The 111,410-nt window shown below is 62.5% G+C and carries 109 protein-coding genes and 3 tRNA genes (2 of these 112 only partly in view); 47 read left to right on the top strand and 65 right to left on the bottom strand.

Annotation, left to right across the window (positions count from 1 at the left end):
• The 20 genes from nuoL to HU752_RS22785 form a co-directional block, all read right to left on the bottom strand.
• Positions 1-10 carry the beginning of an NADH-quinone oxidoreductase subunit L gene (gene nuoL, locus HU752_RS22880; RefSeq protein WP_186684571.1) on the bottom strand. The gene continues 1,844 nt to the left of window position 1, outside the view, so 10 of the gene's 1,854 nt are visible here — the first part of the coding sequence; the start codon lies at positions 8-10; the stop codon falls past the left edge of the window.
• Positions 7-315, bottom strand: a complete 309-nt coding sequence (gene nuoK / locus HU752_RS22875) for an NADH-quinone oxidoreductase subunit NuoK (protein WP_017131317.1) — start codon at positions 313-315, stop codon at positions 7-9. The genes nuoL and nuoK overlap by 4 nt, the downstream gene beginning before the upstream one ends.
• A 4-nt stretch (positions 316-319) precedes the next feature.
• Complete coding sequence (gene nuoJ / locus HU752_RS22870; protein WP_186684573.1) at positions 320-820, bottom strand: NADH-quinone oxidoreductase subunit J; 501 nt, start codon at positions 818-820, stop codon at positions 320-322.
• Between the two features lie 9 nt (positions 821-829).
• Complete coding sequence (gene nuoI / locus HU752_RS22865; RefSeq protein WP_017903633.1) at positions 830-1,378, bottom strand: NADH-quinone oxidoreductase subunit NuoI; 549 nt, start codon at positions 1,376-1,378, stop codon at positions 830-832.
• A gap of 11 nt (positions 1,379-1,389) precedes the next feature.
• The gene (gene nuoH, locus HU752_RS22860) at positions 1,390-2,397 is read right to left on the bottom strand and encodes an NADH-quinone oxidoreductase subunit NuoH (protein ID WP_017903634.1); all 1,008 of its coding nucleotides are present in this window, start codon (positions 2,395-2,397) and stop codon (positions 1,390-1,392) included.
• Complete coding sequence (gene nuoG / locus HU752_RS22855) at positions 2,394-5,108, bottom strand: NADH-quinone oxidoreductase subunit NuoG (protein ID WP_186684575.1); 2,715 nt, start codon at positions 5,106-5,108, stop codon at positions 2,394-2,396. Before nuoG ends, nuoH begins: the two co-directional genes overlap by 4 nt.
• Positions 5,109-5,235: 127 nt before the next feature.
• Positions 5,236-6,591 (bottom strand): NADH-quinone oxidoreductase subunit NuoF, encoded by a 1,356-nt coding sequence (gene nuoF / locus HU752_RS22850; protein WP_186684577.1) that lies wholly within the window; start codon positions 6,589-6,591, stop codon positions 5,236-5,238.
• A complete protein-coding gene (nuoE, locus tag HU752_RS22845) occupies positions 6,588-7,085 on the bottom strand; it encodes an NADH-quinone oxidoreductase subunit NuoE (RefSeq protein ID WP_186684579.1) in 498 nt (165 codons plus the stop codon). Before nuoE ends, nuoF begins: the two co-directional genes overlap by 4 nt.
• A gap of 2 nt (positions 7,086-7,087) precedes the next feature.
• On the bottom strand, positions 7,088-8,869 hold the full coding sequence (nuoC, locus tag HU752_RS22840) for an NADH-quinone oxidoreductase subunit C/D (protein ID WP_186684581.1): 1,782 nt from the start codon (positions 8,867-8,869) through the stop codon (positions 7,088-7,090).
• A 73-nt stretch (positions 8,870-8,942) separates the two neighbouring features.
• A complete protein-coding gene (locus HU752_RS22835; RefSeq protein WP_010444608.1) occupies positions 8,943-9,617 on the bottom strand; it encodes a NuoB/complex I 20 kDa subunit family protein in 675 nt (224 codons plus the stop codon).
• Between the two features lie 10 nt (positions 9,618-9,627).
• On the bottom strand, positions 9,628-10,041 hold the full coding sequence (locus HU752_RS22830; RefSeq protein ID WP_017903639.1) for an NADH-quinone oxidoreductase subunit A: 414 nt from the start codon (positions 10,039-10,041) through the stop codon (positions 9,628-9,630).
• 850 nt (positions 10,042-10,891) lie between these two features.
• A complete protein-coding gene (gene aceA / locus HU752_RS22825) occupies positions 10,892-12,217 on the bottom strand; it encodes an isocitrate lyase (protein WP_186684583.1) in 1,326 nt (441 codons plus the stop codon).
• Positions 12,218-12,744: 527 nt separating this feature from the next.
• Complete coding sequence (locus HU752_RS22820) at positions 12,745-13,506, bottom strand: secretin N-terminal domain-containing protein (protein ID WP_186684585.1); 762 nt, start codon at positions 13,504-13,506, stop codon at positions 12,745-12,747.
• A gap of 367 nt (positions 13,507-13,873) precedes the next feature.
• Complete coding sequence (locus HU752_RS22815; RefSeq protein ID WP_017903642.1) at positions 13,874-14,299, bottom strand: GNAT family N-acetyltransferase; 426 nt, start codon at positions 14,297-14,299, stop codon at positions 13,874-13,876.
• Positions 14,292-15,458 (bottom strand): ribosomal protein uL16 3-hydroxylase, encoded by a 1,167-nt coding sequence (locus tag HU752_RS22810; RefSeq protein ID WP_186684587.1) that lies wholly within the window; start codon positions 15,456-15,458, stop codon positions 14,292-14,294. The genes HU752_RS22815 and HU752_RS22810 overlap by 8 nt, the downstream gene beginning before the upstream one ends.
• A gap of 84 nt (positions 15,459-15,542) precedes the next feature.
• On the bottom strand, positions 15,543-16,913 hold the full coding sequence (gene purB, locus HU752_RS22805; protein ID WP_186684589.1) for an adenylosuccinate lyase: 1,371 nt from the start codon (positions 16,911-16,913) through the stop codon (positions 15,543-15,545).
• Between the two features lie 115 nt (positions 16,914-17,028).
• Positions 17,029-17,652 carry a high frequency lysogenization protein HflD gene (gene hflD, locus HU752_RS22800; protein WP_017903645.1) on the bottom strand — a complete coding sequence of 208 codons (624 nt, stop codon included), beginning with the start codon at positions 17,650-17,652 and terminating at the stop codon, positions 17,029-17,031.
• Positions 17,649-18,779 carry a tRNA 2-thiouridine(34) synthase MnmA gene (gene mnmA / locus HU752_RS22795; protein WP_186684590.1) on the bottom strand — a complete coding sequence of 377 codons (1,131 nt, stop codon included), beginning with the start codon at positions 18,777-18,779 and terminating at the stop codon, positions 17,649-17,651. The genes hflD and mnmA overlap by 4 nt, the downstream gene beginning before the upstream one ends.
• A gap of 60 nt (positions 18,780-18,839) precedes the next feature.
• Positions 18,840-19,286 (bottom strand): NUDIX hydrolase, encoded by a 447-nt coding sequence (locus tag HU752_RS22790; RefSeq protein WP_017903647.1) that lies wholly within the window; start codon positions 19,284-19,286, stop codon positions 18,840-18,842.
• Positions 19,287-19,477: 191 nt separating this feature from the next.
• Positions 19,478-21,703: an NADP-dependent isocitrate dehydrogenase gene (locus tag HU752_RS22785; RefSeq protein WP_186684592.1), complete on the bottom strand. Its 2,226-nt coding sequence runs from the start codon at positions 21,701-21,703 to the stop codon at positions 19,478-19,480.
• A gap of 504 nt (positions 21,704-22,207) precedes the next feature.
• Here HU752_RS22785 and icd point away from each other — a divergent pair.
• Complete coding sequence (icd, locus tag HU752_RS22780) at positions 22,208-23,464, top strand: NADP-dependent isocitrate dehydrogenase (protein ID WP_054062806.1); 1,257 nt, start codon at positions 22,208-22,210, stop codon at positions 23,462-23,464.
• 78 nt (positions 23,465-23,542) lie between these two features.
• Here the strand turns inward: icd and cspD are convergent, their stop codons facing one another.
• On the bottom strand, positions 23,543-23,812 hold the full coding sequence (gene cspD, locus HU752_RS22775) for a cold shock domain-containing protein CspD (protein ID WP_186684594.1): 270 nt from the start codon (positions 23,810-23,812) through the stop codon (positions 23,543-23,545).
• A gap of 226 nt (positions 23,813-24,038) precedes the next feature.
• On the opposite strand from cspD, the gene clpS reads away from it, so the two are divergent.
• Together clpS and clpA are read left to right on the top strand one after the other, a co-directional pair.
• A complete protein-coding gene (clpS, locus tag HU752_RS22770; RefSeq protein ID WP_017903651.1) occupies positions 24,039-24,398 on the top strand; it encodes an ATP-dependent Clp protease adapter ClpS in 360 nt (119 codons plus the stop codon).
• A 28-nt stretch (positions 24,399-24,426) separates the two neighbouring features.
• Positions 24,427-26,697 carry an ATP-dependent Clp protease ATP-binding subunit ClpA gene (gene clpA / locus HU752_RS22765; RefSeq protein ID WP_186684596.1) on the top strand — a complete coding sequence of 757 codons (2,271 nt, stop codon included), beginning with the start codon at positions 24,427-24,429 and terminating at the stop codon, positions 26,695-26,697.
• 263 nt (positions 26,698-26,960) lie between these two features.
• Here the strand turns inward: clpA and infA are convergent, their stop codons facing one another.
• The 4 genes from infA to trxB form a co-directional block, all read right to left on the bottom strand.
• Entirely contained in the window at positions 26,961-27,179 is a 219-nt protein-coding gene (gene infA, locus HU752_RS22760; protein ID WP_002553999.1) for a translation initiation factor IF-1, read from the bottom strand.
• Between the two features lie 180 nt (positions 27,180-27,359).
• Complete coding sequence (locus HU752_RS22755) at positions 27,360-28,067, bottom strand: arginyltransferase (protein WP_186684597.1); 708 nt, start codon at positions 28,065-28,067, stop codon at positions 27,360-27,362.
• 121 nt (positions 28,068-28,188) lie between these two features.
• Positions 28,189-28,875: a leucyl/phenylalanyl-tRNA--protein transferase gene (aat, locus tag HU752_RS22750; RefSeq protein WP_186684599.1), complete on the bottom strand. Its 687-nt coding sequence runs from the start codon at positions 28,873-28,875 to the stop codon at positions 28,189-28,191.
• 158 nt (positions 28,876-29,033) lie between these two features.
• Positions 29,034-29,984, bottom strand: a complete 951-nt coding sequence (gene trxB / locus HU752_RS22745) for a thioredoxin-disulfide reductase (RefSeq protein ID WP_186684601.1) — start codon at positions 29,982-29,984, stop codon at positions 29,034-29,036.
• A gap of 38 nt (positions 29,985-30,022) precedes the next feature.
• Between trxB and HU752_RS22740 the strand changes: the two genes are divergently transcribed.
• Genes HU752_RS22740 through cysG form a run of 7 tightly spaced genes read left to right on the top strand, consistent with a single transcriptional unit; the run spans position 30,023 to position 37,783 of the window.
• A complete protein-coding gene (locus HU752_RS22740; protein WP_186684603.1) occupies positions 30,023-30,310 on the top strand; it encodes a hypothetical protein in 288 nt (95 codons plus the stop codon).
• Positions 30,219-32,693, top strand: coding sequence for a DNA translocase FtsK (locus tag HU752_RS22735; protein ID WP_437182275.1), 2,475 nt, complete (start codon positions 30,219-30,221; stop codon positions 32,691-32,693). The genes HU752_RS22740 and HU752_RS22735 overlap by 92 nt, the downstream gene beginning before the upstream one ends.
• A gap of 58 nt (positions 32,694-32,751) precedes the next feature.
• Complete coding sequence (lolA, locus tag HU752_RS22730; protein ID WP_186684613.1) at positions 32,752-33,375, top strand: outer membrane lipoprotein periplasmic chaperone LolA; 624 nt, start codon at positions 32,752-32,754, stop codon at positions 33,373-33,375.
• Positions 33,376-33,394: 19 nt separating this feature from the next.
• Positions 33,395-34,720 carry a replication-associated recombination protein A gene (locus HU752_RS22725; protein WP_186684615.1) on the top strand — a complete coding sequence of 442 codons (1,326 nt, stop codon included), beginning with the start codon at positions 33,395-33,397 and terminating at the stop codon, positions 34,718-34,720.
• Complete coding sequence (gene crcB, locus HU752_RS22720) at positions 34,717-35,091, top strand: fluoride efflux transporter CrcB (RefSeq protein WP_186684617.1); 375 nt, start codon at positions 34,717-34,719, stop codon at positions 35,089-35,091. Before HU752_RS22725 ends, crcB begins: the two co-directional genes overlap by 4 nt.
• Before the next feature lie 16 nt (positions 35,092-35,107).
• Positions 35,108-36,388 carry a serine--tRNA ligase gene (gene serS, locus HU752_RS22715; protein WP_186684619.1) on the top strand — a complete coding sequence of 427 codons (1,281 nt, stop codon included), beginning with the start codon at positions 35,108-35,110 and terminating at the stop codon, positions 36,386-36,388.
• Positions 36,389-37,783 (top strand): siroheme synthase CysG, encoded by a 1,395-nt coding sequence (gene cysG, locus HU752_RS22710; RefSeq protein ID WP_186684621.1) that lies wholly within the window; start codon positions 36,389-36,391, stop codon positions 37,781-37,783.
• Between the two features lie 141 nt (positions 37,784-37,924).
• Here cysG and HU752_RS22705 read toward each other — a convergent pair whose 3' ends face one another.
• The 7 genes from HU752_RS22705 to HU752_RS22675 form a co-directional block, all read right to left on the bottom strand.
• Positions 37,925-38,923, bottom strand: coding sequence for a glutathione S-transferase family protein (locus HU752_RS22705; protein WP_186684623.1), 999 nt, complete (start codon positions 38,921-38,923; stop codon positions 37,925-37,927).
• A 91-nt stretch (positions 38,924-39,014) separates the two neighbouring features.
• Positions 39,015-40,016: a glycosyl transferase family protein gene (locus tag HU752_RS22700; protein WP_437182274.1), complete on the bottom strand. Its 1,002-nt coding sequence runs from the start codon at positions 40,014-40,016 to the stop codon at positions 39,015-39,017.
• Positions 40,013-40,348: a TusE/DsrC/DsvC family sulfur relay protein gene (locus HU752_RS22695; protein ID WP_186684625.1), complete on the bottom strand. Its 336-nt coding sequence runs from the start codon at positions 40,346-40,348 to the stop codon at positions 40,013-40,015. Before HU752_RS22695 ends, HU752_RS22700 begins: the two co-directional genes overlap by 4 nt.
• Positions 40,345-40,644 (bottom strand): sulfurtransferase complex subunit TusB, encoded by a 300-nt coding sequence (gene tusB / locus HU752_RS22690; RefSeq protein ID WP_186684627.1) that lies wholly within the window; start codon positions 40,642-40,644, stop codon positions 40,345-40,347. Before tusB ends, HU752_RS22695 begins: the two co-directional genes overlap by 4 nt.
• Positions 40,644-41,006, bottom strand: coding sequence for a sulfurtransferase complex subunit TusC (gene tusC, locus HU752_RS22685; RefSeq protein WP_186684629.1), 363 nt, complete (start codon positions 41,004-41,006; stop codon positions 40,644-40,646). The genes tusB and tusC overlap by 1 nt, the downstream gene beginning before the upstream one ends.
• A 1-nt stretch (position 41,007) precedes the next feature.
• Positions 41,008-41,400 (bottom strand): sulfurtransferase complex subunit TusD, encoded by a 393-nt coding sequence (gene tusD / locus HU752_RS22680; protein WP_186684631.1) that lies wholly within the window; start codon positions 41,398-41,400, stop codon positions 41,008-41,010.
• A 110-nt stretch (positions 41,401-41,510) separates the two neighbouring features.
• Positions 41,511-42,182 carry a Bax inhibitor-1/YccA family protein gene (locus HU752_RS22675; RefSeq protein WP_186684633.1) on the bottom strand — a complete coding sequence of 224 codons (672 nt, stop codon included), beginning with the start codon at positions 42,180-42,182 and terminating at the stop codon, positions 41,511-41,513.
• A gap of 124 nt (positions 42,183-42,306) precedes the next feature.
• On the opposite strand from HU752_RS22675, the gene HU752_RS22670 reads away from it, so the two are divergent.
• A tRNA-Ser gene (locus tag HU752_RS22670) sits at positions 42,307-42,394 on the top strand.
• 447 nt (positions 42,395-42,841) lie between these two features.
• Here the strand turns inward: HU752_RS22670 and HU752_RS22665 are convergent.
• Both HU752_RS22665 and HU752_RS22660 read right to left on the bottom strand, forming a co-directional pair.
• Complete coding sequence (locus HU752_RS22665; RefSeq protein WP_186684635.1) at positions 42,842-43,351, bottom strand: ProQ/FinO family protein; 510 nt, start codon at positions 43,349-43,351, stop codon at positions 42,842-42,844.
• Positions 43,352-43,471: 120 nt separating this feature from the next.
• Entirely contained in the window at positions 43,472-44,371 is a 900-nt protein-coding gene (locus tag HU752_RS22660; RefSeq protein ID WP_186684637.1) for a LysR family transcriptional regulator, read from the bottom strand.
• Positions 44,372-44,463: 92 nt separating this feature from the next.
• Between HU752_RS22660 and HU752_RS22655 the strand changes: the two genes are divergently transcribed.
• The 7 genes from HU752_RS22655 (at position 44,464) to aepX (ending at position 52,319) form a co-directional block, all read left to right on the top strand.
• On the top strand, positions 44,464-45,636 hold the full coding sequence (locus HU752_RS22655) for an MFS transporter (protein WP_186684639.1): 1,173 nt from the start codon (positions 44,464-44,466) through the stop codon (positions 45,634-45,636).
• A gap of 43 nt (positions 45,637-45,679) precedes the next feature.
• On the top strand, positions 45,680-46,516 hold the full coding sequence (locus tag HU752_RS22650; protein ID WP_225920196.1) for a hypothetical protein: 837 nt from the start codon (positions 45,680-45,682) through the stop codon (positions 46,514-46,516).
• Entirely contained in the window at positions 46,509-47,729 is a 1,221-nt protein-coding gene (locus HU752_RS22645; RefSeq protein WP_186684643.1) for an MFS transporter, read from the top strand. The genes HU752_RS22650 and HU752_RS22645 overlap by 8 nt, the downstream gene beginning before the upstream one ends.
• A 104-nt stretch (positions 47,730-47,833) precedes the next feature.
• Positions 47,834-49,072, top strand: a complete 1,239-nt coding sequence (locus tag HU752_RS22640; RefSeq protein WP_186684645.1) for a pyridoxal phosphate-dependent aminotransferase — start codon at positions 47,834-47,836, stop codon at positions 49,070-49,072.
• A gap of 28 nt (positions 49,073-49,100) precedes the next feature.
• Positions 49,101-49,931: a hypothetical protein gene (locus tag HU752_RS22635; RefSeq protein ID WP_186684647.1), complete on the top strand. Its 831-nt coding sequence runs from the start codon at positions 49,101-49,103 to the stop codon at positions 49,929-49,931.
• 61 nt (positions 49,932-49,992) lie between these two features.
• A complete protein-coding gene (fumC, locus tag HU752_RS22630; RefSeq protein ID WP_264084006.1) occupies positions 49,993-51,381 on the top strand; it encodes a class II fumarate hydratase in 1,389 nt (462 codons plus the stop codon).
• 47 nt (positions 51,382-51,428) lie between these two features.
• The gene (gene aepX, locus HU752_RS22625; protein WP_186684657.1) at positions 51,429-52,319 is read left to right on the top strand and encodes a phosphoenolpyruvate mutase; all 891 of its coding nucleotides are present in this window, start codon (positions 51,429-51,431) and stop codon (positions 52,317-52,319) included.
• Positions 52,320-52,438: 119 nt separating this feature from the next.
• Here the strand turns inward: aepX and HU752_RS22620 are convergent, their stop codons facing one another.
• Positions 52,439-53,308, bottom strand: a complete 870-nt coding sequence (locus HU752_RS22620; RefSeq protein WP_186684659.1) for an isocitrate lyase/PEP mutase family protein — start codon at positions 53,306-53,308, stop codon at positions 52,439-52,441.
• Positions 53,309-53,465: 157 nt separating this feature from the next.
• Here HU752_RS22620 and HU752_RS22615 point away from each other — a divergent pair, with 157 nt between their 5' ends.
• The gene (locus tag HU752_RS22615; protein ID WP_186684661.1) at positions 53,466-53,810 is read left to right on the top strand and encodes an immunity protein Imm33 domain-containing protein; all 345 of its coding nucleotides are present in this window, start codon (positions 53,466-53,468) and stop codon (positions 53,808-53,810) included.
• Positions 53,811-53,884: 74 nt separating this feature from the next.
• On the opposite strand, the gene HU752_RS22610 is transcribed toward HU752_RS22615, so the two are convergent.
• Positions 53,885-54,487 carry a hypothetical protein gene (locus HU752_RS22610; protein ID WP_186684663.1) on the bottom strand — a complete coding sequence of 201 codons (603 nt, stop codon included), beginning with the start codon at positions 54,485-54,487 and terminating at the stop codon, positions 53,885-53,887.
• Position 54,488: 1 nt separating this feature from the next.
• The gene (locus tag HU752_RS22605; protein WP_186684665.1) at positions 54,489-55,532 is read right to left on the bottom strand and encodes an N-acetylmuramidase family protein; all 1,044 of its coding nucleotides are present in this window, start codon (positions 55,530-55,532) and stop codon (positions 54,489-54,491) included.
• 378 nt (positions 55,533-55,910) lie between these two features.
• Between HU752_RS22605 and HU752_RS22600 the strand changes: the two genes are divergently transcribed.
• Complete coding sequence (locus HU752_RS22600; protein WP_186684667.1) at positions 55,911-56,729, top strand: alpha/beta fold hydrolase; 819 nt, start codon at positions 55,911-55,913, stop codon at positions 56,727-56,729.
• A 283-nt stretch (positions 56,730-57,012) separates the two neighbouring features.
• Entirely contained in the window at positions 57,013-58,881 is a 1,869-nt protein-coding gene (locus tag HU752_RS22595) for an ATP-binding protein (RefSeq protein WP_186684669.1), read from the top strand.
• Between the two features lie 17 nt (positions 58,882-58,898).
• On the opposite strand, the gene HU752_RS22590 is transcribed toward HU752_RS22595, so the two are convergent.
• A complete protein-coding gene (locus tag HU752_RS22590; RefSeq protein ID WP_186684671.1) occupies positions 58,899-59,810 on the bottom strand; it encodes an AraC family transcriptional regulator in 912 nt (303 codons plus the stop codon).
• 105 nt (positions 59,811-59,915) lie between these two features.
• On the opposite strand from HU752_RS22590, the gene HU752_RS22585 reads away from it, so the two are divergent.
• From HU752_RS22585 to HU752_RS22550, 8 genes are all read left to right on the top strand, one after another.
• Positions 59,916-60,473 carry a carboxymuconolactone decarboxylase family protein gene (locus HU752_RS22585; protein ID WP_186684673.1) on the top strand — a complete coding sequence of 186 codons (558 nt, stop codon included), beginning with the start codon at positions 59,916-59,918 and terminating at the stop codon, positions 60,471-60,473.
• A 49-nt stretch (positions 60,474-60,522) separates the two neighbouring features.
• Complete coding sequence (locus HU752_RS22580; protein WP_186684674.1) at positions 60,523-61,593, top strand: acyl-CoA dehydrogenase family protein; 1,071 nt, start codon at positions 60,523-60,525, stop codon at positions 61,591-61,593.
• A complete protein-coding gene (locus HU752_RS22575) occupies positions 61,590-62,432 on the top strand; it encodes an ABC transporter ATP-binding protein (RefSeq protein ID WP_186684676.1) in 843 nt (280 codons plus the stop codon). The genes HU752_RS22580 and HU752_RS22575 overlap by 4 nt, the downstream gene beginning before the upstream one ends.
• The gene (locus HU752_RS22570) at positions 62,398-63,597 is read left to right on the top strand and encodes an ABC transporter substrate-binding protein (RefSeq protein ID WP_186684678.1); all 1,200 of its coding nucleotides are present in this window, start codon (positions 62,398-62,400) and stop codon (positions 63,595-63,597) included. The genes HU752_RS22575 and HU752_RS22570 overlap by 35 nt, the downstream gene beginning before the upstream one ends.
• Positions 63,597-64,352, top strand: coding sequence for an ABC transporter permease (locus tag HU752_RS22565; protein ID WP_186684680.1), 756 nt, complete (start codon positions 63,597-63,599; stop codon positions 64,350-64,352). Before HU752_RS22570 ends, HU752_RS22565 begins: the two co-directional genes overlap by 1 nt.
• Before the next feature lie 80 nt (positions 64,353-64,432).
• Positions 64,433-65,260: a class I SAM-dependent methyltransferase gene (locus HU752_RS22560; protein ID WP_186684682.1), complete on the top strand. Its 828-nt coding sequence runs from the start codon at positions 64,433-64,435 to the stop codon at positions 65,258-65,260.
• A gap of 293 nt (positions 65,261-65,553) precedes the next feature.
• Positions 65,554-67,302: an ABC transporter permease gene (locus tag HU752_RS22555; protein ID WP_186684684.1), complete on the top strand. Its 1,749-nt coding sequence runs from the start codon at positions 65,554-65,556 to the stop codon at positions 67,300-67,302.
• A gap of 14 nt (positions 67,303-67,316) precedes the next feature.
• On the top strand, positions 67,317-68,639 hold the full coding sequence (locus HU752_RS22550) for an ABC transporter ATP-binding protein (RefSeq protein ID WP_186684686.1): 1,323 nt from the start codon (positions 67,317-67,319) through the stop codon (positions 68,637-68,639).
• 684 nt (positions 68,640-69,323) lie between these two features.
• Here HU752_RS22550 and HU752_RS22545 read toward each other — a convergent pair.
• The gene (locus HU752_RS22545) at positions 69,324-69,902 is read right to left on the bottom strand and encodes a DUF4337 domain-containing protein (protein WP_186684688.1); all 579 of its coding nucleotides are present in this window, start codon (positions 69,900-69,902) and stop codon (positions 69,324-69,326) included.
• A 211-nt stretch (positions 69,903-70,113) separates the two neighbouring features.
• Here HU752_RS22545 and HU752_RS22540 point away from each other — a divergent pair, with 211 nt between their 5' ends.
• A complete protein-coding gene (locus HU752_RS22540; protein WP_186684690.1) occupies positions 70,114-70,395 on the top strand; it encodes a hypothetical protein in 282 nt (93 codons plus the stop codon).
• An 18-nt stretch (positions 70,396-70,413) separates the two neighbouring features.
• On the opposite strand, the gene HU752_RS22535 is transcribed toward HU752_RS22540, so the two are convergent.
• From HU752_RS22535 to HU752_RS22520, 4 genes are all read right to left on the bottom strand, one after another.
• On the bottom strand, positions 70,414-70,632 hold the full coding sequence (locus tag HU752_RS22535; protein ID WP_186684691.1) for a hypothetical protein: 219 nt from the start codon (positions 70,630-70,632) through the stop codon (positions 70,414-70,416).
• Between the two features lie 69 nt (positions 70,633-70,701).
• Positions 70,702-71,262, bottom strand: coding sequence for a GNAT family N-acetyltransferase (locus HU752_RS22530; RefSeq protein ID WP_186684693.1), 561 nt, complete (start codon positions 71,260-71,262; stop codon positions 70,702-70,704).
• A 1-nt stretch (position 71,263) separates the two neighbouring features.
• Complete coding sequence (locus HU752_RS22525) at positions 71,264-71,884, bottom strand: LysE family translocator (protein WP_186684695.1); 621 nt, start codon at positions 71,882-71,884, stop codon at positions 71,264-71,266.
• A gap of 137 nt (positions 71,885-72,021) precedes the next feature.
• The gene (locus HU752_RS22520) at positions 72,022-72,969 is read right to left on the bottom strand and encodes an AraC family transcriptional regulator (protein WP_186684697.1); all 948 of its coding nucleotides are present in this window, start codon (positions 72,967-72,969) and stop codon (positions 72,022-72,024) included.
• 170 nt (positions 72,970-73,139) lie between these two features.
• Here HU752_RS22520 and HU752_RS22515 point away from each other — a divergent pair, with 170 nt between their 5' ends.
• On the top strand, positions 73,140-73,727 hold the full coding sequence (locus HU752_RS22515) for a LysE family translocator (RefSeq protein ID WP_186684698.1): 588 nt from the start codon (positions 73,140-73,142) through the stop codon (positions 73,725-73,727).
• Positions 73,728-73,733: 6 nt separating this feature from the next.
• Here HU752_RS22515 and HU752_RS22510 read toward each other — a convergent pair whose 3' ends face one another.
• Complete coding sequence (locus tag HU752_RS22510) at positions 73,734-74,570, bottom strand: helix-turn-helix transcriptional regulator (RefSeq protein ID WP_186684700.1); 837 nt, start codon at positions 74,568-74,570, stop codon at positions 73,734-73,736.
• Between the two features lie 38 nt (positions 74,571-74,608).
• A complete protein-coding gene (locus HU752_RS22505; protein WP_186684702.1) occupies positions 74,609-77,050 on the bottom strand; it encodes a hypothetical protein in 2,442 nt (813 codons plus the stop codon).
• A 233-nt stretch (positions 77,051-77,283) separates the two neighbouring features.
• Between HU752_RS22505 and HU752_RS22500 the strand changes: the two genes are divergently transcribed.
• On the top strand, positions 77,284-78,255 hold the full coding sequence (locus HU752_RS22500; RefSeq protein WP_186684704.1) for a sensor domain-containing diguanylate cyclase: 972 nt from the start codon (positions 77,284-77,286) through the stop codon (positions 78,253-78,255).
• Between the two features lie 35 nt (positions 78,256-78,290).
• Here the strand turns inward: HU752_RS22500 and pbpG are convergent, their stop codons facing one another.
• Positions 78,291-79,226 (bottom strand): D-alanyl-D-alanine endopeptidase, encoded by a 936-nt coding sequence (pbpG, locus tag HU752_RS22495; RefSeq protein ID WP_186684706.1) that lies wholly within the window; start codon positions 79,224-79,226, stop codon positions 78,291-78,293.
• 575 nt (positions 79,227-79,801) lie between these two features.
• Here pbpG and HU752_RS22490 point away from each other — a divergent pair.
• The gene (locus tag HU752_RS22490; protein WP_186684707.1) at positions 79,802-80,362 is read left to right on the top strand and encodes a hypothetical protein; all 561 of its coding nucleotides are present in this window, start codon (positions 79,802-79,804) and stop codon (positions 80,360-80,362) included.
• An 83-nt stretch (positions 80,363-80,445) separates the two neighbouring features.
• On the opposite strand, the gene HU752_RS22485 is transcribed toward HU752_RS22490, so the two are convergent.
• The 3 genes from HU752_RS22485 to HU752_RS22475 all read right to left on the bottom strand — a co-directional run bounded on the left by HU752_RS22485 (position 80,446) and on the right by HU752_RS22475 (position 81,642).
• Positions 80,446-80,628 carry a hypothetical protein gene (locus HU752_RS22485; protein WP_186684709.1) on the bottom strand — a complete coding sequence of 61 codons (183 nt, stop codon included), beginning with the start codon at positions 80,626-80,628 and terminating at the stop codon, positions 80,446-80,448.
• Between the two features lie 201 nt (positions 80,629-80,829).
• On the bottom strand, positions 80,830-81,024 hold the full coding sequence (locus HU752_RS22480) for a hypothetical protein (RefSeq protein WP_186684711.1): 195 nt from the start codon (positions 81,022-81,024) through the stop codon (positions 80,830-80,832).
• A 267-nt stretch (positions 81,025-81,291) separates the two neighbouring features.
• Complete coding sequence (locus HU752_RS22475) at positions 81,292-81,642, bottom strand: hypothetical protein (RefSeq protein ID WP_186684713.1); 351 nt, start codon at positions 81,640-81,642, stop codon at positions 81,292-81,294.
• Between the two features lie 268 nt (positions 81,643-81,910).
• Between HU752_RS22475 and HU752_RS22470 the strand changes: the two genes are divergently transcribed.
• Positions 81,911-82,729 carry a shikimate 5-dehydrogenase gene (locus HU752_RS22470; RefSeq protein ID WP_186684727.1) on the top strand — a complete coding sequence of 273 codons (819 nt, stop codon included), beginning with the start codon at positions 81,911-81,913 and terminating at the stop codon, positions 82,727-82,729.
• A gap of 146 nt (positions 82,730-82,875) precedes the next feature.
• On the opposite strand, the gene HU752_RS22465 is transcribed toward HU752_RS22470, so the two are convergent.
• Positions 82,876-83,526 carry a YceH family protein gene (locus tag HU752_RS22465; protein ID WP_186684729.1) on the bottom strand — a complete coding sequence of 217 codons (651 nt, stop codon included), beginning with the start codon at positions 83,524-83,526 and terminating at the stop codon, positions 82,876-82,878.
• A 129-nt stretch (positions 83,527-83,655) separates the two neighbouring features.
• On the opposite strand from HU752_RS22465, the gene HU752_RS22460 reads away from it, so the two are divergent.
• Together HU752_RS22460 and HU752_RS22455 are read left to right on the top strand one after the other, a co-directional pair.
• A complete protein-coding gene (locus tag HU752_RS22460; RefSeq protein WP_186684731.1) occupies positions 83,656-84,165 on the top strand; it encodes a DUF1993 domain-containing protein in 510 nt (169 codons plus the stop codon).
• Positions 84,166-84,360: 195 nt separating this feature from the next.
• Complete coding sequence (locus tag HU752_RS22455; protein WP_186684733.1) at positions 84,361-85,515, top strand: MFS transporter; 1,155 nt, start codon at positions 84,361-84,363, stop codon at positions 85,513-85,515.
• Here HU752_RS22455 and nhaR read toward each other — a convergent pair.
• Complete coding sequence (nhaR, locus tag HU752_RS22450; protein ID WP_186684735.1) at positions 85,512-86,417, bottom strand: transcriptional activator NhaR; 906 nt, start codon at positions 86,415-86,417, stop codon at positions 85,512-85,514. The two genes, HU752_RS22455 and nhaR, sit on opposite strands and share 4 nt — an antisense overlap.
• A 138-nt stretch (positions 86,418-86,555) precedes the next feature.
• Between nhaR and HU752_RS22445 the strand changes: the two genes are divergently transcribed.
• Complete coding sequence (locus HU752_RS22445) at positions 86,556-87,305, top strand: TerC family protein (RefSeq protein ID WP_186684737.1); 750 nt, start codon at positions 86,556-86,558, stop codon at positions 87,303-87,305.
• 64 nt (positions 87,306-87,369) lie between these two features.
• Here the strand turns inward: HU752_RS22445 and HU752_RS22440 are convergent, their stop codons facing one another.
• Entirely contained in the window at positions 87,370-87,540 is a 171-nt protein-coding gene (locus HU752_RS22440) for a hypothetical protein (protein WP_186684739.1), read from the bottom strand.
• Positions 87,541-87,768: 228 nt separating this feature from the next.
• Here HU752_RS22440 and HU752_RS22435 point away from each other — a divergent pair, with 228 nt between their 5' ends.
• Positions 87,769-88,461, top strand: coding sequence for a PA2778 family cysteine peptidase (locus HU752_RS22435; protein ID WP_186684740.1), 693 nt, complete (start codon positions 87,769-87,771; stop codon positions 88,459-88,461).
• Between the two features lie 136 nt (positions 88,462-88,597).
• Here HU752_RS22435 and HU752_RS22430 read toward each other — a convergent pair whose 3' ends face one another.
• Positions 88,598-89,881, bottom strand: coding sequence for an NAD(P)/FAD-dependent oxidoreductase (locus HU752_RS22430; RefSeq protein WP_186684742.1), 1,284 nt, complete (start codon positions 89,879-89,881; stop codon positions 88,598-88,600).
• 184 nt (positions 89,882-90,065) lie between these two features.
• On the opposite strand from HU752_RS22430, the gene HU752_RS22425 reads away from it, so the two are divergent.
• The 4 genes from HU752_RS22425 to HU752_RS22410 all read left to right on the top strand — a co-directional run bounded on the left by HU752_RS22425 (position 90,066) and on the right by HU752_RS22410 (position 91,076).
• Positions 90,066-90,142, top strand: a tRNA-Val gene (locus HU752_RS22425).
• A gap of 208 nt (positions 90,143-90,350) precedes the next feature.
• A tRNA-Val gene (locus HU752_RS22420) sits at positions 90,351-90,427 on the top strand.
• A gap of 239 nt (positions 90,428-90,666) precedes the next feature.
• Entirely contained in the window at positions 90,667-90,870 is a 204-nt protein-coding gene (locus HU752_RS22415; protein WP_186675230.1) for a hypothetical protein, read from the top strand.
• Complete coding sequence (locus HU752_RS22410; protein WP_186675231.1) at positions 90,867-91,076, top strand: hypothetical protein; 210 nt, start codon at positions 90,867-90,869, stop codon at positions 91,074-91,076. Before HU752_RS22415 ends, HU752_RS22410 begins: the two co-directional genes overlap by 4 nt.
• Before the next feature lie 100 nt (positions 91,077-91,176).
• On the opposite strand, the gene HU752_RS22405 is transcribed toward HU752_RS22410, so the two are convergent.
• Positions 91,177-92,049 carry an SPFH domain-containing protein gene (locus HU752_RS22405; protein WP_186675232.1) on the bottom strand — a complete coding sequence of 291 codons (873 nt, stop codon included), beginning with the start codon at positions 92,047-92,049 and terminating at the stop codon, positions 91,177-91,179.
• A 249-nt stretch (positions 92,050-92,298) separates the two neighbouring features.
• On the opposite strand from HU752_RS22405, the gene HU752_RS22400 reads away from it, so the two are divergent.
• Positions 92,299-92,847 carry a hypothetical protein gene (locus tag HU752_RS22400; protein ID WP_186675233.1) on the top strand — a complete coding sequence of 183 codons (549 nt, stop codon included), beginning with the start codon at positions 92,299-92,301 and terminating at the stop codon, positions 92,845-92,847.
• Positions 92,848-92,862: 15 nt separating this feature from the next.
• Here HU752_RS22400 and HU752_RS22395 read toward each other — a convergent pair whose 3' ends face one another.
• Positions 92,863-94,812 (bottom strand): DNA topoisomerase III, encoded by a 1,950-nt coding sequence (locus HU752_RS22395; RefSeq protein WP_186675234.1) that lies wholly within the window; start codon positions 94,810-94,812, stop codon positions 92,863-92,865.
• Between the two features lie 100 nt (positions 94,813-94,912).
• Positions 94,913-95,809, bottom strand: a complete 897-nt coding sequence (locus tag HU752_RS22390) for a LysR family transcriptional regulator (RefSeq protein WP_186675236.1) — start codon at positions 95,807-95,809, stop codon at positions 94,913-94,915.
• 186 nt (positions 95,810-95,995) lie between these two features.
• Between HU752_RS22390 and HU752_RS22385 the strand changes: the two genes are divergently transcribed.
• On the top strand, positions 95,996-96,607 hold the full coding sequence (locus HU752_RS22385; RefSeq protein WP_186675238.1) for an antibiotic biosynthesis monooxygenase: 612 nt from the start codon (positions 95,996-95,998) through the stop codon (positions 96,605-96,607).
• A 56-nt stretch (positions 96,608-96,663) separates the two neighbouring features.
• On the opposite strand, the gene HU752_RS22380 is transcribed toward HU752_RS22385, so the two are convergent.
• Positions 96,664-97,014 (bottom strand): bacteriocin, encoded by a 351-nt coding sequence (locus HU752_RS22380; RefSeq protein WP_186675240.1) that lies wholly within the window; start codon positions 97,012-97,014, stop codon positions 96,664-96,666.
• Positions 97,015-97,659: 645 nt separating this feature from the next.
• Complete coding sequence (locus HU752_RS22375; protein WP_186675242.1) at positions 97,660-99,636, bottom strand: hybrid sensor histidine kinase/response regulator; 1,977 nt, start codon at positions 99,634-99,636, stop codon at positions 97,660-97,662.
• Between the two features lie 323 nt (positions 99,637-99,959).
• Here HU752_RS22375 and HU752_RS22370 point away from each other — a divergent pair, with 323 nt between their 5' ends.
• The 3 genes from HU752_RS22370 (at position 99,960) to HU752_RS22360 (ending at position 102,650) form a co-directional block, all read left to right on the top strand.
• Positions 99,960-100,616 (top strand): hypothetical protein, encoded by a 657-nt coding sequence (locus HU752_RS22370; RefSeq protein ID WP_225920057.1) that lies wholly within the window; start codon positions 99,960-99,962, stop codon positions 100,614-100,616.
• A 104-nt stretch (positions 100,617-100,720) separates the two neighbouring features.
• Positions 100,721-101,200, top strand: a complete 480-nt coding sequence (locus tag HU752_RS22365; RefSeq protein ID WP_186675245.1) for an Lrp/AsnC family transcriptional regulator — start codon at positions 100,721-100,723, stop codon at positions 101,198-101,200.
• Between the two features lie 166 nt (positions 101,201-101,366).
• Entirely contained in the window at positions 101,367-102,650 is a 1,284-nt protein-coding gene (locus HU752_RS22360; RefSeq protein ID WP_186675246.1) for a hypothetical protein, read from the top strand.
• 21 nt (positions 102,651-102,671) lie between these two features.
• On the opposite strand, the gene HU752_RS22355 is transcribed toward HU752_RS22360, so the two are convergent.
• From HU752_RS22355 to HU752_RS22325, 7 genes are all read right to left on the bottom strand, one after another.
• Complete coding sequence (locus tag HU752_RS22355) at positions 102,672-104,627, bottom strand: acetoacetate--CoA ligase (RefSeq protein WP_186675248.1); 1,956 nt, start codon at positions 104,625-104,627, stop codon at positions 102,672-102,674.
• Positions 104,628-104,790: 163 nt separating this feature from the next.
• On the bottom strand, positions 104,791-105,561 hold the full coding sequence (gene hbdH / locus HU752_RS22350) for a 3-hydroxybutyrate dehydrogenase (protein WP_186675250.1): 771 nt from the start codon (positions 105,559-105,561) through the stop codon (positions 104,791-104,793).
• A gap of 10 nt (positions 105,562-105,571) precedes the next feature.
• Entirely contained in the window at positions 105,572-106,963 is a 1,392-nt protein-coding gene (locus HU752_RS22345) for a GntP family permease (protein WP_186675252.1), read from the bottom strand.
• A gap of 372 nt (positions 106,964-107,335) precedes the next feature.
• On the bottom strand, positions 107,336-108,751 hold the full coding sequence (locus tag HU752_RS22340; protein WP_186675254.1) for a sigma-54 interaction domain-containing protein: 1,416 nt from the start codon (positions 108,749-108,751) through the stop codon (positions 107,336-107,338).
• 11 nt (positions 108,752-108,762) lie between these two features.
• On the bottom strand, positions 108,763-110,358 hold the full coding sequence (locus tag HU752_RS22335) for an ABC transporter ATP-binding protein (RefSeq protein WP_186675256.1): 1,596 nt from the start codon (positions 110,356-110,358) through the stop codon (positions 108,763-108,765).
• 14 nt (positions 110,359-110,372) lie between these two features.
• Entirely contained in the window at positions 110,373-111,395 is a 1,023-nt protein-coding gene (locus tag HU752_RS22330) for an ABC transporter permease (protein ID WP_186675258.1), read from the bottom strand.
• Positions 111,395-111,410, bottom strand: partial view of a microcin C ABC transporter permease YejB gene (locus HU752_RS22325; protein WP_186675260.1) — the 3' end only. 1,049 nt of this gene lie beyond the right edge of the window; the window shows 16 of its 1,065 coding nt (coding positions 1,050-1,065); the start codon falls outside the window, past its right edge; its stop codon occupies positions 111,395-111,397. The genes HU752_RS22330 and HU752_RS22325 overlap by 1 nt, the downstream gene beginning before the upstream one ends.

Genomic DNA, 111,410 nt, shown 5'->3' with positions numbered 1-111,410 from the left:
TCATGTTCATCCGCGCATCTCACTGGCAGCGTCGATATCGAGCGTGTGGAAGCGGCGATACAGTTGCAGCAGGATCGCCAGGCCGATACTGGCCTCGGCGGCTGCCAGGCTGATCACCAGGATGAACATGATCTGTCCATCCGGCTGCGCCCAGCGTGCGCCCGCGACGATGAACGCCAGGGCAGCGGCGTTCATCATGACTTCCAGGCTCATCAGCACGAAGAGAATGTTGCGGCGGACCATCAGGCCGACCAGGCCGAGGCAGAACAGGATGCCGGCGACGGCCAGTCCATGTTCCAGAGGGATAGCAGGCATCGTATTACTCCTTCGCCTCGTTGCGGCCCAGGTGGAAAGCCGTGATGGCTGCGGCGAGCAGCAGCATCGAGGCCAGTTCGACGACCAGCAGGTACGGACCGAACAGGCTGATGCCCACGGTCTTGGCGCCTACGGTGGTTTGGCCGATGCCGACACCGCTGCTGTGGCTGAACAGTACGTACAGCAGTTCGGCCAGCAGCAGGGCGGCGAGAATCACCGGCCCGATCCAGATCCCGGGCTTGAGCCAGGTGCGTTCCTGCTGCACCGAGGCGGGCCCGAGGTTGAGCATCATCACCACGAAGACGAACAGCACCATGATGGCGCCGGCGTAGGCGATCACTTCCAGGGCACCGGCGAACGGTGCGCCGAGGCTGAAGAAAGTCATCGCCACGGCGATCAGCGAAATGATCAGGTAGAGCAGGGCGTGCACGGGGTTGGTGTTGGTGATCACGCGAAGCGTGGACACAACCGCGATACCCGATGCGAAATAGAAAGCGAATTCCATCGTTCTTCCTTAAGGCAGCAAGCTCTTCACGTTGATCGGCTCGGCTTCGTTCTGGGCGGCGCCTTTCGGCTTCCCGGCAACGGCCATACCTGCAACACGATAGAAGTTGTAGTCAGGGTTCTTGCCGGGGCCGGAGATCAGCAGATCTTCTTTCTCGTAGACCAGGTCCTGACGTTTGAACTCGGCCATTTCGAAATCCGGTGTCAGCTGGATCGCGGTGGTCGGGCAGGCTTCCTCGCAGAGACCACAGAAAATGCAGCGCGAGAAGTTGATGCGGAAGAACTCCGGGTACCAGCGACCGTCGTCGGTCTCGGCCTTCTGCAGCGAGATGCAACCGACCGGGCAGGCCACTGCACACAGGTTGCACGCCACGCAGCGCTCTTCGCCATCGGGATCGCGGGTCAGCACGATACGGCCACGGTAGCGCGGCGGCAGGTAGACCGGCTCTTCCGGATATTGCAGGGTGTCGCGCTTGCGGAAGCCGTGGCCGAAAATCATCACCAGGCTTCGCAGCTGGGTACCCGTACCCTTAACGATGTCACCAATATATTTGAACATGGGTCAAATCCTCACTGAACCGCGCCGGCAGGCGTGTTCAACAACACGACCGCAGCGGTCACCAGCATATTGATCAGGGTCAGTGGCAGGCAGAATTTCCAGCTGAAGTCCATCACCTGGTCATACCGTGGGCGCGGGATCGAGGCGCGCAGCAGGATGAACATCATGATGAAGAACGCGGTCTTCAGGGCGAACCAGACGAACGACAGTTGCGGCAGGATGCCGAACGGACCGTGCCAGCCACCGAAGAACAGGGTGACCAGCAGCGCCGAGATCAGGATGATGCCGATGTACTCGCCAACGAAGAACATGCCCCATTTCATGCCGGCGTATTCGATGTGGTAGCCGTCGGCCAGTTCCTGTTCCGCTTCCGGCTGGTCGAACGGGTGACGGTGAGTCACGGCCACGCCAGCGATGAAGAAGGTCAGGAAACCGAAGATCTGCGGGATGATGAACCACAGGTGCTGGGCCTGGTATTCAACGATGTCGCGCATGTTGAACGAACCGACCTGGACCACGATGCCCATCAGCGACAGGCCCATGAACACTTCGTACGACACGGTCTGGGCCGAGGCCCGCAGGCTGCCGAGCAGGGCGTACTTGTTGCTGCTCGACCAGCCGGCGAACAGGACCGCGTACACCGACAGGCCGGCCATGGCGAAGAAGAACAGCAGGCCGATGTTCAGGTCCGCCACACCCCAGGTCGGGGTGATCGGGATGATCGCGAAGGCGATCAGCAGGGCGCTCATGGCCACGACCGGTGCCAGGGTGAAGATCACCTTGTCGGCGAACGGTGGCGTCCAGTCTTCCTTGAAGAACATCTTCAGCATGTCGGCAGCGATCTGGAACATGCCGAACGGGCCGACGCGGTTGGGACCATAGCGGTCCTGCCACCAGCCCAGCAGGCGACGTTCGACGAAGCTCAGCAGTGCGCCGCAGACCACTACGGCCAGCAGGACCACGATGGCCTTGATGACCGTGAGGATCACGTCAATCACTTCAGGTGTGAACCAGGTCATTGAGCCGCCTCCTGCAGACCGTCAACGGATTTGCCGAAAACCGCCGGCGGGATACCGGCCAGGCCGGCTGGCAGGGCTACCAGGCCAGCGCCCAGCTCTTCATTGATACGCAGCGGCAGACGCAGGGTCGTGCCGGCCACGTTGAGGCTCAGCAGCGCACCGTCGTTGACGCCCAGGCGGTCCGCCTCGGACTTGGCCAGTGCGACGTAGGCGGCCGGGATACGTTCCTGTACCGGTGCGGCCTTCGAGGAGTTTTCCTCGCTGCCGAACAGATGATAGAACGGTACCGCCTGCCAGGTGCCGCGCGATGGCGAGAAGGCGCCCGGTACGCTGGCGAACCAGCCCAGGTGGTCGCCACGGCTTTCGATCAGGCGGATGCCCGGGTCACCGGCACGGATGTGTCCACCGACTTCGTCCTGGAACTTGTTCCAGGCCTGTGGCGAGTTCCAGCCCGGCGACCAGGCGAACGGGACCTGTTGGCGCGGTTCGGCGGAGCCCGAGTAACCTTCCATGGAGAAGGCGAACGCGGTGTCCTGGTCCTGTGGGGTACGTGGCTCGTGCACGCTGATGTTGGCGCGCATGGCGGTACGACCGGAGTAGCGCAGCGGTTCGCGCGCCAGTTTCATGCCCTTGATGCGGAACGCGGCCGATGGCGCGGCGTCGACGATGCCGGCCAGTTGAGGTGCGGCGGCAGCGCAGGCGGCAGTGACGTGGTCCAGCTGGGTCCAGTCCACCGGCTTGTTCAGCAGGGTTGCACGCAGGGCATGCAGCCAGCGCCAGCCTTCGTGAACCAGGATGCTGGCGTCCATGTATTGCGGGTCGAAGACCTGGAAGAAACGCTGGGCGCGACCTTCCTGGCTGACCAGGGTACCGTCGCCTTCGGCGAAGCTCGCCGCTGGCAGCACCAGGTGGGCGCGGTCGGTGGTGGCGGTCTTCTGGTGGTCGGCAACGATCACCACCTTGGCGGCCTTGAGGGCGGCGTCGACCTTGGCGGCATCGGTCCGGGTGAACAGGTCGTTTTCCAGCACGACGATGGCGTCGGCACGGCCGGCGATCACTGCGTCCAGGGCGGCGTCGACGGACTCGCCGCCGAACATGGCCAGGCCGAGGCTGTTGGCCTCCGGTACGACCAGGCTGATGGAGCCTTCCTTCTCGCGCAGCTTCAGGGCCTTGGCGATGTTCGCCGCGGCTTCGATCAGCGCCTTGGAACCCAGGGAGGTACCGGCAATGACCAGTGGGCGCTTGGCCGCGAGCAGGGCGTCGGCGATACGCTGGGCCAGTTCGCGGGCTTCGCTGTCCAGGCCTTCGACCGCTGGCGCGCTGGCGTCCAGGGCGTGGGCCACGGCGAAACCGATGCGGGCCAGGTCGTCCGGCGCCGCATGCACGCATTCTTCGGCGACGTCGTCGAGCTTGGTTTCAGCCAGGCTGGCGATGAACAGCGGATTCAGCGCGTTCTGGCCGATGTTCTTCACTGCGGCGTTGAGCCATGGCTGCACGCGCATCGCGTCGGCCATGTCCTCGGCCTTGCCCTTGACCGACTGGCGCAGGGCCAGGGCCAGGCGGGCGGCGGTCTGGGTCAGGTCTTCACCGAGGACGAACACGGCGTCGTGGTCTTCGATGTCGCGCAGGTTCGGCACCGGCAGCGGGCTGTCCTTGAGGACCTGCAGCACCAGGCGGATACGCTCCAGCTCGGATGCTTCGATACCCGAGTAGAAGTGCTCGGCACCGACCAGTTCCTGCAGGGCGTAGTTGCTTTCCAGGCTGGCGCGGGGCGAACCGATACCGACGATGTTGCGACCGCGCAGCAGGTCGGCGGCCTTGTCCAGGGCGTTGTCCAGGCTCAGCTTGGTGCCGTCGGCCAGCAGTGGCTGGCGTGGACGGTCGGCGCGGTTGACGTAGCCATAACCGAAACGGCCACGGTCGCACAGGAAGTACTGGTTCACCGAACCGTTGAAGCGGTTCTCGATGCGACGCAGTTCGCCGTAGCGCTCGCCGGGGCTGATGTTGCAGCCGCTGGAGCAGCCATGGCAGATGCTCGGGGCGAACTGCATGTCCCACTTGCGGTTGTAGCGCTCGGAGTGGGTCTTGTCGGTGAACACACCGGTCGGGCAGACCTCGGTGAGGTTACCGGAGAATTCGCTTTCCAGGGTGCCGTCCTCGACGCGACCGAAGTACACGTTGTCGTGGGCACCGAATACGCCCAGGTCGGTACCGCCGGCGTAGTCCTTGTAGAAGCGCACGCAGCGGTAGCAGGCGATGCAGCGGTTCATCTCATGGGCGATGAACGGGCCGAGCTCCTGGTTCTGGTGGGTACGCTTGGTGAAGCGATAACGGCGCTCGTTGTGGCCGGTCATCACGGTCATGTCTTGCAGGTGGCAGTGACCGCCTTCCTCGCAGACCGGGCAGTCGTGCGGGTGGTTGGTCATCAGCCATTCGACGACGCTGGCGCGGAACGCCTTGGATTCTTCGTCGTCGATGGAAATCCAGGTGTTGTCGGTGGCAGGCGTCATGCAGGACATGACGATACGACCACGGGTGTCGTTCTCGTCGTTGTACTGCTTGACCGCGCACTGGCGACAGGCACCGACGCTACCAAGAGCGGGGTGCCAGCAGAAATAAGGAATGTCGAGGCCCAGCGACAGACATGCCTGTAACAGGTTGTCTGCCCCGTTGACTTCGAGTGCCTTGCCGTCTACGTGGATAGTGGCCATGGTTCAAAGTTCTTCGTTGGCCCGCGTCTGCGGGCGTGGCTAATGGAATCCTGTACTCGCCTGGCGCGTCAAAATGCGGCTTCAGACGAGGAAGAGGGCGGCACGGACCGCCCCCCTTCGATACGTGTTATGCGCCGACGACGATCGGCCGTGCCAAAGGCGGGACGGCAGCACCTGCGGGGGCGATGCCGGCCTCGAACTCCGGACGGAAATATTTGATTGCGCTGCCCAATGGCTCCACGGCGCCCGGTGCGTGGGCACAGAAGGTCTTGCCCGGGCCGAGGAAGCCGACCAGACCCAGCAGGGTCTCGATGTCGCCGGCCTGGCCCTGGCCTTTCTCCAGGGCGCGCAGCAGCTTGACGCTCCACGGCAGGCCATCGCGGCAAGGGGTGCAGAAACCGCACGACTCACGGGCGAAGAACTCTTCCATGTTGCGCAGTAGCGAAACCATGTTGATGCTGTCGTCGACCGCCATGGCCAGGCCGGTACCCATCCGGGTGCCGACCTTGGCGATACCGCCGGCGTACATCTGGGCATCCAGGTGCTCGGGCAGCAGGAAGCCGGTACCGGCGCCGCCAGGCTGCCAGCACTTGAGCTTGAAGCCGTCGCGCATGCCACCGGCGTAGTCTTCGAACAGCTCGCGGGCGGTGACACCGAATGGCAGTTCCCACAGGCCCGGGTTCTTCACCTTGCCGGAGAAGCCCATCAGCTTGGTGCCATGGTCTTCGCTGCCTTCGCGGGCGAGGGACTTGTACCAGTCGACGCCGTTGCCGATGATCGCCGGCACGTTGCACAGGGTTTCGACGTTGTTCACGCAGGTCGGCTTGCCCCAGACGCCCACGGCGGCAGGGAAGGGCGGCTTGGAGCGCGGGTTGGCGCGGCGGCCTTCGAGGGAGTTGATCAGTGCGGTTTCTTCACCGCAGATGTAGCGCCCGGCACCGGTGTGGACGAACAGCTCGAAGTCGAAGCCGCTGCCGAGGATGTTCTTGCCCAGCAGGCCCGCGGCCTTGGCTTCTTCCACGGCACGGTTGAGGTGCTTGGCGGCGGTGACGTACTCGCCACGCAGGAAGATGTAGCCACGGTAGGTCTTCAGCGCACGGGCGCTGATCAGCATGCCTTCGATCAGTTGATGGGGCAGTTGCTCCATCAGCATGCGGTCCTTCCAGGTGTTGGGTTCCATTTCGTCCGCGTTGCACAGCAGGTAGCGGATGTTCATGGATTCGTCTTTGGGCATCAGGCCCCACTTGACCCCGGTGGGGAAGCCCGCACCGCCGCGACCCTTGAGGCCGGAGTCCTTCACGGTCTGGACGATGTCGTCGGCCGCCATGTCGGCAAAGGCCTTGCGCGCGGCGGCGTAGCCGTTCTTGGCCTGGTATTCGTCGAGCCAGACGGGCTCGGCGTCGTCACGCAGGCGCCAGGTCAGCGGGTGGGTTTCTGCCGTGCGCGCGATGCGGTTGGCAGGGCCGAAGGAAGTCAGAGTCATACGTAGCCCTCCAGCAGTTTGTCGACACCGGCGGCGGTCACATCGCCGAAGGTGTCGTCATCGATCATCAGGGCCGGGGCCTTGTCGCAGTTGCCCAGGCAGCACACCGGCAGCAGGGTGAAGCGGCCGTCGGCGGTGGTCTGGCCGAGGCCGATGCCCAGCTTGTTCTGGATTTCGCTGACGACCGACTCGTGGCCGCCGATGTAGCAGACCATGCTGTCGCAGACGCGAATGATGTGGCGACCGACCGGCTGGCGGAAGATCTGGCTGTAGAAGGTGGCCACGCCTTCGACGTCGCTGGCCGGGATGCCGAGGATCTCGCCGATGGCGTAGAGCGCGCCGTCAGGCACCCAGCCACGTTCCTTCTGGACGATCTTCAGGGCTTCGATGGACGCCGCGCGCGGGTCCTCGTAGTGGTGCAACTCGTGCTCGATGGCCGAGCGCTCGGTTTCGCTGAGGACGAAACGGTCTGTCTGGATGAGCGTGCTGTTCATGCTTAGCGGTCCACGTCGGCCATAACGAAGTCGATACTACCCAGGTACGCGATCAGGTCCGCGACCATGCTGCCGCGGATCACCGAAGGGATCTGCTGCAGGTGCGGGTAGCTCGGCGTACGAATCCGGGTGCGGTAGCTCATGGTGCCGCCATCGCTCGTCAGGTAATAACTGTTGATGCCCTTGGTCGCCTCGATCATCTGGAAGGATTCGTTGGCCGGCATGACCGGGCCCCACGAAACCTGCAGGAAGTGCGTGATCAGGGTTTCGATGTGCTGCAGGGTGCGCTCTTTCGGCGGCGGCGTGGTCAGCGGGTGATCCGCCTTGTACGGGCCTTCCGGCATGTTGCGCAGGCACTGGTCGATGATCCGCACGCTCTGGCGCATCTCTTCGACGCGGACCATGCAGCGGTCGTAGGCATCACCGTTGGCCGCCAGCGGGACTTCGAAGTCGAAGTTCTGGTAGCCGGAGTACGGACGGGCCTTGCGCAGGTCGAAATCGCAGCCGGTGGAACGCAGGCCGGCACCGGTGACGCCCCATTCCAGGGCTTCCTTGGTGTTGTAGGCGGCGACGCCGATGGTACGACCCTTGAGGATACTGTTCTGCAGGGCGGCCTTGGTGTACTCGTCCAGGCGCTTGGGCAGCCACTCGACGAATTCCTTGACCAGCTTGTCCCAGCCGCGCGGCAGGTCGTGGGCGACGCCACCGATACGGTACCAGGCCGGGTGCAGGCGGAAACCGGTGATGGCTTCGATCACCTTGTAGGCGCGCTGGCGGTCGGTGAAGGTGAAGAACACCGGAGTCATCGCCCCGACGTCCTGGATGTAGGTACCCAGGAACAGCAGGTGGCTGGTGATCCGGAAGAACTCGGCCATCATGATGCGGATGGTGTCGACCCGGTCCGGTACCTTGATGCCGGCCAGTTTTTCCACCGAAAGCACGTACGGCAGGTTGTTCATGACCCCGCCGAGGTAGTCGATACGGTCGGTGTAGGGGATGAAGCTGTGCCAGGACTGGCGCTCGGCCATCTTCTCGGCGCCACGGTGGTGGTAGCCGATGTCCGGTACGCAGTCGACGATCTCTTCACCGTCCAGCTGCAGGACGATACGGAAGGCGCCGTGGGCCGAAGGGTGGTTCGGGCCGAGGTTGAGGAACATGTAGTCCTCGTTGGCGCCGGAACGCTTCATGCCCCAGTCTTCCGGATTGAAGCGCGCGGCTTCCTCTTCCAGTTGCTGCTTGGCCAGGGTCAGGCTGTAGGGATCGAACTCGGTGGCGCGGGCAGGGTAGTCCTTGCGCAGCGGGTGGCCTTCCCAGGTCGGCGGCATCATGATGCGCGACAGGTGCGGGTGGCCTTTGAAGTCGATGCCGAACATGTCCCAGACTTCGCGTTCGTTCCAGTTGGCGTTCGGCCAGATGCTGGTGACGCTTGGCAGGCTGAGGTCGCTTTCGGACAAGGCGACCTTGATCATTACGTCACTATTACGCTCGATCGAGAGCAGGTGATAGAAGACGCTGAAGTCGGCCGCCGGCAAGCCCTGGCGCTTGGTGCGCAGACGCTCGTCCACGCCGTGCAGGTCATAGAGCATGACGTACGGCTTGGGCAGGTTGCGCAGGAAGGTCAGGACTTCGACGAGTTGGGCGCGGCTGACCCACAGTACCGGCATGCCGGTACGGGTAGCCTGGGCGGTGAAGGCCTCGGCACCAAAACGGTTGTTCAGTTCGACGACCACATCCTGGTCGTCAGCCTTGTAAGGCGGGATGTACAGAGCACTGCCTGTAGTCATGGTTTTTTATCGCTTTCGGTCAACGTAAAGAATGAAGCCAGGTACACGTTTCTTTAGAAGAAGCAGAACTGGATCAGACTTCGTCGGGGCTGCGCAGGTTGGTCACCTGGATACGCTGTTCGCGGCGCTGTTCCTTTTGCGACGGCATCTCGGCACGGTAAATGCCTTGATCACCGACGACCCAGGAAAGTGGGCGACGCTCCTGGCCAATCGACTCTTGCAAGAGCATCAAGCCTTGCAGGAAAGCCTCGGGGCGGGGCGGGCAGCCTGGCACGTAGACGTCCACGGGCAGGAACTTGTCCACCCCCTGAACGACGGAGTAGATGTCGTACATGCCACCGGAGTTGGCACACGAACCCATGGAAATCACCCACTTCGGCTCGAGCATCTGTTCGTACAGGCGCTGGATGATCGGCGCCATCTTGACGAAGCAGGTACCGGCAATAACCATGAAGTCGGCCTGGCGTGGTGATGCCCGGATAACTTCGGCGCCGAAGCGTGCGATGTCGTGTGGTGCCGTGAAGGCGGTGGTCATTTCCACGTAGCAGCAGGACAGACCGAAGTTGTACGGCCACAGGGAGTTCTTGCGCCCCCAGTTGACCGCGCCACTCAGCACGTCTTCCAGCTTGCCCATGAAAATGTTCTTGTGGACTTGGTCCTCTAACGGATCGGCAACGGTTTCCCGTTGGCCAATCGGATACTGCTCGTTAGGAGCGTCCGGGTCGATTCTGGTGAGATTGTATTGCATTGCCAAAGCCTCATTGTTTCAGCTTCGCTTGCCTCTTATGACGAGCTTGTGGAGCCCAATCCAGCGCCCCCACTCGGTAAAGGTAAACAAGACCTGCCAACAGAATTGCTATGAAAACGAGAGCTTCGACGAATCCGGTCCAGCCGCTTTCGCGGACGGACACAGACCATGCAAAGAGAAAGAGGGCTTCGATATCGAAGATCACGAACAGCATCGCGACCAGATAGAATTTGGCGGAGAGCCGCAGGCGGGCGCTACCGGTAGGCAGCATGCCGGATTCGAACGGTTCGTTCTTGCTGCGTCCCCAGGCTTTTGACCCGAGGAGGCTGGAAAGACCGAGCATGAAGGCACAGAGGCCGACGACGCCGAGCAGGAAAATGGCAAAGCCCCAGTTGTGGGCCATGAGTCCGGTCGCTTCGGTCATGCGGGTAATCCTTAACAGAGAGCAAGGTTCTCTGAGCTTGAAAAAAGTAACGAGGCAGTGACGAAATGTCGCAGAGCCATCAATCCAGGTGATTTTATGGGTAAACACCAGGCAAGTAAATTTTCTATAGCGAAATTATTTAATGGAATAAGGACATAAGGACCTCTGGAGGGCCTGCAGCGCCTGTACTGCGGGCATTAGCCGGGTTTTTGTTAATTATGTTTTATCCAGGCTGTAACGAATAAATCTATTTCTAAATGATAATCAATATTATTTGTCTTGGGCTGTAACAGCCTGCTTGTACGCGGCTGTTTCTAGTTGCTGTATGGAGACTAGTAGAAAGTTGCGGGAAGGGGGCACGTTTTAATCGATTTGTCGTGCCTGAAGGCTGCGCCAGGTCAATGTTTGGACGTTGCGGCGGTCATTCCGGCTCTTCCGCAGGCTGGTTTTGGGTATCGCCGCCGTTGAGCGGGTTGTGAGGTGGCCTTGTGGCGAGCGGGCTTGCCCGCGCTGGAGCGCAAAGCGCTCCCAGGCCTGGTCGCTGCGGTGTGCCTGGTGCAGCGGGTTGTCAGGTTTTACGGCTGCTGCGCAGCCGAGCGCAGGCAAGCCTGCTCGCCACAAGAGGGGCTGTGCTCTTGCCATGGCCCATTCGTGTCGCGCGCAGGTCCCGCCGGCGCCCCCACCCTGTAGGAGGCGGCGGTGCGGCGATCCGACTTGCCCGCGAAAAGGGCTCGTCAGCACTACGCGGTCATGACAGGCAAAAAAATGCCCCGAACCAGTCGGGGCATCAGTCTGTCAGGCATTCCAGTTAGGTCTTACACGGTCTGGAATGGCCGCTTGCTCGGGTGACTCAGTGGAACTGCTCTTCTTCGGTCGAGCCGGTCAGTGCGGTCACCGAGGAGGTGCCGCCCTGGATCACGGTGGTCATGTCGTCGAAGTAGCCGGTGCCCACTTCCTGCTGGTGTGCCACGAAGGTGTAGCCCTTGGCGGCGTCGGCGAACTCCTGCTCCTGCAGCTTGACGTAGGCGGTCATGTCGTTGCGGGCGTAGTCGTGCGCCAGGTTGAACATGCCGTGCCACATGTTGTGGATGCCGGCCAGGGTGATGAACTGGTGCTTGTAGCCCATCGCCGACAGCTCGCGCTGGAACTTGGCGATGGTCGCGTCGTCCAGGTTCTTCTTCCAGTTGAAGGAAGGCGAGCAGTTGTAGGACAGCAGTTGGTCCGGGTATTCCTTCTTGATCGCTTCGGCGAAGCGACGTGCTTCGTCCAGGTCCGGCTTGGCGGTTTCACACCAGATCAGGTCGGCATATGGTGCGTAGGCCAGGCCACGGGCGATGGCCTGGTCGAGGCCGGCGCGGACCTTGTAGAAACCTTCCGGTGTACGGGTGCCGGTAACGAACGGCTGGTCGTACGGGTCGCAGTCGGAGGTCAGCAGGTCGGCGGCGTTGGCGTCGGTACGGGCCAGGATGATGGTCGGTACGCCGGCGACGTCGGCTGCCAGGCGGGCAGCGATCAGCTTCTGGACGGCTTCCTGGGTGGGTACCAGGACCTTGCCGCCCATGTGGCCGCATTTCTTCACCGAGGCCAGTTGGTCTTCGAAGTGCACGCCGGCGGCGCCCGCTTCGATCATGTTCTTCATCAGTTCGTAGGCGTTCAGTACGCCGCCGAAACCGGCTTCGGCGTCAGCCACGATGGGGGCGAAGTAGTCGATGTAGCCTTCGTCGCCCGGGTTCTTGCCGGATTTCCACTGGATCTGGTCGGCGCGGCGGAACGAGTTGTTGATGCGCTTGACCACGGTCGGCACGGAGTCGACTGGGTACAGCGACTGGTCAGGGTACATGGATTCGGCGGAGTTGTTGTCCGCAGCCACTTGCCAACCCGACAGGTAGATCGCCTGGATGCCGGCCTTGACCTGTTGTACGGCCTGGCCGCCGGTCAGGGCGCCCATGCAGTTGACGAAATCTTTATCCGGACGGAAGGATGGCTTGGCACCTTGGGTGACCAGCTTCCAGAGCTTCTCTGCACCCAGGCGGGCCAGGGTGTGCTCAGGCTGGATCGAGCCACGCAGACGAACCACGTCGGCAGCGGTGTAGGTGCGAGTCACGCCTTTCCAGCGCGGGTTTTCAGCCCAGTCTTTTTCAAGGGCTGCAATTTGCTGTTCGCGTGTCAGTGCCATGGACATAAACCTCGTCGCGTCTTCTATCAAAGTCGATCCTGGGTGGGATCTTGTGTGGAAAGTTCCTTGCTCCACTGCATGCCGGGCCTGGAAGGGCCGGGGCAGAGGCTGCGCGCTGACCAGAAGCTTAGGCGGTCGAGTCGGGTCTGGCGGGAAATGCGACGGATGAACGATGGGCTCAAGGGGGAGACGAGCGGGCGAGGGCGACCCTTGCAGCACAGCGGGGCGTCGTGGGCCTCATGCTGGCTTTGGGGTTGTTGCCGTTCTACCTGATTACGCTTCCGTCCCTCGGGACAACTTCGTTCCAGTCGCAATCTCGTCAAACACGCCTTGTGGGCGGTACAGACACGAATCGGCTCAGGTGGGTGGGTTAGAGCGGCGATCCGAAGGCCCTTGCCAGGGCCCCTGATTAGCGGGAGCGAGGCCATCATGCCTTCGGATTTTTGGCGCGTCAAACGTTTTGTAGTGCTTTTTTCAAAGCACTACATCTTTGGTCTAATACGACTAATCAGTCAGTTTTCGGTGCCTCAGTCCAGGCTGTCGACTTTCACCCGCAAAGTCATGTCATTGCGGTTAGAGGTAGAGTAGCTGCGGGTTAGAGCCTGGCGGTCGGCCTGGCTCTGGCCATTGACGCCGGCGAGGGTGATCCATTCGCCGAGCGGTCCACTGACCGTTGTGTCGGTGCTTTGTACGTTCACTACATCCTGACGCTCCTGGCTCATCCGGTCACGATTGGTGCTGATGGCCAGGTGGACGATGTTTCCGGTGACGCTGGCGGTGACGTAGAACCCCTGGGTGACGTTGCGATACTGGGTCTGGGTTTGCGGGCGACCGTAGATGTCGAGCTGGCCGGTACTGCTGGTCAGTGGCACGCTCTGGCCGACCTGGATCAGCGCCGGCGTGCCCTCGCTGGCCTGTACCTGCTGGATACCGCCGTCGCGGCTGTCGGTGCTGCGGCTGATGATGCGGGTCTGGCCCTGGCCGTTGATCGAGTACCCCTGGGTGCCCTGGTCGTTGTTTTCGCTGGTGTCGACGCTGATCAGCAGGCGCCGGGCCGGCTTGTCCAGTTGCCCGATGAACTCGCGCAGTTCGCCGATCTTGCGTGGTTCGGCATTGACGATCAGTTGGTTCTGGTAGGCGCTGACCTTGCCGTCCTGGCCGAGGAAGTTTTGCGCGACCGGCAACAGGTCGCTGCTGGTGCGGTAATTCAGGGGGATCAGTTCGGTGGCCGCCTGGGCGCTGAAGGTGCAGGCCAGCAACAGGCCGGTGAAGAGGGTGCGTAGGGACATGTCCGTTATCTCCGCAGGTGACTGGGCAATGCACGTGAGTGTGATGCATTGAGTTTGACAGTTTCTCGGCGAAGGAGGAGGCAAATTGAATCGCAGACAGCAAAACGCCCCGATAACGGGGCGTTTTGCCGGTGGGGCAGGCCGTGGCTGTCTGGTGGGCTGACCCTTTTGTGGCGAGCGGGCTTGCCCGCGTTGGGCTGCAAGGCAGCCCCAAACCATCCACCTCGGTCCAGCTGGCGTGCCAGGTACTCAGGCTTTAGGGCTGCTGCGCAGCCCAGCGCGGGCAAGCCCGCTCGCCACAAAAGCCTGTCACCACAGAGGCCGCTTACCATAGGCATGCCGGCTCACCACAGGTCCGTCGCCCATCTCAGGCCGCGCCGCGGACCATGTCGACGTGGGGAATTCCGGCTTCGAGAAATTCCTCGCTGACGATGCTGAAGCCATGACGTTCGTAGAACGCCGTGGCCTGCACCTGGGCACTGAGCATCTGCTGCCTGAGGCCCCGCTTCTCGGCTTCGCCGATCACTGCCTGCAGCAGGGCATCGCCGACCTTCAGGCCGCGCCAGTCGCGCAGCACCGAGACCCGGCCGATCTGCCCGTCGGGCAGCAGGCGGGCGGTGCCGATCGGGAAATCGCCTTCGTAGGCCAGGAAGTGCACCGCTGTGGCGTCCTCCGCGTCCCATTCCAGCTCCGGGGGTACAGCTTGTTCGGCAATGAACACCGACTCACGAATGCGCCGAATCTCGGCGTTATCCTTTTGCCAGTCCGCGACACGTACGTGAATTCTATTCATCGGCAAATCCCACGCTTCCCTGTTTGACCAGCTCGCACAGCAGGCCGCGCCCATCCTCGTCCTCGAGCCATGGGCCGAGGTTCTCGATGTGCAGGGCCTCGGCTGCGCAGATCATCTTCAGCAGCTCGCGCAGCTTGCCTGGCAGGTAGCGACTCTGGCCGCTGGCGAACAGCAGCAGGTCGTCATCGACTTCGGACCAGGCCAAGCGTGCACTCGGGTTACGGATCAGTATGGCACCGTGCTCCAGGCCGGCGAGCAGATCTTCTTCTTCCAGTTCCGGGCCGACGACCAGTTCCGGGTAGCGTGGCTCGGTCATGAACTGGCCGAACCAGGTCAGCAGCAGGCGCTCGTCGCTCATGTGCTCGGCCAGCAGGCTCTTGAGGCGGTCGAGGGCGTCGTGCTGGATCTGGTGCGGGTCGACCGCCGGCTGGGCGTCGGCGTCGGTGTAGCGCTCTTCATCCGGCAGGAACTGGCTGAGGAAGTCGGTGAAGTGGGTCAGCACTTCAGCGGCGCTCGGGGCGCGGAAGCCTACCGAGTAGGTCATGCAGTCGTCGACGGCGACGCCGCAGTGGGCCAGGCGTGGCGGCAGGTAGAGCATGTCGCCCGGTTCCAGGACCCAGCCCTCGGTTTCCTCGAACTCGGCGAGGATGCGCAGGTCGGCATGCTCCAGCAGGGCACTGTCGGAGTCGCACATCTGGCCGATTTTCCAGTGACGTTTGCCCTTGCCTTGCAGCAGGAACACGTCGTAGTTGTCGAAGTGCGGGCCCACGCTGCCACCCGGGGCGGCGAAGCTGATCATCACGTCGTCGATCCGCCAGCTTGGCAGGAAGCGGAAGTTTTCCAGCAGCTCGGCGACTTCCGGCACGAACTGGTCGACCGCTTGCACCAGCAGGGTCCACTCACGCTCCGGCAACTGGCTGAAGGCGTCTTCGGAGAACGGGCCGCGGCGCAGCTCCCATGGGCGCTCGCCGTGCTCGATGATCACGCGCGATTCGACTTCTTCTTCCAGGGCCAGGCCGGCCAGTTCGTCGGCGTCGATCGGGCTTTCGAAATCCGGAATCGCCTGGCGGATCAACAGCGGTTTCTTCTGCCAGTAGTCGCGCAGGAATTCCCGGGCGGTCAGCCCGCCCAGAAGTTGCAGAGGAGTATCAGGATTCATGTGTAACCTATTGAAAAAACGTATTTTTCAGACTGGAATAAAAACGCCCGGCTCAGCCGGGCGCTCAGAGCGGGTGCCGTACGATCAGATACGCTGGGCCTGGGCCACGGCGTTGCCGATGTAGTTGGCCGGGGTCAGCTGTTTCAGCTCGGCCTTGGCGTCGGCGGGCATGTCGAGGCCGTCGATGAAAGTCTGCAGGGCTTCAGGGCTGATGCCCTTGCCGCGGGTCAGTTCTTTCAGTTTTTCGTACGGGTTTTCGATGTTGTAGCGACGCATCACGGTCTGGATCGGCTCGGCCAGGACTTCCCAGCAGGCGTCCAGGTCGGCGGCGATCTTCTGTTCGTTGATCTCCAGCTTGCCGATGCCCTTGAGGCTGGCTTCGTAGGCGATCACGCTGTGGGCGAAGCCGACACCGAGGTTGCGCAGTACGGTGGAGTCGGTCAGGTCGCGCTGCCAGCGGGAAATCGGCAGCTTGCTGGCCAGGTGCTGGAACAGCGCGTTGGCGATACCCAGGTTGCCTTCGGAGTTTTCGAAGTCGATCGGGTTGACCTTGTGCGGCATGGTCGAGGAGCCGATTTCACCCGCGACGGTCTTCTGCTTGAAGTAGCCCAGGGAGATGTAGCCCCAGATATCGCGGTCGAAGTCGATCAGGATGGTGTTGAAGCGGGCTATCGCGTCGAACAGCTCGGCGATGTAGTCGTGCGGCTCGATCTGGGTGGTGTAGGGGTTGAACACCAGGCCCAGCTCGTCTTCGATGAAGGCGCGGGCGTTGGCTTCCCAGTCGACCTGTGGGTAGGCCGACAGGTGGGCGTTGTAGTTGCCCACGGCGCCGTTGATCTTGCCCAGCAGCGGGACAGCGGCTACCTGGGCGATCTGGCGCTCCAGGCGGTAGACGACGTTCGCCAGTTCCTTGCCCAGGGTGGTCGGCGAAGCCGGCTGGCCGTGAGTGCGCGACAGCATCGGCACGGCGGCGAAGCGGCGGGCCAGTTCACGGATCGACTCGGCAATCTGGCGCATCAGCGGCAGCAGCACGTCGTCGCGCCCTTCGCGCAGCATCAGGGCATGGGACAGGTTGTTGATGTCCTCGCTGGTGCAGGCGAAGTGGATGAATTCGCTGACGGCGGCCAGTTCAGGCAGCTTGGCGGCCTGCTCCTTGAGCAGGTACTCGATGGCCTTGACGTCGTGGTTGGTGGTGCGCTCGATCTCTTTGACGCGCTCGGCGTGCTCCAGGGCGAAGTTCTCGGCCAGGGTGTTGAGCACTGCGTTGGCTTCGGCGGAAAACGCCGGGACTTCGGTGATCGCCGGATGAGCGGCCAGGCGCTGGAGCCAGCGGACTTCCACCAGGGCGCGAGCACGGATCAGGCCGTATTCGCTGAAAATAGGGCGCAGGGCCTGGGTTTTGCCGGCGTAGCGGCCGTCAACAGGGGAAACCGCAGTGAGCGAAGAGAGCTGCATGGGGTGTTCTCGGACAGTCAGGCAACGAAATGGGGCGCGTATCATACATGAAAAAATCCGCCGGTCCGTTGCGAACTGACCGGCGTATCGCGCTTTTAAAGCTCCGTCGATGGCCTCAGGCGCTACGCATCAACGGATAGAGTTCCTTGAGCAGCTTGCGGCGGCTGATCACCAGCTGCCAGCGATGGCCGCCCAGTTGGCGCCACAGGCGCGCCGAGCGGATGCCCGCCAGCAGCAGGGCACGGATTTTCGAGGCATTGCTCGGTTGTTGCAGGTTGCGCATGTCGCCATGCACCTGGATGCGTTGGCGCAGCGTGCTGAGGGTGTCCTGGTACAGGGCGCCGCAGGCCGCCACCACGTTTTCGTGGGCCGGACCGAAGTGTTCGACCTGGGACTGGATCTGCGGCAGGCGCTTGCCGATGGTTTCCAGCATGTCCTCGCGCTTGGCCAGTTGGCGTTCGAGGCCGAGCATCGACAGGGCGTAGCGCAGCGGTTCGCGCTGCAGGGCGCTCGGGTCGCGCTCGAGGGCGCCGATCAGGGCGCGATAGCCGTCGCGCAGGTTGATGTCGTCACCGCCGTAGACTTCCAGGGTGTCCTTGGGGTCGCGAATCAGCAGGCTGCCGAGCATGCAGCTGACCCCGGCCTCGCTGGACTGGCCGGTCTTGGCGATCCGGTCCACCAGCACCGCGGCGAGAAACACGCCGCCCAGGGCGGTCAACTGCTCCTGGATCGGGCTCATGGGCGTGCTCCGCCGGCGGCTGGTTCGGCGACTTCGATGACGCCGCCGCCCAGGCAGACCTCGCCATCGTAGAACACCACGGACTGGCCGGGGGTGACGGCGCGCTGGGGCTCGTCGAACACGGCGCGGTAGCCGTCGGCGGTTTTTTCCAGGGTGCACTGCTGGTCGCCCTGGCGGTAGCGGACTTTCGCCGTCAGACGGCGCGGGCTGCCCAGGTCGATCGGGTTGACCCAGTAGATTTCCGAAGCCAGCAGGGCGCCGGAGAACAGCCAGGGATGTTCGTTGCCCTGGCCGACGATCAACTCGTTGTGTTCCAGGTCCTTGCGCAGCACGTACCAAGGCTCGTCACCGGCGTCCTTCAGGCCGCCGATACCCAGGCCCTGGCGCTGGCCGATGGTGTGGTACATCAGGCCGTGGTGGCGACCGATCACTTCGCCGGAGGGGGTCTTGATCTCGCCGGGCTGAGCCGGCAGGTACTGCTTGAGGAAGTCGCTGAAGCGTCGTTCGCCGATGAAGCAGATACCGGTGGAGTCCTTTTTCTTTGCGGTGGCCAGGCCGTGTTTCTCGGCGATGGCGCGGACTTGCGGTTTTTCCAGTTCGCCGACCGGGAACAGGGTCTTGGCGATCTGCTCGCCGCCGACGGCGTGCAGGAAGTAGCTCTGGTCCTTGTTCGGGTCCAGGCCCTTGAGCAGTTCGGTGCGGCCGTCGATATCGCGCCGGCGTACGTAGTGGCCGGTGGCGATCAGGTCGGCACCCAGGCTCAGGGCGTAGTCGAGGAACGCCTTGAACTTGATTTCGCGGTTGCAGAGGATGTCCGGGTTCGGCGTGCGGCCGGCCTTGTACTCGGCCAGGAAGTGCTCGAACACGTTGTCCCAGTACTCGGCGGCGAAGTTGGCAGTGTGCAGCTTGATGCCGATCTTGTCGCACACGGCCTGGGCGTCCGCCAGGTCGTCCATGGCGGTGCAGTACTCCGTACCGTCGTCTTCCTCCCAGTTCTTCATGAACAGGCCTTCCACCTGGTAACCCTGCTCCATGAGCAGTACGGCGGAAACGGAAGAGTCCACGCCGCCGGACATGCCGACGATGACGCGCAGGTTTTCTGGGGCGGTGGCAGCTGGATCACGCATAGGGATTCAATGAGTGTCTTCGAAAAAGGACGCGATTCTAACAGGCCCTGGCCTTCAAGGCTAAAGGGAAGGGCGGATCAGTTCGAGGCTGTGCAATGGGCCGGCGAGATAATCGTCGACACAGCGGATGATCAGCTCGCTGCGCCACTGCGGGCGCAGGGCCAGCAATTGGTCGCGAGTGAGCCAGCGCGGGCCGATGATGCCATGGTCCAACTGATAGTCGGGTCGCTGGCGCAGCGGTTTGCCGGCGAAGCACACGCGCTGGTAGGTCACGCCGTTGCTTGGGGCGGTGTACAGGTAGATACCGATGACGCCGGTCAATTCCACGTCCCACCCAGTTTCCTCGAGGGTTTCGCGCAGTGCTGCGTCGCTCAGGCTTTCGTTCGGGTCGAGGTGGCCGGCCGGCTGGTTGAATACGGCCTGGCCGTCCTGCAGCTCCTCGACGAACAGGAAGCGGCCCTGGTCCTCGATGACCGTGGCGACGGTGATGTGCGGTTGCCATTCCATAAGATCGGTTCCTCCTCGCCTATCTATTAAAGGCTGCGCGGCCCCTTGTAGGAGCGTGGCTTGCCCGCGAAGCTTTTAGCGGCCTTGAGGCCGCCTTCGCGGCGGTTCGGCGCCCCGACAAGCCACGCTCCTACAGGGCGGTAAACACAAACCCCGGCGCGGGGCCGGGGCTTGTGGTGTTACCGCAGAGCTTACACCAGTGCAGCGATCGCCGCGTTCAGGGTGGTGCTCGGGCGCATGGCCTTGCTGATCAGCTCGGCGCTGGCGTGGTAGTAGCCGCCGATGTCGACTGGCTTGCCCTGTACGGCGTTGAGCTCGGCAACGATTTTTGCCTCGTTCTCGGTCAGGGTTTTTGCCAGAGGCGCGAACTGGGCCTGCAGCGCGGTGTCCTCGGTCTGGGCAGCCAGGGCCTGAGCCCAGTACAGCGCCAGGTAGAAGTGGCTGCCGCGGTTGTCGATGTTGCCGACTTTGCGCGATGGCGACTTGTTGTTGTCGAGGAACTGGCCGGTAGCCTGGTCCAGGGTCTTGGACAGCACCAGGGCTTTCGGGTTGTTGTAGTTCACGCCCAGGTGCTCCAGGGAAGCGGCCAGGGCCAGGAACTCACCCAGGGAGTCCCAGCGCAGGAAGTTTTCTTCCAGCAGCTGCTGAACGTGCTTCGGAGCCGAACCGCCGGCGCCGGTTTCGAACAGGCCGCCGCCATTCATCAGCGGGACGATCGACAGCATCTTGGCGCTGGTGCCCAGTTCCATGATCGGGAACAGGTCGGTCAGGTAGTCGCGCAGGACGTTGCCGGTGACCGAGATGGTGTCCTGGCCGGCGCGGGTGCGTGCCAGGGTGGTCTTCATCGCGTCGACCGGCGACATGATCTGGATGTCCAGGCCATTGGTGTCGTGGTCTTTCAGGTAAGCCTGGACCTTCTCGATCACTACGCCGTCGTGGGCGCGCAGTGGGTCGAGCCAGAAGATCGCCGGGGTGCTGCTGGCGCGGGCACGGTTGACGGCCAGTTTGACCCAGTCCTGGATCGGCGCGTCCTTGGTCTGGCACATGCGGAAGATATCGCCGGCTTCGACGTTCTGTTCCAGCAGGGTGCGGCCAGTGCTGTCGGTGACGCGCACTACGCCGTTGGCCTTGATCTGGAAAGTCTTGTCGTGGGAGCCGTACTCTTCGGCCTTCTTCGCCATCAGGCCGACGTTCGGCACGCTGCCCATGGTGGTCGGATCGAAGGCACCATTGGCCTTGCAGTCTTCGATGACCGCCTGGTAGATGGTGGCGTAGCAGCGATCCGGGATCACGGCCTTGGTGTCGTGCAGTTGGCCGTCGGTGCCCCACATCTTGCCGGAGTCACGGATCATGGCTGGCATCGAGGCGTCGACGATGACGTCGCTCGGCACGTGCAGGTTGGTGATGCCCTTGTCGGAGTTGACCATGGCCAGGGCTGGGCGAACGGCGTAGACCGCCTGGATGTCCGCTTCGATCTGGGCCTGCTGCTCGGCTGGCAGGGTCTTGATGCGGGCGTACAGGTCGCCGATGCCGTTGTTCAGGTTGAAGCCGATCTGCTCCAGGACTTCGGCGTTCTTGGCCAGGGCGTCCTTGTAGTACTCGGCAACGATCTGGCCGAACATGATCGGGTCGGAGACCTTCATCATGGTCGCCTTCAGGTGAACCGACAGCAGCACGCCTTCGTTCTTGGCGGCTTCGATTTCAGCGGCGATGAAGCTGCGCAGGGCGTTCTTGCTCAGCACGGCGCAGTCGAGGATCTCGCCGGCCTGGACGCTGGTTTTCTCTTTCAGGACGCTGGTGCTGCCGTCCTGGGCGATCAGTTCGATCTTGACGCTGCCAGCGGCTTCGATCAGTGCAGCCTTCTCGCTGCCGTAGAAGTCGCCGCTGCTCATGTGGGCAACGTGGGACTTGGAGTCGGCAGCCCAGGCGCCCATCTTGTGCGGGTGCTTGCGAGCGTAGTTCTTGACCGACAGCGGAGCGCGGCGGTCGGAGTTGCCTTCGCGCAGGACCGGGTTCACGGCGCTGCCCTTGACCTTGTCGTAGCGCGCACGCGCGTCTTTCTCGGCGTCGTTGGTCACGGTTTCCGGATAGTCGGGAACGTTGAAGCCCTGGGCCTGCAGTTCCTTGATCGCGGCTTGCAGCTGCGGTACCGAGGCGCTGATGTTCGGCAGCTTGATGATGTTGGCTTCAGGGGTGATGGCCAGCTCGCCCAGTTCGGCGAGGTGGTCCGGCACAGCTTTGGCGCCCAGCTGCTCGGGGAAGCTGGAGAGGATGCGTCCGGCCAGGGAGATGTCGCGGGTTTCCACGGCGATATCAGCCGAAGCGGTGAAGGCCTCTACGATAGGCAACAGTGAATAGGTGGCGAGGGCGGGAGCTTCGTCGGTAAAGGTGTAGATGATCTTCGAGCGGGTGGGCATATTCGGATTAACTCTCTTCTTTGCTAAAGCATGCGCAGAAACTAACTCGAGGTGCGCCGGATAAGCGCGTTCGTTCAAAGTCGTCCATGAGTCGAAAATCGAAGTTTCTTCGCGGTGATGTTGGGTGCATCAGTCGAGCGTCAAGCGGTCGGGCTACGGTAACAGCCCGGCTCTGGGCGGCAGTTCCTGGCTACATTTCCTGTAACAGAGGCGTCGGCCATCGTGACCCTGTGGTCAGCGGCGCGAGTATACATAGGTTGCTGGCAAAACGCCGAGCGTTCATGCCCAACTCTTTTCGTCCATTGGTCTAAAGGTCGCACCCGGCAGGGCGTCGAAGTGTCGCGGGTTGTGCTGGAGATTGGCGCTTTTCCCTTTTATTTCAAGCTTGTACGCCGCGAAGTAGGCGCTTTTCAGGGTAAATGGGTGGTCGCGAGGTTTCCGTCTACATTTAACTGGGGTACGCTCGAACGCAGCCAGATGTTCAATCCATAGATGGAGTACAACATGGGATACAAGAAGATTCAGGTTCCAGCCGTCGGTGACAAAATCACCGTCAACGCAGACCACTCTCTCAATGTTCCTGATCACCCGATCATCCCTTTCATCGAAGGTGACGGTATTGGCGTCGATATCAGCCCGGTGATGATCAAGGTCGTCGACGCTGCTGTCGAAAAGGCTTACGGCGGCAAGCGCAAGATCTCATGGATGGAAGTCTATGCCGGCGAGAAGGCCACCCAGGTCTATGACCAGGACACCTGGCTGCCGCAGGAAACCCTGGACGCGGTCAAGGACTACGTGGTTTCCATCAAGGGCCCGCTGACCACGCCGGTCGGTGGTGGTATCCGTTCCCTCAACGTCGCCCTGCGCCAGCAGCTCGACCTGTATGTCTGCCTGCGTCCGGTGCGCTGGTTCGAAGGCGTGCCGAGCCCGGTGAAGAAGCCGGGGGACGTGGACATGACGATCTTCCGCGAGAACTCCGAGGATATCTATGCCGGGATCGAGTGGAAGGCTGGCTCGCCCGAGGCGAACAAGGTCATCAAGTTCCTCAAGGAAGAAATGGGCGTGACCAAGATCCGTTTCGACCAGGACTGCGGTATCGGCGTCAAGCCGGTGTCGAAGGAAGGCACCAAGCGCCTGGCGCGCAAGGCCCTGCAGTACGTGGTCGACAACGATCGCAAGTCGCTGACCATCGTCCACAAGGGCAACATCATGAAATTCACCGAGGGTGCCTTCAAGGAGTGGGCCTACGAGGTGGCGGCCGAGGAGTTCGGTGCGACCCTGCTCGATGGTGGCCCCTGGATGCAGTTCAAGAACCCCAAGACTGGCCGCAATGTCGTGGTCAAGGACGCCATCGCCGACGCCATGCTCCAGCAGATCCTGCTGCGTCCGGCCGAGTATGACGTGATCGCGACCCTCAACCTCAACGGCGACTACCTGTCCGATGCCCTGGCGGCCGAGGTGGGCGGCATTGGTATCGCGCCCGGTGCCAACCTCTCCGACACCGTCGCCATGTTCGAGGCAACCCACGGTACCGCGCCCAAGTATGCTGGCAAGGACCAGGTCAACCCGGGTTCGCTGATCCTCTCCGCGGAAATGATGCTGCGTCACCTGGGCTGGACCGAGGCGGCCGACCTGATCATCAAGGGGACCAACGGTGCCATCGGCGCCAAGACCGTGACCTATGACTTCGAGCGCCTGATGGAAGGGGCCAAGCTGGTTTCGTCGTCCGGTTTCGGTGATGCGCTGATCGCACACATGTAAGACGGTTTGGCAATAAAAAAGCCCGGTTCAAATCGCTGAATCGGGCTTTTTTATAGCTGGATGTTTCTGCGAGTCGCTTCAGGCGCTGACGTTGTTCGCCTTGCTCTTGGAAACCATTGCTTTGTCATCGGTAGGGGTCACTACGGCAGCGCTCTGTATGTTGACCGCATGCAGACCTTTAGGGCCCTGGATGATCTCAAAGCTTACGGCTTGGCCAGCCTTGAGGGTTTTGTAGCCTTCCATCTGGATGGCTGAATAGTGGGCAAACAAGTCTTCATCCTTGCCTTCTTCCAGGACGAAACCATAGCCCTTGGCGTTGTTGAACCACTTGACCTTACCGCTCGGCATGCTCATATCCCTCTGCAAACGACCCCATCACTGGAGTATCATCCAGTTCATCCTACACTGCGTGAACCAGAAAAATGGTTGACGATATGGACCTTTATTACCCAATCTGGTCTCTATTGGTTGTAACACCGATTTGCCGATAGTCAAGGTGACCATTCGGTCAGTCTTGAAATGGGCTGGATTGTCCCCATCACTGTATTTGCTCAACTGACGAACCTTTCTTTCCATGCATGCAATCAGCCAGATTCGACTAACATTCAATCAGGATCGCCCGGATTTTCACGACGACGGCTCGGGCGTTGCCATGCAGGAGGCGAAACCTGCGTTGCAGGCGCCACCGATGTACAAGGTGGTGTTGTTCAATGATGACTACACACCGATGGATTTCGTCGTCGAAGTGCTCGAGGTGTTTTTTAACTTGAATCGCGAGCTGGCCACCAAGGTCATGCTGGCGGTTCACACGGAAGGACGGGCAGTATGTGGAGTGTTTACCCGCGACATCGCCGAGACAAAGGCCATGCAGGTCAACCAGTACGCCAGGGAAAGCCAGCATCCGCTACTCTGTGAAATCGAGAAGGACGGTTAACGCCGACCAGTTGGGTATGAGGTGAACTATGTTAAACCGCGAGCTCGAAGTCACCCTCAATCTTGCCTTCAAGGAGGCCCGTTCGAAGCGTCATGAGTTCATGACGGTCGAGCACCTTTTGCTGGCCCTTTTGGATAACGAGGCTGCAGCTACCGTCCTACGGGCCTGTGGTGCGAACCTCGACAAACTCAAGCACGACCTGCAGGAGTTCATCGACTCCACCACGCCGTTGATTCCCGTTCATGACGAAGATCGCGAGACCCAGCCGACCCTGGGCTTCCAGCGTGTCCTGCAGCGTGCCGTGTTCCATGTACAGAGCTCCGGTAAGCGTGAGGTGACGGGTGCCAACGTGCTCGTCGCGATCTTCAGCGAGCAGGAAAGCCAGGCCGTGTTCCTGCTCAAGCAGCAAAGCGTTGCGCGTATCGATGTCGTCAACTACATCGCCCATGGCATCTCCAAGGTGCCGGGGCATGGCGATCACTCCGAGAGCGAGCAGGATATGCAGGACGAAGAGGGTGGTGAGTCTTCATCTTCTGGCAACCCGCTGGACGCGTATGCCAGCAACCTCAACGAGCTGGCGCGCCAGGGGCGCATCGATCCGCTGGTCGGTCGCGAGCATGAGGTCGAGCGCGTGGCGCAGATCCTCGCCCGTCGGCGCAAGAACAACCCGCTGCTGGTCGGCGAGGCGGGCGTCGGCAAGACCGCGATCGCCGAAGGCCTGGCCAAGCGCATCGTCGACAACCAGGTGCCGGACCTGCTGGCGAACAGCGTGGTCTACTCCCTCGACCTGGGGGCGCTGCTGGCCGGTACCAAGTACCGCGGTGATTTCGAGAAGCGTTTCAAGGCGCTGCTTGGCGAGCTGAAAAAACGCCCGCAGGCGATCCTGTTCATCGACGAGATCCACACCATCATCGGCGCCGGCGCTGCCTCTGGCGGTGTCATGGATGCCTCGAACCTGCTCAAGCCGCTGCTGTCCTCGGGTGATATCCGTTGCATCGGCTCGACCACCTTCCAGGAATTCCGCGGTATCTTCGAGAAGGACCGGGCGCTGGCTCGGCGCTTCCAGAAGGTCGATGTGTCCGAACCGTCGGTCGAGGACACCATCGGTATCCTGCGCGGCCTGAAAGGGCGTTTCGAACAGCACCACAATATCGAATACAGTGAGGAAGCGCTGCGTGCGGCAGCCGAGCTGGCTTCGCGCTACATCAATGACCGGCATATGCCGGACAAGGCCATCGACGTCATCGACGAGGCGGGCGCCTACCAGCGTCTGCAGCCGGCAGACAAGCGTGTGAAGCGCATCGATGTGCCACAGGTCGAGGATATCGTCGCGAAGATCGCACGGATTCCGCCGAAGCACGTCACCAGTTCCGACAAGGAGCTGCTACGCAACCTCGAGCGCGATCTCAAGCTCACCGTGTTCGGCCAGGATGCGGCCATCGACTCGCTGTCGACGGCCATCAAGCTGTCCCGTGCCGGGCTGAAGTCGCCGGACAAGCCGGTCGGTTCGTTCCTGTTCGCCGGTCCCACCGGCGTGGGTAAAACCGAGGCGGCACGGCAACTGGCCAAGGCCATGGGGATCGAGCTGGTGCGTTTCGACATGTCCGAGTACATGGAGCGGCATACCGTGTCGCGCCTGATCGGTGCGCCTCCGGGCTATGTCGGTTTCGACCAGGGTGGCCTGTTGACCGAAGCCATCACCAAGCAGCCGCACTGCGTGCTGTTGCTCGATGAGATCGAGAAGGCTCACCCGGAAGTCTTCAACCTGCTGCTGCAGGTCATGGACCACGGTACCCTGACCGACAACAACGGGCGCAAGGCCGACTTCCGCAATGTGATTCTGATCATGACCACCAACGCCGGTGCCGAAACCGCAGCCCGGGCGTCGATTGGTTTCACCCACCAGGATCACTCGTCCGATGCCATGGAAGTGATCAAGAAGAGCTTCACGCCGGAGTTCCGCAACCGCCTGGATACCATCATCCAGTTTGGTCGCCTCAGCCACGAGGTGATCAAGAGCGTGGTGGACAAGTTCCTCACCGAGCTGCAGGCGCAACTGGAAGACAAGCGCGTCCAGCTGGAAGTCACCGACGCGGCCCGCAGCTGGCTGGCCGAAGGCGGTTACGATTCGGCGATGGGTGCACGTCCTATGGCGCGCCTGATCCAGGACAAGATCAAGCGTCCGTTGGCCGAGGAAATCCTGTTTGGCGAACTGTCCGAGCATGGTGGTGTGGTGCACATCGACATCAAGGATGGCGAGCTGACGTTCGAGTTCGAGACTACGGCTGAAATGGCCTGATGTAAGGCTGTGATGCAAAAACGCCCGGCGATGCCGGGCGTTTTTGTTTGTGTTGGGTGTTGCTTGCGCCGGCCTTTTCGCGGGCAAGCCCGGCTCCTACGGTTCATCGTCGTGCCCGCGCTCGCGTACGACACATTCCTGTGGGGGCCGGGCTTGCCCGCGAAAAGGCCAGCGGCATCGACATTGCCTTCAAAGGCTGGTCACTATCCCAACCCGCGCAAACAAAAACGCCCGGCAGTGCCGGGCGTCTTGTATCGACCTGATTAGCGAGCGCGGTAGGTGATGCGCCCTTTGCTCAAGTCGTAGGGCGTCAGCTCGACGCGCACTTTGTCACCGGTAAGAATGCGAATGTAGTTCTTGCGCATCTTGCCGGAGATGTGCGCGGTTACGACGTGCCCATTTTCCAATTCCACGCGAAACATGGTGTTTGGCAGGGTGTCGACGACAGTGCCTTCCATTTCGAAGCTGTCTTCTTTCGACATGCAGTAAAGCCCTCGGTGTCCAGTGAATGGCCCGGTGCAACTGCGCCAGGCAAAAGCGGCGTGCATTGTGCCCGAAAAAGCACCTTCACGCCAAGTGGTTAGTGCCTTTGAGCGAAAATAACTGATCGATTCCAGTGCGCTTTGTCACTGGAATGTAAGGAGTTTTGGCCGGGGATGGACTCAGTTGAGCGTGACCCAGCGCTGATTGATCAGCAGTTCGATTGGTCGGTACTGGGTCTTGTAGTTCATCTTCTTGCAGTTCTTGATCCAATACCCGAGGTAGACCGCATCCAGGCCCAGGCGCAGGGTTTCGCCGATCTGCCAGAGGATGGCGTAGCGCCCCAGGCTGCGACGTTCTTCTTCCGGCTCGTAGAAAGTGTACACCGCCGACAGGCCGTTGGGCAGCAGGTCGGTCACCGCCACGGCCAGCAGCCGGCCTTGCAGGCGAAACTCGTAGAAGCGGGAAAAGGGCAGGTCGCGCACCAGGAAGGTCGAGAACTGGTCCCGGCTGGGTGGGTACATGTCGCCGTCGGCATGGCGCTGTTCGATGTAGCGCCGGTACAGGTCGAAGTACTCCTCGCTGAACTGCGGCTTGGTGGCGCGCACCTCCAAGTCCATGTTGCGCTTGAGGATGCGCTTCTGCTGGCGGTTGGGCAGAAACAGTGCGGCAGGAATGCGCGCCGGTACGCAGGCGTTGCAGTTCTGGCAGTGAGGCCGGTAGAGGTGGTCGCCGCTACGACGAAAACCCATTTCCGACAGGTCTGCGTAGACATGCACGTCCATGGGCTGGCTAGGGTCGAGAAACAGCGTAGTGGCCTGCTCCTCGGGCAGATAGCTGCAAGAATGGGGTTGAGTGGCATAAAACTTCAAACGCGCCAGCTCGGTCATGATCAACCCTCGGGATAAGCTTTGAATTGCATTGAATCAAGTGTAAGCCAGCCTGGGAAAACACGCCTAGGCGCTGTATGAAGGTTACTTGATTGTCGTGTGATTTTCCGTTTTGCCGGCTCTACAGCGACACTTGCCACGAAGCGCTGTTGGGTTGGTCGAGGTGTTCCTGCAGATAACGGGCGAACTCACTGCGTGCAATGGCGCGGGCGCCTAGGCTATGCAGGTGGTGGGTGGGCATCTGGCAGTCGATCAGCACGAAACCCGCCGCCTTGAGATGGTTGACCAGGGTGGCAAAGCCGACTTTCGAGGCGTTGTCGGCGCGGCTGAACATGGATTCGCCGAAAAACAGCTGGCCCATCGCCAGGCCATAGAGGCCGCCAACCAGTTCGCCCTGCTCCCAGACCTCGACCGAATGGGCGAAGCCGCGTTCGTGCAGTTGCAGGTAGGCGTTTTGCATCGCTTCAGTGATCCAGGTGCCGTCGGCGTATTCCCGTGGCGCCGCGCAGGCGCGAATCACTGCGGCGAAGTCGCGATCGAAGGTCACCTGGTAGCGCTGCTGGCGCAACAGCTTGGCCAGGCTGCGGGATACGTGCAGTTCGTCGGGAAACAGCACGGTGCGTGGGTCCGGCGACCACCAGAGGATCGGCTGTCCCTCGGAGAACCACGGAAAGCAGCCGTGCCGGTAGGCCTGGACCAGGCGATCGGCGGACAGGTCGCCGCCGGCGGCCAGCAGGCCGTTGGGTTCGCGCATGGCCTTGGCCAGTGGCGGGAAGTTCAGGTTGTCGCGTTGTAACCAGGTCAGCATGGCAATTCTTGGCTTGAAGAGAAGAGGGGAGGGCGCTATTGCCGACACCGCGCCCCTTGTAGGAGCGTGGCTTGCCCGCGAAGCTTTTGGCGTACTCAAGAATGCTAAAAGCTTCGCGGGCAAGCCACGCTCCTACAAAGGGCGTGGTGCTTTCATTGTCAGTTGTCGTCCAGGTATTTCTCGGCATCCAGCGCCGCCATGCAGCCTGCGCCTGCCGAAGTGATGGCCTGGCGATAGACATGATCGGCCACGTCGCCGGCGGCGAATACACCGGGGATCTGCGTCGCCGTGGCATTGCCCTCGCTGCCGCCCAGCACCTGCAGGTAGCCATCGCGCATCGGCAACTGGCCCTGGAACAGATCGGTATTGGGTTTGTGGCCGATGGCGATGAACACGCCGGCCAGTGGCAGCTCGCGGGTTTCACCGGTGTTGCTGTCGCGCAGGCGGGCGCCGGTGACGCCGCTGGCATCGCCGAGCACTTCATCCAGGTGCTGGTTCCAGTGCAGGCGGATGTTGCCGTTGGCAGCCTTCTCGAACAGCTTGTCCTGGAGAATCTTCTCCGCGCGCAGCTTGTCGCGCCGGTGCACCAGGTGCACCTCCTTGGCGATATTGGCCAGGTACAAGGCTTCCTCGACCGCCGTGTTGCCGCCGCCGACCACGGCGACCACCTGGTTGCGATAGAAGAACCCGTCGCAGGTCGCGCAGGCCGAAACACCCTTGCCGGCAAACGCCTCTTCCGAGGGCAGGCCCAGGTACTGGGCGGAGGCACCGGTGGCGATGATCAGTGCATCGCAACTGTAGGTGCCGCTGTCACCCTCGAGAATGAAAGGCCGCTGTTGCAACTTGGCGGTATGAATGTGGTCGTAGACGATCTCGGTATCGAAACGTTCGGCGTGTTTCTGCATGCGTTCCATCAGGACCGGCCCGGTCAGGCCCTCGACATCACCTGGCCAGTTGTCGACTTCGGTGGTGGTGGTCAACTGACCGCCGGCTTGCAGGCCGGTAATGACAACAGGCTTGAGATTGGCCCGGGCGGCATAGACGGCGGCGCTGTAACCGGCGGGGCCAGAGCCCAGGATGATCAGGCGTGAATGCTTGGCTTGGTTCATAAAAACACCTCATAAGCCTTTGTCACAAAAGAGAATGCATGCTCAAATTGAACCGCATGAACAGCGCTGTTGGCTATGCTACACCCTGGCGGCAACGGCGTGGCATCGGGCGCGCAAACCCGTACAATGTTCATCATGTAACGATGATAGTTTCCGGATTGGCCAATACCGATAAAGAGCGGCTGATATTTAAAATAGCCACGGTTTCGCCGGATAACTGTTCACTTGCCCCGAATGGGCAGTATTTTGTCGTCAATCAACAGTTGGGCGCGCCTCGGGCGCAGGAAAAGACGCGTTTTGAAGAAATCCACCGCAACACCGCCTAAAGCAGTGGTGCCAGTCTGGCGCCAGCAACTGCACTATCGCCTCAAGGAAGGCGCGCTGATTGCCATCGGCGCCTTGTGCCTGTTCCTGATGATGGCCTTGCTGACATATGGCAAGGATGATCCGGGCTGGAGTCATAACAGCAAGATCGACGATGTGCAGAACTTCGGCGGCCCGGCCGGCTCCTACAGCGCCGACATACTGTTCATGGTGCTGGGTTACTTCGCCTATGTATTTCCGTTGTTGCTGGCCATCAAGACTTACCAGATCTTTCGCCAGCGTCACGAACCCTGGCAGTGGAGCGGCTGGCTGTTTTCCTGGCGGCTGATCGGCCTGGTGTTCCTGGTGCTGTCCGGTGCGGCCCTGGCCCATATTCATTTCCATTCGCCGACCGGCCTGCCCGCCGGTGCCGGTGGTGCCCTGGGCGAAAGCCTCGGTGACCTGGCGCGCAATGCCCTGAACATCCAGGGCAGCACCCTGTTGTTCATCGCCCTGTTCCTGTTCGGCCTGACGGTATTTACCGACCTGTCGTGGTTCAAGGTGATGGACGTCACCGGCAAGATCACCCTCGACCTGTTCGAGCTGTTCCAGGGCGCGCTGAACCGCTGGTGGTCGGCCCGTACCGAGCGCAAGCAACTGGTGGCGCAACTGCGCGAGGTGGACGACCGCGTCCATGAAGTGGTGGCCCCGGCCGTTCCCGACAAGCGCGAGCAAGCCAAGGCCAAGGAGCGCCTGATCGAGCGTGAGCAGGCGCTGAGCAAGCACATGTCCGAGCGCGAGAAGCAGGTTCCTCCGGTGATCATGCCGGCGCCGGTCAAGCCGCCACAGCCAAGCAAGCGTGTGGAGAAGGAAAAGCAGGCGCCGCTGTTCGTCGATAGCGCGGTCGAAGGCACCTTGCCACCGATCTCCATCCTCGATGCCGCCGAGAAGAAGCAGCTCAATCACTCGCCTGAATCGCTGGCGGCTGTCGGCCACCTGCTGGAAATCAAGCTCAAGGAATTCGGGGTCGAGGTGTCGGTGGATTCGATCCATCCAGGCCCGGTCATCACCCGTTACGAAATCCAGCCGGCAGCTGGCGTCAAGGTCAGCCGCATCGCCAACCTGGCCAAGGACCTGGCACGTTCGCTGGCGGTCACCAGCGTGCGCGTGGTGGAGGTCATTCCCGGCAAGACCACCGTCGGTATCGAGATTCCCAACGAAGACCGGCAGATCGTGCGTTTCTCCGAAGTGCTGTCGACCCCCGAGTACGATAACTTCAAGTCGCCGGTCACCCTGGCCCTGGGCCACGACATCGGCGGTCGCCCGGTGATCACCGACCTGGCGAAGATGCCGCACCTGCTGGTGGCCGGTACCACCGGCTCCGGTAAGTCGGTGGGGGTCAACGCGATGATCCTGTCGATCCTGTTCAAGTCCGGGCCGGACGACGCCAAGCTGATCATGATCGACCCGAAGATGCTCGAACTGTCGATCTACGAAGGTATTCCACACCTGCTGTGCCCGGTGGTCACCGACATGAAGGATGCCGCCAACGCCCTGCGCTGGAGCGTCGCCGAGATGGAGCGGCGCTACAAGCTGATGGCGAAGATGGGCGTGCGCAACCTGTCGGGCTTCAACGCCAAGATCAAGGAAGCCCAGGAGCGGGGCGAGCCGGTTCCGGACCCGCTGTACAACCGCGAAAGCATCCACGACGAAGCGCCGCTGCTGACCAAGCTGCCGACCATCGTGGTGGTGGTCGACGAATTCGCCGACATGATGATGATCGTCGGCAAGAAGGTCGAGGAACTGATCGCCCGTATCGCCCAGAAGGCCCGGGCTGCCGGCATCCACCTGATCCTGGCGACCCAGCGGCCGTCGGTCGACGTGATCACCGGCCTGATCAAGGCCAACATCCCGACCCGCATGGCGTTCCAGGTGTCCAGCAAGATCGACTCGCGGACCATCATCGACCAAGGTGGTGCCGAGCAACTGCTGGGTCATGGTGACATGCTCTACATGCCGCCGGGTACCAGCCTGCCGATCCGTGTCCACGGTGCCTTCGTCTCCGACGATGAAGTCCACCGGGTGGTCGAGGCCTGGAAGTTGCGCGGGGCTCCGGAGTACAACGACGATATCCTCAACGGTGTCGAAGAGGCCGGCAGCGGCTTCGAGGGCGGCGGCGGCGGTGGCGGCGAAGACGATGCCGAGACCGATGCCCTCTATGACGAAGCGGTACAGTTCGTCCTGGAAAGCCGCCGGGCCTCGATTTCGGCGGTCCAGCGCAAGCTGAAGATCGGGTACAACCGGGCCGCCCGGATGATCGAGGCCATGGAAATGGCCGGTGTGGTGACGGCCATGAATACCAACGGTTCGCGCGAAGTCATTGCACCCGGACCGATGCGCGACTGATTCCGTGCCGCATGAGATCATGCGGCATATCCTTCAAACGAATTCCATGAGGACTCCCATGCGTGTTATTCGCATGCTGTTGTTGCCGGTTCTGGCGTTGACCACCCTGTCGGCCCATGCCGATCAGAAGGATGTGGCTCGCTTGACGCAGTTGCTCGAAAAATCCCAGACCCTGACCGCACGTTTCTCGCAACTGACCCTGGACGGCAGCGGGACCCAGTTGCAGGAAACCGCCGGCGAGATGTCTCTCAAGCGTCCGGGGCTGTTCTACTGGCACACCGATGCGCCGCAGGAGCAGACCATGATCTCCGATGGCCAGAAGGTCACCCTGTGGGACCCGGACCTGGAACAGGTGACCATCAAGAAGCTCGACCTGCGCCTGACCCAGACACCGGCACTGCTGCTGTCCGGTGACGTGTCGAAGATCAGCGAAAGCTTTGATATCACCGCCAAGGAAGCCGGTGGCGTGGTTGACTTCGTGCTCAAGCCGAAAACCAAGGACACCCTGTTCGACAGCCTGCGCCTGTCGTTCCGCAACGGCCTGGTCAATGACATGCAACTGATCGACAGCGTCGGCCAGCGTACCAACCTGCTGTTCACCGGGGTTAAGGCCAACGAGCCGATCGACGCGGCCCGCTTCAAGTTCGACATCCCCAAGGGTGCTGACGTCATCCAGGAATAAGAGGTTTCAAACGCAGCCCATGGACCTGTTTAGCCGTGCCCCGATCGCCCAGCCCCTGGCCGCCCGTCTGCGCGCGACCAACCTGGATGAGTACGTTGGCCAGGAGCACCTGCTGGCTCGGGGCAAGCCGCTGCGCGAAGCCCTGGAGCAGGGCGCGCTGCACTCGATGATCTTCTGGGGGCCGCCCGGGGTGGGCAAGACCACCCTGGCGCGGCTGCTGGCGGAAGTCTCGGATGCCCACTTCGAAACCGTCTCGGCGGTATTGGCCGGGGTCAAGGAGATCCGCCAGGCGGTGGAAGTCGCCAAGCAGCAGGCCGGCCAGTACGGCCGACGCACCATTTTGTTCGTCGACGAAGTCCATCGCTTCAACAAGTCCCAGCAGGACGCCTTCCTGCCCTATGTCGAGGACGGCACGCTGATCTTCATCGGCGCGACCACCGAGAACCCTTCGTTCGAATTGAATAACGCCTTGCTGTCGCGGGCACGGGTCTACGTGCTCAAGAGCCTCGACGAGACGGCCCTGCGCAAGCTGGTGCAGCGGGCCCTGAGTGAAGAGCGTGGCCTGGGCAAGCGCCAGCTGAGCCTGGGCGACGAGGGCTTCCAGATGCTGCTGGCGGCGGCCGATGGTGATGGCCGGCGCCTGCTCAACCTGTTGGAGAATGCTTCGGACCTGGCCGAGGACGGTGGCGAAATTGGCGTCGACCTGTTGCAAAGCCTGCTCGGCGATACCCGTCGGCGCTTCGACAAGGGCGGCGAAGCCTTCTACGACCAGATTTCCGCGCTGCACAAATCGATTCGCGGTTCCAACCCTGATGCCGCGCTGTACTGGTTCGCGCGCATGCTCGACGGAGGCTGCGATCCGCTGTACCTGGCGCGGCGGGTGGTGCGCATGGCCAGCGAGGACATCGGCAATGCCGACCCGCGTGCCCTGAGCCTGTGCCTGGCAGCCTGGGACGTGCAGGAGCGCCTCGGTAGCCCCGAGGGCGAGTTGGCGGTGGCCCAGGCCATCACCTACCTGGCCTGCGCGCCAAAGAGCAACGCGGTGTACATGGGCTTCAAGGCCGCGATGGTCAGCGCCGCCGAGCACGGCTCCCTGGAGGTTCCGCTGCACCTGCGCAACGCCCCGACCAAACTGATGAAACAGTTGGGCTATGGCGAGGAGTACCGCTATGCCCACGACGAGCCCGACGCCTACGCTGCCGGAGAGGACTATTTCCCCGAACAGTTGGAGCCGCAGGCCTTCTACCAACCTGTGCCGCGAGGGCTGGAATTGAAGATCGGCGAGAAGCTCAATCACCTCGCCGCACTGGATCGGCAGAGCCCGAGACAGCGGAGAAAACCGTGATCCGGACCGTGCTCGCGGTGTCCGTCGCCGGGATCATCGGCACCCTGGTGCGCTTTGCCGCGGGCAACCTGATCAATGCCAATTGGCCTAGGCACTTCTATACCGCGACGTTGGCCGTTAATATCGTGGGCTGCCTGGTGATTGGCGTGCTCTACGGCCTGTTTTTGCTACGTCCCGAGGTCCCGGTGGAGATTCGTGCCGGCCTGATCGTGGGATTCGTTGGCGGCCTGACCACATTTTCATCCTTTTCACTGGATACGATTCGCCTGCTGGAAAGCGGGCAGGGGCTTGTGGCCCTGGGCTATGCGGCCCTGAGCGTATTCGGCGGGCTGCTCGCAACCTGGGCTGGCCTGTCCCTGACCAAACTCTGAATAACGAGAAACCGACATGCTCGATTCCAAACTGTTACGTAGCAACCTCCAGGACGTAGCGGATCGTCTGGCCTCCCGTGGCTTCAGCCTCGATGTTGCCCGCATCGAAGAGCTGGAAAGCCAGCGCAAGGTGGTGCAGACCCGCACCGAACAATTGCAGGCCGAGCGCAATGCGGTTTCCAAGAGCATCGGCCAGGCCAAGCAGCGCGGCGAAGACATCGCGCCGCTGATGGCCAGCGTCGAAAACATGGGCACCGAGCTGACTGAAGGCAAGGCCGCACTGGACGCCATCCAGTCCGAGCTGGACCAGATCCTGCTGGGTATCCCGAACCTGCCACACGAATCGGTGCCGGTCGGTGCCGACGAGGACGGCAACGTCGAAGTGCGTCGCTGGGGCACGCCGACCGCCTTCGATTTCCCGATCCAGGACCACGTTGCCCTGGGCGAGAAGTTCGGCTGGCTGGACTTCGAAACCGCGGCCAAGCTGTCTGGCGCCCGTTTCGCCCTGCTGCGTGGCCCGATTGCCCGCCTGCACCGCGCCCTGGCGCAGTTCATGATCAACCTGCACACCAGCGAGCATGGCTATGAAGAGGCCTACACGCCTTACCTGGTGCAGGCTCCGGCACTGATGGGCACCAGCCAGCTGCCGAAATTCGAGGAAGACCTGTTCAAGATCAAGCGCGACGGCGAAGCCGACCTGTACCTGATCCCGACCGCCGAAGTGTCGCTGACCAACATCGTCGCCGGCGAGATCCTCGATCCGAAGCAACTGCCGTTGAAGTTCGTCGCCCACACCCCGTGCTTCCGCAGCGAGGCCGGTGCTTCGGGTCGTGACACCCGCGGCATGATCCGCCAGCACCAGTTCGACAAGGTCGAGATGGTCCAGGTGGTCGAGCCGTCGAAGTCGATGGACGCCCTGGAAAGCCTGACCGCCAACGCCGAGAAGGTCCTGCAGTTGCTGCAACTGCCGTATCGCGTCCTGGCCCTGTGCACCGGTGACATGGGCTTCAGCGCCCTGAAGACCTACGACCTCGAAGTGTGGGTGCCGAGCCAGGACAAGTACCGCGAGATCTCCTCGTGCTCCAACTGTGGCGATTTCCAGGCCCGCCGCATGCAGGCGCGTTTGCGTAATGCGGAAACCGGCAAGCCCGAGCTGGTCCACACCCTGAACGGCTCCGGCCTGGCCGTGGGTCGCACCCTGGTGGCGGTGCTGGAGAACTACCAGCAGGCCGACGGTTCGATCCGTGTGCCAGAGGTGCTCAAGCCTTACATGGGCGGCATCGAGGTCATCGGCTAAATGGAATTTCTGCCGCTGTTCCACAACCTGCGCGGCAGCCGTGTGCTGGTCGTCGGCGGCGGCGAGATTGCCTTGCGCAAGTCTCGCCTGCTGGCCGACGCCGGTGCGGTGTTGCGGGTGGTTGCTCCCGAGATTGAAAGCCAACTGCGCGAGTTGATCGATGGCAGCGGCGGCGAAATGCTGTTGCGCGGTTATGTCGAATCCGACCTGGACGGTTGTGTGCTGATCATCGCCGCCACTGATGACGAAGCGCTCAATGCCCAGGTATCCGCCGATGCCCGTCGGCGTTGCGTGCCGGTCAATGTGGTGGATGCGCCGGCCCTGTGCAGCGTGATCTTCCCGGCCATCGTCGATCGCTCACCCTTGGTGATCGCGGTGTCCAGCGGTGGTGATGCGCCGGTCCTGGCACGGTTGATCCGGGCCAAGATGGAAACCTGGATTCCGTCGACCTACGGTCAACTGGCTGGCCTGGCGGCGCGTTTCCGTCATCAGGTCAAGGCGCTGTTTCCGGCTGTGCAGCAGCGTCGTGCCTTCTGGGAAGAAGTGTTCCAGGGGCCGATCGCCGACCGGCAATTGGCCGGACAGGGCGCCGAGGCCGAACGCCTGCTGGTGGAGAAGATCAACGGTACGCCACCGAACGCACCGGGTGAGGTGTATCTGGTCGGCGCAGGGCCGGGTGATCCCGACCTGTTGACCTTCCGCGCCCTGCGCCTGATGCAGCAGGCGGACGTGGTGCTCTACGACCGTCTGGTAGCACCGGCGATTCTCGAACTGTGCCGACGTGATGCCGACCGGATCTACGTTGGCAAGCGTCGCGCCGACCATGCCGTGCCGCAGGACCAGATCAACCAGCAACTGGTGGAGCTGGCCAGGCAGGGCAAGCGGGTACTGCGCCTGAAGGGCGGTGATCCGTTCATTTTCGGTCGTGGTGGCGAAGAGATCGAGGAACTGGCAGCCCAGGGTATCCCGTTCCAGGTGGTGCCGGGTATCACCGCGGCCAGTGGTTGCTCGGCCTATGCCGGGATTCCGCTGACCCACCGTGACTATGCGCAATCCGTGCGTTTCGTCACCGGTCACCTGAAGGATGGCAGCACCGACCTGCCGTGGGTCGACCTGGTGGCGCCGGCGCAGACCGTGGTGTTCTACATGGGCCTGGTGGGCTTGCCAGTGATCTGCGAGCAGATGATCAAGCACGGTCGTTCGGCGGATACGCCGGCGGCGCTGATCCAGCAGGGTACCACGGTCAACCAGCGGGTATTTACCGGCACCCTGGCGAATCTGCCGCAACTGGTGGCGGAGCATGAAGTGCATGCACCAACCCTGGTGATCGTCGGCGAAGTGGTCCAGCTTCGCGAGAAACTGGCCTGGTTCGAAGGCGCCCAGGGTCAAGTCTGATCAGGCCCTTGTGGTGAGCAGGCTTGCCTGCGCTCGGCTGCGAAGCAGTCGTAAAACCGGCGACCGCATTCCATTTGCCAGAATGCGGTCGCCGGTTTCAAGGCCGCTTTGCGCCCCGACGCGGGCAAGCCCGCTCGTCACTCACTCGCCCAGTACCCCGCGTCCCACCAGCCGCTCACGATCATGAGGTAGGGTGAAATCCTGCTCCGGCCCTTTCGGCACTACACCTGTCGGATTGATAGTGCGATGACTGGCGTAGTAGTGCCCCTTGATGTGGGCAAAATCCACCGTTTCGGCCACACCCGGCCACTGGTACATTTCCCGTAGCCAGTTCGACAGGTTCGGATAGTCGGCAATGCGCCGCAGGTTGCACTTGAAGTGCCCGTGGTACACCGCATCAAAGCGAATCATCGTGGTGAACAGTCGCACATCCGCTTCGGTCAGGTACTCGCCGGCCAGGTAGCGATGCTGCGACAGGTGCTGCTCCAGATGGTCCAGCTCGGCGAACAGCCCGTCGAAAGCCGTTTCATAGGCCGATTGCGAAGTGGCGAAGCCGGCCCGGTAGACGCCGTTGTTCACGGCGGGATAAATCCGTTCGTTCCACTCGTCGACAACCGAACGCAGGGCCTGCGGGTAGAAGTCCAGCGTGTTGCCGGTCAGGCCGTTGAATGCGCTGTTGAACATGCGGATGATTTCCGCCGACTCGTTGCTGACGATGCGTTTCAGCTTCTTGTCCCACAACACGGGCACGGTCACGCGGCCGGTATAGTCTGCGGTATCGCTGGTATAGCGCTGGTGCATGAACTCCAGGCCGTCGAGATGATCACCTGTGGAGCCATGGCTCTTGTCGAAGGTCCAGCCGTTTTCCAGCATCAGCCAACTGACCACCGAGACGTCGATCAGGCTTTCCAGGCCCTTGAGCTTGCGCAGGATCAGCGTGCGGTGGGCCCAGGGGCAGGCCAGCGAAACGTAGAGGTGATAGCGGCCGGCCTCGGCGACGAAGCCGCCTTCGCCGCTGGGGCCCGGTTGGCCATCTTCAGTTACCCAGTGGCGGCGCTGCGCCTGCTCGCGCTGGAAGGCGCCGTCTTTGCTGCTTTCATACCACTGGTCGTGCCAGCGGCCTTCGATCAAGAGACCCATCTAGAAAAACTCCTTGGCAGTGATGCGTTGGAGCCCAGTCTAAAGAGAATCGTTCGAAAAAATAGCGCAAAACCTGGGGTTGAATAATCGATTAAATCGATTTGTTTCGCGCGGCCCAGTAAATCCGGGCCTGTTCGAAGGCCTGCTCGCGTGGCATGCCGAGGCCGCGCAGGGCCAGCGCGATGGTCGACAGCAACGCCAGTTGTGGATAGCTGTCCTCGATTTCACCGCGCCAGATCGCCCTGAGGTGTTCGGGCTCCAGCGATGCCGGTTTGACATGGCGTTGTTCGGACAGCGCGGGCCATTCCTCATCCCAGTTTTCGCCGTTGGCCGTACCGTACAGGTGATTGGCGCTGTCGGGATTGACCTCGATCTCGCCGCCATCACCCTTGATCACGATGGCCGTATCGCCGAGCAGGCGGCTGGCCTCGCGGTGCACAGCCTGGTAGCCGGGGTGAAAGATACTCTGCAGGCCGCAGCGCGCGCCCAGCGGGTTGAGGACACGGGCCAGCGAATGGATCGGCGAGCGCAGGCCCAGAGTATTGCGCAGGTCGATCATCCGTTGCAGCTGAGGTGCCCAGTCACCCAGCGGGGCAAAGGCGATGTTGCCGGCCGCCAGGGCCTGCTCGACGGCTTGCCAGTTACGGCACAGCGGGATCTGCAGGAACTCCAGCAACTGCTCGGTATAGAGCCGGCCCGCCGTATGTGCGCCGCCACCATGCATCAGGATCTTCACGCCGTTCTGCGCCAGGCATTTGGCCGCCAGCAGGTACCAGGGCAGATGGCGCTTCTTGCCGGCATAGGTCGGCCAGTCCAGGTCGACCCGTAGGGGCGGGGCATCGAGTCGTTCGCGCAGGGCTTCGGTGAAGCCGGCCAGTTCTTCCGGGCTTTCCTCCTTGTGTCGCAGTAGCATCAGGAAGGCGCCGAGCTGGGTGTCCTCGACCTTTTCGTCGAGCAGCATGCCCATGGCCTCGCGGGCTTCCTCGCGGTTCAGCCCGCGGGCACCACGCTTGCCCTTGCCGAGAATGCGCACGAATTGCGCAAAGGGATGTTCCTCGGGTGTTTCGGTGATCAGCGGCGCGTAATCGGTCATAGACAGTTCGTCGGCTTGGGCAGGCCCGCCAGCTTGGCGGCGAGTTTGGCGGGAGTGCCATTGAACAGGCGGTTGAGGTGCAGGCTGTTGCCCTTTTCCACACCCAGTTTCGAGGCGGTGTACTTGATCAATGGGCGAGTGGCCGGTGACAGCTCGAACTCCTGGTAGAAATTGCGCAGCAGTTCGAGGATCTCCCAGTGCTCCGGGCCCAGTTCGATGGTTTCACGGGCGGCGAGGGCGTTGGCGACCTCGGGCGACCAGTCGCTCAGTTCGACCAGGTAACCGTCCTTGTCCAGGGCGATGTCCCGCCCGTTCACAGTCAGCGTATTCATAGCCAGGTATTGACCTTGTCATGCTGGACCGACAGCTCGACGAACCCTGGATAGTCCACGCGGGTGGCCCAGCTCGGGCACTCCAGGCCGCGAGCCTGCAGGTCTTCGTCGAGAGCGAACAGGCGCAGCGTGGCGGCACGCTCTTCCAGGGCCTCCAGCGGCAGGCTGCGCGGTTGCAGGGCATACACCGCATCGCTGCAGAGCAGCAACGCATCCTCGGCACCCAGCAGGCGCAGGCAACTGCCCAGGCGGCTGTCGGTGAACGGAGAGTGAGACAACACGTGCAAGGTCGACATCAGAGCGTAATCACCTGGTCATAACGATTAACGAGCGCGACGATTTCCTCGGTCGCGAGCAGGTTCAGGTCCTCGCTGGCCACCTGGTCGGCGAGGATGCCGCGATCGGCCAGGCTGTCGCGGCAGGCGAACAGATCCTCGACGCCGAACAGCGACAATGCCTGCAGGTTGGCCGTCAGGTCCTTCTGTTGCACGGCCTTGGCCTTTTGCCCCGGCAGCAACTGGAACACGCCGTCATCCATGAACAGCAGGCCCACGGGCAGATCGAAGGCACCTGCGGCCAGGACGATATCCAGCGCTTCGCGAGCACTCGGTCCGGACCATGGCGCCTGGCGGCTGATAATCAGCAGGGACTTGGGCATCTCAAGGCCCTCCGAAGCAGATCAGGCGGTCGGCGGCTTGCACCGCGTCGTGCAATTGGCCGAGGCCGGACAGTTCCCAACCGGCGCCCAGGTTTACCGCCGGACGGCTGTAGCGCTGGGCTTCCTCGGCGTTCAACACGCCCCGGCGCAGGGCGGCGGCAATGCAGACCACGCCGTCGAGCTGGTTGTCGCTGACGAAGCTCGCCCATTCCCGTGGCAGGTCCTGTTCATCCTGTGGGGTGACCACGTTGGCCGAGGCGCTGTGCACACCCTCCTGATAGAAGAACAACCGCACGATCTCGTGCCCGCCGGCGAGCAGCGCCTGGGCGAACAGCAGGGCACGCCGGGAGGAGGGCGCGTGGGGTGGGGAAAACAGCGCAATGGCAAACTTCATGGAAGGCTCTGTCAGCAAATCTGTCGACATGATAAGGCCAGACTCCCCAAGAAGCTAAATCGCGGTCAACAAAAAGCCCGCCGAAGCGGGCTTTTTGCGTACAGGGGTGATCAGTCGTCGCGACCCATGATGCCGAAGATCTGCAACAGGCTGACGAACAGGTTGTAGATCGATACATACAGGCTGATGGTCGCCATGATGTAGTTGCGCTCGCCGCCGTGGATGATGGCGCTGGTCTGGAACAGGATGCACACCGACGAGAACAGCACGAAGCCGGCGCTGATCGCCAGTTGCAGGCCGCTGATCTGGAAGAAGATGCTGGCCAGGGTGGCGCCCAGCAGGACGAAGAAACCGGCGGTGATGAAGCCGCTGAGGAAGCTCATGTCCTTGCGGGTCACCAGGACGTAGGCCGACAGGCCGCCGAACACCAGGGCGGTCATGGCGAAGGCCGAGCTGACGACTTCGGCGCCGCCCTGCATGCCCAGGTAGCGGTTGAGGATCGGGCCGAGCAGGAAACCCATGAAGCCGGTCAGGGCGAAGGTCGACACCAGGCCCCAGGCCGAGTCGCGCAGCTTGTTGGTGAGGAAGAACAGCCCGTAGAAGCCGATCAGCACCACGAAGACGTTCGGGTAGCGGACGTTCATCTGCTGGGCGACGAAAGCCATCACACCGCTGAAGGCCAGGGTGAGGGCGAGAAGGCTGTAAGTGTTGCGCAGGACGCGGCTAACCTCTAGCTGCTCAGCCTGCACGCTGTTGTTAACGGCGTAATCCTGTTCGCGCATGGCGAAACTCTCCTTCGGTTTTGAAATGTTCAGTCGCAAAGATCATAACAGAGGCTCTGTAACAAGCTATCACGAGAGTTTGACAGTGTGTTTCATTCCGGTATTATGGCGCCCGCAATGCATGGGAGGTGTGGCCGAGTGGTTTAAGGCAGCAGTCTTGAAAACTGCCGACTGTAACAGGTCCCAGAGTTCGAATCTCTGCGCCTCCGCCATATTGCACACTGTCAAGGCCCCGAATTTTCGGGGCTTTTTCGTTTCTGGGTGGTCGGCAGCGCCATCCAAGATGTTTCGTACGCTATGAGTTCGCTTAACACTTCGGAGCTGCCCGCTTCATCCATCAAAACCGTTTTAGGTTCTGCGTAGGGTCGAGTTTGCCCACCCGAACGCCAGGCAATAAAAAACCCGCCGAAGCGGGTTCTTTGCCATCAAGTCCATCCAACATCCTGTCGGCAGCATTCCGAGCAGTGGCAGATCATCCATGACCTCCGAGGTACATCATGTTCCTCGGTTGATGGGTCTAATCTAGGGTTTTGCGCTGACCCCGTAAATGGGCGGTTCACTCGTCGTCATGTACGCTTTTTCCTACATCGAGCCGTAGCTGCTCCCGACGGTGTATTCCACAGCGCGTCAGCCGCCCGTTGATCATGGGGCGGCTTTTTTCACTCCGCTGCCTGTTCTACGACGGCATCGGCGGTGGGCGCGGGGGTAGCGGCTTTGGGCTTTGCACGATTGCGCCGGTCCTGGCTTCGTTGCCTTGAAGCTTGCCGCTTCGCATGAAGTGCCTGAGAGGCCGTCACGACGCCAACTGCTTGGCCGTTCAAGTCCAGGCGCGGCGCGTTCTCCACCATGCATGTCCAGTACCGGTTGCCTCGGCACCAGGTAGATATCCCCAGTTTGAGTTGCTCGCGGGTTAGCCCGAGCAGCTCAAGGTGCTGTTCCGCATCCTGGAGAATCCCTTCCTTGAGTGGAGCCTTGGGCGCCGGATTGACCGGGAAAGCCAATGGAAAATGCTTCTGCAATGGCCAGATCGCTTCCACTGCCGGATCCACGGGGCGGGGCTGGGCCTTTGGGGAAGGCTTGCGCTTGGGGGGGAGCGCTTTGTCAGTCTCTACCGGCGCTTTTTCAGCGCGGAGGCGGTCGCGGAGCTCCGCTAGTTGTTCAAAACCCATTGTCTAGTTCACAGCTTCATTGATTATGTGGCGCAAGGATAAGCCATGCGGCATTCGAAGGCAGCAGAAACAAGATGAGTGATGCAGCCGCTTGAATCTCCAGCCCCGTGATCGGAGGGATCACCTCGCCCCGATCGTCTTGCGGATCACCTCGACAAACGCGCTGACCAACGGGCTGCGCTCTCGCTTGCGGGTCAGTACCAGCAGGGGCGCGGTGGCCTCGAGTTCTGCCAGGGGCCGGTAGGTCACGCCGCGCTTGGCCAGGGTCTGGGTGCACTGCGGCACCACGGCGACGCCACGGCCGGCGGCGACCAGGGCGATGATCGAGGTGATCTGCTTGCCGGTGGGCGCCGGGCGGCACGTCAGCGCGTGGCGGCGGTAGAGTGTTTCGACGATTTCGTTCAGGCCTGAGCCGTAGTCTGCCGGGAAGGCGATCAGGGGATAGGCGCTGAGTTCGGCCAGTGTCACCTGTGCCTGTCCGGCGAGGGGGCTGTCGCTGGCGATGGCCGCCACCAGCGGTTCGTTGTCCAGGCAGAGGGCCTGGACGTCAATGTCGTCACCGGGTGGTTGCATGCGGCTCAAGCCGATATCCAGGCGGCCTTCGATAATGTGCGCCCATTGGGTGCTGGAGGCGCCTTCTTCCACGCTCAGTTGGACGTCCGGATACGCCGTGCAGAACGCCTGGATGGTCTGGCTGAACACGTCCGAGAGGGCAATGGAACTGGCATATCCAACCGCCAGGTGGCCTGCGGAGCCGGCCGCCAGCTTGCCGGTGATGGCGGTGGTCAGGTCGACCTGCTCCATGACGGCGCGGGCGTAGGGCAGGAAGTGGCGACCTTCGGCGGTGAGGGTGACGTTGCGGGTGCTGCGGTCGAACAGGCGAAACCCCAGGTCCGCTTCCAGTGCGGAAATCTGCCGGGTCAAGGGTGGCTGGGCAATGTGCAGGCGCGAGGCCGCGCGGCCGAAGTGCAACTCGTCACTGACTGTCAGAAAGTAACGCAGTCGGCGCAGATCGATCATGTTCATCCTTGGGTATCAATCGGTCGGAAATAGGTATTGGAACCCTTAGTCGCCTATCTTATAAATTGTTTAAAAGCATTACGAATTTTCTTATGAGCCCTCGAATTGCCCTGTTTCTGGCTGGGTGCGCCGCGTTTCTCAACCTGTATGCCACCCAGGGGCTGCTCACCGAGTTGGCCGGGACCTTTGGGGTGTCTGCCCGGCAGGCCGGCTGGAGCATCACTGTCACTACCCTGGCCGTGGCCATTACCGCGCCCTTTGTCGGTCGCTTGACTGCCGGTGCGGCGCAACACCGGGTGATCGCCGTGGCGGCGATGCTGCTGGCGCTGCCGGCGGTGCTGGCGGCCTGGGCCAGCGGTTTCGGTGAGTTCCTGTTCTGGCGCGGGGTGCAGGGCATGCTCATCCCTGTCGTGTTTGCCACCAGTGTTGCGTATATCGGCGTGCGCTGGAGTGGGGGCGCGGTGTCCGAAGCCACCAGTGTGTATGTCGCGGGCACCATCCTGGGCGGTTTCTGTGGGCGTTTCCTGACGGGCCTGGTGACCGAGTATGCCGACTGGCGCCTGGCGCTGAGCCTGTTGGGGGCGTTGAGCCTGGTCATGGGCGCGCTGATCCTGTGGCTGTTGCCGCGTAACCCTGTGGCACCCGCGCCGGTCTTGGTCGATCGTGCGGCCGCTGCCGGCGAGTTGTGGCGCAGGCCGTTGCTGGCCGCTTATGCCGTGGGTTTCTGTGTGCTGTTTTCGCAGGTGGCGACCTTTACCTACGCCGGCTTGCACCTGGGCCAGGCGCCGTTCTCCCTAGGCTCGGGCGCGCTGGGGACGATCTACGCGGTATTCCTCCTGGCGTTGGTGGTGATTCCCATCGCCGGGCGCCTGAGCAAGGCGCGGCCACAGGGCGAACTGGTGAAGGTGGCGGCCTGGCTGGGCGTCACCGGCTCGCTGCTGACCCTGGCATCGACGTTGTGGCTGATCGTGCTGGGCCTGGCGCTCAGTTCCACCGGGGTGTTCCTGGCCCAGGCCGCGGCCAATGCCTTCACCACCAGCCACGCGCGATACAACAAGGCCGGTGCCGTGGGACTTTACCTGACCAGTTACTACCTGGGCGGCAGCTTTGGCGCCTGGGTGCCAGGCGCCCTGTGGGAGCAGTGGGGGTGGCCGGGCTGTGTCGCACTGATCGTGGTCTTCCAGTTGTTGTCGCTGTTCGTCGCCTGGACCTTCTGGAAACCCGCTGCGCAGCCAGGGTATCCCCTGCCACGTCCGCGCCCATGAATACGCTTGATTCATCACATAACAAGGAAAAAGTGAGATGACCGTGAGCAATTCGCTGACCCGCCAAAGCCAATTGTTGTATTTGGTGGAACCGGTACTGGAACTGATGAATGCCGGCGTTCTGAAACAGGCGTTGCTGGAAGCGTTCCGCAGTCAGGAACCGGCCCTGGTGGATATCGAAGAGGCCTTTCACGCGCTGACGGCTCGTCGCCATGACGCCCAGGCGCTGCGCCGCTTCTTCGCCAGTTGGTCGAAAACCAACAACTCCGCTGCCAGTGTGTCCGGGCTGGCGAATCGGATTACCCTGCTGGCGCGTTCCGCGGAGGAGGGCGCGCAGGTGCAGCGGCTGCACCAGGTGTGCAGCAATCTGCAGCGGATCACGGACGAGGACCTTGGGGCGCTGGGCAATACCCTGCATTCGGAGCTGTTCTACAACATGGCCACGCCGCTGTGTGGCGATGACCAATGGCTGCTGAAGGAAAACTGCCTGCCGTCGGCACAAGCGTTCAAGGACTGGACGGACATGCGGCGCCTGCGTGACCGTGACCTGCTGCAAGGGTTGTTGACTACGCTGGTACATGAGGTCTACACCCATGGCGAAGTGGAGTTCATCCATCCGCTGTTCAAGCAGTGGTTTGCGCGTGACATGGGGGTGCCCACCGAAAAGGTCAGGTCCACGGTGGCCTGGGTCACCGTGCATACCGGTGGCACCGAGAGCAACCATTTCGCTCACGCGGTCGCGGCCGTGGAGGAGTTCGTCGAGGTGATGGACGTGGCGGTGGTCAAGTCGGCCGCGCAGGAAATATTTGGCGAGTACCTGCAGCGCAAGGCGGCGGTGATGCGCGACTGCGTCCAGTGCCTGGCCCAAACCCATGAATGAACTCGTCCAGCCATCGCCGGCACCGGCGATAACCGCCGAGGACAAGAGCCGGCGCCGGCGCACTCTGTTTGCCGGGTGTGGTGCCCATGCCATCCACGACGGGCTGACGGACGTGATCTACGTGCTGCTGCCGGTGTGGCAGGCGCAGTTCGCCATGAGCTATGCCCAGGTCGGGCTGCTGCGGGGCGCCTATTCGGCGATGATGGCGGGCTTTCAATTGCTCGCCAGCCGTGCGGCCAAGCGTTGGGGGCGCAAGCGACTGCTGGTGGGGGGGACGCTGCTGGCGGGGCTGGCCTACCTGGTGGCGGGGATTGCCGGTGGGCTGGGCGTCCTGCTGTTGGCGCTGATGATGGGCGGCTTGGGTGCCAGCACCCAGCACCCGTTGGCGTCCTCGCTGATCACCGATGCCTATGAATCCGGTGGCGGGGTGAAGCAGGCGCTGTCGCAGTACAACTTCGCCGGTGATATCGGCAAGACCCTCGTGCCCGGTCTGGTCGGTTTGTTGTTGGCGGTGATCAGTTGGCGCGCCAGCGTGACCCTGGTGGGCTTGCTGGGTCTCGCGGTGGCACTGTGGCTGTGGTGGTTGATTCCGTCGGCCACGGGCAGCTCTCAGACTAAAAAGGCCAAGGCGGTGGGAGGCAAGGGCTCGGCCAGCGGGTTGCGCGCCATGATCCTGACCGGCACCCTGGACAGCGCGGTACGCATGGGGTTTCTGACGTTCCTGCCGTTCCTGCTCCAGGCCAAGGGCGCGGGCACTGCCGGCATTGGCCTGGCCCTGACGATGCTGTTCGTCGGCGGGGCGTTCGGCAAGCTGTTGTGCGGTTACCTGGGCGCCCGCATCGGCATGATGAAAACCGTGTGGTTGACGGAGTTCACCACGGCCACCCTGATCGTTCTCAGCCTGTTCCTGCCTTACCTGGGGCTGATGGCGGTCCTGCCGTTGCTGGGCCTGGCCCTCAATGGCACCTCGTCGGTGCTGTATGGCGCGGTGCCGGACCTAGCCGGGGAGGGTAATGTCGACCATGCCTTTGCCTTGTTCTACACCGGCACCATTGGCGGTGGCGCGTTGGCGCCGGTGCTGTTTGGCGGCCTGGGCGACGTGACCGGTATTCCGGTCGCGGTGGTCGGCCTGGCGGCACTTCTGTTATTGACCCTGCCTCTTTCGTGGTGGGTGCAGAGAGGACTGGATTCAATTCACGGCAAGTATCAATAACGACTGAAAGAGTATTGGCCTGCACGTCAAGTTGTCATCAAGCTGTAAGTGCACCGAAGTAACGGGCACCTGATGACAGTAATGAGCATACGTGCAGGTATAAGATGAATAATAATGAATTATCCGCTCCTCGGTTTTGTCTGTCGCAACGCGCGCTGCAACTAACTCCTCCCGGCACTTCCAGTATGCGCAGTAAGGCCAACGCCTTGAAGGAAAGTGGAGTGCATGTTATCAACTTCGCTGCCGGCGAGTTGTCATTCGATGCCAGTGCGCAAATGAAGGCGGGGGCCCTGGAAGCCATCCAGGGCGCACGCAACCGCTATACCCCACCACTCGGCCTGCCGCGCCTGCGCGAACAATTGGCGCTGCGGGTATCGGAGCGTACCGGGGTGGCGTTCGCGGCCAACGAAGTGGCCGTGACCGCCGGGGCCAAGCAGGCGCTCTACAACGCCTGCATGGTGCTGCTCAACCCCGGCGACGAGGTCATCGTGCCGGTCCCGCACTGGGAGACCTTTCCGACGCAGATCCGCCTGGCAGGTGCCACCCCGGTGGGGGTGGATACCCGGCCCGACGATTATCGCCTGACGGCCAGGGCCGTGCGGGCTGCACTCACGCCGCGAACGCGGATGATCGTGATCAACTCGCCCAACAACCCCACTGGCACCGTGTATCAACAACGGCAACTGCTCGAGATCGCCCAACTGGCGGTCGATCATCAGCTCTGGGTGTTGTTTGACGAGTGCTATCGCAGTCTCACCCGGACGCCCTTCGAGCATCACAACATCCTGTCGCTGTTGCCGGCGCTCAAGCCCCAGACGGTGCTGATCGACTCCTTCTCCAAAAGCCAGGCCGTCACCGGCTGGCGGGTGGGATATGCCTGCGCGCCGGCCCAGGTCATTTCGGCCATGCACAACCTGCAGGGCCACACCACTTCCAACCCCAGCAGCCTGTCGCAGTACGCCGCACTGGCCACGCTCGACACGGGCACCGAACCCTTCGTCGCCCAGCTCGGGCCCTTTCTGCAAGGTCAGTTGGAGACGGCACGCCGCTATCTGGATCCGGTGCCCGGCATGACCTATGCGCCACCGGAAGGCGCCTTCTACCTGTACATCGACGTCACCCCATGGCTGGGTGGGCTGTATCGCGGCGAACCGATCAGGGACGTCGATCACCTCAGCGACCTGTTGTTGACCGAGGCGCATATCGCGGTAGTGCCTGGATCCGGCTGCGGCGACCCTTCCAGTATCAGGATTTCCTATGCACTTGAGCACGAAGAGTTGGTCGAGGGGCTATCTCGTTTCGTGCACTTTCTGTCGTCGGTAGAACGCTTGAGTAGCCACTGATTCAATAACAATAAAGTCAGGAGATAACATGGAAAGTTCAAACGGGGTATTCATTGATTACGTGCATCAGGCACTGGTGGAAGTTGATGACCGTAACCTGGTGGAAGCACTGCTGGACGGTTTTATCAATAACGCCGACCGGCTGCTGGATTACACGCGGCGTTATGAAAACATGACTGCCCAACCCTGGTCGACGGCTTCGCTGTGCACGTTCTTTTGCGGGTGGAGAAGCCCGGATGGGGCGGCTCATGCCGTCGCCAGTATTATCGTGCGCCTGCTGCAACTGTCCGAGTCGGTGCGTGAGCCGCAAGCAAGGTTGGCCTTGCTTGAAGCCGCCAGGCATTGCGGCGAAATCATTGTCGAGGATGTCGGCCTGGGGGAGATGCACGGCCATCCCCACCACTCCAAGCTGTATCAGCGCATGGCCACGACGATCTGTGGTTCTGATGACTGGCGTTTGCAGGACCGCTACCTGAACCCGATCACCAAGGAGTTTTCGGCCTGGGTCGGGGAAAAGCGCCCGCTCGCCCCGGACCTGACCGAAGCCCTGGAAATGATGGCGCTGACCGAATTGTTCAACACCGGTGAATACAACGTGATGACGCCGTTGTGGAAACGCTGGCTGCGCGAGTCGCGAGGTTACTCGGCCGGCGAAACCCATCGTATCGCGGCCTTTCTCAGCGTCCACTGCGGCAGTGTCGAAGCACGGCATTTCCGTCATGCCACCGATGCACTGGCGCTCTACTGCCAGGCCACCGGCCAATCGATCAACTACCGGCGCATTGCGGCACTCTCCAACGAGTATGTGATTCGCGCCTGCGAGCACCTGGGCAAGATGGCGTCGGTACTGGCGGCCTAGCCACGGCGACGACCGTTTCGATAATCGATTGATCACGTCATCGACATGATGACAGGAGAACCTGATGCGTCTTGAATCCGATTCCATGGGCTCTGTGTCGGTAGCGTCCGACAAATACTGGGGCGCGCAGACCGAGCGCTCGATCCATCACTTCCCCATTGGCCGTTCGCGCTTCCAGTGGGGCGCCCCCATGATCCGTTCGATGGGCATTCTGAAAAAGGCGGCGGCATTGGCAAACCTCGCCCTGGGCGAGTTGCCGGAGTCGGTTGCCTTGCCGATTGTCCGGGCTGCCGACGAAGTCATCGCCGGCCAGCTGGACGAGCATTTTCCGCTGGTGGTGTTCCAGACCGGCTCCGGTACCCAGTCGAACATGAATGCCAATGAGGTCATCGCCAACCGGGCGATCGAAATGCTCGGCGGGGAAATGGGCAGCAAGACCCCAATCCACCCCAACGACCACGTCAACCGGGGCCAGTCGTCGAATGATACGTTTCCGACGGCCATGTACATGGTGGTCGTGGGTGAAGTCTTCGAGACCCTGCTTCCCGGCGTGACGCTGCTGCGCAACACCCTGGCGGCCAAGGCCGAGGCATTCGCCGACGTGGTCAAGGTCGGCCGGACCCACTTGCAGGACGCAACGCCGATCACCCTCGGCCAGGAAATCGGTGGCTGGGTCGAGCAGCTCGACTACACGCTCAAGGGCATCGAGCAGAATGTCCAGGGGCTGTACGACCTGGCCATCGGTGGCACGGCGGTGGGCACCGGGCTCAATGCCCATCCACGGTTTGGCGATGAGTGCGCGCGGCATATCGCCGAACTGACCGGTTATCCGTTCAGGGCGTCGTCGAACAAGTTCTTTTCCCTGGCTGCCCATGACGCCTTGGTGAACACCTCCGCGGCGATCCGTACGCTGGCCATGGCCCTGCTGAAAATCGCCAACGATGTGCGCTGGCTGGCCAGCGGGCCGCGTTGCGGCATTGGCGAGATCGACATCCCCGAGAACGAACCCGGCTCGTCGATCATGCCGGGCAAGGTCAATCCGACCCAGTGCGAGGCGCTGACCATGGTCTGCACCCAGGTCTTCGGCAATGACGCGACGGTGGCCTTTGCCGGCAGCCAGGGCAACTTCCAGCTCAACGTCTACAAGCCGGTGATGGTGCACAACGTGCTGGAGAGCATCACCCTGTTGGCCGAGTCGTGCCGCGCCTTCAATGATCATTGTGCCGAGGGCATCACCCCGAACCTGCCTCGAATCGAGGCCAACCTGCAGAAGAACCTCATGCTGGTCACGGCGCTCAATCGACACATCGGCTACGACAAGGCCGCGATCATCGCCAAGACCGCCCATCACGAAGGGAAATCCTTGCGCGAGGTGGCGCATCAGTTGGGCTTCGTCTCCCCCGACGAGTTCGATCGATTCGTCGTACCCCTGGACATGACTCACTCATGACCAGCGCTACCCGAGAGCATTGCCTATCCGACTTTGAGAGGTTCCATATGCAGGAAGCAGTCGTTCGTCCAGGCAACCTTCGCGCCCTGTTGGGCACCCTTCGTTGCCTGCGGGTGCTGGAAGTGCACAGCCCGATATCCGCCTTGCTGGCAGAGCAATCGCGCCTGGAAACCGGCCCCGGCCAATGGGTGGCCTATGACGCCATCTGGTCCAGTTCACTCACCGATTCGACCCAGCGGGGCTTGCCCGACATCGAGATTCTGTCCCCGAGCAATCGCTTGCAGGGTATCCGCGAGATTTTCGATGTGTGTGACTTGCCGATGATTTACGACGCCGATACTGGCGGCAAGCCCGAGCACTTCGCTATCCACGTCAAGATGCTGGAGCGCGCAGGTGTCGGGGCCGTGGTGATCGAGGACAAGTGCGGCCTGAAGAAAAATTCGCTGTTTGGCACGGATGTCACTCAGGCTCAGGAATCAATCGAAGCGTTCTGCCAGAAGATCCGCCTGGGCCGCGCGAGCAGGTCACCGGAGGGGATGATGATCATTGCGCGTTGCGAGAGCCTGATTCTGGACCGCGGCATGGACGAGGCCATGGAGCGTTGCCTGGCCTATGCCGAGGCGGGGGCCGACGGCATCATGATTCACAGCCGCAGGAAAGATGGCGAGGAGGTCCTGGAGTTCGCCCGACGGTTTCGTGTGCATTACCCCGATGTTCCGCTGGTTTGCGTTCCGACCAGCTATGCGCACTTGAGTTTTGACCAGTTGCAGGAGGCGGGATTCAATGTGGTCATCTACGCCAACCACATGTTGCGCAGCGCCTACATGGCCATGAAGGAAGTGGCGACGGGGATCCTGGCGCATGGGCGAACGCTGGAGGTGGAGCAACGCTGCCTGGGTATCGATGAGATCCTCGACCTGATCCCTGGCACCCGTTAACCCGCCAAGAAGGGGGAGGGGTAGCTGGCGGGGGCCGATCCGGTCCTCGCCGCGCCCTGTTTTTCGCCCGCTCCCTGGGCGACAGGTTTGTAGCGCTTACGGTTGCAGTCCGATCGATATCACTCTTCCACATCCATGAACTCTTTCGCCCAGGCCACATAGCTCTCGGGGAAGGTGTAGGTGTGGGTCAGCTCGGTGGCGCTGAGGTTGGAGGTGCTGTGGGTGATCTGGCGCTGGGCGCGCAGGCTGTCGTACGTGGCCTTGATCGAGGCGAAGTAGGCGCCGTGGCCGGCGACGATCACGCGCACGCCGAGGTCCGCCAGGCGCTGGCTGTCGTTGAGCTTCGGGTTGCCGTAGGTCACCAGCATCAGCGGTACGCTGAGGTTTTCGGCGATCTGCTCGAGGTGGTCGAAGTCACTGATGCCAACCATGCAGATGCCATCGGCACCGGCCTTTTCATAGGCCCTGGTGCGTTCGATGATGGCCTGGGTCGGCAGCACCCCGGCGTTGGTCCGGGCGATGATCGTCAGTTCCGGGTCGACCCGGGCTTCCAGGGCGGCCTTGACCTTGCCGATGCCTTCCTCGATGGAGATCAGGTCCGTGGACTTGCGGCCGAACTGCGCCGGCAGCAGGGTGTCTTCGATGGTCAGCGCGGCGACGCCGGCGCGTTCCAGTTCTTCGACGGTACGCATGACGTTGAGGGCGTTGCCGTAGCCGTGGTCGGCGTCCGCGATGAAGGGCAACTGGGCGACACGGCCGATCCGCGTGGCCTGTTCGACGAATTCACTCAGGGTGATCAGGGCGAAATCGGGGGCTGCCAGCACCTGCAGCGAGGCGACCGAGCCACCGAGGATACCGACCTCGAAACCCAGGTCGGCCGCGATGCGCGCGGACATCGGATCAAACACGGACGCTGTTTCCACGCAGGCCGGTTTGGCAAGCAATTCACGAAAATTACGACGAAGAGCGGTGTGGGAGATTTTCGGCATGATCTTTCCTGGTTCTGGCCATCGTCAAATACGATCTATGCCTATTCATTGAGTGCGGCGAGACTACCACGCAGAAACATAGGCGGTTATGACGTTTGAGAATAGGCTATGCGTCATGGACATACGCCCGTGCGACGAATTTGTGACGAGGAGCGACATGCAGGGTATTCAGCAGGCGGTTTGCACAAGGCTGGGTTTCGAGTTCTTTGGCTGCGATCCGAATCACAAGGTGGGTATATCGCTCAACGTGAGGGAGGGCGTTCGCCCCCTGAATGGCATGCGGATCAGGCCGGAGGCTGGTACCTGTGGCTGGTACATCTGGGCGGGGGAGGAGCTATCGGAGGCGGATGACTTTTTCGTGCCCCTGCACGTGGCGCATCTCGATGATTGGGAGCCGCTGCTGCTTCCGTACCTGGGGCTGGCGCCCGGCTTCAGGTTCCTCATCACCGAGGACTACGAGGATGTCTGGTTCGATCCGAGGCTTCTGGAAAACAGGGAATAACCAAGGACGCGTCGAGATAGGCTTTCCGGGCCCCGTGAGGAGCGCCGGAAAGTGCAGGCCAGAGACGGTGAGAATCAGTGTTGCGGCACGCTCACGCGCGAGTACTGGTCCTGGCTGATCCAGCCAGTGAAGGTACGGTCGTTGGCATTGGTGAACTCCACCTGGGCCGCGCCGTTCTTGTAGGCCAGTACGCCGACGACATCGCCCTTGACGATGTACGGGCCCTTGGTGGCCTTGGCGTCCGCGGTCTTCTGCAGCAGCGCCTTGTCCGCCGAAACCGTGACCAGGCCGATCCAGTTCTTGCTGGCGGTCTGGGTCAGGTCCAGGCCGGTGGCGATTTCCGGCATCAGCACGTTCATGCAGCCGGGGTGCTGCTGGCCTTTTTCGACCTTCAGGGTCACGCCATCGGCGGAGGGTTTCACGCTGCCCGGATAGACTTCGTCGAGCCAGGTCGATACCGCTTCGGGCTTGCCCTGCAGGTAGAAGGCGCAACTGAAGGTGTTGCCTTCGCCGCGTTCTTCGGCATAGAAACCCTCGACCTGGTGGTCAGGCGTGACCGCCAGCATCAGCTGTTCATACTTGCCCGAATGCAGCCCCGCAGCGAAGGCCGACGTACCGGCACACAGCGAAATGGCCCCGGCGACCAGCCAGCGGGAAACGGAAAGTTTACGCGTCATGTCATTTTTTCCCTTCAAGTTTTTCGTAGGCCTTTTTAATGCGCGAATCGTAGTCGCCATAATCCTTGCCGTTATAGTTGAACGCCATGCCGACGTAATCCTTGTTCTTCATTGCCTTCATCAACGACGGATTCTTGAGGCAGAAGCCAACGAATGCCTTTAGTTGCGTACCGGCATTGAGTTTCATGTCGGTGACGAATTCAAAGACGTTCTTGTAACCACAGGCGGCAAAGTTGAAACCCATCACCTGGAACATGCCCCACGAGGCCGACATCAAGGCCGCTTCCTGATCCAGGCCGAACGCGGTGGCCATGGTTTCCCAGGCCTTGGCCTGGTCCTTGTTGTTGACCTGCCACTGCGGCCCGGCCTTCTTCACATAGGGATAGGACAGCAGCGGATGGGTCTTGTCGTATTTGCTCTTGGTGTACTTGCGGAAGGTATGTCCCTCGAAGGCGATCACCGGCAGCTTGGCCGGGCCGAAACCGGAGCGGCCACCGGACTCGACGGTGGCGAAGGCCTTGATGATGTTCACCGGAATGCCGTTGCCCAACTGGGTGGCGGCATTCTGGAAGTCGGTATCGCTCAGGGTCATGTTGCCGTCGCACGTGGCCTGCAGCACCATCTGGCGGTTGCGCCGCTCGGCTTCGATCATCGCGCGCATGCGGTCCAGGTAATGGTTGACCGTGGCCTGGACGTCACCGCCACTGTTGGCGAATGCGTTGAAGAACGTCGGCAGGCGCAGGCCGAGGTTCGGCTTGACCGGTACCTTGATCGCTTCTTCGATCAGGCTGTTGAAGGTTCGGCCGGTCGGGTCGACGACGCCATCGGGGTGGGCGTACTTGAGATGACGGAACTGATACTGGCTGATGCACTGCACCAACTGACCATCGCACTTGCCATTTTCCTGCAGTGGAAAACCCATCTTCGGGATGATCAGGTTAAACAAGTACTGGATGCATTGAACATCGGCGGGCAAGTTTCGCGCCTTGCCGGGAGCACCTACTGACGCACTGATAAGGCTAGGCAAACCCTGCAGATTTTTCATCGTTCACATCCTTGTCATGTTGTAGAGAAAGACAGAAAGTGCCATCACTTTAATATCATTTCTGTATCTCTATCATACGTTGAAACATTTGGCTGGCGGAAACTAACAAGCAGTTTTTGGGTTGTCCAGAGGCTGTTCTGAAAGTTGTGAAACGGCCATCATCCGCTTGTATGAAACAGCAGGGTCAGCGCAAACGATTTCCTCTCGACGAGGTTCGAGGTGCTGATGCCATGAGACAGCACATGCCTGCAATTGCGGGCGCCGGATTACGAGGATAGTAGGAGGGCGGGTAGCCCGACGGCCGCTCGCTGGCGAGTCGACAGCCGTGCCTGCGGCTCGCCACCTTGCCGATTCGACCAATGACCCACAGGAGTTTGTATGAGCACATTCGTGACACGCGATGGCACCGAGATCTATTACAAGGACTGGGGTACCGGCAAGCCGGTGCTGTTCAGCCATGGTTGGCCACTGGATGCGGACATGTGGGAATACCAGATGGAGTACCTGAGCAGCCGTGGTTATCGCACCATCGCCTTCGACCGGCGTGGCTTTGGTCGTTCCAGCCAGCCTTGGAGCGGCTATGACTACGACACCTTTGCCGATGACCTGGCCCAGCTGATCGAGCACCTGGATCTTGAAGAGGTCACCCTGGTCGGCTTCTCCATGGGCGGCGGCGATGTCAGTCGCTACATCGCCCGCCACGGCAGCCAGCGCGTGGCCGGCCTGGTGCTGCTGGGCGCGGTGACTCCGCTGTTCATCCAGACCGAGGACCACCCGCAAGGCGTGCCACAGGCGGTTTTCGACGGTATCAAGGCCGGCCTGCTCAAGGACCGCGCGCAGTTCATCGCCGATTTCGCCGCGCCGTTCTACGGCACCAACCACGGCCAGGTGGTTTCCCAGGGCGTCTTGACCCAGACCCTGAATATCGCCTTGCTGGCTTCGCTCAAGGGCACCCTGGACTGCGTGACGGCGTTTTCCGAAACCGACTTCCGCGCGGACATGGCCCGGATCGACGTGCCGACGCTGGTGATCCATGGGGATGACGACCAGATCGTGCCTTTCGAGGCTACCGGCAAGCTGGCCGCCGAGTTGATCCCGGGCGCGCGCCTGAAGGTCTATGCCGGCGCACCGCACGGTTTTGCAGTCACCCATGCGCAACAGTTGAACGAAGACCTGCTGGCGTTCCTGGCTGGCTGATCGCTTCTGGCCGGGAGTTGGTAGCGTCCCCTCGCGTTGCACGGCGGGGCGCTACTGGCTTTCGATATCTCTGGGCATGAATTCGTGTGTCATGTGCACGACGGGTTATCCGCGGTTGAGCCTTGAAGCAATCCTCTTCTTGAGTATTTATTGTAACGTCCTGTAAGTCGAATCCCCGATCGATATCAGGCTGCTGTAAGATGCCAGATGGCTCTATCCTGCGGTATTTTGTATTGGGAGCATGGAGCTCCTCTTGGTTTAACGGCAACGGAGGCCGTGATGTATGTTCAAGGCCAGGCGTAATCTATGGCTTTTGTTATTTGTTTATGTCGTCGGTGTCAGTGGTTATATTTATTATCTGCATTCCCAGGCCCGCGACATTCTCACGCAAAGTATCAATGACAAGCTTTTGCATGCGGCACTGGGTGCTTCTGCCATTCTTGGCGATCGATATCATGACCACCTGTTCGACAAGGACTCAAAGTCGGTCGAGGAGGATCTGGATGCCATTCAGCGCCTTTCCAGATTCAATGAAGCCATGGGCACGGCGTTCGTCTATACCGTGATAAAACAGGCGGGATCCGCCTATCTGGTCAGTTCCAGCGCTTCGGCCGAAGAGGTCCGAAACAAGAATTTCGTACGATTTTTCGATCCCTATCCAGATGCCAGCCAGGCATTGTTGGACAGCTTTGAAGGCAGCGCCCCCAACTGGATCGATTACTCCGACCGCTGGGGTGATTTTCGGGCGGTGTTCATTCCGTTGAAGTCTCGCGATGGTACAGTTTATGTTGCTGGTGCAGAAATAAGACTGGCCGACTATTATCAGCAACTGGGGCGAGAGTCCCTTTATCACATTGTATTGGCTATTCTGATTTTTCTAGCCTTTAGTCTGCTTTTCGCTGTTGACTCGTTGCGCATGCGCGCTCATCTGCAACAGTTGCAAATCAATGAAAAGTTGGGGCAGGCCAAGCAGGCTGCCGAGCATGCCGATCGATCCAAGACAAAGTTCCTGGCATCCATGAGCCATGAGATTCGTACGCCCATGTATGGCGTGATCGGAGCGACCGATTTGTTGGCAGGAACATCGCTGGATTCGGAACAGCGCGAATTGCTGGCCACGATCCATACGAGTGGCAAGGCGCTGCTGGCGCTGATCAACGATATCCTCGACCTGGCGAAGATCGAGTCGGGCAAGCCCGATCTAAAACCGCGGGTCTTCGACTTGCGTTCCCTGGTCGACTCCAGCGCTGAATTGCTTCGGCAGAACATCCAGGACAAACCGGTGGAGCTTGAAGTCAATATATCGGCTAGCGTTCCTCGTTGGGTCAAGATGGATGCCGATCGGCTTCGGCAGATCCTGTTCAACCTTCTGGGCAACGCGATCAAGTTCACCGAAGCGGGCAAGGTATCGCTGATCGTCGAGTCCACTGCCAATGCGCTCGAGCCACGCTTGGACTTTGTCATACGCGATACCGGTATCGGAATCTCCACCGAACAGCAGCTCAGCCTGTTCGATCCGTTCACCCAGTTCGAAGGGCCGCTGGATCAACGCTTCAGTGGCAGTGGTCTTGGCCTGTCGATCTGCAAGAGCCTGATCGAAGCCTTGGCGGGTGAGTTGTCCGTCAGCAGTCGATTTGGTGTCGGTTCGATTTTTTCCTTCTCCCTGCCCACCGAGTCGTTCCTGAAGTCCGAGATACCGGTTGTCCTGGATCATCCAGCGCCCGTTTTCGATACGTCTTTCGCCCGTGATTTTCCGCTCGATATCCTGCTGGTGGAGAATCATCCGCTGAACCAGAAGGTCGCCATGGCGATGCTCCATACCCTGGGGTATGAGCCGGACTTGGCCTCCAACGGACGTGAGGCACTGGACTACTGCATGAGTGCTTCTCCCGATGTGATTCTCATGGACATCAACATGCCCGGCATGGATGGGTTGGAGGCTATTCGCCGCATTCGCCAGCTGCCGGCTGGCGAGCACTGCTATATCGTGGCCTTCACTGCCAGCGCTTTTTCCAGCGAGATCGAGCATTTTCGGCGTGCAGGCGCCAACGATATCCTGACCAAACCGGCGAACTTTCTGGGGTTTGCCGAAGTGCTCCAGCGCTCTGCCGATTATCGACAGCTTCAAGGCAGTCATTCGACAACTGAGTAAGCGTGCGGTCGGCAGCTTCAACGTCCCTCTTGCTGCTTGCGATACGCCCCCGGTTGCACCCCCACCGCCTTGGTGAACGCCCGGGTAAACGCGGCGATCGACTGGTAGCCCACGGCTGCGCAGGCCTGCTCCACGGTGTGGTTGGCCTTGAGCAACTGGCAGGCATGGCGGATGCGCAGCGCCAGCAGGACCTGGCCCGGCGACTGGCCGGCCAGTTCGTTGAAGCGCTTGAAGAACGCCGAGCGTGACAGGCCGGTGCAGGCCGCCATGCTCTCCAGCGACCAGTTCTGCGCCGGATGCTCGATCAGTTGCTCCAGCAACGGGGCAAAGCCCGGGTGGCGGGCCAGGGAGACCAGGCCGCCCAGCGCCTGGTTGCCGCTCACCTGTTGGCGCAGCACATAGAGGAACAGCAGATGGCTCAGGCGCTCGAGCAGTGACGAAGAGGGCGCCGGCTGGCGCTGGCATTCCTCGAGGATCAGCCCGAACAGCGCGCGCGCCGCACTCGACGAAGGATCGCCGGCGCGCAGCACGAGCCAGTCCGGCAACCCATCGATGATCAGTGACGACAGCCCCGAGCGAAAGTGGAAGAAGCCGCAGACCAGGCCGACGCCATCCTGGGCGTCGCTGTCGAGGGCACTCATGGCCATGCGCGGCAGGGCCTTGGCCTGGGCACCGTCCTCGGCGCTGGACAGCCGGTAGTCCAGGTCCCGCAACAGGAAGACCGCATCCCCGGCCTCCAGGCGCACACCGGCTTGCGCTCCATCAATATGCAGCCAGCAGTGACCCTGCACTATCAGGTGGAAGCTGGCCCGCGCCAGCCCGTGGGTGCTGGCGTGCCAGCCGCCGCAGTAGCGGCCGACGTGAAACAGGCTGGTGTCGAGTTCGAGGCTTTCTAATAACCAATCAACCAGTGGGCTGGACGAAATCATCTAATGGAAACACTCAGGAGCAAGTAATCGCTACTTTTGAATATGGATCGAAATTTTTATAACCAACAGACTTACCTGACATCCCCTACAGCAGGAGTCCACTCCATGTCGCGCGTCACTCTACACACTCTGCAAAGCGCCCCTGAAGCGGCCAGGCCCTTTCTGGAAAACGCCCAGAAGAACTCCGGCTTCATCCCGAACCTGCTGGGCGTACTCGCCAATGCCCCGGCGGCACTGGAAACCTACGTTACGGTATCGGGCCTCAATGGCAAAGCCGAACTGAGCCTGGCCGAGCGCGAGGTCGTGCAACTGATTGCCGCCACGACCCATGGCTGCGACTTCTGCGTGGCCGGGCACACCGCGGTGGCGCTGAACAAGGCCAAGCTGCCGGATGAAGTGGTCGACGCCCTGCGGGGCCAGAGTGAACTGCCGCAGGCAAAACTCGAAGTACTGGCTACCTTTACCCGGGAGGTCATCGCCACCCGCGGCAATGTCAGCGAGCAGACCTTCAATGTCTTCAAGGAGGCCGGATACACAGAAGGTAACGCCCTGGAGGTGATTCTCGGCGTCAGCCTTGCGACACTCTGCAACTTCGCCAACGTGTTCGCCCGTACGCCGCTCAACCCGGAGCTGGCCAAGTACCGCTGGGAAGCGGGTCAATGATTCAGCGGCGCCGGCCGTATTCCGGCGCCGCGCTCAAGGAGACATTCACATGCTTGATCCGGCATTGAGCCAATGGTTGGACGAACACGCCCAGGCCCTGGACCTGGGGCAGTGCGATCCACAGGTGGTGCTGTCGCAACTGGCGACCGCCGGTGTACTGCGGGTAGGCGTCGACGAAGCGGTGGGGGGCAGCGGTGGCAATGTCACCGACGCCGTCGAAACGCTGGCCCATGTCGCCAGTCATTCCCTGGCGGCCGCCTTCGTGTTCTGGGGCCAGCGTGCCTTTATCGAATACCTGCTGCACAGCCCGAATACCGGCTTGCGCGAGCGCCTGTTGCCGAGCCTGCTCAGCGGCGAGCTGGCAGGGGCGACCGGGCTGTCGAACGCCATGAAGTTCCTGTCGGGCATCGAATCGCTGCAGGTGCGCGCCCGCGCCCGGACCGATGGCTGGCAGCTCGACGGTCGCCTGCACTGGGTGACCAACCTGCGCAAGAGTGGTTTCGTCGTGGCGGCGGCGATCGAGCGCGAGGAGGGCGGTGTGCCGTTCGTCCTGGCGATCCCGGACAACCTGGCCGGTCTGCGGCGTTCCGAGGACCTGCAACTGATGGGCCTGCAATCGAGCAACACCGCCGCCATCGACTTTCACCAGGTGAGCGTCAACAGCGACTGGTTGCTGCACGAGGACGCCAAGCGTTTCCTGCCTGCGGTGCGGCCTGCATTTCTTGGCCTGCAATGTGGCATGGCGATCGGCCTGGGCCGTCGTGCACTGGATGAGGTCGAGAGCCATCTGCAGGACGGTCGCTCGATCCTGCGTGAACCGCTGCTGGAGCAACGGCACGTGCTGGAGCAGGCGGTGGAGGAGCTGAAGAGCGGGTTGCTGGATGGCCGTTTTCTGACGCGTCCGGCCGACCTGTTCAAGGTTCGCATTACCCTCGCCGAAGTCGCGGCCCAGGCGGTGCAACTGGAATTGCAGGCCAGTGGCGGCAAGGCCTACCTGAGCGAGTTCGGCAGCGGTTTCGCCCGGCGCTGGCGCGAGTCGGCGTTCGTGCCGATCGTCACGCCGAGCCTGGTGCAATTGTGTACCGAGCTGCTGCGCCAGGCGCGGGAAGCTGCAGCATGAGTGCGCCACTGTTGGAGGCCCGACAGATCAGTCTCGGCTATCCGCGGGAGCAGGGTTGGCAGGCGGTGCTGGCAGACTTCGATCTGCAACTGGAACCGGGCGAAGTGGTGTCGATCCTCGGCCCCAGTGGCGTCGGCAAGTCGAGCCTGCTGCGCGTGCTGGCTGGCTTGCAGGAACCTCGTGCCGGTCAGGTGAGCCTGTACGGCGAGGCCCTGGAGGGGCCGCACCCTCGGGTGGCGGTGGCCTTCCAGGATCCGAGCCTGTTGCCCTGGCTGAGCCTGGAGAAAAACGTCGCGTTCGGCCTGGACTTCGCCCGGCAGCCGCAGCTGAGTGCGCAGCAGCGCCAGGCCCGGATCGACGCTGCGATCAGCGAGGTCGGCCTGCAGCATGCACGCGAGCATTATCCGGCGCAGCTCTCCGGTGGCATGGCCCAGCGCACGGCATTGGCCCGTTGCCTGGCCCGCCAGCCCCAGGTGCTGTTGCTGGATGAGCCCTTCGGTGCGCTCGATGAAGTCACCCGCGCCGACATGCAGCAATTGCTGTTGCGGGTGATTGCCGAACATCACACCGCAGCGGTGCTCATCACTCATGACATCGATGAAGCCCTGCTGCTTTCCGACCGTATCCTGCTACTGGGTAACAGCCCGGCGCGCACGCTCGGTGAATGGCGTATCGACCTGCCGCAGCCGCGTGCCGAACTGGTCGATGAACTGGGTGCCCTGCGCATCGAGATTCTCAAAACCCTTCGGCGGGCAAGCCGCAACCCTCTCAATTCAACGCAGCCCGAACCGTCGGAGATGGATCATGTGCCTGGACGACTTCACCCACACTCGTCGTGACTTCCTCAAACTCAGCGCCCTGCTGACCGCAGGGGGTGCCTTGCCGCTGCTCAACAGCCGGCAGGCGCGGGCGGCTTCGGAGCCGGATGCGCCAGTGCGCATCGGCTACCTGCCGATCACCGACGCCACGCCGCTGCTGGTGGCGCACAACAACGGCCTGTTCGAGGCCGAGGGCATCAAGGCCGAACGGCCGGTACTGTTGCGCAGTTGGGCGCAGGTGATCGAGGCGTTCATTTCCGGCCAGGTCAACGTGATCCACCTGCTGTCGCCGATGACCGTCTGGGCCCGCTATGGCAGCAAGGTGCCGGCCAAGGTGGTGGCCTGGAACCATGTTGGCGGTTCGGGCCTGACCGTCGCGCCCGGTATCACCGAGGTCAAGCAGTTGGGCGGGCAGTCGGTGGCGATCCCGTTCTGGTACTCGATCCACAACGTGGTGGTGCAGCAACTGTTTCGTGACAACGGCCTGCAACCGGTGAGCAAGCCGGCCAACAGCGCGCTGGCGGCCAACGAGGTCAACCTGGTGGTGCTGCCGCCGTCGGACATGCCGCCGGCCCTGGCCAGCAAGCGTATCGCCGGCTATATCGTCGCCGAGCCGTTCAATGCGCTGGCCGAGGAGCTCAAGGTTGGCCGGGTCCAGCGCTTCACCGGTGATATCTGGCGCAACCATGCCTGCTGCGTGGTGTTCATGCACGAGCAGGATCTGAACACGCGCCCCGAGTGGTCGCAGAAAGTGGTCAACGCCATCGTCAAGGCGCAGCTGTGGACGCGTGACAACCGCGCCGAGGCGGCCAGGCTGCTGTCCAAGGACGGTAGCAACCGCTATACGCCGCATACGCCGCAAGTGCTTGGCCGGGTGCTGACGCCGAACGCTGCCGACCGCGACGCCTACCTCGCCAGCGGAGCGATCCGCCACGGCAATTGGGACGAGCAGCGTATCGACTTCCAGCCCTATCCGTTCCCCAGCTACACCGAGGAGCTGGTGCGGCGGTTGAAGGACACCCTGATCGAGGGCGACAAGGGCTTTCTCGCCAACCTCGACCCGGCGCAGACCGCCCGGGACCTGGTGGACGATCGCTTCGTGCGCAACAGCATTGCCGCCGTGGGCGGGCTCAAGGCGTTCGGCCTGCCGGACGACTTCGAGCGCAGCGAGGAGTTCAGCATCTGATGGGCAAGCCGTTGTGGAACTGGGCATTGGGTCTTGCCGGCCTGTTGAGCCTGCTGCTGGCCTGGTGGCTTGGCGTTCATCTGTTCGGCAGCGCCGATGGCCTGTCGGCGCGTTTCTCGCCGCAGGCGACCCTGGCCAGCCTGGTCGAACTGCTCGGTCGCGCCGAACTCTACGAGCACGTGCTGGTGAGCCTGAAGCGAATCCTGGTGGGGTTGTTGCTGGCCCTGCTGATCGGCGTGCCCCTGGGCCTGCTGATCGGCAGCTACCGTCAACTGGAGGCGGCGACCACGCCGGCCTTCCAGTTCCTGCGGATGATCTCGCCGCTGTCATGGATGCCGGTGGTGGTGATGCTGATGGGCGTGGGCGACCAGCCGATCTACTTCCTGCTGGCCTTTGCCGCAGTCTGGCCGATCATGCTCAATACCGCGGCCGGCGTGCGCCAGCTCGATCCGCGCTGGTTGCAGTTGAGCCGCAGCCTCAGCGCCACCCGCTGGGAAACCCTGCGCAAGGTCATTTTGCCGGGTGTGCTCGGCCATGTGCTGACCGGTGTGCGGTTGTCCATCGGCATTCTCTGGATCGTCCTGGTGCCGTGCGAAATGCTCGGGGTCAGCGCGGGCCTGGGCTACTTCATCCTCGACACCCGTGACCGGCTGGCCTACTCGGAGCTGATGGCGATGGTGCTGCTGATCGGCGTACTCGGCTTTGCCCTGGATGCCCTGGCGCGTGGCCTGCATCGGCGCTGGGCACACGCCTGAAGCTTTACAACTTGCTCAAATTTTTCTGTCGGCGAGGGTGGTAGGGTTCCGGTCTGGAAAATGGCAGGGACCCTTTGCCCATGAATGACTCGCTGAACATCAACAAGGCCAACTGGAATGATCGTGCGCCGGTGCATGCACGCTCCGCCGAGTATGGCCTGCATCGCTTTCTCGCCGATCCGCAGCATCTCTCCGATGTGGTGCGCTTCGACCTGCCACTGCTCGGCGATATCGCCGGGTTGCGTGGTGTTCACCTGCAATGCCATATCGGCACCGACACGCTGTCGCTGTCGCGGCTCGGGGCAACGATGACCGGGCTGGATTTCTCGCCCGCCGCGCTGCTCGAGGCCCGTGCCCTGGCCCGGGGCTGTGGCAGCGAGCTGGAGTTTGTCGAGGCCGATGTGCAGGCCGCCGCCGACGTGTTGCCGCGCGGGACTTTCGACCTGGTCTATACCGGCATCGGCGCCTTGTGCTGGTTGCCGCACATCCAGCCGTGGGCACGGACGGTCGCGGCGCTGCTGAAACCGGGTGGCCGGTTGTTCATCCGTGAAGGCCATCCGATGCTCTGGTCGCTCAACGAGGCGCATCAGGATGGCTTGCGGGTGGAGTACCCGTACTTCGAGCATGAGCAGCCATTGGTGTTCAGCAGCGACCAGACCTATGTGGCGAGCGACTCGCCGTTGACGGCCACGGTCACCCATACCTGGAACCATGGTCTGGGCGAGATCATCACGGCCCTGTTGAACGAGGGGATGGTGATCACCGGCCTGGTGGAGCACCAGAGCGTTCCCTGGGAGGCGCTGCCGGGGCAGATGGTCCATTCGCCGCAGGACGATGAATGGCGGCTGGCGCAAGCGCCTGGGCGCCTGCCGCTGAGCTACACGTTGCAGGCGGTCAAGCGCGGCTGATCCGGCTCGGGACATGGCGCTCGCCGTGTCCCGACAGGCGCCAGGGCGTCCGGTCCTGGCAGGCCGCAGAATTTATGTGGAATTTACATTTCCGTAACATTTAGAAATATATAATCGCGCCCACGCAGCGATACCCATGGCCGTCCGGCGCGTGGTCTTCCTTCGATCTTTTCCCTGTTGCTTCTTCAAAATGTGCTGTGCTTAGACGGCCTGGGTCTTGCGTGCCTGTGCACGCTGAGCAGCGCTGATCCGTAGTCTCGCCTCCGTCCCGGAGCGCTGTTGGAATCGTCGCCATGAACAAGGTTTTTCGTCACTACCTCCCGGCCAGTACGCGACGCCTGCTGCCCAACCGCTGGGACCTGATGGCCATGCCGCTGGTGGTCGGTTTCCTGCTGTTGCTGTCGATCGGCGCGCGGGAAACCTGGGCACCGATCTCCACCCTGCAGAGCCAGGCGATCTCGCTCGATCCCGGCAACCTGCCCGAGTATGCGATCCGTACTACCCTGCGGATGCTGGCAGCCATGGTCGCGGCGCTGGTCTTCACCTTCCTCTACGGCACCCTGGCGGCGAAAAGCCGGCGTGCGGAAAAACTGCTGGTACCGGTGCTCGATATCCTGCAGTCGGTGCCGGTGCTGGGCTACATCTCGTTCACCGTGACCTTCTTCCTGCTGCTGTTTCCCGGGCGGGTGCTGGGGGCCGAGTGCGCGGCGATCTTCGCGATCTTCACTAGCCAGGCCTGGAACATGACGTTCAGCTTCTACCAGTCGCTGCGCATGCTGCCCCGCGACCTGGTGGAAGTGTCGAGCAGCCTGCAATTGTCAGGCTGGCAGAAGTTCTGGAAGCTCGACGTGCCCTTCGCCATTCCGGGGCTGGTGTGGAACATGATGATGAGCATGTCCGGCGGCTGGTTCTTCGTGGTCGCCTCGGAAGCCATCACCGTCGGCGACAAGACCATCACTCTGCCGGGTATCGGTTCGTACCTGGCGCTGGCGATCGACCAGCGCGACCTGTCGGCCGTCGGCTACGTGATCCTGACGATGATCGTGGTGATCCTGATCTACGACCAGTTCCTGTTCCGGCCCCTGGTGGCCTGGGCCGACAAGTTTCGCATGGAGGACACCTCGGCCCAGGGTGGCGCTCCCGAATCCTGGGTGCTGCGCCTGATCCAGCGGACCCGGGTGATCCAGCGACTGATCCGGCCAGTGGTACGTGCTGTCACTCGTCTGGGCCATTTGCGGCTGAGCCTGAACCTGGCACCGTCCCGCGCCGTGGAGGGGCAGGGCGGTGCGACCGCCTCGAAGGTGGTCGACTGGGTCTGGGGCGCCTGCATCGGTGCGCTGACGTTCTATGCGCTGTACCACATCGTGCAGTACGTCGGCACCGAAGTGACCGTTGGCGAAGTCGGCCATGTGCTTTGGCTGGGTGTGATCACCCTGCTGCGGGTGGCGCTGCTGATCGCTATCGCCTCGCTGATCTGGGTGCCGCTGGGGGTGTTGATCGGCCTGCGCCCGCACCTGGCGGAGAAGATCCAGCCGTTGGCGCAGTTCCTCGCGGCGTTTCCGGCCAACCTGCTGTTCCCGGTGTTCGTCATTGTCATCCTGCAGTTCCACTTGAACCCGGACATCTGGCTGAGCCCGCTGATCGTGCTGGGCACCCAGTGGTACATCCTGTTCAACGTGATTGCCGGCGCCAGCGCCTTCCCCAATGACTTTCGCGAAGCTGCGGCGAACTTCCACATCCGTGGCTGGCAATGGTGGCGCCAGGTCATGCTGCCGGGCATTTTTCCGTACTACGTGACCGGGGCGATCACGGCTTCCGGCGGTGCCTGGAACGCCAGCATCGTGTCCGAGTTCGTCTCCTGGGGCCAGGGCAAGGTCGCAGCCCATGGCCTGGGCGCCTACATCGCGCAGATGACCGCGGCCGGCGACTTTCCGAAAATCACCCTGGGGGTGGTGGTGATGTCGTTGTTCGTCGTGCTGTTCAACCGGCTGGTGTGGCGTCCGATGTACGCCCTGGCCGAAAACAAACTTCGTATGAATTAACCTGAGTCGGTTCCATGAACAGCCATACCGAATACACCCGCTCCGACCGTGAAATCTACTCGCTGACCAAGGTGACCAAGGGCTTTGGCAAGGGCAAGGACGAACGGCAGGTGCTCAGCGAGGTTGACCTGAACCTGCACGAGGGCGAGGTCGTCGGCTTGCTGGGGCGCTCCGGCTCGGGCAAGTCGACGCTGCTGCGGATCATCGCCGGCCTGGTCCAGCCGACCTCCGGTGACGTGTTGTACAACGGTGAGCCGCTGACCGGCCCGGCGAAGGGCGTGGCCATGGTGTTCCAGACGTTCGCCCTGTTCCCCTGGCTGACCGTGCTGGAGAACGTCGAAGCCGGCCTGCAGGCTCTGCAGGTCGAGGCGAAGGAGGCCCGCAGGCGCGCCCTGGCGGCGATCGACCTGATCGGCCTCGACGGCTTCGAGAACGCCTATCCGCGCGAGCTGTCCGGCGGCATGCGCCAGCGGGTGGGCTTTGCCCGTGGCCTGGTGGTCAACCCGACCCTGTTGCTGATGGACGAGCCGTTCTCGGCCCTCGACGTGCTCACCGCGGAGAACCTGCGTACCGACCTGCTGGAACTGTGGAGTGGTGGGCAGTTGCCGATCAAGTCGATCCTGATCGTCACCCACAACATCGAGGAAGCGGTACTGATGTGCGACCGCATCATGGTTTTGTCGTCAAACCCCGGGCGGGTGGTGGCGCAGATCAAGGTGCCGTTCGCTCATCCGCGTAATCGTCTGGACCCGATCTTTCGCAAGATGGTCGATGACATCTACGCACTGATGACTGACCGGCGCAGTGCCGATGCCCACGGCGGCAAGTCCGAGCTGCAACTGGGTAGCCGCTTGCCGGAAGTGCCGACCAACCTGATGGCCGGCCTGGTCGAGGCATTGGCGGCCGAGCCGTACCATGGTCGCGCGGGCCTGCCGAACGTGGCGGAGCGCCTGCTGCTGGAGGTTGATGACCTGTTCCCGGTGGCCGAGATGCTCGAGCATCTGGGTTTCGTCGAACTGCGTGGTGCCGATATTTCCCTGACCGAGGCGGGCAAGCTGTTCGCCGAGTATGGTACCCAGGAACGCAAGGTGATGTTCGCCGACCACCTGCTGCGCCAGGTGCCGCTGGCGGCGCGTATTCGCCAGGTCTTGCAGGAGCGTCGCGGACACTGGGCGCCGCGGGTGCGTTTCGAACAGGAGCTGGAAGATTCCCTCAGCGAAGACTTCGTCGAGCAGACCCTGGAAAGCGTGATCAGCTGGGGCCGTTACGCCGAGATCTTCTCCTACAACGACGCCACCGAAACCTTCAGCCTGGAAGACGTGGAAGGCGAGAGCTGAGATTGATCGTTCAGGGGCGTTGATCGTTCCCACGCTCTGCGTGGGAACGCAGCCCATGACGCTCCGCACCACCAGAACGGGCGCCGTGCGCCAGTAGAGACATTCCCACGCGGAGCGTGGGAACGATCAGTAATCTTCAGCCTTTGATCGTTCCCACGCTCCGCGTGGGAACGCAGCCCATGACGCTCCGCGTCACCAGAGCGGTCGCCGTGCGCCAGTAGAGACATTCCCACGCGGAGCGTGGGAACGATCAGTAATCTTCAGCCTTTGATCGTTCCCATGCTCCGCGTGGGAACGCAGCCCATGACGCTCCGCGTCACCAGAGCGGTCGCCGAGTGCCAGTAGAGACATTCCCACGCGGAGCGTGGGAACGATCAGTAATCTTCAGCCTTTGATCGTTCCCTCGCTCCGCGTGGGAACGCAGCCCATGACGCTCCGCGCCACCAGAGTGGGTGCCGAGTGCCAGTGGAGGCATTCCCACGCGGAGCGTGGGAACGATCAGTAATCTTCAGCCTTTGATCGTTCCCACGCTCTGCGTGGGAACGCGGCCCAGACGCTCCGCGTCACCAGAGCGGGCGCCGAGCGCCCGCGGAGGCATTCCCACGCGGAGCGTGGGAACGATCGGTTGCGGGTGGATTCTTTGAGCCCGCTGGGAGCGGTTCACCAGGCTGCCAGTGGCCTCCTTCAGATGTGCAGCCAGGCCATGGAGCCGAGCACGACACTCGCACCCACCGCGGTATAGGACAGGCGTTTCAGCCATTCCCGGCGGGTCAGCAGGGTGATCGCCGCCAGCGAAATGGCGATCTGGATCGCCGTCATCGCCTGGGCCCAGCGGTGGTGCTGGTGCAGGACCTGTTCCGACTTGGCGTCCCATTCGCGGCTCTGGGCCTCCAGTCCCTCTGCCTTCTGGCGTACCGCTTCCTTTTCCTTCTTGTAGCGCTCGGCCTCGGCGTTGTAGTGCGCCGCATCCAGGCCCGGAATATGACTGGCCATTTCCGACAGGTTCTGCCGGCTCGACTTGGCCTGGTAGTAGTTCCACTGGTTGGCGGCCTCGGTCTTGATGATGGCCGCATTGTTCTTGTCCATCGCCGCTTCACTTTCCGTGGAGCCGGCCTGGTAGCTGAGCATTGCACCAATGGTGGCCATGACCGCGGTCATCACCGCAATCCGGCTGGCGAAGCCGTCGCCTCGGGCATGAGCATGCTCGGTGGTGTGTTCGACGTGTTTTTCGTGGGGGCTGGGGACTTCGAAAGCTTCGCTCATGAACGCAGTTCTTCGGGTGAAAAGGGGCGGGGTGCGCAGTGTAAGGCGGCGGCTCGCGGAAGGCTCTAGTGCGAACATGAAGATTCAAAGACAGCGGGTATCTGGCAGTGATTCCCATCACCGCAGGGGTTCGCCCGTGGACACTTGGAATGTTACATTATGCGCCGCGTAGAACCCTGTGTTCCGCGCCTGATCTCGGCAGGATGCTGGCATGTCTCACACTCCCGACAATGATGCTGCGGAACCTGGGCAGGGCAGGGACTGGTTCCTGTTACTCGCCACGTTCATCGTGTGCACGGCGGTATCGCTCGGGGTGTACTTCGTTCGCCTCAACCTGGAAGTCGATCGGGAGCGTGAAGCCCTGACCGAGCGTCTGGTACGTTGCCGCGAAGCGGGGCGGGCGGCCCTGGGTGAGCAGCCCGGTGCTTCGCTGCGCAACGACTGCAGTAGCATCGAGGCCGAATTCACCAGCCGTTTCGGTTATGCCAGATAAGTTTCCCGCGAGGGGAACCTAGTCGCGCAACATGCTCTCGCCGTATTCGCTGAAGCTGCTACCCAGGTTGCGGTTCATCGCGCCGCTGTCCTGGCTCAGGCGCGCACTGCTGTTGTAGTGCTGCTGGCAGCTCAGGGTCGAGCACGCGCTGTTGTAGTGGGTGCTCAGGTCCGACGAGCAGGCGCCCAGCAACAGGCTGCCTGTCACCAGCGCGGCTTTGACGAGACTTGATTTCATCGGTGACTCCCTGGGCTGACATATTTTGTAATAACTGCTCGGGGCATCTTACGCCTTCGCCGAGGCGTGCTACATGAAACTTTCCGGGCTGAGGTAGCGTTCCGCGCTGAGGCTGTAGAGCAAGCTGCAGGGCTGGCCGGGAACGTCATCGAGCTCGCCATCGACAAGCATCCGGGCGCGTTCCAGGGTTCGACGCGAGGGCTGGTTGTCCGGCCGTACCAGTCCTATCACCTCGTTGCGCCCCAGTTGCCGGAACGCCAGGTCGAGGGCGGCCTCGACCATCTCGCTGGCATAGCCCTGGCCCCAAGCATCCACCGCGAAGCGGAAGTACAGGTTCAGCCCGGTTCGAGAACCGAAAGTGGCGTCCTGCAGACCACCGAAACCCAACACCCGGTCCGGCTGTTCCCGGTCGCAGACGGCCCAGTAGCCGAAGCCCTTGGCCTTCCAGTGTTCGACCCAGTTGAACAGGTTGCTGCTGGTGGTTTCCAGGGACGACGGACCCTTGGGGTTGTAGCGGTTGGTCTGTGGATCGCCATGGATGGCCTGGGCGACCTTGAGGTCATCTGCCCGTACCGGGCGCAACAACAGGCGATGGGTGTGGATCACGGACACCGGCGTGGGCTGGGACATCTCAGGCCCTCCTTGCCATCAGCAGCACCGAGGCCGCACCGGACAGCAGCACCGCACAGCCGCGATTGAACAGGCGCTTGCCCCTGGGCTCGGCGAACCAGCGGCGCATGTGCAGGCCCATGTAGGCGTAGGCGCTGATGGCGATCCACTCCAGTACCAGGAACATCGCACCCAGTACGGCGAACTGCGCAGAGACGCCCTGGGCCGGATCGACGAACTGCGGCAGGAAGGCGGTGAAGATCAAGATGGCCTTTGGATTTCCCGCAGCCACGAGGAATTCCTGGCGGGCGAGCGCCGGCAGGCTGGCCCGGGTGCCCTCGGCCTGGGTCGCGGTCTCCGGGTTGGCTCGCCAGAGCTGGACGGCGAGGTAGATCAGATAGGCCGCACCGAGAATCTTGATGGCGTGGAACAGCAGTTCCGAGGTCTGCAGTACCACCGCCAGGCCCGCGGCGGCCAGGGCGATCATCCCGGCGAAGGCCAACAGGCGCCCCAGCCCCGCCAGGCAGGAGGTGCGAAAGCCGTAGCGGGTCGAGTTGCTGACCGACAGCAGGTTGTTCGGGCCAGGGGCCATGTTCAGCGCGAAGCACGCCGGAATGAAAAGCAGCAGGGTCGACAGGGTCATGGCACGCTCCGGCAGGAAACGGGAAAGGCTCGACAGTAACGCCAGACATCATGCCGGCGCCAGCGTGTCGAGGCCTTTGTGTTGCTGTACCGGGAACTTGTTGCCCAGGTGTACTGCCCACCTGGGCAGCCGGTCATTTACAGCGGCTTTACCGGAATGCACAGGTCACAGTCGAGCGTGCCGGCGACAGGGTCGTAATGTGCGTCCCTGGGGTAGCGTTCGAAGGGCGGGCCGCTGGCGAACTGCATGCCGCTACGCGGCAGCCAGTCGCGACACAATTCGGTCCAGGCATCCGGGAAATCGCGGACATGACCGCTGAAACGGGCCACGGCATAGCGTCCGCCAGGCAGTGTGGCCACCGTGACTTCAGCGCTGCCGGCAAAGTCGTTCGGCACTTGCACGCAGGCGTCGTAGCGGCATTTGTGCGGCGGGGTGATCTGCGGGTCATCGTGGCCTATGCCGAAACGCACTTCGCCCATCAGGCCGTTACGCTCCATCCAGGGGGCAAAGGTCTCCCGCCAGAATGTGCCGATACCCGGGCCATAGGGCCCGGTATAGCGCATGTAGGCGACGCGGGTCGGGGGGATGTCTTCAAGCATGACGTCCATCGTCATTTTCTCCAGGGGGTGGGAGTGACCATGGTCGGACAGGATCAGCGCATATTCCTGATCAGGATTGCGAAATGACTGCCGGCGCCGTTCGCGAATCTCGTTCAGGCGCTGCTCCCAGCGAGCGGGCTCGAGGCGGCGCCAGGCACTGGGGGTGACCTGGAAATGCTGCTTGAATGCCCGGCTGAAGGCCTCGCCGGAGCCGAAACCGACGTGCAGGGCGATCTCCAGGACGGTGGCCTCGGGGCGCTCGGCCAGTTGCAGGGCGGCGCAGCCGAGCCGGCGACGGCGCAGGTAGTCGCCCAGGGTTTCTCCGACCCAGGCGCTGAACAGGCGATGGAAGTGAAAGGGCGAGAAGTGCGCGATGGCAGCCAGCTCGGCCAGTTCCAGCGGCTGGTCGAGGTGGCGGTCGATGTGCTCCAGCACCCGGTTCATCCGGCGCGTGTATTCCAGCAGGCTCTGATAGGCGACGCTCATGGACCTTTGGCTCCCTGCGGTGGACAGGTCGGGGCGAATGCCCGGGAAAGCAGAACAGGAAAAACGAACGCTGGCTAGTGGCCCTCGCCCGCCAGGGGAGTTTTCTTCAATACGTGGCGCAGGCCGCTGGGTACCGTGCTCCTCACCTTCATTCGAGAGAGACGTATCCGATGAGCATCCTGCTTTCCATGGTCGCCTTTGCGCTGGCTTCCTCCATCACGCCCGGGCCGGTCAATATCGTCGCCTTGAGTGCCGGCGCCCAGTTCGGCCTGCGTGCCAGCTTGCGGCATGTCACCGGGGCGACTGTGGGCTTCACGCTGTTGCTGGTATTGATCGGCCTGGGGTTGCATGAATTGTTGCTGCGGGTGCCGGTGCTGACGCGAGGCATTCAGCTCGGTGGCGTGGCCTTTCTGTTGTACATGGCCTGGAAGCTGGCGCTGGATGATGGCTCGCTCAATGCCGGCCAGTCCGCCAGGCGTCCGACCCTGACCCTTGGCGCGGTGATGCAGTGGCTCAACCCCAAGGCCTGGCTGGCTTGCGTCGCCGGCATGGGCGTGTTCGCCGCCAATGGCGAGACGCGGGTGGTGCTGGAGTTCGCGCTGATCTACTTCGTGATCTGCTACGGCTCGATCGCCTGTTGGGCCTTTGCCGGGACCTTCCTGCGTCGCTACCTGGAAAATCCTCGGGGAATGCGCCTGTTCAACCGCTCGATGGCCCTGTTGCTGGCCCTGAGCGCCGGTTATCTGTTGCTGCCCTGAATCCCTTCAACCGCGGTACTGGCCAGGTGTCGCCGCCAGGTGCTGCTTGAAGGCCCGCTGGAAATGCGCCTGGTCGGCGAAACCGGCCTCCAGCGCGACCTCGGCGATCAGCCGCCCACGGCGCAACTGGTTGCGTGCGTACTGGATGCGCCGGTTGACCAGGAAGGCGTGCGGCGTCATGCCGTAGTACTGCTTGAAGGCGCGGGTCAGGTAGGACGCCGAGAGCTGCGCGGCCTGGCAGATGTCCTCCAGCTTCAGTGCCTCGGTGCAGTGCTTGTGGATGTAGGCCGCAGCGCGTTCCAGCTTCTGGTTGATCTCGCGGACCGGGATCGGCGCCGGGTTCAGGCGGTGTTGCAGGAGGGTGAAGAACTCGACGATCGCGCATTGCTTTTCCAGATGGGCGAGGTCGTCGTCCACCAGTTGTTCGTAGAGTGCATTCAGCCCCTGGAAGAGCAGCGGGTCGCGGCTGTGGGTGGCCGAAAACGGACGAAAGTCCAGTTCCGTGCTGAAGCCCAGCTCGTGTTGCAGGGCGGTCAGCCAAGGTGTCTCGACATAGAACATGCGATAGGCCCATGGCTGGTCGTCGATCGGATTGCAGGCGTGGACTTCGCCGGGGTTCATCAGTACCACGGTGCCAGCCTCGACCTGCCATTGCTGCTGTTCGTTGACATAGGTACTGCGCCCGTGGGTGATCGCACCGATGGAGAAGTGTTCGTGGGAATGCCGGGAGTAGCAGACCTTGCGGCCGTCCTGGATCGACCGGGCCTCGATGAACGGCAGGGCGGCATCGCGCCAGAAGTACGGGGCCTTGTCGTCCTGCCGGGTGTCTGTGGGTCTGCGCATGGTCGGTTCCATTCTCTCGGGCGGGCAGGTACATGCTCCTACAGTAGCGCCGGTCTTTCCAGTGCCTGCCAGGCGCTGGCATTGCCGGCGTCGCTGCGCGTCAGCCAGAGCTCGCCGTGGCGTTCCAGCGCTTCGGTGGGCCATTGCAGCACGGTCTTCAGGTCGATCTGCACCCGTCGACCGGGGTCGGAGCCGTCGCGCAGGTCCCAGTCGGCTTCGAACTGGCGCAGGTGCAGGGTGTCGCCGGTAAAATCGATGAATTGCGGACGATTGCCCAGCCAGTTCGGCGCGATTCGCAGGGTATGGGCCTCGACATCGAGCAGCAGGAGTTTCCAGGCGCGCTGGCTGTACTCGAAATCCGGATGCTCCAGATAGAGGCGGGTCAATGCGAGGTAACGCCCCTTGGGTGACCAGATCATCGATGGAGCCAGGTTCGACAGGGCGCAACCGGAGGCGGTCAGCAGGTGCCCGCCCAGGCGTGAGATCTGGCCGCGCAGCAGGTCATCGCCATATTCGGTGCTGCTGCCGAACAGCCAGGCGGCGTCCAGGCCGGTCGGCGCGGGTTGGATGAACGCGCCTTCGGCGGTGGCGATCTGCGGCTGGTTGACCACCCGCCAGGCGGGCTGCTCCTGGAGGGCACCGTTGTCGAGCTTGAGTTGGCGCATCTCGTAGTACACGCGGGATTCTTCGCGATAGGCACTGAATGCCCCCGCCTGGGCCGCCGTCGGTGCTGGCTCGGTGAACCGGTGCAGCGGTGTGCTGGTGTCGTCCTCGGGCAGGCGTCCGATGACCGCCGCGACGCTGAGCAGCGGGCCGCGAAAGTCCATCAGTCCGGCAATCGGTAGCGCTGGGCTGTCGACCAGGCGACGGCTGCCGGGATCAGCCACCACCACCCGGTCAGGCAAGGCTTCGGCCTCGGGAAAGGGCAGCAACGCCAGATACTGCCCGCTGTCGCTGACCCGATGTTCCAACTGCCAGAGCCCCGGCAGTTCCCAGTCGCCCAGGTGGCAGCGATAGCCGCTGACCCCATCTCGGTTATCCTTCACCCATTGGAAGCGCGCACGGCTGCCATTCTGGAGCGGGGCGGATTCGATCTGTACCGAGCAGGCCTGCCCATCGCTCTCCAACGGCAGGACAAGGCGGACGCGGGCACGGTACCAGTCGGCATCCTGCTCGCGCCCCAGCGGATCATGGCCGACGAGGATTTCCGAATCGCTGTGGAGAGTGTGCAACTGGTAGCCGAAGTGGCCATTGTCGGGCTGAAGCAGTGGCAGGTAGCTGTCCAGGCGGACGAACTGCGCATCCAGCGCCACCGGCTCGCTCCAGTAACCGGAAGGGCTGCGGTCGTTGGCGCTCCAGGGGCTACGCAAGGCCCGCCAGCCCTGGCCCTGTTGCCACAGCCAGAGGCCATGGGGGTGCCCGGCAGGCTCATCGGCGACGCTGGCGATGCAGACCAGTCGCTGGCTGTCGTCGCTCCACACTCGCGCCGTGTCGGCCTTGATCAGCAGCGGAGCGGGCTCACCGTCCAGGCTCAGGCGGTAATCCGGGTGCGACAGGGCGGCCCGGGGCTGTTCCAGTTGCCGCAGGTTTTCGGGCAGGCTGAGTTGGCCTTCCAGCAAATGCTTCCCGTCCGGGGAGCGTTGTTCGATCTGCTGGCGGGCCAGGCTCTGTTGCCAATGGCCGGGTTCGAGCCAGAGATCGCCGACGGGCAGCAGGTCCACGCGCTGGGCGTTGCCGAGCAGGGTTTGCAGGTCGACCTGTTCGGCGCTGTTGTCGACCAGCGGGCTACGGCGTCCGCCCAGCCCCTGCTCATTGAAGCTGTCCAACTCCCAGAAGCGTTCATCGTCACAGCGATAGAGCTGTCGCTGCAGGCGGTCGAGAATCACCAATCCCCAGCTCTGGCGCGACGGCACCGGTGCGGCGAAATAGCGGCCGTCGCTGGAAAAGCGTGCCGATGAGCCCAGCCCCTCGAGCAGGACACCATCGGGAAACAGGTAGTCGCAGACGACCGGCCCGCCCATGGCGATCTCGCCGTGGTTGAACACCCGGATCGGTTCGCCTTCGGGGGTTTCGCTCGGCTCCTGGCCACCCCAGGCACTGCGGTTGGCGGCGGATGCGGCGGGCGGCGCCAGCCCCAGCCGCCGTTCCCAGGTGGCAACGCAGGCCAACCCGGGGAAAATGGCCAGGCAGGCTGCCGCGATATCCCAGTAGTCGGGCAAGGCGCGCCCGAGGCTGAAGCCCAGGCCGAACACCGCCGAGATCATCAACCGGGCGGCACCACGTCCACCGGCCAGCCAACCGAGCCTGGCACAAAGCCACATGCTGCCCGCCGCGACGAGTACCACGGCGAAGGCCAGGAGCGGCGGCAGGGTGGTCACCAGGAAAATCGGCACCCCCAGCACCATGAGCTGCCAGACCAGTTCCAGCAGCAGGCGGCCAATGCTCTTGGGGGCGTTGCGTTCGTCGCGGACGGCGCTCACGGGGACATCCTGTACGGTGATGGCGGAGGCCGAGTATGACCGTTCGCGCCAACTGCGCCCAGGCTTGGGCGTCGGGTTGTGCGGCGGGTCACAGGGCGTGGGGCCGGCAGCCGGTCATCGGGTGCGCCACGGTGTTCGCGGGAAAGAACACTCGCAAATTTACACGGTCCATTGCGTTGTAGCGGCTCATTTATTGTCTACGCTTGCATGATCGCAAGCCTGGGATGTCTGTGATGTTAGCGCCGAAAAAACCTGCCAATGAAACGGCCCGTGTGGAAAAGCTGCGCTCGCTGAATATTCTCGACACTCCGCCCGAGGAGCGTTTCGATCGTCTGACCCGCCTGGCCAAGCGTCTGTTCGACGTACCTATCGCGCTGGTCAGCCTGGTCGATGAGAACCGGCAATGGTTCAAGTCCTGCGTCGGGCTCACCGCCAGTGAGACACCGCGAGATATTTCGTTCTGTGGTCATGCGATTCTGGGTGATCAGGTACTGACGATCTCGAATGCGGAAGAAGACGAACGGTTTCATGACAATCCACTGGTGACGGGTGCCCCGGGCATTCGTTTCTATGCCGGTTGTCCGCTGACGGTAGGGGATGGCAACAAGCTGGGTACCCTGTGCCTGATCGACACCAAGCCGCGGATCTTGAGTGACGAGGAGCGCTCGTTATTGCGCGACCTGGCACAGATGGCTGAGCAGGAGTTGGTGGCGGTACAGATGGCGACCATGGACGAGTTGACCCTGTTGTCCAACCGTCGCGGCTTCGAAGCCCTGGCCACCCAGGGACTGAGCGTGTGCAAACGGATGGGCAAGCCGGCCTCGCTGATGTTCTTCGACCTCAACGACTTCAAGCAGATCAACGATGTGTATGGCCATGCCGAAGGCGACAGGGCGCTGAAGAACTTTGCCGATGTATTGCGCATCGTGTTTCGCGAAAGCGATGTGATCGGCCGGTTGGGGGGCGACGAATTCGTGGTACTGCTCACCGGTTCCGATCATGTTCAGGTCGAGATGATCATGGCGCGGTTGCGTCATACCCTGGCCGAGCGCAATTCAGGGCAGAAGCGGGGTTATGACATTCGCTTCAGCGTGGGGCAGATCGAATATGACCCGCATCGCCATGACACGGTCGCAGACATCCTGGCGGACGCCGACAAGGCGATGTACGCGCATAAACAGGCACTCAAACGCCAACGCGGCTGAATGCGGCCCGGAGGACCGGGCCGGCTCATCAGTGGTTACTTTGCGGCCTGTTCGCCCGCCTGGCGGCCCTTCAGGTTCTTGTCGGCCTTGTAGCGCAGGGCCACGTCCGGGACGTTGCCACCCTTGCCGGTCTCGATCCAGTTGCGGATCCGGCTGGCGTCGGCGAAGTGGGTGTACTTGCCGAACGCATCGAGGATTACCAGGGCGACCGGGCGGTTGCCCATCTCGGTGACCAGCACCAGGCAGTGGCCGGCCTGGTTGGTGAAGCCGGTCTTGGTGATCTTGATCTTCCAGCTGTCCTTGTTGATCAGATGGTCGGTGTTACGAAAGCCCAGGGTGTAGTTGGGCTTGCGGAACGCCACGGTCTTTTCCTTGGTGGTGCTCAGCTCGCTCAGCATCGGGTAGTGACGGGCCGCCATCAGCAGCTTGCTGAGGTCACGGGCGGTGGAGACGTTGTGGATCGACAATCCGGTCGGCTCGACATAATGGGTGTTGATCATGCCCAGCGACTTGGCCTTGGCGTTCATCGCCGCGATGAACGCCGCGTAGCCGCCCGGATAGTGATGCGCCAGGCTGGCGGCTGCGCGGTTTTCCGACGACATCAGGGCGATCAGCATCATTTCCTTGCGAGGCAGCTCACTGCCGAGCTTGACCCGGGAGAACACGCCTTTCATTTCCGGCGTGTCACTGATGTTCACCGAGATGTACTGGTCCATGGGCAGCTTGGCGTCGAGCACCACCATGGCGGTCATCAGTTTGGTCACCGAGGCGATCGGCACGACCACGTCGGGATTGCTGGAGTACAGGGTCTTGTTGGTCTGCAGGTCGATCAGCAGGGCGCTGCCGGAGGCGACTTGCAGGTGGCTGGTGTCGCGAGGGGCCTGGGTGGTTTCACGCGCCTGCGCAAGGGGAGTGGCAACGGTGCCGGCCAGAACGAAAAAAAGGCCGAGGATGGAATGACGAATGTTCACGCGGATGGACTCGCTAAAAATGGATAAACCGTTGGCAACGGGCTTTTCTTGAAAAAGCGTTACTTTTGATGAATATAGCCCGGAAAGTTGCCATAGCTCTGCAGATAGTGGACGTAACTGACACAAAATTTAATTTCGTATCGATTTCATTCCAGTTACCGGCTTGAACTTCCCGATTCCTGTCCGATCCCTGGTTGGATTCAGTCACTGCATGGGCTGCCCGGAGAACCCGGAAGACGTGCCTTGGCTGCCTGGCGCTGGACCCTGGGGTCCGTACTGGCCATAAGACATATGGTAGCGTAGAGATGACAGCCGTTGTATCGGTCCAAGGCCTTTATTTCGCAGGTTTCAGCGAATTGACGCAGGCATGTCGTCACGAACTCCCCAAGGGCATTTGTCAAGTTCATAAAATGGTGAAAAATCCTTATGAATCAATTGGCTTCTAAGGGTTTCCCTGAGTGTTGAAGGCTCCGTCATGTATCGCTATTGACATGTAATGGTGTCTGTTGCGAACAGCGATTAGCATCGGCGCGTATTACCGAAATCGACGCTTTCCGGACTTCAGGAGTTGAGTAATGCCAAAGATTTCTTTCAGCAGAGATTACCTGTCCATGGTGATATGGGCGGGTATCGTGGCGGTGCTGCTGCTGGCGGTTTCGTTTTTTCCGAAATCCGCTGATCTATATGGTTGGATTCAGGCCGTGGGACTTATCGTCGGATTGATGGTGGCGATTGCCGTTCCGGCGATCCAGCGCAAGCAGGAGTTCCAGGCCGAGCGTCGGCGCCAGCGCGAGCGCGAGGTGGGGTATGCCCGACGCCTGCATTATTTCGGGCTGGAAATACTGGAGCTGCTTGGGCGCATCACCGCCAGCCTCGCTCACCTGCGTGCTTCGGACCGGCATCGCTATCAGCGCAATCTCGAGGACTTTCTGCTCCGGCTGTTCGAGTCCCACAAGCAGGATTTGAATGACGACCGCATTCTCATCATTCATGAACTACGCAAGGTCGCCAACGTGCTGATCGACGAACTGGAAAGTGGGCGTTCGGACCGCGTGGTGATGATCGAACTGGACAAGCGCCTGCAGAAGCTGGGGCATCGTACCCAGATCAACAGTGTCCAGGCCGAGCGCAGCTGAACGCCAGCCATAAAAAAGCCCGCAACCAGGTGCGGGCAAGGGGTTGTGCGGAGCAACGCACGTTTCGGGAAGTCGGTGGGCGGTCAGGCGCCGAGGGCATGCAGGTCCATGCGTTCGGACAGGGCCTTGGCCGCTGGCAAGGAGGTCAGGGGGCCGCTGATCGTCACGCCGTCGCGAACCAGGTACCAGCAGGCAAGCAACCCCAGCTCCCTGAGCGAGGCGGGAACGGCGCTACCGATAACGGACATGATCTGAACCTTGGGCATAAGTACCTCCATCAATCTATGGAGCTACCTTACGGTGATGACGGTCGTGGGAAAAATCACTGTGCTCGATAGTGGACATTGACAGAATCAAGTCCAGGCCCGGGTGAGCCCTTTTCCCGGGATGGGCGAGTGCGGTGAGGTGTCCTCGGCGCTGTGCTGGCGCGAGGTGTGTCATTCACTCGAGGCGATGTGCCTGCCGGATCAGTCGACCACCTGGTCCAGCATGTGCACCACTTCCTGTTCATTCAACAGCCCCTTGCGCACCAGGTTCTCGGTCAGCAGCGAGAGGAACTTGGCCGTGCGGTGGCCTTCGAGCTGCTTGAGTTCGGTGAGGGCGCTATAGACCTTGCTGGAAGTGCAGAGGCCGGCGGAGCGATGCGGATTTTGCGTTGGCATGATTCGTCCTTGTTCTTATAGGGAGAAGCCCTCGACGATAGATCGATCTTGCAGCCGGGCGGTGGCACAAATATGACAGCGATGTGAAAGGCGTGCTCGATGCGACAGTCGGCAGCCTTATCATGCGCCATCGGTGTGGGATTGCTGTCTTGGCTGCGACCTTTACCTCTGAAATTCAGACGAGAATCGTGGCGCGTGCAGGTTTTCGTCGACCGGAACGAACCAGGCCCCGTCTTGCGAACGGGGCCTGGGTATTCTGCCGTAGGGTTACCAGCGTGGGCCGTAACCGTAATGGGGGTGACCGTAGTACACCGGACGACCGTAGTAGCCGCCACCGCCGTAGACCACCACCGGTGGAGGAGGTGGTGCCGCATAGACAGGGGCAGGTTGCACGTAGACCGGCGCCGGCTGGACATAAACCGGTGCTGGCTGTGCGTACACAGGCTGCTGGACGTATACAGGACGGGGGCTCGAAACCACCGAACTGACAATGGCTCCGCCGATCACGCCGCCCAACAAGGCAGGACCTACCCAGCCACCACCGCCGTGGGCGGAGGCCTGGCCTGCGACAGCGAGTGCACCAACGAGCAAGGCTATCTTGGGAATTGTACGCATCATGATTATTCCTCGGGTTCCAACCCCAGCGCTTGTTGTCTGCAATAGACTCAAGAACTGTCGCGGGGATACTTCTATGACAGCGGCTTTCGGAAAATCTTCGACGCCGCTGAGTAAATTTTGTGTAAGGTTCGGGGCGGCGCTTCCTTACAGTCCTTCTACAGTTCTGCGATGCCTGCGCCAGAGCCTTGCAGCCTTTCCTTATGATCAGCGAAAAGCGGGGTGTATGGCTAATCCCGTTTATCCGAAAGTACCCCTCAGGAGATGAAACATGCAGATGAACCCGAACAAGGATACCCAGCTGTGCATGTCGTTGTCTGGGCGTCCCGGCAATTTCGGCCTGCGCTTTCATAATCATCTTTACGAGCAGTTGGGCCTGAACTTCTACTACAAGGCCTTCAGCAGCCAGGACCTGCCGGGCGCCGTCGGCGGCATCCGCGCGCTGGGCATCCGCGGCTGCGGTGTGTCGATGCCGTTCAAGGAGGACTGCATCGCCCTGGTCGACGAGCTGGACGCTTCGGCAGCGGCGATCCAGTCGATCAACACCATCGTCAACACGACGGGTCACCTCAAGGCCTACAACACCGACTACATCGCCATCGCCCAGTTGCTCGAAACCCATGCGGTACCCAAGGACACCACCTTCGCCCTGCGTGGCAGTGGCGGCATGGCCAAGGCCGTGGCTTCGGCCTTGCGCGATGGCGGTTATCGCCACGGCGTGATCGTGGCCCGCAATGAAACCGCTGGCCGGGCGCTGGCGGCGATCTGCGGGTATCAGTGGCAGGCCGAGCTGGGTGGGTTGCGCCCGCAGATGCTGGTCAACGTCACGCCGGTGGGCATGGACGGCGGCCCGGAGGCCGGGCAGCTGGCATTCGAGCCGGCAGCGGTGGATGCGGCCGGGATTCTGTTCGACGTCGTGGCGATTCCGTCGGAGACACCGTTGATCGTGCGTGGCCGGGAGCAGGGCAAGCGAGTGATCACCGGTCTTGAAGTGATCGCGATCCAGGCGCTCGAGCAGTTCGTGCTCTACACCGGCGTACGGCCGACCGAGGAGCAGTTCCAGAAAGCGGTGGCGTTCGCCCGATCCTGACGCTGACCTTGTGAAAGTCGGCCGGGCAAACGGTCATACACGCCATTCGTGTGCGCCACCTTCCCTTGGGAGCGTCCCGTGGGAGCGTGGCTTGCCCGCGAAGAGGCCCACCGACTCACCGTGCATCGCCGGCGGGCCTCTCAGTGCTACTGCTCCAACCGGGCCAGCCGCTCTTCCAGCGCCGCTATACGCGCTTCCAGCTCCTCGATGCGCTCCGCGGACACCGCACCGCCGGCCGTGCGCTCCGGGGCCTGCTGGCGGGCGGCGAGAATCGCCTCGATATCCGCTGGGTCACCCAGGGCGTGGGTATAGCGGTCCTCCCGCTGGCCGGCCTGGCGTGGAATCAGCAGCGCCAGCCCGCGGGCGATCAGGCGCTCCAGCTGATGCAGCACCTGCTCGGTGTCTTCGAAGTCATGCATGCGACCACTGCGGGTCAGCAGTTCGTTGACGGTCTGCGGGCCGCGCAGGAACAGCAGGCCGATCAGCACCACCTGGGCTGGCACCAGCTCCAGGGCCTTGTCGACCCGTTGTTCCCAGCGGTCGGCCCGGCTGCCCATCACCAGGCGGGCAAAACCCCGGCCTTCGAGTGCCCGAAGGCTCTGGCCGACCTGTCCCTGGCTTAAGTTCATCACCGGTTCGCGGCTGGTTTTCTGGTTGCAGGCGAGCACCAGGGCGTTGAGGGTCAGCGGATAGGTTTCCGGGCTGGTGGCCTGTTTCTCGATCAGCGAGCCCAGGATGCGGATTTCCGTGCTGTTCAATTGTGGTTGTTCGACGGAAGTCTCTTGCTCGGTGCTCATGGTGCGGTTCCCTATGCATTGGAAGCCGCTAGCCTAGGGCCTCGCAACGCAAAAAGACAAGCAGCAATGCGACCGGCTCTGGCTATAATCGGTCGGCTGCACTCCTGCCATTTTCATTGTGAGAACCCCATGACCATTTCCCTGTACGCCGCTTCCATCCCGGTTTTCAAGCAAATGCTCAATGCCCTGAGTGATGTCCTGAACAAGGCCGAGGCGCATGCAACGGCCAAGGGCATCGACCCGAGCGTATTCGTGCAGGCCCGCCTGGCCCCGGACATGTTCCCGCTGGTTCGCCAGGTGCAGATCGCCGTCGATTTCGCCAAGGGCGTGTCCTCGCGCCTGGCGGAGATCGAGGTACCGTCCTACCCGGATAGCGAGACCACCTTCGCCGAACTGCAGGCCCTGATCGCCAAGACCCTGGCGCACCTGGACAGCATCGGCGCGGCCCAGGTCGACGGCAAGGAAGGCATCGAGATCGTCACCCGCCCTGGCACGCCGAAAGAGAAGCGCTTCAGCGGCCAGTCGTACCTGCTGACCTATGGCCTGCCCCAGTTCTTCTTCCACGTGACCACCGCCTACGCGATCCTGCGCCACAATGGCGTGGAAATCGGCAAGCGCGACTACATGGGCGCGTTCTGATCGATCACCACACTCGCGGCGGTCCGCCGTATCGGTGAGTCCGGCTCTCACGGGTGTGTACCTGTGGGAGCCCAGGCCATCGCGACACCGCATTACTCATTGTCATATCCAGTCTGTTACAATCGTTCATCCTCATTTCCCTCCTTCCAGTGAGCCCTCGGGCTATCGCTGGCGCTGTCGTTTTCTGGAGTCTCCATGTTCCTTGCCATCCTGCTGCTTTCGGCCGCCGGTTTTACCGTGCTGACCACGGAATTCGTGATCGTCGGGCTGCTGCCCGCCATTGCCCGCGACCTGGAGGTCAGCATCCCCCAGGCCGGTCTGCTGGTGACCCTGTTCGCCTTTACCGTGGCGGCCTTCGGTCCGTTCCTGACCGCCTATTTCGCCCGCTTCGAGCGGCGGCGGCTGTTCATCAGCATCCTGGTGATCTTCGGGGTGGCCAATACCGTGGCGGCGCTGGCCCCGAACATCTGGGTCATGGCGGTGGCTCGCCTGCTGCCAGCCTTGGGCCTGCCGGTGTTCTGGGCATTGGCCAGTGAAACGGCAGTGGACATCGTCGGCCCGGACCATGCCGGCAGGGCGATCGAAAAGATCGGCTTTGGCATCGTCTGTGCTACGGTCTTCGGCATTCCGGTGGGCACGCTGGTCGGAGATGCCTGGGGCTGGCGTATGGCATTCACGATCCTGGCGGTGGTCGCGTTGCTCAAGGCGCTGCTGCTCTGGCGCTTCCTGCCGGCGACCCGCCTGCACCTCAAGCAGGTTTCGTTGCGCTCGCAGTTCGGCATCCTGCGCAGTCCGTTGATGCTTGGCCATGTACTGTTGTCGATCCTGATCTTCAGCGGCATGTTCACCGCCTACACGTACCTCGCCGATATCCTCGAACGGCTGGCCGGCTTCAACGGTACGGTGGTGGGCTGGTGCCTGATGGCGTTCGGGGCGGTCGGCCTGCTCGGCAACGCCTTGGGTGGGCGCATGGTCGACCGCCAGCCACTGATCGCCTCGATGGTGTTCTGTGCGTTCATGATTCCCGCACTGGTGGCGGTGATGCCGAACATCAATTCGTGGCCCGGGCTGGCGGCGGCACTGGCGGTCTGGGGGATCACCCAGGCGGCATTGTTCCTGGTCAGCCATGTCCGCCTGATGAAGGTGGCGCCCCAGGCGCCGGCGTTTGCCGCTTCGCTGAACATCGCCGGGGCCAACCTGGGCATCGGCCTCGGCGCGGTGATCGGCGGCCGAGTCATCGACAGTGTCGGCCTGACGGGGCTCGGCTTCGCTGCCGCAGCGCTGATCCTGATGTCGATCCTGCTGGCGATGGCCTTGATGACGACCGATTCGAAGACCGTAACGGCCTAGGCGCCGGGTCCCATGAACAACTCGCGGCGAGCCCCTTCGGTGATCGCCAGCGTGCCGGGGTGCTTGATCTTGCGCTCCACCGAAATCGCATAGAACGACTCGCTGACGGCGTCGGTCTGGCCCATCAGCCTGACGTCGTTCTGGCGACAGACCTCATCGGCGATCACGCTCGGAGCGACGAAGAAGCCGCTGCCGGATTGGCCGAATGCCTGCATCAAGGCACTGTCATCGAATTCGCCGACGATCCTTGGCTGGATCTGCTGTTCGGCGAGCCAGCGCAACAACCGGCTGCGGACCACGGTTTCCTGTCCGGGAATCAGCAGCGGCGCACCTTGCAGGCACTGCGGGAAAGGGGCGTCATAACGTTCGGCCAGCGCTTGAGTGGCAAAGAAACTCACGCCACATTCCCCGAGTTTCTGACTATAACCTTTGATGTCGAGATGGGTTGGCATGGGACTGTCGGAGATCACCAGGTCCAGGCGCTGGATCGCCAGGTCTGCCAGCAGGCGTTCGAGCTTGTCCTCGCGGCAGGTGATGCGGATCGGCTCGTCCAGTTCCATGGTCGGGGCGATCAGCCGGTAGACGATGGACTTGGGCACCACGTCGGCCACCCCGACCCGAAACGGCAAGGGTTGCTCCTTGGGCTGTGCCTGCAGCGTCGCCTGCAGTTCGTTGCCCAGTTGAAACATCTGCTCGGCGTAGGGCAGGGCCTGGCGCCCGGCCTCGGTCAGTTCCAGCTGGCGTCCGGCCTTGCGAAACAGCTCGACGCCCAGGCTCTGTTCCAGCAGGCTGATCTGGCCGCTGATGGTCTGCGGGGTGAGGTTCAGTTGTTCGCAGGCACGGACGATGCTGCCGGTCTTGGCCACGACCCAGAAGTAATGCAATTGCCGGTAGTTGAGCATGTGCGGAATCACTTCGTAAAAAACGAAGTATAACGCTGAAAAATACGAATTTTTATGAAGTATCAGCGCCCCTAGAATGCGTTTCGACCGGTGAGCCATTCACTCGGCTTGCCCGTGAACCCTACTCAGGACTGAACCATGGAATACCTGTTGGAACTCGCTGTCAGCCCCACCGCCTGGATTGCCTTGCTGACGTTGATCGTCATGGAAGTCGTACTGGGTATCGATAACCTGATCTTCATTTCGATCCTGACCAACAAGCTGCCGGCGCAGTTTCGCACCAAGGCGCGGCGAATCGGCATCGGCATGGCGCTGATCCTGCGCCTGGGCCTGCTGGGTACCATCGCCTATATCGTCAAGCTCACCGCGCCGGTGATCGAGGTGTTCGGCCAGGCGTTTTCCTGGAAGGACATGATCCTGATTGCCGGTGGCCTGTTCCTGGTGTGGAAGGCCACCACGGAAATCCACCACAGCATGGACCCGCAGGAGAAGGAGAGCGAAGACAAGGGCTCGCGGGTATCGCTGGGCTTCGCCGCCGCCATCGGCCAGATCCTCATGCTCGACCTGGTGTTCTCCATCGACAGCATCATCACGGCGGTGGGCATGACCGAGCACCTGCCGATCATGGTGGTTGCGGTGATCGTCGCGGTAGCGGTGATGTTGCTGGCGTCGGAGCCACTGGCGAAGTTCATCAATGACAACCCGACCGTGGTGATGCTGGCCCTGGGCTTCCTGATCATGATCGGCATGACGCTGATCGCCGAAGGCTTCGGTGCCCACGTGCCCAAGGGCTACGTGTATGCCGCCATGACCTTCTCGGCGGTGATTGAGGGCCTGAACATGCTGGCCCGTCGTGCGCGGCAGAAGCGCGAGGCGGCGCAAGGCTGATTTGGCATGACGAAGCCGCCCGGTGCTCCAGGGAGAGCCGGGCGGCTTTTTTCATGTGGGAAGGTCAATGGGCGCCGGCGTGACGTCCGCTCGCCTTGCCGGCCTTGCCTGGTTGCGAGGGCAGGGCATGGGGATGATGGTGACGGCGGGAAACCCTCAGGACTCCCCACAACATGGCTGCCGCAACGGACAGCCAACCCAGGATCAACAGTGCAATGGTCAGGACAAGGCTCATCAGCGCCTCCTTCGCCCCGATCGGGGCTCTCTCACTTCGTCTTGCTTGTAGAACAGTCTAGTCGCTGTGGTGTTTCAGGCTATTGACCAATGGTCGTGTGCGATCAGTCATTTCGCTCTATGGCACCGGATAAACTGCGCTGAAAGGCTATACCCCCGGGCGACGCCGACCTATGATCAAGGCCCGAGCCAGGGCGGATCCGCCTGGCAACTGATCAAGAGAGTGAAGATGTTCAAGGGACCAAGCCATTTTCAATCCATGTCGTCCCGCCGGTTGCTGATGCTGGGGGCCTTGCTGCTGGCCCTGGGGGGGTGTTCCAGCAGCGGTGGGCAGCCGCCGCAGCTACAGCGTCTGCCGGAGCGTGTGGAGCTCAATGGCGTACCGTTCTTCCGAGGCGAGGCCTACCAGAGTGGTCCCGGCGCGTTGGCCAGCATGCTGGCGCAGCAGGGCGTGACCGTCACCCCTGGCCTGCTGGACAAGCCGTTGAAGCTGCCTGGGGCGGAAGCCGACCTGCAGAAGAACATGCAGGTGCTGGCGCGTGAGTACGGGATGGTGGTCTATCCGCTGGATCCCGATCTGTCGGCCTTGCTGACCCAGGTGGCGGCCGGTTATCCGGTGTTGGTGAAGTTCAATGAAGGGCGGGTCTGGTCCGAGCCGCGTTATGCGGTGATTGCCGGATACAACCGGTTCAAGCACACGATCCTGCTGCGGGCAGGGATGAACCGGCGGATGCCGATGGACTTCGACACCTTCGTCTCGGCCTGGAAGGGCGCCGGGGGCTGGGCGGTGCTGGTCCAGTCGCCAACGCAACTGCCGGCCCAGGTTGACCAGCAGCGTTGGCTGAAGGCCGCCGATGAACTGGCCCGTGCCGGTCAGGAGCAGGCCGCCGCCAGTGCCCGGAAGGCGTTGAGCGGCCATTGATGCAACCCGGCTCCAACAGCTTTGCGCCCCGTACGCAAACTGGGTGTACGACACTCATCCTGTAGGAGCCGGGCTTGCCCGCGAAGGGCCATCGATCCCCGTTCACCACACCGGGGGCTGTAGGAACCCCAGCGCCTCAAATCCCCAACTTGTCCCGCATCGTGTAGTACCACGCCCCCAATGCACTGAACGGTGTGCGCAGCAGTTGCCCACCGGGGAACGGGTAATGCGGCAGATCGGCAAACGCATCGAAACGCTCGGCCTGTCCGCGCAACGCTTCGGCCAGTACCTTGCCGGCCAGGTGCGTATAAGTCACGCCGTGACCGCTGCAACCCTGGGAGTAGTAGATGTTGTCGCCCAGCCGGCCAACTTGCGGCAGGCGCGACAGGGTCAGCAGGAAATTGCCGGTCCAGGCGTAGTCGATCTTCACGTCCTTCAGTTGCGGGAACGCCTTGAGCATCTTCGGCCGGATGATCGCTTCGATGTTCGCCGGATCGCGGGCACCATAGACCACGCCACCACCGAAGATCAGGCGCTTGTCGCCGGAGAGGCGGTAGTAGTCGAGCAGGTAGTTGCAGTCTTCGACGCAGTAGTCCTGCGGCAGCAACGATTTCGCCAGCGCATCGCCCAGCGGCTCGGTGGTGATCACCTGGGTCCCGCAGGGCATCGACTTGGCGGCCAGTTCGGGCACGAGGTTGCCGAGATAGGCATTGCCGGCGACGATGATGAACTTGGCCCTGACCTTGCCCTGGGGCGTGTGCACGACGGGATTGGCACCCCGTTCGATGCGCACGGCTGGCGATTGCTCATGGATCCTGCCACCCAGCGACTCGACCGCCGCCGCTTCGCCCAGCGCCAGGTTCAGCGGATGGATATGCCCGCCGCTCATGTCGAGCATGCCACCGACATATTGGTCGCAGTTGACCACTTCGCGAATGCGGCGCTGGTCCAGCAGTTCCAGTTGGGTGTGGCCAAAGCGTTCCCAGAGCTTCTTCTGCGATTCGAGATGCCCCATCTGTTTATTGCTCAAGGCGGCGAACACCCCACCGTCCTTCAGGTCGCACTGGATGTTGTACCTGGCGATCCGCTCGCGAATGATCCGCCCGCCTTCGAAGGCCATCTGCCCGAGCAGTTGCGCCTGCTTCGGCCCGACGCTGCGCTCGATCACGTCGATATCGCGACTGTAGCTGTTGACGATCTGGCCGCCGTTGCGGCCCGAGGCGCCGAAGCCGACCCTGGCGGCTTCCAGTACCGTCACGCGCAAACCGTTCTCCAGGAGGAACAGGGCGCTGGACAGGCCGGTGTAGCCGGCACCGATCACGCACACATCGGTTTCGACATCATCTTGCAAGGGCGGACGCTCGGGAACCGGGTTGGCCGACGCGGCATAGTAGGACTGGGGGTAGGGAGTGTTCGCCATCCTGCAACCTCTGTTTTATATTTTTTACGAGTGACCTGATGCTACCTCAGTTGAAATACCCCCGCCAGCCACCCCAAATTGGGAAGCTGCTGGAGCCCCGATAAAAAATTTGCCTATTCAGAGACTTAGCGGAAAGAAAGGTGTTGACACCCCTCGGCAAATCCGTAGAATGCCGCCTCACAGCAGGCACGTAGCTCAGTTGGTTAGAGCACCACCTTGACATGGTGGGGGTCGTTGGTTCGAGTCCAATCGTGCCTACCAAACAAAATCCGCTCTGCTGGGCGGTATGAAAAGGCCAATCGAGAGATTGGCCTTTTTTTCGTCCTGAAGAAAGTTCGAGAGCTGGTCTTTGCCCTGGGCGGCATTTGCCCCAAGCTCTCACCTTGAGAATTTTTCCAAGCCTATTCATAGGCTTAGCGAAAAAACAGGTTGCCTCTCGGCAGAAAATCCGTAGAATGCAGCCCACAGCAGGCACGTAGCTCAGTTGGTTAGAGCACCACCTTGACATGGTGGGGGTCGTTGGTTCGAGTCCAATCGTGCCTACCAGACAAAATCCGCTCTGCTGGGCGGTCTGAAAGGGTCAATCGAGAGATTGGCCCTTTTTTGTGTCTCGCGTTTGACGAATCCTCTCCCTGTGTCGAATCCGCAACTGCGGCGGACTGCCTTTTGTCGCATCCGACTCTCCTGAAATACCGCCAAACACTCGATGGGTTGACCTCTACCTCACGCTTCCTCAGCATCTGGTGTCAGGGCTATACAGGGAAAAACGTGCGCAAGGATGCTGCATGGAAAGTAAAACGATCAGATGGCTGGGCGAGACCCTGGTTGGCATGGGAGCGGGTGCTGCTATCACCGGCTTTTCGACTTTGTACCTATTGGCGGGGGATGCAACGCCAAGAATGGTGTTGCTCAGTGTCACCTTGTTCGTCGTCAGCATTATCTGTTTTGTCTGTTCCTACGTGTGCGCAATTCGGGAGGTATGGCAGTGAAGGCCGCAATCGTTCTGTCCTGGCTGGCTTGTATGGTGCTGCTGATGGCGTTCGCCCTCTACCGTGGCCGCAAGAAGGTGACCGGCGCTGCTCAGCCTCGCCCGACGGATCGGGAACTGCTCAACCAGGCAACCCGCGAGTTGCAGGCGCTGCGGGCGGAGGTTCGTCATCTCGGCAAGCAGATCGAGGGGCGGGCGGGAAGATGACTGAAGGGGCCGGCTATCGAGTACGGCCCACTCGCTTGTGAGGTGCTCCGTGAGGTGAGGACGCCACGAATTTCGGTGGACGTCCTCCTGGCATCGGCCCTCAGTCCGCTTTGCGCTCCTGCCGGGCATCGATGAAGGGCAGGGTGCCGCTTGGCAGTACCGTGGTGGGCAGTACGCCGTTCCAGCGTTCGGCCTTGGTCAGTTCCACCAGGTTCTGGTTACTCGCCAGGGCCTGGGCACGGGCCTTGATCGCCTCGGCTTCGGCCCGACCACGCAACTCGGTGGCCTGGGCATCGGCCTTGGCCTGCGCCAGCTGGGCATCCGCTTCGGCCTGGGCCTGGGTCACGCGGATCTGCGCCTGGACCTGTTCGGTCGCCAGTTGCTGCTCACGGGTTTTCACCTGTACCTCGGCGGCCATGCGCGCCTCGATGGCTTTTTCGTAGGCGTCGCTGAAGTCGATGTTCTCCACCTGCACGCTGTCGATGATCACCGGGCCATTGATCGATGCCTTGATGGCGGCGGAGATGTCGCTGACCAGTTGCACGCGATTCTGCACGGCGGCCACGGCGTTGAACTGGCCGAAGACGTTCTCGACCTGGGTCGGTACCTGGCGGCTGATCAGCCGGTCGCGGATGCCGTCGATGTCCTTGAACTGGGTATAGACCTTGGCCACGTCGGACGGCGCGACGTGCCAGGATACCGATACCTTGAGCTGCGCCGACTGCTGGTCCTTGCTGTAGGCCTGCAGGTTCTCGTAGGCCGAGACCTGGCTCTGGATACTGATCAGGCGAACGCTTTCGATGAAGGGCATCTTGAACGACAGTCCCGGGTCGACGACGCCGACCAGCGCGCCGTTTCTCAACAGTACGCCACGTTCGGTTTCATCCACGGTGTACCAGCTGCCGAAAAACACGATGAGCAGGAGCAGGGCCGCTACACCGCCTGCCGCTTTGCCAATCAGATTGGGGGTCATATTTCGTTCCTTTGATGGGCGGGAAACCACTCCCTGAATACGCTGCCCGAGTGCCCGGAGAGCGTGTCCCGCCGACATGGCCAATAAGTTTGCAAGCCGCCGCGCCGAGCGCGAGCAGCCCGGCATGATAACCGCCGAGCCCGCTTCATGCTGAGACGGGGCTCCCAGACTCGAGGCAGCAGGGAACAAGTGGCGGAAAAACGGATCATAGCGATGTGCCATATCGGCACTTCACAAGGACGACACACGATGCTCCCTCGTAGCAATCCTGCTTTCTCCCTTCGCTCTACCGGTGTGTTCGCGCTTCTGTTGGGCAGCCTGTTGTTGCCATTCCAGGCCCAGGCGGCAGTTGAGATCGAGCGCGCCGATGCCTCCGGCTATGATGCGGTGCTTGCCAGCCATGGTGACACGGGGTCCGGGTACACGCTGCGCAATAGCCGGTTCACGGTGGATGACCTGCAGAAGTTGCGCGAACAGCAGAAACGCAGTGCCGATGAGCTGGATGATCTGAAAAAGATCATCAAGGAGCAGGCCCGTACGATCGATGAACTCAAGCGTGGTGGCGGATCTTCCTCCAGTTCGGGCAGCAGTGAGCTCTCCGCGCTCAAGCGCAAGGTGGACGAGCAGGATCGCACGCTCGACAAGTTCGGTCGGACACTGGACGAGCTCAAGCGCAACTCCGGTTCCGGGTCGAGTTCCAGCGAGTTGTCCGGGCTGAAACGGGATGTAAACGATCAGGGGCGCGAGCTGGACAAGCTCCGGGGCAAGGTGGATGACCTGGGCCGCAAGGTGAAGTAACCGCCACCAGGTTGTTCATTTCTTTGGGCGACTGCTCGCCGCCTTTGCCGGGCGGCGGGCTCTTGGGGGTCGGGTCCCGGAGGCCTTGCGTTTCTTTTTCCATGGCGCAGGCGCCGACGTGCCGGGCGGCATGCTGATCTGCAGCTTCAGCTCGACACAGCGCCCCACCTGCTTGCTCATCCACGCTGCCTGCTTGGCGACGAATTCTTCCAGGCTCATCTCGCCGCCTTGCACCATGTCCAGGGCCTGTTCCCAGATGGCCGTGGTACCCGGATCGGCGATCGCCCGTGGGACCGCATCGATCAGGCTGAACGCCGCTGCGGTGGCCGACAGGCTCTTGCCGTGCTTGACCAGGTAATTGCGGTCCAGCAGGCCCTGGATGATGCTGGCGCGGGTGGCCTCGGTGCCGATGCCGGTGGTTTCCTTGAGCTTCTGCTTCAGGCGTGGGTCTTCCACGTACTTGGCGACGTTCTTCATCGCCTTGATCAGGTCGCCTTCGGTAAAGGGCTTGGGCGGTTGGGTCCACAGGTCCTTCAAGTCGACTCGGCTCACCGCACATTCGTCACCTTCGCGCAGCTTCGGCAAGGCCTGTGGTTCCGGTGCTTCACGGCCCTTGGCCGGTGTCAGAGCTTGCGGCAGGGCGCGCTTCCAGCCCGGCTCGATCACCTGCTTGCCGACGGCCCGCAGCGCTTGTGCCGCGCAATCGAAATCGGCCTGGGTGCGGTCGTATTCGTGGTTGGGCAGGAACTGCGCCAGGTAGCGGGCACGAATCAACGTGTAGACCGCGCGCGGCTTGCCTTGCAGGCGTTCCAGGCTGGCGCCCGAGCCGGTCGGGATGATGCCGTGGTGGGCGGTGACCTTGGCATCGTTCCAGGCCCGTGAGCGGCGTGTCGGATCAAGGTACGGGGCCAGGTTGCCCAGGCTCGGGTCGGCCCGCTCCAGCGCCGCCAGTACCCGGGCGGCATCGCCATGCTGGCTGAGGGGCAGAAAACCGCAGTCACTGCGCGGGTAGGTGATGACCTTGTGGGTTTCGTACAGCGACTGGGCGATGTCCAGGGTCTCCTGGGCGCCCAGCCCGAGCCGTTTCGAACACACTTCCTGCAAGGTGCCGAGGTCGAAGGGCAGCGGCGCGGGTTCACGAATCCGCTCGGTCTTGAGTTTCACCACCCGGGCACTGGAGGCTGCGCTCATCGCTGCCGCCGCTTGCTGGGCAAGTGGCTGGTTCAGGCAGCGATCCTGGTCGTCGCAGGCGTCGGAGGGGGCTCGCCACTGGGCAACGAAGGGCTGGCCGTCGTGTTGCAGGTGCACATCGATCGCCCAGTAGGCCACGGGTACGAAATCGGCGATGCTGCGGTCGCGGTCCACCACCAGGCGCAAGGTCGGCGTCTGCACCCGGCCCACCGGCAGCACGCCCTGGTAGCCGGACTGGCGGCCGAGCAGGGTGAACAGCCGGCTCATGTTCATGCCGATCAGCCAGTCGGCCCGCGAGCGGCCCAGGGCCGAATGGTAGAGGTTGAAGGTTTCGCCGCCCGGCTTGAGGCTCGCCAGGGCCTTGCGGATCGACGCATCGTCGAGTGCCGATAGCCAGAGTCGCTGGATCGGCCCGCGGTAGCGGCAATGCTCGACCAGTTCACGGGCAATCATCTCGCCCTCGCGGTCGGCGTCGGTGGCGATCACCAGTTCCCGGGCCTCGCCCAGCAGGCGCTTGACCGCCTTGAACTGGCTGGCGGTCTTGGGCTTGACCTGCATCTTCCATTTTTCCGGGACGATCGGCAGGTCGGCCAGTACCCAGCGCTTGTAGCGGGCGTCGTAGGCATCCGGCGGGGCGGTTTCCAGCAGATGGCCGATGCACCAGGTGACCGTGGCGTTGGCCCCCACCCAGCAGCCATCGCCACGGCGCGTGGCCCCGAGCACGGCGGCAATATCCTTGGCCTGGGAGGGTTTTTCGCAGAGAAACAGCCGCATGGCCACCTTCGTTCGATCGTGTGCGGGAGAGAGCGGACAGCATGCTCGGTCGTGGGGTGCCGGGCAATCCTTGTCTGTATGTATATACAGTCTATTTGTTTCAGCCCTGCGCGGCTACCGCCAGCTCCCGCACCAGGAAGTCGATGAACGCGCGGGTCTTCTGCGGCACCCGGCGTGCCGAGGCATACACGGCGTGGATGCTGATCGGTGGCGCCTGCCATTCGCACATCACCGGCACCAGGCGTCCGGCAGCGAGGGCATCCTCGACAATGAAATCGGGCAACAGGGCGATGCCCATGCCGGCCTCGGCCGCCTGGGCCAGCAGGTCGCCGTTGTTGGCGTGCAGCGGGCCGGTGACGGTGACTCGCTGGGTCTCCTTGCCGTTGCTCAATTGCAGGCTCACGCCACTTTGCAGATAGCCATAGTTCAGGCACTGGTGGGTGCACAGTTCCCTCGGTGTGGTGGGAATGCCGGCACGTTCCAGGTAGTCGGGGGACGCGACCATGATGCGCGGCGCCGGGGCCAGCAGCTTGGCGACCATCGATGAGTCCGGCAGGCTGGCGATTCGGATGGTCACGTCGAAACCACCCTTGACCGGATCCACCTGCTGATCGCTGAGCACCAGTTGCAGCTCGACGTTGGGGTGTTCCCGATGAAACAGCGGGATCAGTCGGCCCAGCCGACGCAGGCCGAAGGACATGGGCGCGTTGACGCGCAACACCCCACGCAGTTCGCCGATGCCGTCGCGGGCGCGTTGTTCGGCCTCGTCCAGCGAGGCCAGCAGCTCGCGGGCCGACTCGTAGTACTCGGCACCGGCCTCGGTCAGGTGCAGGCTGCGGGTGGTACGCAGCAGCAACTGTACGCCGATCGCTTCTTCCAGCGCCTGGATCTGCTTGCTGACTTTCGAGCGCGGCACGTCCATCGCCCGTGCCGCCGCGGCAAAGCCATTGGCCCCGACCGTGGCGACAAACGCCCGCATGCATTCGACGCGATCCATGACTGTTCCTTTAATAGAATCAATGATTCTCGATTTTATGGAATTGTCCCTTTTTTATCCAGGCCCCAGAATTCATTTCAAGCAGGCAGCACAGGCCTTCAAGTGAAGCCCGGGAACCGCCGCCAGATTACTGGGATACCTGCGTGACTGGGACGCAGGGGCACAGACAGGAAGATGGAGTCAGCCATGAATATCGAATTGTCCGACGGCGTGGTCACGCTGCTGGTGCGTCACCGGATCAGGAAAGGCGGGGATCAGGCCTACGAGGCCTGGCTGCGCCAGATCGTCGCCAAGGCGCGCACCTATCCCGGGCACCTGGGGATCGACGTGGTCCGCGGTCACAGCGACGGCCTGGCACTGTTCACCAGCGTGCTGCGCTTTGCCAGCACCGAGCAGTTGCAGGTCTGGCTGGATTCCGAGGATCGCCGTGAGCTGGTCGAGCAGGCCCAGCCGTTGCTGGCTGATGGCGACCAGACCGAAATCAATGCGGATCGCGAGTTCTGGTTCACCCCCGTGCATGTGGATGCCCCGACACCGCCCCCGCGCTGGAAGCAGGCCTGCGTGACGTTCCTGGTGATCCTGCCGCTGACATTCCTGGTACCGCTGCTGTGGAAGCCGGTCTTCGCGCTGTGGCCCTGGCTGGGCGGTTATGTGCCGGCCAACGTGGTGATTACCCTGACCATCGTGCTGGCAGTGGTGTATGTATTCATGCCACGGGTGACGCGTCTGTTCAGCCGCTGGCTGCAGCCACGACAGGAGACAGCATCGGTGCCCGCTCACCTGGAAACCCGGCGGTAAAAGGCCCGCCCATAAAAAACCCGACACAGGTGTCGGGTTTTTCGTATCCGAGGGTCTTACTTGCGACCGCCCAGTGCGCCGCCGGCCGCGCCACCCAGGCCCGCGCCAATGGCTGCGCCGGTGCTGCCACCGAGCTGGTTGCCCAGGTACGAACCGCCGGCTGCACCCAGGCCGCCGCCGATGGCAGCCTTGGTCTTCTTGCCTTTCTTGGCGGCAACGGCACTACCCGCCGCGCCAGCCAGGCCCGCACCGATGGCAGCGCCAGTGCTGCCGCCCATCTGTTGGCCGACCACGTTGCCCAGGACGCCACCCAAGCCACCTCCGACTGCTGCCTGGGTACCGCCGGCAGCCATGGCGCCTTGGGCAAACAGGGCGCTGAGCGCCAGGACGGTAAGTGCTTTACGCATGTTGCGAACCTCGAAATGAATTGAGTGCCAATTGTCGCCGGGCGCGGGCAGGGACGCAAACGCTCTTGAGGGGCTGGGCCGGTTTATATTTTTTCGCGCCCGGGGAACTTTCCTGCTTCGCAAGCTGGCTGGGAACTGCCGAAACGCTTCGCCAGCTTGCGCAGATATATGCCATTCATCGGATTCCATGGCAGCCGATAATATTACCGTCACATCGTTGCCCAGTAATTCCCGGATATTGATTATGGTCTTTTTCGACTGTTGGGTAGTTATCGTGAACCGCTTTGGTGCACTTACGGCAATCACCCCTTCAGTGAACCAAAACAGTGCCTAAATTGGATCCGAATATCTGGATTCCCGGGAAAAACTTGTGGTTATTGAAGGGGTTAGGCATAAAATTATAGCCAAAATATCTTGTTACGAATTTACACGATCAGTTATTATTGGCCCGCGTTCACCTACCACGGTTTATGCATTCTTTAAGGCCCAAGCGTCCATCAGCCGCTTGGGCTTTTTTTTGCCTGAAATTCATGGAATGCCTCCGATATAAACCTTTCAATAAGTAAGGTTTATATCGGGATTGCAAGTTTGCGTTATCGAACAGTTGTAGATGCTCACCATAGGGCAGCGGTTCAATACAACCTGTCAGGTATTACTGATGACTTCGCGTACGCGATTGGCCAGGTCATCGATGGCGAACGGCTTGGTCATGACATGCATGCCCGGAGCGAGGTTGCCGTCACCGATCACCGAATGCTCGGCATAACCGGTGACGAACAGCACCTTGAGCCCGGGACGGGTCTGCCGGGCCAGTTCCGCCAGCTGTCGGCCATTCATGCCGCCCGGCAGGCCGACGTCGCTGACCAGCAGGTCGATGCGGATCGGTGATTGCAGGATCTTCAGGCCGGTCGCGCCGTCGCTGGCTTCCAGCACCTTGTAGCCGCGCTCTTGCAGCAGATCGACCTCCAGCATGCGCACCTGGGGTTCATCATCGACCACCAGCACCGTTTCGCCCGCCAGGGCCTGTTGAGTCGGGGGCGAGGCGTGGGCGTTACCACGTTCCTCGGCTTCGGCGAAGTGGCGAGGCAGGTAGAGGCGTACCTGGGTGCCGTTGCCCAACTGCGAGTTGATGCGTACCTGGCCGCCGGACTGCAGGGCGAAACCATAGACCATCGACAACCCCAGGCCCGTGCCGGAGCCAAGCGGCTTGGTGGTGAAGAACGGTTCGAAGACCTTGCTCAGGATGTCGGCCGACATGCCGCAGCCGCTGTCAGTGACGCTCAGGTACACATAGCCGCCTGGCGGCAACTCCAGGGCCAGTGCCGAAGCCGAATTGAGGGTGATGTTCGCGGTCTCGATGGTCAACTGGCCGCCCTCGGGCATCGCATCGCGGGCGTTGATGCACAGGTTGAGCAACGAGTTTTCCAGCTGGTTATGATCGACCAGGGTCGTCCACAGCCGTTCGGACAGCTTCGCCTCCAGCCCTATCGAGGGTCCGATCGTACGGCGTATCAGCTCCTCCATTTCGGTAACCAGCAGATTGACGTTGGTTGCCCGCGAGTCGAGGGTCTGCCGGCGGGAGAAGGCCAGCAGCCGATGGGTGAGGGCGGTGGCCCGGCGCGAGGCGATCAGCGCGGCATTGATGTAGCGCTCCAGGTTCTCCACGCGCCCCTGGTCGATGCGGCTCTGGAGCATTTCCAGGCTGCCGCTGATACCGGTCAGCAGGTTGTTGAAGTCGTGGGCCAGGCCGCCGGTCAACTGTCCGACAGCTTCCATTTTCTGGCTCTGGCGCAGTTGCGCCTCGGCCTTGGCCAGTGCCTGGGCCTGCTCCTTGTCGAGCGTGCAGTCGCGGCCGACGGCGTTGATCACCTCGTCGGAAGGACTGGAGGACCAGTTGATCCAGCGGTAACCGCCACGTTTACAGCGATAGCGGTTCTCGAAGCGACGAATGCTCTGCCCGGCGGCGCAATGGCGGACACGCTCGAGCGTCTGTTCGAGGTCATCGGGGTGGATCAGGTCGTAGAGGCTGGTGCCGAGCAGGTCGGTTTCGCTCCAGCCGAGGGTTTCTTCCCAGGCCGGGTTGATGGCGATGATCCGGCCCTCGAAGGTGCAGCGCAGCATGATGTCCGAAGACAGGGTCCACAACTGGTTGCGGTCGTCGGTTCGGGAGGCGACCTCCTGCTCCAGCGAGGCATTCAGTTGCTTGAGGGCGATTTCCGCCTGGCGCCGCTCGGTGATGTCGTTGAAGAATATCGCGACCTTGTAGGCGCCTGGAGTGCCGACACGAACCGCATGCACCGCATACCAGCGTCCGAGTCCCTGCGCCTGGTTTTCGAAACGCTGTTCGACGCCGTTCAGGGCGACGTCGCCGTAGATGTCGAACCAGTGCTGTTCGTGGTTCGGGATCAGGTCCCGCATCCAGCGCCCCTTGGCGCCGACCAGCCCGGTCTCGCGTTCGAATGCCGGGTTCATGTCGAGGAAACGGTAATCCACGGGCTTTGAGGCAGCATCGAATTTCATCTCGATAATGCAGAAGCCGGTGTCGACCGCCTCGAACATGGTTCGGTAGTGCATGTCCTGCTCGGCTGCCGGTTCGAATGCTCCGGTCACGGATACTTCCATAATTACCCCATGCGGAAAAAAGCTGCCTGAATGGTATCAGGACGCTGTCTGCTGGTAAGTATGGCTGTGTGGATGGCGAGAAGCCCGAAGATGTTTCGGGCCTGCCTGAGCGAGCCCAAGGGAGAAGCCCGCGCCGGTGAATGCCATGTCGGTCATCATCTTTGCACCGGCGATGAATCACCAGCCCGCCCGCACGCAGTGCGCTATGGCTGGTCTTTTGCCGCTCCGTCCTCAGGTTATCGAGGTGCCTGCCGATAAGGGTCAATCATTCTTGTCATTGGCTGCATGCTGGCCAGCGCCAATGGCCCCAACAGGAAGTTGAAATGCTCCCACGCAAATCCCCTGCAAAAATCCTCTCCTCACTGCTTGGCGCCGCTGTGCTGTTTTCGGGGCCAGCGGCTTCTGCCGGCACCTCGTTGAATGACTACATTGCCTGCGACCAGCACTCTCTCGCCGTCATCGAACAGCCGCTGTTCAACGGCCTGATCCCGACCAAAAGCGAAAACGGTTTCACCCGACCCGTGGGGGGGACGAAGAGTGAGCTGGGACGGCGCTGGATGTTCGACAAACCGGTCACGCTCGACGGCGTCAGCCTGACCGGTTTTTATGCCGAAGACATGGACATGCTGGGCTCGCGCCTGATCAGTTGGGGGTTCTACACCGAGCAGGCGCCCAAGGAAGTGTTCGAGGTGCTCGAGAAACACCAGCGTACCGGGGCGACCGATGCCGGCGGCATGTACGCGCGTGCCGAGATCTGGTCGCACAGTCAGCGTGCCTGGCAGCCGGAAGACCCGCAGAGCAACTCGGGCAAGCTGGTGATCGACACGGCCGAGCGGGTATTCCTGATCGAGCCGGCCTCCGAGGATCTGGTCAAGAACAGCCCGAACAGCAAGGGCATGCTGACCTGTTCGATCCAGGGCAATGTCATCGAGGCGATGCTGGTGGATAGCCGTCCTGACCTGATCAGGCACGCCCCGTAGAACTTGCCGGCCGGCAAGGCGGAAAGTGATTCAGGCATCGGCCAAGGAAGGTCGTACAATAGCGCCTGTTTCTTTCTGGTCGTTTGAAGTGAGGCATGCCATCCATGGCAGAAATTCGTGACCTGTCGATCGTGCTGGACCGTATCGACCAGGCAATTATCGAGGTGTTGCGCCACGATGGACGCATCACCTACCAGAAGCTTTCCGAGCGTGTGCACCTGACGCCCAGGCCCTGCCTGGAACGGGTGCGCAAGCTGGAGCAGTTGGGGGTGATCCGCGGCTACGGCGCCATCCTCGATGAGAACAAGCTGTCGCCCGGCTTGTCGCTGCTGGTGTTGGTGGCGCTGTCCGGCCAGAGTGGGCGCGCGGCGCAGAAGGCTTTCGAGGCCAAGATCCGCGCCTGCCCCCAGGTTCTGGAGTGCCACCTGCTCAGCGGAGCCTTCGACTACAGCCTGCGCATGCGTTGCCGCGACATGGAGCACTATCGGGTGCTGACCGAGACCTGGCTCAACGACGAGGAGTTGCATATCGACAAGCTGGTCAGCCACCCCGAGCTGGCGATGGTCAAGACCGCCATGGAGTGACCGCGCCGCGAACAATGGCGCGCAGGGTCACTGTAATGGCTCGCAAGGCTGCAAAACCTGTCATTTCTGACAGTTGTGTGGGGAAACCCCGATGGATTGAATAGCGGGCAGATCGCAACGGCTGCCACAGCCGCAGGCGACGTCTCTTTCACGGAGGAATCCCCTGATGATGCTGCAAGCGTTGCGCGGCCGCCGGGTCAACCCGGCAGGCGAGCCCGATCCCGGATTTGCCGGCCTGGGCAAGGCGCGGGTGGCCTTTCCCGGCAGCTTGTCGAGTCAGGCCAATGACGTGCTGTTCTGCCCCGATGGCAAGATCCTCGTGGTTGCCCGGGTGGAGATGTCCGGGGGCGTGCATTTCGGCCTGGCGCGGCTCAATGCCGACGGCTCGATGGATGCCTCGTTCGGTGACCGCGGCAGCCTGGTGAGTCGGTTCGATGCCGATGGCGAGTCGACCGGCCTCAGTCTGCGCCGGCTCTGCGACGGACGGATCCTGGTCTTTGGCCTGCATTATCCGGATGACCGGCGCACCCTGCCGGCCGTGGCACGGTTCTTCGCCGATGGTCGTCCCGATCGGCGCTTTGGCAGCCGGGGCGTGCAATTGCTGCGCTTGCCCGGTGACTTGTCCGAGGGCCCCCGTGACAGCTGGCTGCCGCCGGGACTGGCGGGCTTCGAGAGCTGCTTCGGTGCCGTGCAGCCGGACGGCCGGATCCTGCTGACCCTCAATCACGGTTATTCCGCTACCGACCATGTCGGCCTGCTGGTGCGCCTGCTGCCGGATGGCGGCCTTGATCACAGTTTCAACGGTCTGGGCTTCGTTATGGTGCGGCGGTTGCTGATGAACACCTGGCTCAGCTGCATCCTGCTGCAGCCCGATGGCAAGATTCTGGTCGGCGGTTCGATCGATTTCCCACCCGTCGGCCTGGTGGTCCGCTACCTGCCGGATGGCCGGCTGGACCCGGCCTTCGGTCATGAGGGCTACCTGTCCGTGCGCTTTGCCGAGGCCAGTTCCACGGTCACCCGCCTGGTACGTGGCGCCCAGGGCCAACTGTTTTGCGTCGGCAATCGTTTCGAGCCACTGGGCAGTGCGTTGCAGGGTTTTACCGCCAGCGGCAGTATCGACCGGCGTTTCAACCGGGGGGCAGCGGTGTTGCTGGATATCGATGCGCCGGCCTGCCGCTGGACGGCGGTCGCGGTGCAACGCGATGGTGCGATTCTCGCCGCCGGCTCGACGGTCGCCGGGTTCGCTTCGGACCTGCTGCTCGCGCGCTATCTGCCGAATGGCCAGCTCGATCCCGACTTTGCCTCGGGCAACGGCTATGTGCGCACCCGATTGGGCAAGAGCCATGACTCCGTCACCGCGCTGGCGGTGCAGGGTGACGGTCGCATCCTGCTGGCCGGCCACTCGTTGATGGGCGGTTCCCAGGCGGTGGTGCTGCGCTACCTGGGTTGACCCTGCGCGCGTTGCGCTGCATCAATCGCGCAATTCCGGGCGGTCGCGGAACTGCTCCAGCGCCTCGGGGTTGGCCAGGGCGTCGGTGTTTTTCACCGGTAGCCCGTGTACCACGTTGCGCACCGCCAGTTCGACGATCTTGCCGCTCAGGGTTCGCGGGATGTCCGTCACCGCGACGATCTTCGCCGGGACATGGCGGGGCGTGGTGTTGTCGCGGATCACCTGGCGGATCTGCTGCTGTAGCGCCTCATCGAGCGCCAGACCCTCCTGCAACCGCACGAACAGCACCACCCGCACATCGTTCTGCCATTGCTGGCCGATGGCGAGGCTTTCCACCACCGCCTCGACCTTTTCCACCTGCCGATAGATCTCCGCCGTGCCGATACGCACGCCGCCGGGGTTGAGCACGGCGTCGGAGCGGCCGTGGATCATCAGGCCGCCGCCCGCCAGTTCCTCGGCGTAGTCACCCTGGGCCCAGACGCCGGGGAACAGACTGAAATAGGAGGCCTTGAGCTTCTCCTGTCGTGGGTCGTTCCACAGCCCGACCGGCATTGCCGGAAAGTGCCGGGTGCAGACCAGTTCACCCTTTTCACCGTGCAGCGGCTGCCCGTTTTCGTCCCAGACCTCGACGGCCATGCCCAGGCTCTTGCACTGCATCTGGCCACGGATGACCGGCAGCACCGGGTTGCCGCTGACGAAGCACGAGACGATATCGGTACCGCCGGACATCGACGACAGGCACAACTCGGCCTTGATCTCCCGGTACACATAGTCATAGCTGTGCGGTGACAGCGGCGAGCCGGTGCACAGGAGGGTCTTGAGGCGGTCCAGCCGGTGCGTCTGTCGTGGGCTGAGCCCGGCCTGCTCCAGGGCGGCCAGGTACTTCGGGCTGGTGCCGAAGACACTGATGCCCTCGCTGTCGATCAGGTCGAGCAGGCGTTGCGGGCCGGGATGAAACGGCGAGCCGTCATACAGCACCACCGTGGCGCCGACCGCCAGGGCCGAGACCAGCCAGTTCCACATCATCCAGCCGCAAGTGGTGTAGTAGAACAGGCAGTCATCGGGCCCGAGGTCGACGTGCAGGCCATGTTCCTTGAGGTGCTGCAGCAGGACACCGCCGGTGCTGTGGATGATGCACTTGGGGACGCCGGTGGTCCCGCTGGAATAGAGGATGTACAGCGGCTGGGCAAAGGGCACCGGGACGAAATACGGTTCGCCACCGGGCTGGTAGAAGTCCTGCCACAGGCTGACCCTGGCCTGGGTCCGGAAATCCTCGGCACGGGCCTGGGGATGGGCGTAGGGCACCACCAGCAGTTGCTGCAGCGAGGGTAGGTGATCGAGGATCTCGTTGAGCTTGGTGCCCTGGTCCAGCGCCTTGCCGGCATAGCGGTAGCCGGCACAGGCGATCAGTACCTTGGGTTCGATCTGGCCGAAACGATCGATCACGCCCTGGGTACCGAAGTCCGGCGAGCAGCAGGACCAGGTCGCTCCCAGGCTGGTGGTGGCGAGCATGCCCACCAGGGTTTGCCAGGTGTTCGGCATACAGGCCGCGACTCGGTCACCGACGCCGACACCTGCGTCACGCAGGCGCTGTTGCAGGCCGGCGACATGGGCGGCCAGTTCAGCGTGGGTGAGGGTTTCCCGGTGTCCGTCCTCGCTGACCGCGACCACCGCGAGCTGGTCGTCACGGCGGCGCAGCAGGTGTTCGGCGAAGTTCAGCGTCGCCTCGGGGAACCAGCGGGCGCTGGGCATCTGTGGGGCTTCGACCAGCACGCTGCTGGCCGGGTGGTGGAACGCGACCTCGAAGAAATCGACGATGGCCTGCCAGAAGTCCTCGCGGCGCTCGATGCTGAACTGGTGCAGGGCCGGGTAGTCGGCGATCTGCAGGTCGTGACGGTGATTGACGAAGCGCCGGAAGGCTTCGATGCGGGTCTTTTCGATGCGTTCTGCGCTGGGGCGCCACAGGACTTCTGACATGGGGTTCCCTTTCTTGTTTTGTGTTGTTCTTACAGGCCCGTTCGCGGATGAATCCGGCTCCCACGGTGCCGTGCTGAACACAAATCTTGTGATCGACGCAAACTGTGGGAGCAGGCGGTCCGGCGCCCCGGTTTATCCGCGAACGGGATCGCCAGGGTCTCGACTATTGCGCCAGCCACCCACCGTCGATATTCCACGCCGCCCCCCGCACCTGGCTGCCGGCCTCGCTGCAGAGGAACAGTACCAGCTCTCCCAGCTGCGGCGGCGTGACGAACTCCAGCGACGGCTGTTTCTCCGCCAGCAGGTCATGTTGTGCCTGCTGCGGATCGACGCCTCCTGCGGCGCGGTCATCGATCTGTTTCTGCACCAGCGGCGTCAGCACCCAACCCGGGCAGATGGCGTTGCAGGTGACGTTGCCGGTGGCGGTCTCCAGGCCGACCACCTTGGTCAGGCCGATCACCCCATGCTTGGCCGCGACGTAGGCGGCCTTGCCCACGGAGCCGACCAGGCCATGCACCGAGGCGATGTTGACGATCCGCCCCCAGCCCTTGGCGCGCATGCCCGGCAGAGCCAGGCGGGTGCTGTGGAACACCGAGGACAGGTTGATCGCGATGATCGAGTCCCAGCGCTCCACCGGGAACTCCTCTACCGGCGCGACATGCTGGATGCCGGCGTTGTTGACCAGGATATCGACACCGCCGAACTCGCGCTCGGCGTAGGCGAACATCTCGGCGATCTGTGCCGGATCGCTGACATCGGCCGGGTGATGACCGACCTTGCCGCCGAACTGGCGGACCTCGGCGAGCACCGCGCTGGCGTCGCCGAAGCCGTTGAGGATCAGGTCGGCGCCGGCCCTGGCCAGGCCCAGGGCGATGCCCAGGCCGATGCCGCTGGTAGAGCCGGTGACCAGTGCGGTTTTTCCTTTGAGACTCATGTTCGATTCCTCAGACGATGCCGGTGGCGTAGAACGTGGCGATGACCACGAAGACCGCCAGGGTCTTGATCAGCGTGATGCAGAAAATATCCTTGTAGGCTTCGCGGTGGGTCAGCCCGGTGACGGCCAGCAGGGTGATCACCGCGCCGTTGTGCGGCAGGGTGTCCATGCCACCGCTGGCCATGGCGGCGACCCGGTGCAGCACTTCCAGCGGGATGTTGGCCGCATGGGCGGCGGCGACGAAGCTGTCGGCCATGGCCGCCAGGGCGATGCTCATGCCGCCCGAGGCGGAGCCGGTGATGCCGGCCAGCAGGGTCACGGTAATGGCTTCGTTGACCAGCGGATTGGGAATGCTCTTGAGTCCGTCAGCCAGTACCAGGAAGCCCGGCAACGAGGCGATCACTGCGCCGAAACCGTATTCCGAGGCGGTGTTCATCGCCGCCAGAAGGGCGCCAGCCACGGCGCTCTTGCTGCCCTCGGCGAGCTTGCTGCGAATCGCCCGGAAGCCAAACAGCAACACCATCACGATACCGACCAGCAAGGCTGCCTGGACCGCCCAGATCGCGGTGAGCTTGGCCACTTCGGTCTGGACCGGCGCCGCCATGCCGGGCAGGGCGAGGGTGTGGGTCTTGCCGTACCAGACGGGAATCCAGCGGGTGAACAGCAGGTTCATGATCCCCACCAGCAGCAGCGGCGAGAGGGCGATCCACGGATTGGGCAGGCGGATGTCTTCGGCGGTTTCCGGCTCGTTGCGCAACTGCGTGCCGTAGCCTTCGCCGGCGAGCTGGGCCTTGTTGCGTTGGCGTTGCAGGAACAGCATGCCGGCGCAGAACACGAACACCGTGCCGATCAGCCCCAGCCAGGGGGCGGCCCAGGCGGTGGTGTTGAAGAAGGTGCTGGGGATGATGTTCTGGATCTGCGGCGTGCCGGGCAGGGCGTCCATGGTGAAGGAGAAGGCGCCAAGGGCAATGGTCGCCGGGATCAGGCGCTTGGGGATGTTGCTCTGGCGGAACATCTCGGCGGCGAACGGGTACACCGCGAACACCACCACGAACAGCGAGACGCCGCCGTAGGTCAGCAGCGCGCAGACCAGTACGATCACCAGCATCGCCTGGCGGGTGCCGAGCAGGCGGATGGCGGCGGCGACGATGGAACGGGAGAACCCCGACAGCTCGATCAGCTTGCCGAACACCGCGCCGAGCAGGAATACCGGGAAGTAGAGCTTGATGAAACCGACCATCTTGTCCATGAACACCCCGGTGAAGGCGGGGGCGACGGCGGCAGGGTCGGTGAGCAGGACTGCGCCGAGGGCGGCGATGGGGGCAAACAGGATGACGCTGTAGCCACGGTAGGCGGCAAGCATCAGCAGCGCCAGGGCTGCGAGGGCGATGATCACACTCATGGTGTGTCTCCAATTGTTATTTTTGTAGGTTAGGTCTGAATCTCCGGTGGGAATAGCGAGTTTCGTGCCATATATCTAACTTATTGAAAAATATGAAGATTTCATGGGGTGATGAAAATTTTCAGAAATTTTTCTCTATTTTGAGACATTTGCAGAGGGAAGTTCGGCGCAAATCTGCTTTTTGTGGTGAGCGGGCTTGCCCGCGCTCGGCTGCATAGCAGCCGTAAGCCGGCCGCACAATAACCTCAGACACAGCGCAATTGCTGGTTTTGGGGGCGCTTCGCACCCCAGCGCGGGCAAACCCGCTCACCACAAGAGGGGGCGCGGAAGGCCCCGTTCAGAGGCTGTCTCTTTGTTGGGATGATTGTCTCTTTATTGAGACTCGCTGATGCCCAGCGCGACCATTTTCTTGTACAGCGTTGAGCGCCCCAGCCCCAGTTGCCGGGCGGCTTCGACGACCTTGCCCCCGCATTGCGCCAGGGTGGTTTCGATCAACTGCCGTTCGAAGCGTTCGCGGGCGGCGCTGAAAGTTTCGTTCCCAGGCGCTGCCATGACGGGTGCCGACACCCGCTCCAGCGGGCTGAAAGTACCAATCGCCCCACGGATGTCGGCAGCGCCCAGTACCTGCGTATCGCCCAACAGCGCCGCCCGCTCCAGCACGTTGCGCAGCTCGCGGATATTGCCCGGCCAGGCATGCTGCCCAAGCAGTTCCAGCGCCTCGACGGCCAGTTCATGGTGGCTATCGAGTTCCTCGAGGATCACCTCGCTCAGCGCGGGCAGATCCTCCAGGCGTTCGCGCAACGGCGGCACGTTGATCGGCAGGACATTGAGGCGGTAATACAGGTCGGCGCGGAACTCGCCCCGCTTGATCGCCGCCTCCAGGTCGGTCGAGGTCGCGGCGATCACCCGCACATCGCTGCGCAGGACCTCGTTGGAACCGACCGGCTCGAATTCCTTTTCCTGCAACACCCGCAGCAGCTTGCTCTGCAGGGGCAGCGGCATGTCACCGATCTCGTCGAGAAACAGCGTGCCGCCCTGGGCGATCTGCAACTTGCCGGGGCGGCCCTTGCGGTCGGCACCGGTGAAGGCGCCCGGAGCCGTGCCGAAGAATTCCGCCTCCAGCAGGGTTTCCGGAATCGCCGCGCTGTTGATGCTGACGAACGCCTTGTGTGCCCGCGGCGAGGCACTGTGGATGGCGTGGGCCAGCAGTTCCTTGCCGGTGCCGGTCTCGCCCAGCAGCAACACCGGCGAGTCGGTGCTGGCGCTGCGGCGGGCACGGCGCTTGACCTCCAGGCTCGCTGTACTGGTGCCGATGAAATGGGCGAAGTTGTACTTGGTCTGCCGTGCCCGCAACAGCGAGCGGGTCGACGCCAGTTCCTGCTGCATGCTCTGGTAGCGCTTGAGCAGCGGCGACAGGCTGTGCAGCTCGCCAAACAGGGCAAAGCCGATGGCGCCGATCACGGCACCGGCGTCGTCGTGCACCGGCAGACGCATCACCACCAGCGGTTCCTTGGGCATGTCCTGCAGGTCCAGCAGGATCGGCCGACCGGTGCGCACCACCTCGCGCAGCAGGCTGCCGGGGATCACGCTCTCGCAGGGTTGGCCGATGGCCTGCTCGGCGCTGGAGAGGCCAAAACGCTTGGCATAACGTTCGTTCATCCAGACGATCCGCGCATCGCGGTCGACGATCACCGTACCCTCGCTGGACTGCTCGATGTTCTCGAACAGCGAGCGAATCGCCAGCAGGCGGACCCGCTGGTAGTCCTTGAGGCTTTCACGGTCGTTCATCGGTGTCTGGCTCACGGGCTGGTCAGGGTGGACGTGTGGGTCAAGGTCGCGGCCAGCAGTTCCCGGGTGTACGGGTGCTGCGGGTCGTCGAACACCGCGCAGGTGCTGCCCTGTTCGACCACCTGGCCGTCCTTGACCACGATCAGGTCGTGGGCAAGGGCGCGTACTACCGACAGGTCATGACTGATGAACAGGTAGGTCAGGCCGTGCTTGGCCTGCAGGTCACGCAGCAGTGCCACCACCTGCTTCTGCACCGTGCGGTCGAGGGCCGAGGTCGGTTCGTCGAGCAGGATCAGCGCCGGCTTGAGCACCAGGGCCCGGGCGATGGCGATCCGCTGGCGCTGGCCACCGGAAAACTCATGGGGGTAACGGTGGCGGCTTTGCGGGTCGAGGCCTACCTCTTCCAGTGCACGGATGACCTGGGCCTCGTGTTCGGCGGCGGTGCCGGGACAGTGCACCTCGATTCCCTCGCTGATGATCTGGGCCACCGACATGCGCGGGCTGAGGCTGCCGAACGGGTCCTGGAACACCACCTGCATCTGCTTGCGCCATGGCCGCAGTTGTTTCTGGTTCAGGCCATCCAGGGCCTGGCCCTGGAAGCGGATGCTGCCCTGGGAGTCGAGCAGTCGCAGGATCGCCTGGCCGAGGGTCGACTTGCCGGAGCCGGACTCGCCGACGATGCCCAGGGTCTTGCCGCGCTGCACGCAGAGGCTGATGCCGTCCACCGCCTGCAGGTACTGCTTGCGCCGCAACAAGCCGCCACCGATCTGGAAGCGCACGCGCAGGTCGTCGACCTGCAGCACGCTTTCGTTTTCATCCAGGGCCAGTGCTTCCCCGGCCGGCTCGGCATCCAGCAACAGGCGGCTGTAGGGATGCTGCGGCTGGTTGAACAGGGTTTCGCAATCGGCCTGCTCGACGCTCTCCCCAGCCTTCATCACACAGACCCTTTGGGCGATGCTGCGCACCAGGTTGAGGTCGTGGCTGATCAGCAGCAGCGACATGCCCAGGCGTTGTTGCAGCGACTTGAGCAGCAGCAGGATCTTGCGTTGCACGGTGACGTCGAGGGCGGTGGTCGGCTCGTCGGCGATCAGCAGCTCCGGCTCGCAGGCCAAGGCCATGGCGATCATCACCCGCTGGCGCTGGCCGCCGGAAAGTTGATGCGGGTAGGCCTTGAGTCGTTCGCGGGGCTTCTGGATACCCACCAGTTCCAGCAGTTCGAGAATCCGCGCCTGGGCCGCCTTGCCACCCAGGCCCTTGTGCAGCATGAGGGTTTCGCCGATCTGCTTTTGTACCGTGTGCAGCGGGTTCAGCGAGGTCATCGGTTCCTGGAAGATCATCGCGATGCGGTCGCCGCGGATCTGGCGCAGGGTACGGTTGTCGGCACCGAGCAGTTCCTGGCCGCGATAACGCACGCTGCCGCTGGCGTGGCAGCCGGTCTGCGGCAATAGCTGCAGGATCGAATGGGCGGTGACCGACTTGCCCGAGCCGGACTCGCCGACCAATGCCAGGCACTCGCCGGCGCGGATATCCAGGCACAGGTCGCGGACCACGGGCTGGCCGCCAAAGGCCACGGTCAGGTGGCGGATTTCAATCAGGTTGTCAGTCATCACGCGGGCCTGGTTCATGAGCGGGGGTCGAAGGCATCACGCAACGCCTCGCCGATAAAGACCAGCAGCGAAAGGATCAGCGCCAGGGTGAAGAAGGCGGTGAATCCGAGCCACGGGGCTTGCAGGTTCTGTTTGCCCTGGCCGATCAGTTCGCCCAGCGAGGCGCTGCCGGCGGGCATGCCGAAGCCGAGGAAGTCCAGGGCGGTGAGGGTCGAGATGGCGCCGGTGAGAATGAACGGCAAATAGCTCAGGGTCGCGTTCATGGCGTTGGGCAGGATGTGCCGCAGGATGATCTTGCGGTCGTTCAGCCCCAGCGCCCGCGCGGCCTTGACGTATTCCAGGTTGCGCCCACGGAGGAACTCGGCGCGCACCACGTCGACCAGCGCCAGCCAGGAGAACAGCGCCATGATTCCCAGCAGCCACCAGAAGTTCGGCTCGACGAAGCCCGACAGGATGATCAGCAGGTACAGCACCGGCAGCCCGGACCAGACCTCCAGCAACCGTTGGCCGAGCAGGTCGACCCAGCCGCCGTAGTAGCCCTGCAGGGCGCCGGCGGCGATGCCGATCAGCGCGCTGATGGCGGTCAGCGCCAGCGCGAACAGGATCGACACCCGGGCACCGAAGATCACCCGCGCCAGCACGTCGCGGGCCTGGTCGTCGGTGCCGAGCCAGTTCACCGTGGTGGGTGGGCTGGGGGCCGGCTTGTTCAGATCGTAGTTGGGCGTATCGGCGCTGAACGGGATCGGCGGGAACAGCATCCAGCCGCCATCGCGGGTGATCAGCTGGCGTACATAGTCACTGCGGTAGTCGGCCTGGAACGGCAGTTGGCCGCCGAACTCCTGCTCGGTGTAGCGCTTGAACACCGGGAAATACAACGAGCCCTGATAGTTGAGCACCAGCGGCTTGTCGTTGGCGATCAGTTCGCCGCCCAGGCTCAGGACGAACAGCGCGGCGAACAGCCACAACGACCACCAGCCACGGCGATTGGCCTTGAACCGGTCGAGCCGGCGGCGGCTCACGGGGGAAAGTCGCAGCATCAGGCGTTCCTCGCG

Origin of the sequence: Pseudomonas vanderleydeniana (genome assembly GCF_014268755.2) — a bacterium.
In the GTDB taxonomy this organism is placed as follows: Bacteria; Pseudomonadota; Gammaproteobacteria; order Pseudomonadales; family Pseudomonadaceae; genus Aquipseudomonas; species Aquipseudomonas vanderleydeniana.
Note: the sequence above shows the minus strand (reverse complement) of the source record. Positions and strands in the feature narration are given on the sequence as shown.

What these genes read in the sequence shown, in the direction of transcription:
- nuoK (WP_017131317.1), bottom strand. Translation starts at nt 315, where the DNA reads ATGCCTGCTATCCCTCTGGAACATGGACTGGCCGTCGCCGGCATCCTG.
- nuoJ (WP_186684573.1), bottom strand. Translation starts at nt 820, where the DNA reads ATGGAATTCGCTTTCTATTTCGCATCGGGTATCGCGGTTGTGTCCACG.
- nuoI (WP_017903633.1), bottom strand. Translation starts at nt 1,378, where the DNA reads ATGTTCAAATATATTGGTGACATCGTTAAGGGTACGGGTACCCAGCTG.
- nuoH (WP_017903634.1), bottom strand. Translation starts at nt 2,397, where the DNA reads ATGACCTGGTTCACACCTGAAGTGATTGACGTGATCCTCACGGTCATC.
- nuoG (WP_186684575.1), bottom strand. Translation starts at nt 5,108, where the DNA reads ATGGCCACTATCCACGTAGACGGCAAGGCACTCGAAGTCAACGGGGCA.
- nuoF (WP_186684577.1), bottom strand. Translation starts at nt 6,591, where the DNA reads ATGACTCTGACTTCCTTCGGCCCTGCCAACCGCATCGCGCGCACGGCA.
- nuoE (WP_186684579.1), bottom strand. Translation starts at nt 7,085, where the DNA reads ATGAACAGCACGCTCATCCAGACAGACCGTTTCGTCCTCAGCGAAACC.
- nuoC (WP_186684581.1), bottom strand. Translation starts at nt 8,869, where the DNA reads ATGACTACAGGCAGTGCTCTGTACATCCCGCCTTACAAGGCTGACGAC.
- HU752_RS22835 (WP_010444608.1), bottom strand. Translation starts at nt 9,617, where the DNA reads ATGCAATACAATCTCACCAGAATCGACCCGGACGCTCCTAACGAGCAG.
- HU752_RS22830 (WP_017903639.1), bottom strand. Translation starts at nt 10,041, where the DNA reads ATGACCGAAGCGACCGGACTCATGGCCCACAACTGGGGCTTTGCCATT.
- aceA (WP_186684583.1), bottom strand. Translation starts at nt 12,217, where the DNA reads ATGGCACTGACACGCGAACAGCAAATTGCAGCCCTTGAAAAAGACTGG.
- HU752_RS22820 (WP_186684585.1), bottom strand. Translation starts at nt 13,506, where the DNA reads ATGTCCCTACGCACCCTCTTCACCGGCCTGTTGCTGGCCTGCACCTTC.
- HU752_RS22815 (WP_017903642.1), bottom strand. Translation starts at nt 14,299, where the DNA reads ATGAATAGAATTCACGTACGTGTCGCGGACTGGCAAAAGGATAACGCC.
- HU752_RS22810 (WP_186684587.1), bottom strand. Translation starts at nt 15,458, where the DNA reads ATGAATCCTGATACTCCTCTGCAACTTCTGGGCGGGCTGACCGCCCGG.
- purB (WP_186684589.1), bottom strand. Translation starts at nt 16,913, where the DNA reads ATGCAGCTCTCTTCGCTCACTGCGGTTTCCCCTGTTGACGGCCGCTAC.
- hflD (WP_017903645.1), bottom strand. Translation starts at nt 17,652, where the DNA reads ATGAGCCCGATCCAGGAGCAGTTGACCGCCCTGGGCGGCGTGTTTCTC.
- mnmA (WP_186684590.1), bottom strand. Translation starts at nt 18,779, where the DNA reads ATGCGTGATCCAGCTGCCACCGCCCCAGAAAACCTGCGCGTCATCGTC.
- HU752_RS22790 (WP_017903647.1), bottom strand. Translation starts at nt 19,286, where the DNA reads ATGGAATGGCAACCGCACATCACCGTCGCCACGGTCATCGAGGACCAG.
- HU752_RS22785 (WP_186684592.1), bottom strand. Translation starts at nt 21,703, where the DNA reads ATGCCCACCCGCTCGAAGATCATCTACACCTTTACCGACGAAGCTCCC.
- icd (WP_054062806.1), top strand. Translation starts at nt 22,208, where the DNA reads ATGGGATACAAGAAGATTCAGGTTCCAGCCGTCGGTGACAAAATCACC.
- cspD (WP_186684594.1), bottom strand. Translation starts at nt 23,812, where the DNA reads ATGCCGAGCGGTAAGGTCAAGTGGTTCAACAACGCCAAGGGCTATGGT.
- clpS (WP_017903651.1), top strand. Translation starts at nt 24,039, where the DNA reads ATGCATGCAATCAGCCAGATTCGACTAACATTCAATCAGGATCGCCCG.
- clpA (WP_186684596.1), top strand. Translation starts at nt 24,427, where the DNA reads ATGTTAAACCGCGAGCTCGAAGTCACCCTCAATCTTGCCTTCAAGGAG.
- infA (WP_002553999.1), bottom strand. Translation starts at nt 27,179, where the DNA reads ATGTCGAAAGAAGACAGCTTCGAAATGGAAGGCACTGTCGTCGACACC.
- HU752_RS22755 (WP_186684597.1), bottom strand. Translation starts at nt 28,067, where the DNA reads ATGACCGAGCTGGCGCGTTTGAAGTTTTATGCCACTCAACCCCATTCT.
- aat (WP_186684599.1), bottom strand. Translation starts at nt 28,875, where the DNA reads ATGCTGACCTGGTTACAACGCGACAACCTGAACTTCCCGCCACTGGCC.
- trxB (WP_186684601.1), bottom strand. Translation starts at nt 29,984, where the DNA reads ATGAACCAAGCCAAGCATTCACGCCTGATCATCCTGGGCTCTGGCCCC.
- HU752_RS22740 (WP_186684603.1), top strand. Translation starts at nt 30,023, where the DNA reads ATGCTCAAATTGAACCGCATGAACAGCGCTGTTGGCTATGCTACACCC.
- HU752_RS22735 (WP_437182275.1), top strand. Translation starts at nt 30,219, where the DNA reads ATGGGCAGTATTTTGTCGTCAATCAACAGTTGGGCGCGCCTCGGGCGC.
- lolA (WP_186684613.1), top strand. Translation starts at nt 32,752, where the DNA reads ATGCGTGTTATTCGCATGCTGTTGTTGCCGGTTCTGGCGTTGACCACC.
- HU752_RS22725 (WP_186684615.1), top strand. Translation starts at nt 33,395, where the DNA reads ATGGACCTGTTTAGCCGTGCCCCGATCGCCCAGCCCCTGGCCGCCCGT.
- serS (WP_186684619.1), top strand. Translation starts at nt 35,108, where the DNA reads ATGCTCGATTCCAAACTGTTACGTAGCAACCTCCAGGACGTAGCGGAT.
- cysG (WP_186684621.1), top strand. Translation starts at nt 36,389, where the DNA reads ATGGAATTTCTGCCGCTGTTCCACAACCTGCGCGGCAGCCGTGTGCTG.
- HU752_RS22705 (WP_186684623.1), bottom strand. Translation starts at nt 38,923, where the DNA reads ATGGGTCTCTTGATCGAAGGCCGCTGGCACGACCAGTGGTATGAAAGC.
- HU752_RS22700 (WP_437182274.1), bottom strand. Translation starts at nt 40,016, where the DNA reads ATGACCGATTACGCGCCGCTGATCACCGAAACACCCGAGGAACATCCC.
- HU752_RS22695 (WP_186684625.1), bottom strand. Translation starts at nt 40,348, where the DNA reads ATGAATACGCTGACTGTGAACGGGCGGGACATCGCCCTGGACAAGGAC.
- tusB (WP_186684627.1), bottom strand. Translation starts at nt 40,644, where the DNA reads ATGTCGACCTTGCACGTGTTGTCTCACTCTCCGTTCACCGACAGCCGC.
- tusC (WP_186684629.1), bottom strand. Translation starts at nt 41,006, where the DNA reads ATGCCCAAGTCCCTGCTGATTATCAGCCGCCAGGCGCCATGGTCCGGA.
- tusD (WP_186684631.1), bottom strand. Translation starts at nt 41,400, where the DNA reads ATGAAGTTTGCCATTGCGCTGTTTTCCCCACCCCACGCGCCCTCCTCC.
- HU752_RS22675 (WP_186684633.1), bottom strand. Translation starts at nt 42,182, where the DNA reads ATGCGCGAACAGGATTACGCCGTTAACAACAGCGTGCAGGCTGAGCAG.
- HU752_RS22665 (WP_186684635.1), bottom strand. Translation starts at nt 43,351, where the DNA reads ATGGGTTTTGAACAACTAGCGGAGCTCCGCGACCGCCTCCGCGCTGAA.
- HU752_RS22660 (WP_186684637.1), bottom strand. Translation starts at nt 44,371, where the DNA reads ATGATCGATCTGCGCCGACTGCGTTACTTTCTGACAGTCAGTGACGAG.
- HU752_RS22655 (WP_186684639.1), top strand. Translation starts at nt 44,464, where the DNA reads ATGAGCCCTCGAATTGCCCTGTTTCTGGCTGGGTGCGCCGCGTTTCTC.
- HU752_RS22645 (WP_186684643.1), top strand. Translation starts at nt 46,509, where the DNA reads ATGAATGAACTCGTCCAGCCATCGCCGGCACCGGCGATAACCGCCGAG.
- HU752_RS22640 (WP_186684645.1), top strand. Translation starts at nt 47,834, where the DNA reads ATGAATAATAATGAATTATCCGCTCCTCGGTTTTGTCTGTCGCAACGC.
- HU752_RS22635 (WP_186684647.1), top strand. Translation starts at nt 49,101, where the DNA reads ATGGAAAGTTCAAACGGGGTATTCATTGATTACGTGCATCAGGCACTG.
- aepX (WP_186684657.1), top strand. Translation starts at nt 51,429, where the DNA reads ATGCAGGAAGCAGTCGTTCGTCCAGGCAACCTTCGCGCCCTGTTGGGC.
- HU752_RS22620 (WP_186684659.1), bottom strand. Translation starts at nt 53,308, where the DNA reads ATGCCGAAAATCTCCCACACCGCTCTTCGTCGTAATTTTCGTGAATTG.
- HU752_RS22615 (WP_186684661.1), top strand. Translation starts at nt 53,466, where the DNA reads ATGCAGGGTATTCAGCAGGCGGTTTGCACAAGGCTGGGTTTCGAGTTC.
- HU752_RS22610 (WP_186684663.1), bottom strand. Translation starts at nt 54,487, where the DNA reads ATGACGCGTAAACTTTCCGTTTCCCGCTGGCTGGTCGCCGGGGCCATT.
- HU752_RS22605 (WP_186684665.1), bottom strand. Translation starts at nt 55,532, where the DNA reads ATGAAAAATCTGCAGGGTTTGCCTAGCCTTATCAGTGCGTCAGTAGGT.
- HU752_RS22600 (WP_186684667.1), top strand. Translation starts at nt 55,911, where the DNA reads ATGAGCACATTCGTGACACGCGATGGCACCGAGATCTATTACAAGGAC.
- HU752_RS22595 (WP_186684669.1), top strand. Translation starts at nt 57,013, where the DNA reads ATGTTCAAGGCCAGGCGTAATCTATGGCTTTTGTTATTTGTTTATGTC.
- HU752_RS22590 (WP_186684671.1), bottom strand. Translation starts at nt 59,810, where the DNA reads ATGATTTCGTCCAGCCCACTGGTTGATTGGTTATTAGAAAGCCTCGAA.
- HU752_RS22585 (WP_186684673.1), top strand. Translation starts at nt 59,916, where the DNA reads ATGTCGCGCGTCACTCTACACACTCTGCAAAGCGCCCCTGAAGCGGCC.
- HU752_RS22580 (WP_186684674.1), top strand. Translation starts at nt 60,523, where the DNA reads ATGCTTGATCCGGCATTGAGCCAATGGTTGGACGAACACGCCCAGGCC.
- HU752_RS22575 (WP_186684676.1), top strand. Translation starts at nt 61,590, where the DNA reads ATGAGTGCGCCACTGTTGGAGGCCCGACAGATCAGTCTCGGCTATCCG.
- HU752_RS22570 (WP_186684678.1), top strand. Translation starts at nt 62,398, where the DNA reads ATGTGCCTGGACGACTTCACCCACACTCGTCGTGACTTCCTCAAACTC.
- HU752_RS22565 (WP_186684680.1), top strand. Translation starts at nt 63,597, where the DNA reads ATGGGCAAGCCGTTGTGGAACTGGGCATTGGGTCTTGCCGGCCTGTTG.
- HU752_RS22560 (WP_186684682.1), top strand. Translation starts at nt 64,433, where the DNA reads ATGAATGACTCGCTGAACATCAACAAGGCCAACTGGAATGATCGTGCG.
- HU752_RS22555 (WP_186684684.1), top strand. Translation starts at nt 65,554, where the DNA reads ATGAACAAGGTTTTTCGTCACTACCTCCCGGCCAGTACGCGACGCCTG.
- HU752_RS22550 (WP_186684686.1), top strand. Translation starts at nt 67,317, where the DNA reads ATGAACAGCCATACCGAATACACCCGCTCCGACCGTGAAATCTACTCG.
- HU752_RS22545 (WP_186684688.1), bottom strand. Translation starts at nt 69,902, where the DNA reads ATGAGCGAAGCTTTCGAAGTCCCCAGCCCCCACGAAAAACACGTCGAA.
- HU752_RS22540 (WP_186684690.1), top strand. Translation starts at nt 70,114, where the DNA reads ATGTCTCACACTCCCGACAATGATGCTGCGGAACCTGGGCAGGGCAGG.
- HU752_RS22535 (WP_186684691.1), bottom strand. Translation starts at nt 70,632, where the DNA reads ATGAAATCAAGTCTCGTCAAAGCCGCGCTGGTGACAGGCAGCCTGTTG.
- HU752_RS22530 (WP_186684693.1), bottom strand. Translation starts at nt 71,262, where the DNA reads ATGTCCCAGCCCACGCCGGTGTCCGTGATCCACACCCATCGCCTGTTG.
- HU752_RS22525 (WP_186684695.1), bottom strand. Translation starts at nt 71,884, where the DNA reads ATGACCCTGTCGACCCTGCTGCTTTTCATTCCGGCGTGCTTCGCGCTG.
- HU752_RS22520 (WP_186684697.1), bottom strand. Translation starts at nt 72,969, where the DNA reads ATGAGCGTCGCCTATCAGAGCCTGCTGGAATACACGCGCCGGATGAAC.
- HU752_RS22515 (WP_186684698.1), top strand. Translation starts at nt 73,140, where the DNA reads ATGAGCATCCTGCTTTCCATGGTCGCCTTTGCGCTGGCTTCCTCCATC.
- HU752_RS22510 (WP_186684700.1), bottom strand. Translation starts at nt 74,570, where the DNA reads ATGCGCAGACCCACAGACACCCGGCAGGACGACAAGGCCCCGTACTTC.
- HU752_RS22500 (WP_186684704.1), top strand. Translation starts at nt 77,284, where the DNA reads ATGTTAGCGCCGAAAAAACCTGCCAATGAAACGGCCCGTGTGGAAAAG.
- HU752_RS22490 (WP_186684707.1), top strand. Translation starts at nt 79,802, where the DNA reads ATGCCAAAGATTTCTTTCAGCAGAGATTACCTGTCCATGGTGATATGG.
- HU752_RS22485 (WP_186684709.1), bottom strand. Translation starts at nt 80,628, where the DNA reads ATGCCCAAGGTTCAGATCATGTCCGTTATCGGTAGCGCCGTTCCCGCC.
- HU752_RS22480 (WP_186684711.1), bottom strand. Translation starts at nt 81,024, where the DNA reads ATGCCAACGCAAAATCCGCATCGCTCCGCCGGCCTCTGCACTTCCAGC.
- HU752_RS22475 (WP_186684713.1), bottom strand. Translation starts at nt 81,642, where the DNA reads ATGATGCGTACAATTCCCAAGATAGCCTTGCTCGTTGGTGCACTCGCT.
- HU752_RS22470 (WP_186684727.1), top strand. Translation starts at nt 81,911, where the DNA reads ATGCAGATGAACCCGAACAAGGATACCCAGCTGTGCATGTCGTTGTCT.
- HU752_RS22465 (WP_186684729.1), bottom strand. Translation starts at nt 83,526, where the DNA reads ATGAGCACCGAGCAAGAGACTTCCGTCGAACAACCACAATTGAACAGC.
- HU752_RS22460 (WP_186684731.1), top strand. Translation starts at nt 83,656, where the DNA reads ATGACCATTTCCCTGTACGCCGCTTCCATCCCGGTTTTCAAGCAAATG.
- HU752_RS22455 (WP_186684733.1), top strand. Translation starts at nt 84,361, where the DNA reads ATGTTCCTTGCCATCCTGCTGCTTTCGGCCGCCGGTTTTACCGTGCTG.
- nhaR (WP_186684735.1), bottom strand. Translation starts at nt 86,417, where the DNA reads ATGCTCAACTACCGGCAATTGCATTACTTCTGGGTCGTGGCCAAGACC.
- HU752_RS22445 (WP_186684737.1), top strand. Translation starts at nt 86,556, where the DNA reads ATGGAATACCTGTTGGAACTCGCTGTCAGCCCCACCGCCTGGATTGCC.
- HU752_RS22440 (WP_186684739.1), bottom strand. Translation starts at nt 87,540, where the DNA reads ATGAGCCTTGTCCTGACCATTGCACTGTTGATCCTGGGTTGGCTGTCC.
- HU752_RS22435 (WP_186684740.1), top strand. Translation starts at nt 87,769, where the DNA reads ATGTTCAAGGGACCAAGCCATTTTCAATCCATGTCGTCCCGCCGGTTG.
- HU752_RS22430 (WP_186684742.1), bottom strand. Translation starts at nt 89,881, where the DNA reads ATGGCGAACACTCCCTACCCCCAGTCCTACTATGCCGCGTCGGCCAAC.
- HU752_RS22415 (WP_186675230.1), top strand. Translation starts at nt 90,667, where the DNA reads ATGGAAAGTAAAACGATCAGATGGCTGGGCGAGACCCTGGTTGGCATG.
- HU752_RS22405 (WP_186675232.1), bottom strand. Translation starts at nt 92,049, where the DNA reads ATGACCCCCAATCTGATTGGCAAAGCGGCAGGCGGTGTAGCGGCCCTG.
- HU752_RS22400 (WP_186675233.1), top strand. Translation starts at nt 92,299, where the DNA reads ATGCTCCCTCGTAGCAATCCTGCTTTCTCCCTTCGCTCTACCGGTGTG.
- HU752_RS22395 (WP_186675234.1), bottom strand. Translation starts at nt 94,812, where the DNA reads ATGCGGCTGTTTCTCTGCGAAAAACCCTCCCAGGCCAAGGATATTGCC.
- HU752_RS22390 (WP_186675236.1), bottom strand. Translation starts at nt 95,809, where the DNA reads ATGGATCGCGTCGAATGCATGCGGGCGTTTGTCGCCACGGTCGGGGCC.
- HU752_RS22385 (WP_186675238.1), top strand. Translation starts at nt 95,996, where the DNA reads ATGAATATCGAATTGTCCGACGGCGTGGTCACGCTGCTGGTGCGTCAC.
- HU752_RS22380 (WP_186675240.1), bottom strand. Translation starts at nt 97,014, where the DNA reads ATGCGTAAAGCACTTACCGTCCTGGCGCTCAGCGCCCTGTTTGCCCAA.
- HU752_RS22375 (WP_186675242.1), bottom strand. Translation starts at nt 99,636, where the DNA reads ATGGAAGTATCCGTGACCGGAGCATTCGAACCGGCAGCCGAGCAGGAC.
- HU752_RS22370 (WP_225920057.1), top strand. Translation starts at nt 99,960, where the DNA reads ATGCTCCCACGCAAATCCCCTGCAAAAATCCTCTCCTCACTGCTTGGC.
- HU752_RS22365 (WP_186675245.1), top strand. Translation starts at nt 100,721, where the DNA reads ATGGCAGAAATTCGTGACCTGTCGATCGTGCTGGACCGTATCGACCAG.
- HU752_RS22360 (WP_186675246.1), top strand. Translation starts at nt 101,367, where the DNA reads ATGATGCTGCAAGCGTTGCGCGGCCGCCGGGTCAACCCGGCAGGCGAG.
- HU752_RS22355 (WP_186675248.1), bottom strand. Translation starts at nt 104,627, where the DNA reads ATGTCAGAAGTCCTGTGGCGCCCCAGCGCAGAACGCATCGAAAAGACC.
- hbdH (WP_186675250.1), bottom strand. Translation starts at nt 105,561, where the DNA reads ATGAGTCTCAAAGGAAAAACCGCACTGGTCACCGGCTCTACCAGCGGC.
- HU752_RS22345 (WP_186675252.1), bottom strand. Translation starts at nt 106,963, where the DNA reads ATGAGTGTGATCATCGCCCTCGCAGCCCTGGCGCTGCTGATGCTTGCC.
- HU752_RS22340 (WP_186675254.1), bottom strand. Translation starts at nt 108,751, where the DNA reads ATGAACGACCGTGAAAGCCTCAAGGACTACCAGCGGGTCCGCCTGCTG.
- HU752_RS22335 (WP_186675256.1), bottom strand. Translation starts at nt 110,358, where the DNA reads ATGACTGACAACCTGATTGAAATCCGCCACCTGACCGTGGCCTTTGGC.
- HU752_RS22330 (WP_186675258.1), bottom strand. Translation starts at nt 111,395, where the DNA reads ATGCTGCGACTTTCCCCCGTGAGCCGCCGCCGGCTCGACCGGTTCAAG.